Source organism: Rahnella sp. BIGb0236 (genome assembly GCF_004364755.1).
Taxonomy (GTDB): domain Bacteria; phylum Pseudomonadota; class Gammaproteobacteria; order Enterobacterales; family Enterobacteriaceae; genus Rahnella; species Rahnella victoriana.
Genome location: NZ_SOAO01000001.1, coordinates 171,370 through 286,712, shown reverse-complemented (window position 1 = coordinate 286,712; position 115,343 = coordinate 171,370). Strand labels below are relative to the sequence as shown.

General features: G+C 54.0%; 88 protein-coding genes and 4 pseudogenes (2 of these 92 only partly in view). 52 read left to right on the top strand and 40 right to left on the bottom strand.

Annotated features, from left to right (window positions below; translation table 11 throughout):
- The 4 genes and pseudogenes from EDF78_RS01235 to EDF78_RS01225 all read left to right on the top strand — a co-directional run.
- Positions 1 to 1,643: pseudogene (locus EDF78_RS01235) on the top strand (fimbria/pilus outer membrane usher protein) (it extends 781 nt beyond the left edge of the window).
- Positions 1,532 to 1,783: a FimD/PapC C-terminal domain-containing protein gene (locus tag EDF78_RS25680; RefSeq protein WP_347876869.1), complete on the top strand. Its 252-nt coding sequence runs from the start codon at positions 1,532 to 1,534 to the stop codon at positions 1,781 to 1,783. The pseudogene EDF78_RS01235 and the gene EDF78_RS25680 overlap by 112 nt, the downstream one beginning before the upstream one ends.
- Before the next feature lie 688 nt (positions 1,784 to 2,471).
- Entirely contained in the window at positions 2,472 to 2,882 is a 411-nt protein-coding gene (locus tag EDF78_RS01230; RefSeq protein ID WP_133822318.1) for a fimbrial protein, read from the top strand.
- Positions 2,883 to 2,904: 22 nt separating this feature from the next.
- Positions 2,905 to 3,645, top strand: a complete 741-nt coding sequence (locus EDF78_RS01225) for a molecular chaperone (RefSeq protein WP_133822317.1) — start codon at positions 2,905 to 2,907, stop codon at positions 3,643 to 3,645.
- Positions 3,646 to 3,724: 79 nt separating this feature from the next.
- Here the strand turns inward: EDF78_RS01225 and EDF78_RS01220 are convergent, their stop codons facing one another.
- Complete coding sequence (locus tag EDF78_RS01220) at positions 3,725 to 5,272, bottom strand: PAS domain-containing methyl-accepting chemotaxis protein (RefSeq protein ID WP_131694502.1); 1,548 nt, start codon at positions 5,270 to 5,272, stop codon at positions 3,725 to 3,727.
- 361 nt (positions 5,273 to 5,633) lie between these two features.
- Between EDF78_RS01220 and EDF78_RS01215 the strand changes: the two genes are divergently transcribed.
- Positions 5,634 to 6,758: a site-specific integrase gene (locus tag EDF78_RS01215; RefSeq protein ID WP_133822316.1), complete on the top strand. Its 1,125-nt coding sequence runs from the start codon at positions 5,634 to 5,636 to the stop codon at positions 6,756 to 6,758.
- A gap of 147 nt (positions 6,759 to 6,905) precedes the next feature.
- Positions 6,906 to 9,047 carry a 5-histidylcysteine sulfoxide synthase gene (gene ovoA, locus EDF78_RS01210; protein ID WP_133822315.1) on the top strand — a complete coding sequence of 714 codons (2,142 nt, stop codon included), beginning with the start codon at positions 6,906 to 6,908 and terminating at the stop codon, positions 9,045 to 9,047.
- A 310-nt stretch (positions 9,048 to 9,357) separates the two neighbouring features.
- Here ovoA and EDF78_RS01205 read toward each other — a convergent pair whose 3' ends face one another.
- Positions 9,358 to 9,525, bottom strand: coding sequence for a YhfL family protein (locus EDF78_RS01205; protein WP_133822314.1), 168 nt, complete (start codon positions 9,523 to 9,525; stop codon positions 9,358 to 9,360).
- Positions 9,526 to 9,851: 326 nt separating this feature from the next.
- On the opposite strand from EDF78_RS01205, the gene EDF78_RS01200 reads away from it, so the two are divergent.
- The 3 genes from EDF78_RS01200 to EDF78_RS01190 all read left to right on the top strand — a co-directional run bounded on the left by EDF78_RS01200 (position 9,852) and on the right by EDF78_RS01190 (position 13,196).
- Positions 9,852 to 11,447: a tannase/feruloyl esterase family alpha/beta hydrolase gene (locus EDF78_RS01200; RefSeq protein WP_133822313.1), complete on the top strand. Its 1,596-nt coding sequence runs from the start codon at positions 9,852 to 9,854 to the stop codon at positions 11,445 to 11,447.
- Positions 11,448 to 11,619: 172 nt separating this feature from the next.
- On the top strand, positions 11,620 to 12,228 hold the full coding sequence (locus tag EDF78_RS01195; RefSeq protein ID WP_095925769.1) for a TetR family transcriptional regulator: 609 nt from the start codon (positions 11,620 to 11,622) through the stop codon (positions 12,226 to 12,228).
- A gap of 104 nt (positions 12,229 to 12,332) precedes the next feature.
- The gene (locus EDF78_RS01190) at positions 12,333 to 13,196 is read left to right on the top strand and encodes a helix-turn-helix domain-containing protein (RefSeq protein WP_095925768.1); all 864 of its coding nucleotides are present in this window, start codon (positions 12,333 to 12,335) and stop codon (positions 13,194 to 13,196) included.
- Between the two features lie 61 nt (positions 13,197 to 13,257).
- Here the strand turns inward: EDF78_RS01190 and EDF78_RS01185 are convergent, their stop codons facing one another.
- Positions 13,258 to 14,037, bottom strand: a complete 780-nt coding sequence (locus EDF78_RS01185; protein WP_095925767.1) for a (S)-acetoin forming diacetyl reductase — start codon at positions 14,035 to 14,037, stop codon at positions 13,258 to 13,260.
- 230 nt (positions 14,038 to 14,267) lie between these two features.
- On the opposite strand from EDF78_RS01185, the gene EDF78_RS01180 reads away from it, so the two are divergent.
- From EDF78_RS01180 to EDF78_RS01165, 4 genes are all read left to right on the top strand, one after another.
- Complete coding sequence (locus EDF78_RS01180; protein WP_133822312.1) at positions 14,268 to 14,678, top strand: hypothetical protein; 411 nt, start codon at positions 14,268 to 14,270, stop codon at positions 14,676 to 14,678.
- A gap of 146 nt (positions 14,679 to 14,824) precedes the next feature.
- Positions 14,825 to 15,013 carry a hypothetical protein gene (locus EDF78_RS01175; protein ID WP_095925765.1) on the top strand — a complete coding sequence of 63 codons (189 nt, stop codon included), beginning with the start codon at positions 14,825 to 14,827 and terminating at the stop codon, positions 15,011 to 15,013.
- A 602-nt stretch (positions 15,014 to 15,615) separates the two neighbouring features.
- Positions 15,616 to 16,725 carry a porin OmpC gene (ompC, locus tag EDF78_RS01170; RefSeq protein WP_133822311.1) on the top strand — a complete coding sequence of 370 codons (1,110 nt, stop codon included), beginning with the start codon at positions 15,616 to 15,618 and terminating at the stop codon, positions 16,723 to 16,725.
- 210 nt (positions 16,726 to 16,935) lie between these two features.
- Positions 16,936 to 17,421: an Rrf2 family transcriptional regulator gene (locus EDF78_RS01165; RefSeq protein ID WP_095925763.1), complete on the top strand. Its 486-nt coding sequence runs from the start codon at positions 16,936 to 16,938 to the stop codon at positions 17,419 to 17,421.
- A gap of 112 nt (positions 17,422 to 17,533) precedes the next feature.
- Here EDF78_RS01165 and oqxB read toward each other — a convergent pair whose 3' ends face one another.
- Together oqxB and EDF78_RS01155 are read right to left on the bottom strand one after the other, a co-directional pair.
- Positions 17,534 to 20,686 (bottom strand): multidrug efflux RND transporter permease subunit OqxB, encoded by a 3,153-nt coding sequence (gene oqxB / locus EDF78_RS01160; RefSeq protein ID WP_095925762.1) that lies wholly within the window; start codon positions 20,684 to 20,686, stop codon positions 17,534 to 17,536.
- Positions 20,687 to 20,702: 16 nt separating this feature from the next.
- The gene (locus tag EDF78_RS01155; protein ID WP_208294458.1) at positions 20,703 to 21,839 is read right to left on the bottom strand and encodes an efflux RND transporter periplasmic adaptor subunit; all 1,137 of its coding nucleotides are present in this window, start codon (positions 21,837 to 21,839) and stop codon (positions 20,703 to 20,705) included.
- Between the two features lie 444 nt (positions 21,840 to 22,283).
- Here EDF78_RS01155 and EDF78_RS01150 point away from each other — a divergent pair, with 444 nt between their 5' ends.
- The 5 genes and pseudogenes from EDF78_RS01150 to EDF78_RS01130 all read left to right on the top strand — a co-directional run bounded on the left by EDF78_RS01150 (position 22,284) and on the right by EDF78_RS01130 (position 25,830).
- Positions 22,284 to 22,640, top strand: a complete 357-nt coding sequence (locus EDF78_RS01150) for a helix-turn-helix domain-containing protein (RefSeq protein ID WP_095925761.1) — start codon at positions 22,284 to 22,286, stop codon at positions 22,638 to 22,640.
- Between the two features lie 578 nt (positions 22,641 to 23,218).
- Positions 23,219 to 23,809 (top strand): hypothetical protein, encoded by a 591-nt coding sequence (locus EDF78_RS01145; RefSeq protein ID WP_131693104.1) that lies wholly within the window; start codon positions 23,219 to 23,221, stop codon positions 23,807 to 23,809.
- 139 nt (positions 23,810 to 23,948) lie between these two features.
- Positions 23,949 to 24,171: pseudogene (locus EDF78_RS01140) on the top strand (Tn3 family transposase); the annotation flags it as partial.
- A gap of 185 nt (positions 24,172 to 24,356) precedes the next feature.
- Positions 24,357 to 25,118, top strand: a complete 762-nt coding sequence (gene kduD, locus EDF78_RS01135) for a 2-dehydro-3-deoxy-D-gluconate 5-dehydrogenase KduD (RefSeq protein ID WP_095925759.1) — start codon at positions 24,357 to 24,359, stop codon at positions 25,116 to 25,118.
- Between the two features lie 73 nt (positions 25,119 to 25,191).
- On the top strand, positions 25,192 to 25,830 hold the full coding sequence (locus EDF78_RS01130) for an RpiB/LacA/LacB family sugar-phosphate isomerase (RefSeq protein ID WP_133822310.1): 639 nt from the start codon (positions 25,192 to 25,194) through the stop codon (positions 25,828 to 25,830).
- 77 nt (positions 25,831 to 25,907) lie between these two features.
- Here EDF78_RS01130 and EDF78_RS01125 read toward each other — a convergent pair whose 3' ends face one another.
- The gene (locus tag EDF78_RS01125) at positions 25,908 to 26,228 is read right to left on the bottom strand and encodes a cupin domain-containing protein (RefSeq protein WP_014341967.1); all 321 of its coding nucleotides are present in this window, start codon (positions 26,226 to 26,228) and stop codon (positions 25,908 to 25,910) included.
- A 3-nt stretch (positions 26,229 to 26,231) separates the two neighbouring features.
- Positions 26,232 to 27,413 (bottom strand): oligogalacturonate lyase family protein, encoded by a 1,182-nt coding sequence (locus tag EDF78_RS01120; protein WP_095925757.1) that lies wholly within the window; start codon positions 27,411 to 27,413, stop codon positions 26,232 to 26,234.
- Positions 27,414 to 27,705: 292 nt separating this feature from the next.
- Between EDF78_RS01120 and proP the strand changes: the two genes are divergently transcribed.
- The 3 genes from proP (at position 27,706) to EDF78_RS01105 (ending at position 31,599) form a co-directional block, all read left to right on the top strand.
- Positions 27,706 to 29,208, top strand: coding sequence for a glycine betaine/L-proline transporter ProP (gene proP / locus EDF78_RS01115; protein WP_095925756.1), 1,503 nt, complete (start codon positions 27,706 to 27,708; stop codon positions 29,206 to 29,208).
- Positions 29,209 to 29,341: 133 nt separating this feature from the next.
- Entirely contained in the window at positions 29,342 to 30,823 is a 1,482-nt protein-coding gene (gene amyA, locus EDF78_RS01110; RefSeq protein WP_095925755.1) for an alpha-amylase, read from the top strand.
- A 170-nt stretch (positions 30,824 to 30,993) separates the two neighbouring features.
- Entirely contained in the window at positions 30,994 to 31,599 is a 606-nt protein-coding gene (locus EDF78_RS01105) for a LuxR C-terminal-related transcriptional regulator (RefSeq protein WP_133822309.1), read from the top strand.
- On the opposite strand, the gene EDF78_RS01100 is transcribed toward EDF78_RS01105, so the two are convergent.
- From EDF78_RS01100 to EDF78_RS01090, 3 genes are read right to left on the bottom strand one after another with little or no spacing between them, the layout of a single operon-like run.
- On the bottom strand, positions 31,596 to 32,936 hold the full coding sequence (locus EDF78_RS01100) for a hypothetical protein (RefSeq protein WP_133822308.1): 1,341 nt from the start codon (positions 32,934 to 32,936) through the stop codon (positions 31,596 to 31,598). The genes EDF78_RS01105 and EDF78_RS01100 overlap by 4 nt on opposite strands.
- Positions 32,937 to 32,979: 43 nt before the next feature.
- Complete coding sequence (locus EDF78_RS01095; protein WP_095925752.1) at positions 32,980 to 33,537, bottom strand: molecular chaperone DnaJ; 558 nt, start codon at positions 33,535 to 33,537, stop codon at positions 32,980 to 32,982.
- Positions 33,538 to 33,541: 4 nt separating this feature from the next.
- Positions 33,542 to 35,227: a molecular chaperone HscC gene (locus tag EDF78_RS01090; RefSeq protein WP_133822307.1), complete on the bottom strand. Its 1,686-nt coding sequence runs from the start codon at positions 35,225 to 35,227 to the stop codon at positions 33,542 to 33,544.
- Positions 35,228 to 35,367: 140 nt separating this feature from the next.
- On the opposite strand from EDF78_RS01090, the pseudogene EDF78_RS01085 reads away from it, so the two are divergent.
- Positions 35,368 to 35,499: pseudogene (locus EDF78_RS01085) on the top strand (type 1 glutamine amidotransferase domain-containing protein); the annotation flags it as partial.
- 64 nt (positions 35,500 to 35,563) lie between these two features.
- Here EDF78_RS01085 and fbaB read toward each other — a convergent pair.
- The 8 genes from fbaB to EDF78_RS01045 all read right to left on the bottom strand — a co-directional run bounded on the left by fbaB (position 35,564) and on the right by EDF78_RS01045 (position 47,622).
- Positions 35,564 to 36,613 (bottom strand): class I fructose-bisphosphate aldolase, encoded by a 1,050-nt coding sequence (gene fbaB / locus EDF78_RS01080; protein WP_133822306.1) that lies wholly within the window; start codon positions 36,611 to 36,613, stop codon positions 35,564 to 35,566.
- 191 nt (positions 36,614 to 36,804) lie between these two features.
- Positions 36,805 to 39,189 carry a virulence factor SrfC family protein gene (locus tag EDF78_RS01075; protein ID WP_133822305.1) on the bottom strand — a complete coding sequence of 795 codons (2,385 nt, stop codon included), beginning with the start codon at positions 39,187 to 39,189 and terminating at the stop codon, positions 36,805 to 36,807.
- A complete protein-coding gene (locus tag EDF78_RS01070) occupies positions 39,186 to 42,158 on the bottom strand; it encodes a virulence factor SrfB (protein ID WP_133822304.1) in 2,973 nt (990 codons plus the stop codon). Before EDF78_RS01070 ends, EDF78_RS01075 begins: the two co-directional genes overlap by 4 nt.
- Positions 42,159 to 42,162: 4 nt before the next feature.
- Positions 42,163 to 43,524: an SrfA family protein gene (locus tag EDF78_RS01065; RefSeq protein WP_131693097.1), complete on the bottom strand. Its 1,362-nt coding sequence runs from the start codon at positions 43,522 to 43,524 to the stop codon at positions 42,163 to 42,165.
- A 208-nt stretch (positions 43,525 to 43,732) separates the two neighbouring features.
- Entirely contained in the window at positions 43,733 to 44,140 is a 408-nt protein-coding gene (locus EDF78_RS01060; protein ID WP_131693096.1) for a hypothetical protein, read from the bottom strand.
- Between the two features lie 244 nt (positions 44,141 to 44,384).
- On the bottom strand, positions 44,385 to 45,275 hold the full coding sequence (locus EDF78_RS01055; RefSeq protein WP_133822303.1) for a dihydrodipicolinate synthase family protein: 891 nt from the start codon (positions 45,273 to 45,275) through the stop codon (positions 44,385 to 44,387).
- 48 nt (positions 45,276 to 45,323) lie between these two features.
- Positions 45,324 to 46,769 carry a DHA2 family efflux MFS transporter permease subunit gene (locus EDF78_RS01050; RefSeq protein ID WP_133822302.1) on the bottom strand — a complete coding sequence of 482 codons (1,446 nt, stop codon included), beginning with the start codon at positions 46,767 to 46,769 and terminating at the stop codon, positions 45,324 to 45,326.
- Between the two features lie 124 nt (positions 46,770 to 46,893).
- Positions 46,894 to 47,622 (bottom strand): 2-phosphosulfolactate phosphatase, encoded by a 729-nt coding sequence (locus tag EDF78_RS01045; RefSeq protein ID WP_133822301.1) that lies wholly within the window; start codon positions 47,620 to 47,622, stop codon positions 46,894 to 46,896.
- Positions 47,623 to 47,763: 141 nt separating this feature from the next.
- Between EDF78_RS01045 and EDF78_RS01040 the strand changes: the two genes are divergently transcribed.
- The 4 genes from EDF78_RS01040 (at position 47,764) to EDF78_RS01025 (ending at position 50,500) form a co-directional block, all read left to right on the top strand.
- Positions 47,764 to 48,687, top strand: a complete 924-nt coding sequence (locus tag EDF78_RS01040) for a DMT family transporter (protein ID WP_119824321.1) — start codon at positions 47,764 to 47,766, stop codon at positions 48,685 to 48,687.
- Positions 48,688 to 48,938: 251 nt separating this feature from the next.
- Complete coding sequence (locus EDF78_RS01035; protein ID WP_133822300.1) at positions 48,939 to 49,418, top strand: Hcp family type VI secretion system effector; 480 nt, start codon at positions 48,939 to 48,941, stop codon at positions 49,416 to 49,418.
- A gap of 36 nt (positions 49,419 to 49,454) precedes the next feature.
- Positions 49,455 to 50,159 carry a hypothetical protein gene (locus tag EDF78_RS01030; RefSeq protein ID WP_243839403.1) on the top strand — a complete coding sequence of 235 codons (705 nt, stop codon included), beginning with the start codon at positions 49,455 to 49,457 and terminating at the stop codon, positions 50,157 to 50,159.
- Positions 50,159 to 50,500 carry a DUF2645 family protein gene (locus tag EDF78_RS01025; RefSeq protein ID WP_133822299.1) on the top strand — a complete coding sequence of 114 codons (342 nt, stop codon included), beginning with the start codon at positions 50,159 to 50,161 and terminating at the stop codon, positions 50,498 to 50,500. Before EDF78_RS01030 ends, EDF78_RS01025 begins: the two co-directional genes overlap by 1 nt.
- 54 nt (positions 50,501 to 50,554) lie before the next feature.
- On the opposite strand, the gene EDF78_RS01020 is transcribed toward EDF78_RS01025, so the two are convergent.
- Together EDF78_RS01020 and EDF78_RS01015 are read right to left on the bottom strand one after the other, a co-directional pair.
- Positions 50,555 to 51,787, bottom strand: a complete 1,233-nt coding sequence (locus tag EDF78_RS01020) for an LVIVD repeat-containing protein (protein ID WP_133822298.1) — start codon at positions 51,785 to 51,787, stop codon at positions 50,555 to 50,557.
- Positions 51,788 to 51,796: 9 nt separating this feature from the next.
- Positions 51,797 to 52,864: a sugar ABC transporter substrate-binding protein gene (locus EDF78_RS01015; protein ID WP_119824325.1), complete on the bottom strand. Its 1,068-nt coding sequence runs from the start codon at positions 52,862 to 52,864 to the stop codon at positions 51,797 to 51,799.
- A 221-nt stretch (positions 52,865 to 53,085) separates the two neighbouring features.
- Here EDF78_RS01015 and EDF78_RS01010 point away from each other — a divergent pair, with 221 nt between their 5' ends.
- Entirely contained in the window at positions 53,086 to 54,168 is a 1,083-nt protein-coding gene (locus EDF78_RS01010; RefSeq protein WP_133822297.1) for an oxidoreductase, read from the top strand.
- Between the two features lie 54 nt (positions 54,169 to 54,222).
- On the opposite strand, the gene phoC is transcribed toward EDF78_RS01010, so the two are convergent.
- Positions 54,223 to 54,960, bottom strand: coding sequence for an acid phosphatase PhoC (gene phoC, locus EDF78_RS01005; protein WP_095925740.1), 738 nt, complete (start codon positions 54,958 to 54,960; stop codon positions 54,223 to 54,225).
- 295 nt (positions 54,961 to 55,255) lie between these two features.
- Between phoC and EDF78_RS01000 the strand changes: the two genes are divergently transcribed.
- The 7 genes from EDF78_RS01000 (at position 55,256) to treF (ending at position 65,210) form a co-directional block, all read left to right on the top strand.
- Positions 55,256 to 56,236 (top strand): VirK/YbjX family protein, encoded by a 981-nt coding sequence (locus EDF78_RS01000; protein WP_095925739.1) that lies wholly within the window; start codon positions 55,256 to 55,258, stop codon positions 56,234 to 56,236.
- Between the two features lie 388 nt (positions 56,237 to 56,624).
- Positions 56,625 to 58,190, top strand: a complete 1,566-nt coding sequence (locus tag EDF78_RS00995; RefSeq protein WP_095925738.1) for an MFS transporter — start codon at positions 56,625 to 56,627, stop codon at positions 58,188 to 58,190.
- An 87-nt stretch (positions 58,191 to 58,277) separates the two neighbouring features.
- A complete protein-coding gene (locus tag EDF78_RS00990; RefSeq protein WP_133822296.1) occupies positions 58,278 to 60,344 on the top strand; it encodes a right-handed parallel beta-helix repeat-containing protein in 2,067 nt (688 codons plus the stop codon).
- A gap of 77 nt (positions 60,345 to 60,421) precedes the next feature.
- Entirely contained in the window at positions 60,422 to 61,102 is a 681-nt protein-coding gene (locus tag EDF78_RS00985; protein ID WP_133822295.1) for an oligogalacturonate-specific porin KdgM family protein, read from the top strand.
- Positions 61,103 to 61,307: 205 nt separating this feature from the next.
- Positions 61,308 to 62,090 (top strand): trehalose-phosphatase, encoded by a 783-nt coding sequence (otsB, locus tag EDF78_RS00980; protein ID WP_133822551.1) that lies wholly within the window; start codon positions 61,308 to 61,310, stop codon positions 62,088 to 62,090.
- On the top strand, positions 62,087 to 63,511 hold the full coding sequence (otsA, locus tag EDF78_RS00975; RefSeq protein WP_133822294.1) for an alpha,alpha-trehalose-phosphate synthase: 1,425 nt from the start codon (positions 62,087 to 62,089) through the stop codon (positions 63,509 to 63,511). The genes otsB and otsA overlap by 4 nt, the downstream gene beginning before the upstream one ends.
- Positions 63,512 to 63,539: 28 nt before the next feature.
- Positions 63,540 to 65,210: an alpha,alpha-trehalase TreF gene (gene treF / locus EDF78_RS00970; RefSeq protein WP_243839402.1), complete on the top strand. Its 1,671-nt coding sequence runs from the start codon at positions 63,540 to 63,542 to the stop codon at positions 65,208 to 65,210.
- 151 nt (positions 65,211 to 65,361) lie between these two features.
- Here the strand turns inward: treF and EDF78_RS00965 are convergent, their stop codons facing one another.
- On the bottom strand, positions 65,362 to 65,826 hold the full coding sequence (locus EDF78_RS00965) for a GNAT family N-acetyltransferase (protein ID WP_133822293.1): 465 nt from the start codon (positions 65,824 to 65,826) through the stop codon (positions 65,362 to 65,364).
- Positions 65,827 to 65,985: 159 nt separating this feature from the next.
- On the opposite strand from EDF78_RS00965, the gene EDF78_RS00960 reads away from it, so the two are divergent.
- A complete protein-coding gene (locus EDF78_RS00960) occupies positions 65,986 to 66,351 on the top strand; it encodes a YebG family protein (RefSeq protein ID WP_095925732.1) in 366 nt (121 codons plus the stop codon).
- A gap of 53 nt (positions 66,352 to 66,404) precedes the next feature.
- Here EDF78_RS00960 and EDF78_RS00955 read toward each other — a convergent pair whose 3' ends face one another.
- The 5 genes from EDF78_RS00955 to EDF78_RS00935 form a co-directional block, all read right to left on the bottom strand.
- A complete protein-coding gene (locus EDF78_RS00955) occupies positions 66,405 to 67,037 on the bottom strand; it encodes a winged helix-turn-helix transcriptional regulator (protein ID WP_095925731.1) in 633 nt (210 codons plus the stop codon).
- 115 nt (positions 67,038 to 67,152) lie between these two features.
- The gene (locus tag EDF78_RS00950; protein WP_243839401.1) at positions 67,153 to 68,151 is read right to left on the bottom strand and encodes a fimbrial protein; all 999 of its coding nucleotides are present in this window, start codon (positions 68,149 to 68,151) and stop codon (positions 67,153 to 67,155) included.
- Between the two features lie 25 nt (positions 68,152 to 68,176).
- On the bottom strand, positions 68,177 to 70,771 hold the full coding sequence (locus EDF78_RS00945) for a fimbria/pilus outer membrane usher protein (RefSeq protein ID WP_133822292.1): 2,595 nt from the start codon (positions 70,769 to 70,771) through the stop codon (positions 68,177 to 68,179).
- A gap of 57 nt (positions 70,772 to 70,828) precedes the next feature.
- Positions 70,829 to 71,506 carry a molecular chaperone gene (locus tag EDF78_RS00940; RefSeq protein ID WP_095925728.1) on the bottom strand — a complete coding sequence of 226 codons (678 nt, stop codon included), beginning with the start codon at positions 71,504 to 71,506 and terminating at the stop codon, positions 70,829 to 70,831.
- Positions 71,507 to 71,589: 83 nt separating this feature from the next.
- The gene (locus EDF78_RS00935) at positions 71,590 to 72,117 is read right to left on the bottom strand and encodes a fimbrial protein (RefSeq protein WP_095925727.1); all 528 of its coding nucleotides are present in this window, start codon (positions 72,115 to 72,117) and stop codon (positions 71,590 to 71,592) included.
- A gap of 380 nt (positions 72,118 to 72,497) precedes the next feature.
- On the opposite strand from EDF78_RS00935, the gene EDF78_RS00930 reads away from it, so the two are divergent.
- From EDF78_RS00930 to EDF78_RS00915, 4 genes are all read left to right on the top strand, one after another.
- Positions 72,498 to 73,157 carry a winged helix-turn-helix transcriptional regulator gene (locus tag EDF78_RS00930; RefSeq protein WP_133822291.1) on the top strand — a complete coding sequence of 220 codons (660 nt, stop codon included), beginning with the start codon at positions 72,498 to 72,500 and terminating at the stop codon, positions 73,155 to 73,157.
- Positions 73,158 to 73,205: 48 nt separating this feature from the next.
- Positions 73,206 to 74,597 (top strand): M24 family metallopeptidase, encoded by a 1,392-nt coding sequence (locus EDF78_RS00925; protein ID WP_133822290.1) that lies wholly within the window; start codon positions 73,206 to 73,208, stop codon positions 74,595 to 74,597.
- A 128-nt stretch (positions 74,598 to 74,725) separates the two neighbouring features.
- The gene (locus tag EDF78_RS00920; protein WP_133822289.1) at positions 74,726 to 75,151 is read left to right on the top strand and encodes a DUF2231 domain-containing protein; all 426 of its coding nucleotides are present in this window, start codon (positions 74,726 to 74,728) and stop codon (positions 75,149 to 75,151) included.
- Positions 75,152 to 75,162: 11 nt separating this feature from the next.
- Positions 75,163 to 76,467, top strand: coding sequence for a sorbosone dehydrogenase family protein (locus EDF78_RS00915; protein WP_133822288.1), 1,305 nt, complete (start codon positions 75,163 to 75,165; stop codon positions 76,465 to 76,467).
- A 58-nt stretch (positions 76,468 to 76,525) separates the two neighbouring features.
- On the opposite strand, the gene EDF78_RS00910 is transcribed toward EDF78_RS00915, so the two are convergent.
- Positions 76,526 to 76,861, bottom strand: coding sequence for a hypothetical protein (locus tag EDF78_RS00910; RefSeq protein WP_133822287.1), 336 nt, complete (start codon positions 76,859 to 76,861; stop codon positions 76,526 to 76,528).
- 280 nt (positions 76,862 to 77,141) lie between these two features.
- Here EDF78_RS00910 and fhuE point away from each other — a divergent pair, with 280 nt between their 5' ends.
- Complete coding sequence (gene fhuE / locus EDF78_RS00905) at positions 77,142 to 79,340, top strand: ferric-rhodotorulic acid/ferric-coprogen receptor FhuE (protein WP_133822286.1); 2,199 nt, start codon at positions 77,142 to 77,144, stop codon at positions 79,338 to 79,340.
- A gap of 59 nt (positions 79,341 to 79,399) precedes the next feature.
- On the opposite strand, the gene EDF78_RS00900 is transcribed toward fhuE, so the two are convergent.
- Entirely contained in the window at positions 79,400 to 80,668 is a 1,269-nt protein-coding gene (locus tag EDF78_RS00900; protein ID WP_133822285.1) for a glycoside hydrolase family 10 protein, read from the bottom strand.
- Here EDF78_RS00900 and EDF78_RS25510 point away from each other — a divergent pair.
- The 5 genes from EDF78_RS25510 to arsC all read left to right on the top strand — a co-directional run bounded on the left by EDF78_RS25510 (position 80,667) and on the right by arsC (position 83,981).
- The gene (locus EDF78_RS25510; RefSeq protein WP_162928610.1) at positions 80,667 to 80,816 is read left to right on the top strand and encodes a hypothetical protein; all 150 of its coding nucleotides are present in this window, start codon (positions 80,667 to 80,669) and stop codon (positions 80,814 to 80,816) included. The two genes, EDF78_RS00900 and EDF78_RS25510, sit on opposite strands and share 2 nt — an antisense overlap.
- A 71-nt stretch (positions 80,817 to 80,887) precedes the next feature.
- Positions 80,888 to 81,691 (top strand): deaminase domain-containing protein, encoded by an 804-nt coding sequence (locus tag EDF78_RS00895; RefSeq protein ID WP_119824362.1) that lies wholly within the window; start codon positions 80,888 to 80,890, stop codon positions 81,689 to 81,691.
- Between the two features lie 202 nt (positions 81,692 to 81,893).
- On the top strand, positions 81,894 to 82,214 hold the full coding sequence (locus EDF78_RS00890; RefSeq protein WP_133822284.1) for a transcriptional regulator: 321 nt from the start codon (positions 81,894 to 81,896) through the stop codon (positions 82,212 to 82,214).
- Positions 82,215 to 82,250: 36 nt separating this feature from the next.
- Entirely contained in the window at positions 82,251 to 83,540 is a 1,290-nt protein-coding gene (locus tag EDF78_RS00885; protein WP_133822283.1) for an arsenic transporter, read from the top strand.
- 12 nt (positions 83,541 to 83,552) lie between these two features.
- Positions 83,553 to 83,981 (top strand): glutaredoxin-dependent arsenate reductase, encoded by a 429-nt coding sequence (arsC, locus tag EDF78_RS00880; RefSeq protein WP_095925716.1) that lies wholly within the window; start codon positions 83,553 to 83,555, stop codon positions 83,979 to 83,981.
- A gap of 75 nt (positions 83,982 to 84,056) precedes the next feature.
- Here arsC and EDF78_RS00875 read toward each other — a convergent pair whose 3' ends face one another.
- Positions 84,057 to 85,145 carry an ABC transporter substrate-binding protein gene (locus EDF78_RS00875; protein WP_133822549.1) on the bottom strand — a complete coding sequence of 363 codons (1,089 nt, stop codon included), beginning with the start codon at positions 85,143 to 85,145 and terminating at the stop codon, positions 84,057 to 84,059.
- A 64-nt stretch (positions 85,146 to 85,209) separates the two neighbouring features.
- The gene (locus EDF78_RS00870; protein ID WP_131693075.1) at positions 85,210 to 87,345 is read right to left on the bottom strand and encodes a TonB-dependent siderophore receptor; all 2,136 of its coding nucleotides are present in this window, start codon (positions 87,343 to 87,345) and stop codon (positions 85,210 to 85,212) included.
- 371 nt (positions 87,346 to 87,716) lie between these two features.
- Between EDF78_RS00870 and EDF78_RS00865 the strand changes: the two are divergent.
- Positions 87,717 to 88,599, top strand: a pseudogene (locus tag EDF78_RS00865) (MurR/RpiR family transcriptional regulator).
- A 76-nt stretch (positions 88,600 to 88,675) separates the two neighbouring features.
- Here EDF78_RS00865 and EDF78_RS00860 read toward each other — a convergent pair.
- The 4 genes from EDF78_RS00860 to EDF78_RS00845 all read right to left on the bottom strand — a co-directional run bounded on the left by EDF78_RS00860 (position 88,676) and on the right by EDF78_RS00845 (position 94,452).
- Positions 88,676 to 90,229, bottom strand: coding sequence for a peptide MFS transporter (locus EDF78_RS00860; RefSeq protein WP_095925713.1), 1,554 nt, complete (start codon positions 90,227 to 90,229; stop codon positions 88,676 to 88,678).
- Between the two features lie 258 nt (positions 90,230 to 90,487).
- Positions 90,488 to 90,712, bottom strand: coding sequence for a hypothetical protein (locus EDF78_RS00855; protein WP_133822282.1), 225 nt, complete (start codon positions 90,710 to 90,712; stop codon positions 90,488 to 90,490).
- Positions 90,713 to 91,030: 318 nt separating this feature from the next.
- On the bottom strand, positions 91,031 to 91,936 hold the full coding sequence (locus EDF78_RS00850) for an SDR family oxidoreductase (RefSeq protein WP_133822281.1): 906 nt from the start codon (positions 91,934 to 91,936) through the stop codon (positions 91,031 to 91,033).
- 104 nt (positions 91,937 to 92,040) lie between these two features.
- The gene (locus EDF78_RS00845; RefSeq protein WP_133822280.1) at positions 92,041 to 94,452 is read right to left on the bottom strand and encodes a membrane-bound PQQ-dependent dehydrogenase, glucose/quinate/shikimate family; all 2,412 of its coding nucleotides are present in this window, start codon (positions 94,450 to 94,452) and stop codon (positions 92,041 to 92,043) included.
- Between the two features lie 356 nt (positions 94,453 to 94,808).
- Here EDF78_RS00845 and EDF78_RS00840 point away from each other — a divergent pair, with 356 nt between their 5' ends.
- From EDF78_RS00840 to dcuR, 3 genes are all read left to right on the top strand, one after another.
- Positions 94,809 to 95,126 (top strand): RcnB family protein, encoded by a 318-nt coding sequence (locus EDF78_RS00840; RefSeq protein ID WP_095925710.1) that lies wholly within the window; start codon positions 94,809 to 94,811, stop codon positions 95,124 to 95,126.
- A gap of 235 nt (positions 95,127 to 95,361) precedes the next feature.
- On the top strand, positions 95,362 to 96,981 hold the full coding sequence (locus EDF78_RS00835; RefSeq protein ID WP_133822279.1) for a sensor histidine kinase: 1,620 nt from the start codon (positions 95,362 to 95,364) through the stop codon (positions 96,979 to 96,981).
- Positions 96,978 to 97,697 carry a two-component system response regulator DcuR gene (gene dcuR, locus EDF78_RS00830; protein WP_095925708.1) on the top strand — a complete coding sequence of 240 codons (720 nt, stop codon included), beginning with the start codon at positions 96,978 to 96,980 and terminating at the stop codon, positions 97,695 to 97,697. Before EDF78_RS00835 ends, dcuR begins: the two co-directional genes overlap by 4 nt.
- Here the strand turns inward: dcuR and EDF78_RS00825 are convergent.
- Positions 97,691 to 98,653 carry an FAD:protein FMN transferase gene (locus tag EDF78_RS00825; RefSeq protein ID WP_133822278.1) on the bottom strand — a complete coding sequence of 321 codons (963 nt, stop codon included), beginning with the start codon at positions 98,651 to 98,653 and terminating at the stop codon, positions 97,691 to 97,693. The genes dcuR and EDF78_RS00825 overlap by 7 nt on opposite strands.
- 23 nt (positions 98,654 to 98,676) lie before the next feature.
- Positions 98,677 to 101,454 (bottom strand): flavocytochrome c, encoded by a 2,778-nt coding sequence (locus EDF78_RS00820; protein ID WP_133822277.1) that lies wholly within the window; start codon positions 101,452 to 101,454, stop codon positions 98,677 to 98,679.
- A gap of 738 nt (positions 101,455 to 102,192) precedes the next feature.
- Here EDF78_RS00820 and EDF78_RS00815 point away from each other — a divergent pair.
- The 3 genes from EDF78_RS00815 (at position 102,193) to EDF78_RS00805 (ending at position 107,005) form a co-directional block, all read left to right on the top strand.
- Positions 102,193 to 103,704: an anion permease gene (locus tag EDF78_RS00815; protein WP_133822276.1), complete on the top strand. Its 1,512-nt coding sequence runs from the start codon at positions 102,193 to 102,195 to the stop codon at positions 103,702 to 103,704.
- Between the two features lie 190 nt (positions 103,705 to 103,894).
- Entirely contained in the window at positions 103,895 to 105,541 is a 1,647-nt protein-coding gene (gene fumA, locus EDF78_RS00810; protein WP_133822275.1) for a class I fumarate hydratase FumA, read from the top strand.
- A gap of 153 nt (positions 105,542 to 105,694) precedes the next feature.
- Positions 105,695 to 107,005, top strand: coding sequence for a Fic family protein (locus EDF78_RS00805; RefSeq protein ID WP_133822274.1), 1,311 nt, complete (start codon positions 105,695 to 105,697; stop codon positions 107,003 to 107,005).
- A gap of 57 nt (positions 107,006 to 107,062) precedes the next feature.
- Here the strand turns inward: EDF78_RS00805 and EDF78_RS00800 are convergent, their stop codons facing one another.
- The 3 genes from EDF78_RS00800 to EDF78_RS00790 all read right to left on the bottom strand — a co-directional run.
- On the bottom strand, positions 107,063 to 108,238 hold the full coding sequence (locus EDF78_RS00800) for an HlyD family type I secretion periplasmic adaptor subunit (RefSeq protein WP_119824869.1): 1,176 nt from the start codon (positions 108,236 to 108,238) through the stop codon (positions 107,063 to 107,065).
- On the bottom strand, positions 108,238 to 110,412 hold the full coding sequence (locus EDF78_RS00795) for a type I secretion system permease/ATPase (RefSeq protein WP_229921189.1): 2,175 nt from the start codon (positions 110,410 to 110,412) through the stop codon (positions 108,238 to 108,240). The genes EDF78_RS00800 and EDF78_RS00795 overlap by 1 nt, the downstream gene beginning before the upstream one ends.
- A gap of 107 nt (positions 110,413 to 110,519) precedes the next feature.
- Positions 110,520 to 115,343, bottom strand: partial view of an Ig-like domain-containing protein gene (locus tag EDF78_RS00790; protein WP_133822273.1) — the end only. 16,740 nt of this gene lie beyond the right edge of the window; the window shows 4,824 of its 21,564 coding nt (coding positions 16,741-21,564); its start codon lies off the right edge, out of view; it ends in the stop codon at positions 110,520 to 110,522.

Below are 115,343 nucleotides of genomic sequence, written 5' to 3'. Positions count from 1 at the left end.
TGATGGGAGAATCCATGACCGAAGGACAGGTGTTTGACAGTGTAGGTTTTCGCGGGGCGATGCTGGCTTCAGATGACCGGATGTTTATGGATTCGCAACGCGGTTACGCGCCGGTGATCAGTGGCGTGGCAAATACCAATGCGCTGGTCCGGGTGTCCCAGCGCGGTATGCGCATTTATGAAACCACGGTTCCGCCAGGTCCTTTTATGATTGATGATCTCTATCCGACCGGCACCGGCGGCGACCTGCTGGTGACGCTGAAAGAAGCCGATGGCAGCGAACGCAGTTTTACCGTGACCTATGCATCGATTGCAGAATTACTGCGACCGGGCACCACACGCTATACCCTGATGACCGGAACATACCGCAATGCCACGGTGGATGAAAAACCGCTGATTGCGCTGGGATCGTTACGACACGGGTTTACCAATTTGATCACCGGTTATGGTGGCCTGCTGGGTGGGGAAGAGTACCAGTCTATTGCCGGAGGTATCGCCCTGAACATGGCGGTGGGGGCAGTGTCTGGGGATATAACCCATGCGCGTACACAGTTGCGAAATGACATCGAAAAAGAAGGACAGAGTGTCAGTGTGGCCTTCTCAAAAATCCTGCCGGTGATCAACACCCACATCACGCTGGCGAATTACCGCTATTCAAGTGCCAGTTATTACAGCATTGATGATGCGATGCTGATGCGGTATGAGCAAAACCAGTCAGGTAATACCGGTTATTCCGGCAGTATCAATCGTAAGAATCGTGCGCAAATCAGTGCAACACAGGATTTACCGGATGTCTGGGGAACGATGAACCTCAGTGCCAGTACTCAGGATTACTGGAATAAAAGCGGACGTGATACTGAATATCAGATTGGCTACACCAATACGTTTACGTGGTTCAATCTGAACATCAATGCCAGCCGCACAAGGGATCTGGTCAATAATGTCTCGGATACCAAAATTGCCGTGGGGATTTCCTTACCTCTTGGCAACCGCGAAACATCAGCTTACCTCAATTCAACCTACCTGCAGGAACGCGATCATCAGGGCGTGCAGAACGCGATCGCGGGTTCGGCGGGAGAAAGCCGGCAATATACCTATAACATTTTCGGTAATACCGACCATTATTCCACGGCGGAAACCCGCAATACCGTCGGGGCAAGTGGCAACTGGAATTCCCCTTATACCCGTCTGGGCGGCAGTGTTTCCGCTGGACAAGGCTATCAGCAATATGGTGTGGCGCTGTCGGTTATGGCAATGGCGTGGTATTCACACCTCTTATGGGTGACACGATGGCGGTGGTGGAAGCGGAACATGCCAGCGGAGCCACCGTGACCAACAATTCCAGCCTGTCTCTGGATAAATCCGGCAAAGCCGCAGTGCCGTATTTAACGCCATACCGCCAGAACAGCATTGAACTGGATCCCAAGGGACTCTCCAATGACATTGCGCTTGACGTCACCAGCCAGAACAGTGTGCCCACTGCCGGTGCGGTGGTGTTATTGCAATACAAGACCGATTTCGGCTATTCCGCATTGCTGCATGTCAGCCATATTCGTGGCGAGGAGATTCCGTTTGGTACGCCAGTCACCGATGAAAATAACGAAACGGCCGGGTACATCGCGCAGGGCAGTCAAAGTTTTGTGAGGGTAAAAAGTCGCGAAGGAATACTCAGAGTGAAATGGGGAAATGCGCCGTCGCAGCGTTGCGCGTTAAGGTACCGGCTGCCGGATGATACGCAGACCAGGGACGATAATCTGCGGCGTGCCGACGTGGTATGCCAATAATCAGGGAAAATGACATGGGCAAAATCTTCAGAGCGATCTTCTTTGTCGCATTCATGTTTGCCGGAATGAATGCCCGGGTTCAGGCGGAAGGCAGTTGGGTTGATTGCAACCGGACAAACGGTGTTTACCAGTATTTTGCTTCTACCGTCATTCAGGTGGGTAAAGATGCGAAGGTGGGTGATTTGCTGGGGGGGTGGATGACCTCTTCGAATCCGACGGCATGGACGTGTGCTCAGAGAAATACCGCTCAGACCATTTCACCGCAGATGGCTGTGCTGGGCTATCCCCCTTATCCCATCTGGAATGCTATATCGACGGAAGGCCAGACTTACAGTGTTTACAATACGACCGTAAAATCCGGCCTTGGTTATGTCTCCCGCTGGCGCTATACGGTAAAGGGACAGACCAGCGTGTGGTACCCGCTGACCGTGGCGCCGGGGATCTTTCAAATACCCGCGGAACTTTTCCCTGTCACCTATGACAGCGGAAAGTCCTTTAATGTCGGTGTTGATGTACAGATCCGTTTTGTTAAGACGGCAACGTCGCTGAGTGCTGGCCCGACACCGCTTTTCGACCCGATGTACATGCGCCATTATCAAACTTATGGAGGAGCCTCCGAACAGGGCAGTGGCACCTATATGATCGCGCAGTTTGCGAACGGAGCCGCCATTATTGCGACGGGGGGAACCTGCACGACGCCCAACGTGGATGTTACATTGCCCCCGCAGCCCGGTCAGAATTCAGCGGCCCGGGTTACACAACCTCCCGCACGGATTTTAAACTCAATTTCACCCAGTGCCCGGCCGGGCTGGCCAGTATCAGCTATTCGTTTACGCCAACGACAGCGATTAAAAACAGTTCGCAGGGTGTGTTTGCATTGGACAGCACGTCAACGGCTGCCGGAGTCGGATTACAAATGCTGAATGATCAGGATGTTCCGGTGACATTCAATACCGACTATTTGTTGGCGGATTATAATTCCAGCGCGGCTAACGCGAACTATGCGATCCCCCTCAGGGTCGGTTTGTATCAGACTGAAAATACGGTCTCTTCAGGGAATGTAAGTGGTGCCGTGACTTTTACGCTGAAGTATAAATAATTAAAAAGAGCTGTTGTTCGCCATGAAAACCATAACATCACTGCCACTGTGTATATTGCTCTGGGCATCATTCCTTCATCCGGGAATAAGTGAAACGTATATAAACCGGACTCGATTAATATTCACCCCTCACTCCCTCGATGAATCGTTCACCCTGGTAAATGAAGGGGCTAAGCCTGCACTTATGCAGTTCTGGATTGATAAAGATGATGCGGAAAAGAAACCTGAACATATTCAGGTTCCCTTTATTGTGTTGCCGCCGGTCTCAAGACTTGAACCTAAAAGTTCACTGGGGATACGCGTACTGTATACGGGTGAGAATCTCTCCAGACAGGCAAATGCCGAGTCACTGTTCTGGCTCAATGTCCTTGAAATTCCGCCCGAAATGTCAAAGGAAGAAGCGAGTCATACGTTGCAGATGGCAATACGCACCCGGATCAAAGTTTTCTACCGTCCTCCTGCAATTGGGAAACTCACCAGCAGAGAGGCCATCACGAGATTATATTTTTCTCACGCCACCGAAAATAACAAATCGCTGCTTCGCATAGAAAACCGGTCGCCTTTGTATATCACCCTGACTGAAGTGAAATATAACGATGGGCGACGGGAAGACAATTTACCTGATGATGGCATGATTGCCCCTTTCAGTCATATCAATATTCCCTTTGCTCATTTTGATAAAAAAGAAAAATCAGCGGTACGCTTCAGATACATAGATGATTATGGTGCGGTGAGTAAATATCATGCTGCATCCGTAAAATAAGAATGTATTTTCAGTCCGTCCGCCATCGCATGGGGGCACGGACTGAAGGGATCACAGCCCGGTATTCCATATTGCACTTTTATCTGAACACGCCCACGGCTTCTACCAGCCTGTCCGCCTGTCGTTTCAGCCCGGAAGAGGCGTTGGCACCTTCCTGAACCTGAATTGAATTCTGATGCGTGATGCGATCCAGTTCTTCTATTGCTTTGGCAATATCGAGTAAACCCAGATTTTGTTCTCCGGTGGCACTGCGAATTTGTCCGATCAGGGCGCTGACATTTTGTACCTGAGAGACAATGTCGGCCATGGTTTTCCCCGCCTGATCAACCTGCTTCGAACCCGAGACCACCGTTTCCACACTGCTGTCGATCAGACGTTTGATTTCGCTGGCGGCGCTGGCGCTGCGTTGCGCCAGACTGCGGACTTCACCCGCCACCACGGCGAAACCTTTGCCTTGTTCACCTGCCCGCGCTGCTTCGACGGCGGCATTGAGTGCCAGAATATTTGTCTGGAAAGCGATGCCATCGATCACATTGGTGATGGTGGCAATTTGCCGGGAACTGTCGGTAATTTCCTGCATGGTGCCGACAACGTCCTGCATCGCATTGCTGCCTTTTTCCGCTGCGGCGCTGGCTGTCAGGGAAAGTTTGTCCGCTTCGGCCGCTGTCTGAGTGTTACTTTCAACGGTCGCGCTCATCTCATTCATTGCCGCTGCTGTTTGTCCGACGTTTGCGGCAGTTTGCTCCGTACGCTGACTCAGTGCTTCATTACCATTCGCCAGTGACTCGCTGGCCGTGCGGACTTTATGCGCCTGGTCGTTGACGTCATCTACCATCCAGCGGCAGATCAATCCGAGCTGGCCGACCGATCGTAACGTCATCCCAATTTCATCGACGCGCGCCATCGGTGTGATCGTATGACTCGCGCCACTGGCCACCCGCAAGGTCTGACTGCAAAGTTGTTCGACCGGACGGGTGATTTGCCATTCCAGCCAGCAACCCAGCAGCAGAATGAAAAATGCATTGAGTGCTAATGCCATCGTCATTTGCATGGCGGGCAGGGAAGCCAGCGCAAAAAGTGCGAGTGAGTTAAGGAGGAGGAGTGCCAGCAAACTGCTGCGGATCCGCCAGCGCACCGTGAGCGTTTTGAGAATGGAAAAACTGCGGGTGATGCCGGTACGGATCAACAGTCCGCGATGCAACCGGCGGTTGTTCAGTTCGCCACGATTCATCTTGTCATACAGCGTTTGTGTCTCACTGATTTCGGCGGCGGTGGGTTTGGTGCGGACAGACAAATAGCCTTTGGTTTTCCCGCCACGAATGATCGGCACAACGTTAGCGCGCACCCAATAATGATCGCCGTTGCTGCGGCGGTTTTTCACCAGCGCAGTCCAGGGAAAACCTTGCTGTAATGTGCTCCACATATCTTTGAATGCGGAAGGCGGCATATCGGGATGACGAACAATATTGTGAGGCTGCCCGATAATATCTTCACGGGCAAAACCGCTGACTTCAATAAATGCATCGTTGGCGTAGGTAATACGGCTGTCGGCATCAGTCGTTGACATTAATGTGGCATCGTCAGGGTACTGATATTCCCGTTGGGATACTGGTTGATTATTGCGCATAGTGACATTTCCGTGGCCAGACTGCGGTTTGAATGAGATTAAGGATCCTTAACTATTAACATGTCGGCATAAGCAAAATTTTCTTTAGCGGGAATACTCACGTTCCCGGAATTAATCGTTTCTCGAGGCAAGGCAGCCCGTTTTTTGCCCATTTACCGCCTGCCGTGGCGATGTTTTAAGCAAAGCGAAGGCTTTATCGCCATTTCATTCACACACCATCACGCAGCGGAGTTGCCAATTTTTCTTTATACGACGTCGTTGTGACTCCAGACTTAATAGGTCTGGAGTCATAAACCTTTTGCCTAAGATCTTCAGGCTTGTTATAACTCTGCCCTATGATTTTTAAGGTGAAATTAGGCAGATGAATAACGCCGGATCCGCAACAACCGCTGAAACAGGATTTGCTGCCGAAAATGTCGGGCGGCATGTGCTCGCCTATCTTCAGAAGATCAAAATGACGCCGCTGGCAAAACTGGATGATTTTGATGAAGAGGGGAACGCGACCGTCGGACAGGTGATCAATATCTGGATCCGGCTTTCGCTGATCCTGACGAGACGCCGTCCGGAGATTGCGGTGTCCTCGTTAATGAAACATGTGTTGCCGGTAATCGGTGAAGTGCCATTAAACAAAATGACCCGTTTGCGGCTCAACAGACTGTTCAACGTCTTGCTGGCCGAAGGGAAAATTTCAGAAGCCAAACGCGTGTTCGCGTTGTGTAAGCAATTTTTCGGCTGGGCGGAAACCCAGGGCTATCTGACTCATTCGCCGCTCAGTTCAATGAAACGCCGTGATGTCGGGGGGAGAAATACGCCGCCTCGCGAGCGGGCGTTAACCGATGCGGAAATTTGGATTTTCTGGCATGGCCTTGATTTATGGGATATTTCAGAACAATGCCGCTGGGCATTACGGCTATGTCTGCTGACGGCAAGGCGTCCGGATGAAGTGGTGCGCGCCCGCAAAGAGGAGTTTCATTTACGTATTGGCCTCTGGCGGCAGGGAACGCGCAATAAATCAGCCCGCGACCACAGTCTTCCGCTGACGCCGCTGATGATCACTTGCATTAATGCGTTGATTTCAGCCAGCCCCGGAGAGAGTCCGTGGCTGGTACCTTCGCCACTCGATGCGCAAAAACCACTGTCGCGTGGCGCGGTGACGCAGGTCATCCGGCGGATGTTACGGGCGGAACGCGGTCTCGGCATTGACGCTTTTACGACGCGCGATTTACGCCGGACAGCACGATCAAAATTATCCTCCCTGAATGTGCCTAACGATGTCGCCCGTAAAATCATGAATCATTCACTGGAAGGGATTGACCGTGTTTATGACACTCATGATTATCTGCCGCAGATGAAACAGGCACTCGACGCATTTTCTGACAATATTCAGGGCATCATTGATGCGCCGGATTATCTCGATTTACGTCATCAGTTTGAAGGCGAATCCCTGCAGGTTCATGAAAGTTCGCTGCTGTATATGGAAAGATAACCGCGTCAGGGCGATGTTGACCAGAAGACAAAGATCCACGATTGATAACAAAAAAGCCGGTCAGAAGCAGACCGGGAATAAGCCAAAGATGTGAACTGCTACACTTGTGTATTGATTTGGCAACGCCAGAAGACAGAGGACTTAATAATGCTATCACAACGAAACAATGCCATCGGGCTGCCAGAACCGACGCAGACCCTTTTGCTGAGCAGCGGCACCGCAGAGAAAAAACGTCAGGAAATCCGCGATTATTTTATTCAGACCTGGGAATTGTATGAGAGCCTGTTTGACTGCCTCGCGGACGAACGCGCTTATTTTACTAAGGCGATTTCACTGCGCCATCCGCTGATTTTTTATTTCGGCCATACCGCGACGTTTTATATTAATAAACTGATGGCAGCGGGGCTGATCCCGAAACGTATTGATTCACAGATTGAAGCCATGCTGGCGATTGGCGTCGATGAAATGAGCTGGGATGATCTTGATGATCAGAACTATAACTGGCCGTCTGTCGCCAATTTGCGTCAGTATCGCGACAAAGTTCGGGAAGAAGTGCTGGGGATTATTGATTCCATGCCGCTGAGTTTACCCATTGGCTGGGACAGTCCGGCGTGGGTGGTCCTGATGGGTATAGAGCATGAACGCATCCATCTGGAAACGTCCAGTGTCTTGATCCGACAGTTACCGGTGGAATGGGTTAAGCCTCAGCCCCATTGGCCAGCCTGTGATCTGGCCCGGCATGACCGGAATACGGTGCCGGAAAATACGACACTGGCGGTAAAAGGTGACGTTGTCACGCTGGGTAAGCAAGATGATACCTATGGATGGGACAACGAATATGGCACATCTGAGCATAAAATTCAGGCCTTCAGCGCCAGTAAAATGCTGGTCAGTAACGCTGAATTTTATACTTTTGTGCAGGCGGGCGGTTATCAGGATGCACAATGGTGGGACGACGAAGGGGCAGGCTGGCGGGATTTTGCGCAGGCCGGGATGCCGACTTTCTGGGTCGGATCTCCGCAGGAACCTGAACAACTTAAATTGCGGCTGATGACGGAAGAAGTGCCGATGCCGTGGGACTGGCCGGCGGAAGTGAATCAGCTGGAAGCGGCTGCATTTTGTCGCTGGAAAGCGGCGGAAACCGGGGAATCGGTGCAATTGCCAACAGAAGCGGAGTGGATGATTTTGCGTAATCAGGTGCCTGGTGACCAGCCAGACTGGGAAACCGCGCCGGGCAATATCAATCTGGCGTGGTGGGCATCATCCTGTCCGGTGGATCATTTTGCTCAGGGTGATTTTTACGATGTGGTGGGCAATGTCTGGCAATGGGCGTCTACCCCGATCAGCGGTTTTGACGGCTTCCGCGTGCATCCTTTGTATGACGATTTTTCGACGCCAACGTTTGATGGTAAACACTCGATGATCAAGGGCGGAAGCTGGATTTCAACCGGGAATGAAGCACTGAAATCATCGCGTTATGCTTTTCGTCGTCATTTCTTCCAGCACGCCGGTTTCCGCTATGTGATCTCCAGCCATCAGGAAGTGGTGGCCGTGAACCCGTATGAAACCGACGGGCTGGTCGCGCAATATCTCGATTTTCAGTATGGCCCGCGGCATTTTGATGTGCCGAATTATGCGCAACAACTGGTTGATATTGCATTGAAAAACAGTCAACTGCGGGGAAGGGCACTGGATATTGGCTGCGCCACCGGCAGGGCGAGTTTTGAACTCGCACGTCATTTCGATTCCGTGACCGGTATGGATTATTCCGCGCGGTTTATTGATGTTGCGCTGGCATTAGCGCGTGGTGAAGCCTGCCGTTATGTGATCCCGGAAGAGGGCGAACTGGTAGATTATTGTCAGGCAGCATTGTCGGACGTCAACATCAGCACCGCGCAAACGGAACGGGTGACTTTTGTGCAGGGCGATGCCTGTAATCTCAAACCCCAGGCAGAATTGTTTGATCTGGTTCTGGCGGCAAATCTGCTGGACCGGTTACGTGAACCCGCGCGTTTTCTGAAAGATATTGCCCCGATGATCCGCAGTGGCGGGTTGTTGATGCTTTCTTCGCCTTATACCTGGCTTGAAGAATACACGCCAAAAGCGCAGTGGCTGGGTGGTTTTCGGGAAAATGGCGAAGCTGTGACGACATATCAGACGCTCCGTCGTCTGCTGGCCAGCGAGTTTGAAGAAGTGCAGAAACCACAGGATGTGCCTTTCGTGATCCGTGAAACCGCACGAAAATTCCAGCATACAGTAGCGGAACTGACGCTCTGGCGTAAACGTTAATCCCGTTTTGTCTGTCATTAACACAGGGTCGCTTCGGCGACCTTTTTTATTGCGGTAACGCAGTCAGGCTGGAATTCGAGAGCTGCGCATTCCACCTGTTTGAAAAGAACTTATCTCAGTAGCTGATGCAATCACTGTTGTTGATGTTTAAACGCATAAGAATGTTGTAACTAAAAAAAGTTTTTTTGAGCGATGACGTAACATCAGTGACTGTTTTAAATCGCGAGGAGCATGAAGAGAAGGGGGGAACGATGAGGTGGGATGTGTAAATGCCGGACATTCAAGCCCGGCATTCATAATACAGACTACATTACTTATCAGTCGGGCCGCAGCCGCCGATCATTTTAGAAATTGAAATAGCCGGGTGCAGGAAATAATCGTAGTCACAATTTTTTTCTTTATTATTAACACTGCCGGTACAGCCTGAGAGGGTGGTCACTACTGCTGCCAGAAGGGCAATTTTCAGAATGTTTTTCATGTAAATTCCTTTTTAAAAATAGTCAGTTATATTTCATGGCCATGATTGGACAATCTGGCAGGCGAAATATACGCCTATCATTGGTGGCTGGCAAACAAAATACAAGTTCCGCGAATGTATTTACCTGATTAAATTTCGGGAAAATCTATTAATAAATATATAATATGAGTCGTAATTAAATTATATTAATAATGTTTCAAAGCTCTGTATTCATATATCTAATAAATCATGCGCTTGCTTGTCGTCATCCGGCGTCACAGTTCTTCTTTCACCGGTCATTTAATGGCACACTGCCGTCATTACGTTGTTGGAATGAATGTTGTCTGATGAAAGCTTCCTGGTATTTCTGCTCACTGATCCTGTTTGCACTTCCTGTTTTGGCGGCTACGCCGAAAGGACTGACGGAAGCGCAATGTATCGCGCTTAAAAATGCCCGTGTTAATGCCGCCGCTATCGGGCTGCCAACACGTGGTGCCCAGATCGTTACCGTTGCGATGGCGGGGCAACCTGGTAATCAACATTGCAAGCTGGAAGGGCAAATCAAACCTGTTGACCTGAAGGCACCGGATATCAATTTCCAGCTTTATCTGCCCCTCAGCTGGAATGGCAAAGCCCTGCAACTGGGCGGCAGCGGTTTTGATGGCGCCGTCAAGGATGCAGATACCGCACGGCTGGCTCCCGCTGCGACCCCCGGCGCACTCAAACAGGGTTATGCCACCTTTGGCAGCGATGCCGGTCATCAGGGCGGTGTATCCGATGCCGCGTTTACCCTTAATGACGAAGCCTGGAAAAATTTTGCCGGTGAGCAGATCAAAAAAACGCACGACGTGGCTGTCGCGCTTATCCGCCAGGCCTACGGCAGTAAACCTTCCCGCATGTATTTTCAGGGCAACTCTCAGGGCGGTCATGAAGCGCTGGCCGCCATCCAGCGTTATCCGCAAGATTATGACGGCGCTATCGCGATTCATCCGGTTTATAACGTGGTTGAATTACACATGGCCGGCATCCGCATCGGCCAGGCAGTCTATAACACACCGGGCGCATGGATATCTCCGGCTAAAGCGGCCTTAATCGCCAATGCGGTATCCGGTGCCTGCGACAAGCTGGATGGTCTCAGTGATGGTGTTGTTGCCAATACCCGTGCCTGCGAGGCAACTTTTAAACCTGAGCGGCTGCGTTGTGAAGGCAAAAAGGATGTGGATAATTGTCTGACTGCGCCTCAGCTTGCTCTAGTGCAGATGCTCAGCCAGCCGGTGCCGCTCGGCGTGACGCTGCCCACCGGCGATCACTTTGCACCGTGGCCAATATTACAGGGTGCCGACGCGTCAGCGGTGGTCAGCGTGTTTGGCTCCGGCGCCGATAAACCCAGGCCTGCAGCACGCAACATTATTATTTCCTTTCCTTATATGATGGGTGATCAGGCCGTGCGCTACGAAGTGATGCGTTCGCCGGATTATGATTCCCTCAATTTTGATCCTGCTGCACATGCGGCTCGTCTGAATGAGCTGGCGTCACAGGTGGATGATAATAATGCCGATATCCGTGCGTTTGTTCAGCACGGCGGAAAGCTGTTGCTGATGCATGGCACTGCAGATATGGCGGTTCCTCCCGGTAATACCGTGGCGTATTACGAGAAGCTGAAAGCGCAGTTTGGCGAAAAAGCATTGCATCAGTTTGCCCGTTTTTATCTGGCTCCGGGCTTTACTCACAGCAGCGGCACTTTTCGCGCAAGCTGGGATTCACTCGGGGCGCTGGATAAATGGGTCGATCACGGTATCGATCCCGGACAACAGGTGATGACCGACACCAATAAAGCCACTGCCGGTCGGGAAATGCCGCTGTGTGAATATCCGCAGTTTCCTGAGTACAAGGGACAGGGCGATACAAAATCTGCCTCCAGCTTTGTGTGCACAAACAAATAAAAACTCTCCCGCTGTCAGCCAATTGTCAGATTCAGCGGGTACACTTTCATTCAAGATTGCAAGCAGTTTTACCTATATATAATCACAGGTGAATGAACGTTCTCAAAAAACTTGAACATCCGTTCAAGTCTTGGCATTATCCTCGTCTGTCTATTTTGCTTCGGTTCTAACTGTGGCTTATCTGTGTAAAGAAGCTCGCCGTATCACCATCCTCGAAGCGGCCGCGCGTGTCGCGCGACGTGAAGGGCTGGCGGCGACAACTGTCCGCCGGGTCGCGCTGGAAGCCGGGGCGGCAACAGGTCAGGTTCATCATCACTTTTCCAGCGCCGCTGAATTGCGTGCACAGGCCTATACGCAGGTCATGAAAGTCCTGAAAGACCAGCTTCTGGAGCAATGCCAGAGCCTGACCGCCCGCGAACGTTTACATCTTTTTCTAATCGACCCGAAAGATGATCACTCTCTGATGGCGATCCCGCTCTGGCACGAAGCCATGCTGCTGACCGAACAGGAACCGCTGATGAAAGCGGCATTTGCCTTGTCAGTGGCTGACTGGCATCAACTGGTTTCCGATGCCATCACCTTAGGCAGGCAGAAAGGGGAGTTTGTTGAGGGGGAGTCCCCTGAGCACATTTCCTGGCGGCTGATCGGCCTGAGCAGCAGCATGGATGCCATGTCGCGTCTGGAATCCCTCGGGCTAACCGCAGGATGTGCGGAATATAATCTCAACCGCGCGATTGAGAATGAGCTTTACCCATACCTCGCGGAACCGGCTGAAGTTTAAAAAATAATGATCACATCAGCCGTGTCATTGTCGTCAATGTATTTTCAACATCTGTCGCGTACTGAATCAGTGACGTGACGTTATAGCAGCACAGGGAGTTCATTTTGCAAAGCGAACAGAAACCTGATTTTCATGATGACTTGATCAAAGAGTTACTTTACTGGATCGAAGTCAATTTAAGTGATCGTCTGACCATGGAAAAAGCCTCGAAAAAGACCGGCTATTCTCCCTGGTATCTTCAGCGTTTGTTTAAAAGTAAAACAGGTTATGCACTGGGGAAATACATCCGTGACCGTCGTCTGACCATGGCGGCTATCGCGTTGCGTCTGACCAATATGCCGATCCTGGATATCTCGTTGTATTACTCGTACGATTCGCAGCAAACCTTCACGCGTTCATTTAAAAAGAACTTTGCCGAAACGCCGGGAATGTATCGTCGTAACGCCTCCTGGACCATGAACGGCATCACGGCGCCGCTGACTGTTGATGAATTTCCGCAGCCGGAATATGACATCGTGGAAATGCCGGAAATGGCGTTTGATGGCAAAACCACGACCCATTCCTATCCGATTGAAGCGTTATTCAACAGCAAAAACCATGTTCATCGCGCCGAGCTGCTGCGTTATCTGGAAACCCCGGAATCGCTGCTGGCACCGGTGTGGGGATTATCTGATTGCCGCCCTGATACTAACGACGAAGTCGCCAATGCTTTGCAGATGGAATACACCGTGGCCCATCAGGTCTACGCCAGCGACAGCCACACTATCGTCGTGCCCTCCGGCCGCTATCTGAAGATCAATTATCCGTACGATCTCAGTCGCCTGAACGATTTCATTCTGTATCTTTATTCCGTCTTCCTGCCAACACTGGGTCTGGAATTTATCATGCAACCCGATCTGGAAAAGTATTCCCGTGAATCGGCGCTGAACGGTGTCACCTGTGAATATTATATTCCGCTGGCCAGATGATTCAGGCGCTGAAAACAAAAAGGCCTCTCGCAATGAGAGGCCTGGCTGCGGACAGGGGAAATCAGTTAAACACCATACCGCCATCGATCAGCAATGCCTGACCGGTCATATAATCTGAATCCGGACCGGCAAGATAAGAAACGCATGCCGCGACATCTTCCGGCTCAGAAAGACGTTTCAGGGTAATGTTTTTAGCAAATTCCTGCGTACCATACCCGACTGGTTTGCCCGCTGCGGCAGACACCTGACGGTCAATCTCCTCCCACATTGGTGTTTTCACAATTCCCGGACAATACGCATTCACCGTGATACCCAGCGAAGCCAGATCACGCGCCGCGGTCTGGGTCAGGCCGCGCACTGCAAACTTACTGGAGCTGTAAATGGCCAGCTCAGGATTCCCGACATGTCCGGCCTGTGAGGACGCATTGATAATTTTGCCGCCGTGCCCTAATGATTTGAAAGCTTTGACCGCCGCCTGAATCCCCCAGATGACGCCTTTCACATTGATATTATAAACTTTATCGACGATCTCGGGCGTGATGTCTTCAATCAGGGTTGTCGGAGCAATCCCGGCGTTGTTGACGATCACATCAAAACCGCCGAGCTGTTGAGTTGCTGCGTCGACAGCAGCAAAAACTTGTTCCCGGTCAGATACATCTGCCAGCTGGGCAATGGCTTTGCCGCCAGCATGGTTAATTTCTTCGGCGACTTTTTTTGCTGTCGCTTCGTTGTAATCCACAACGGCGACGGCAAAACCATCCTTCGCCAGACGCAGGGCAATTGCGCGGCCGATCCCCTGACCGCCACCTGTTACTAAAGCCACTTTTCCATTTTTAGACATACGACTATCCTCTATGTATTCGGTATCTTCTTCAGGTGCTGCGCGCAAGGCACGGTTTAACCGGCCCGGTGCCATTGCGTGAGCTATTCACTGGTTTACGCCTCCGGTCTCCGATGTGCAATTGTTAGCCACGGTCATTAACTTTTTCGATTCAGCGACCGGGCACGTCGCTGATCCCTCACGCAAGTCAGGTAGAATGGCGGAAATTGCACAACAGTGAGGATGCCGGAATGAACGGCCATAACATTGATCTTTTCCGTGAGAAGCTAAGTACGCTGGCGCGCTCATTACAACTTGCACCGCAGGTCGCTGAAAACCAGGTGCTTGACCGGATGGCACTGAGCTTTCGCAAATTGCTTAATTTTTTTGCAGAAGATGCCACGCTGACCGCGCAGGCATTGCTGTTGCCTCCGCACGCGCAGGCGACACAGGCCTTACTGATCACCCTGATCGCAGAAAATCTGCAATTCAGTCAGCAGGACAAATTGTTTCGCGATGATATTCCGGCGTCAGTCATGGCGCAGTGTTTTACCGGTATGCTGGTACAACTGGCTTACACACCGGGCGAACCGGCTGCCCGCCATCAAAACAGTCTGGCCTGTGCGAAATTGTTCTGCGAAGGGGTATGGCTGCGCGAGTGATAGTTTAAAACTTCATATATAAAGCAAAAATCGTTGGTTCTGTTCACCGGCAAGAAAGGGTTTACTGAGGTCATTCCAGCGGCAGACTGTGTTTGCCTGCTTTTGAAAAGCTTTCGCAAGAAAGTGGTGATTAACCGGAGGCCTGTATGTCAACGACTGCAAATACTGCTGAGCACCGCTCATTATGGCAGCGCATAACACATCGTAAGGTTCAGGATCGGCCAGAAGAAAGGGCGCAGGATACGTCGCGTCTGCTGGAAAGTTTTCTTGCGACCGGTTGTCTGTACGGTATCGATGTGGGGAACAGTGACCCGGCGTGGTTTCGCCGCTCCTGATCGCTACGTCCGGTTACTGCGTTTCAGCTACTGGAATGAGCTGTGCAACGGATCCCTTTTCTCCTGATAGTCCCTGTAGTGCCCTGAATGACTGGTGTTGTCGTTGCGGCAGGCGCAACCGCAGCATCAGGTATGAAGGTTGTTGTGGAAAGTCTCTCTGACCTCGTCGTGTAATTTTTTTGTTCTCTCTCATTTGTTGAGCCCATAACTTTCGCCGGTTATGGGTTTTTTTATGCAAAAAAATGCCCCGCAGTCAGGCGGGGCAATATACAAAGCCGTTAACAGGGGTCACGGCAACAGAAATATAAATAAAACACAGAAGGGTAAATGAATTGTGGTGATGAGCCACAACACGGCGAATAAATTAACACAACCTGGAATCGTTAAATAAATACAATTTTTATATGTCATATAAATATCCATTCATGCAGAATATCAATATAGGTCATTGAAATAATTAGCAATGAATAATAAAACAAAAGCTGTGAATTACACGGCGAACTTTATGAACTATATGGTTATTATTGAAGTGAGCTTTGACTCATAAATAAAGTACATATAATAAATTCAAGTATTCAATTAAATGATAAAGGAATGACGTCATGAAATTAAAAGCACTGGCTCTTATTATTCCAGCATTACTGGTTGCGGGCGCAGCGAATTCCGCTGAGATTTATAATAAAGATGGCAACAAATTAGATCTGTACGGCAAAGTTGATGCGCGTCACCAATTCTCCGATAACGTAGGCGATGATGGTGATCAAACTTACGTGCGTGTCGGCTTTAAAGGCGAAACTCAGATTTCTGATCAACTGACCGGTTATGGCCAGTGGGAATATAACGTACAGGCGAATAATTCAGAGAATCGCGGCACAGCAGGCAACGCGACCCGCCTGGGCTTCGCGGGTCTGAAATTCGCTGATTTTGGTTCATTCGATTATGGCCGTAACTACGGCGTTGTGTACGACGTTGAAGCCTGGACCGATATGCTGCCAGTATTCGGTGGCGATACCTATACCACGTCGGATAACTTCATGGTTGGCCGTGCAAATGGCGTTGCAACCTACCGTAATTCTGACTTCTTCGGCGAAGTAAAAGGCTGGAACTTTGCCCTGCAATATCAGGGTGCAAACGACGGTACCAACGATTCTGAAGGAACAAACAACCATCGCGATGTAGGTCATCAGAATGGTGACGGTTATGGTTTATCTACTACCTATGATTTCGGAATGGGTATTAGCGCTGGTGCAGCTTATGCGTCATCTGACCGTACAAATGATCAGTCAGCCGATAATCGTGGTGACAAAGCAGATGTCTGGACCATTGGTGCAAAATACGATGCAAACAATGTTTATCTGGCCACCATGTATGCTGAAACCCGTAATATGACCATGTACGGTGACTCAGAAATTGCAAATAAAACTCAGAACTTTGAAGTCACTGCGCAATATCAGTTTGACTTTGGCCTGCGTCCTGAAATCTCTTACCTGCAGTCAAAGGGTAAAGATCTGAATAACAACAATGGCGGCGATGATAACGACAAAGATCTGGTTAAATACGTCTCTGTTGGCGCGAACTATTACTTCAACAAAAATATGTCTACCTACGTTGATTATAAAATCAACCTGCTGGACAACGATGATGAGTTCTACACAAATCACGGTATCTCTACCGATGATGTTGTTGGCGTAGGCTTACAATACCAGTTCTAATCTCTGAAACTTCTTACTGAAGAATCTGAGTACTAAAACCCATCTCCGGATGGGTTTTTTTGTGCCCAACCCGTGATTTTATGTGCCTTTGAGAAGTGTCTGCCTTCAATAATGCAACAGTGTTTGTTATATTATTGACCAGATCACGTATAGGGCATTTCCTCTGTGATACGGTGCTTAACCTAAGACTTGGTTTCTCAGGACAATGACATGTTAGATTATCGCTTTCCGACAGCTATGCAGATGGTGTTTTGTATCGCTCAGTCCCAAAAGGCTGGCCAGCGTTGCACCAGTGCGATTTTAGCAACGGGTCTGGAAGCCAACTCCAGCTTTATTCGCAAACTGATGGTGCCGCTCACGCAGCACGGCATTATCGTCTCCACCCTTGGACGCACCGGCTCGATTACCCTTGGCCGCCCGGCGGAAGACATCTCCCTTCGCGACATCTATTGTGCCGTCATTGAAGATAAACGTCTGTGGGCCGCGCGCCCTGATGTGCCTGCTCGTTGTGTCGTCAGCGCCAATGCCTGCACTTACTTCAAGAATATCGTCAGCGAAGCAGAAGAGGCATCATTTCAGGTGTTAGCGCGTCACACGGTGGCTGACGCACTGGCTGAATTTGAACGCGGCGGCAAGTACAAGTGCACGAAAGATTTAGCGGCGGAATACGACAACAGTTCGCTTTGCTCTAAATAGCCCACTGAAAAAACCAGGACGTCTGGTTACTTACTTTTCAGAAAAAAGCACATAAGAAAGCCGGGATAATCTCCCGGCTTTTTGCGTTTTACTTATCTTAACTTTTTACGGTTTACGCGGTTTGCGTTTCCAATACCTCTTTCTTACGTGTTACCAGCTTACGCAGTGCAACATAGAAAACAGGCGTCAGGAACAGACCGAACAAGGTGACGCCGAGCATCCCGGAGAACACCGTAATCCCGGTCACACCGCGCACTTCAGCACCGGCACCATGGCCCAGGATCAGCGGGATGGTCCCGGCGATAAACGCAATGGAGGTCATCACGATAGGGCGCAGACGCAGGCGACATGCCTCAAGCGCAGATTCGATAATGCCTTTACCCTGCAATTCCAGCTCGCGGGCAAATTCAACAATCAGAATCGCGTTCTTACACGCCAGTCCCATCAGGACGACCAGCCCGACCTGCACAAACACGTTATTGTCACCTCCGGTCAGCCACACGCCAAACAGCGCCGAGAGCATGGTCATAGGCACAATCAGGATCACCGCCAGCGGCAGCGTCCAGCTTTCGTACAAGGCGGCCAGCACCAGGAACGCCAGCAAGACGGACATCGGGAAGACAATCAGCGCCGCATTCCCCTGCGTGGATTGCTGATAACTCAGGTCGGTCCATTCGATATTCATCCCGTTCGGCAGCAGGTTCTTCGACATCGCGGTCAGCTCCGTCATCGCCTGTGCTGAAGAAAGAATACGCGGATCCGCATCACCGATTAAGTCTGCCGCCGGATAACCGTTATAGCGGATCACCGGATCAGGGCCGTAGGTGGTCGTGATATTCAGCATGCTGCCAATCGGCACCATTTCGCCTTTATCGTTGCGGGTGCGCAGATTCGCGATGTCTTCCACGCTGTCTCGGAACTGACCATCAGCCTGCGCCATCACTTTCCATGTACGGCCGAAACGGTTGAAATCATTGATATAGGACGAGCCGAGATACACCTGCAATGTGCTGAACAGTTCATCCAGCGATACACCCTGAGCTTTGGCTTTGTCACGATCGATATGCGCGTCGAGCTGCGGCACATTCGCCTGATACGAGGAAATCGGATACCCCATTCCCGGCGTCTGCATGATGGCACCGGACATGGTATTTATCGCGGTTTGCAACGCGCCATATCCCAGCCCTGCACGATCCTGCACATACAGCGAATAACCAGAACCCTGACCTAAGCCGAGGATCGGTGGCGGCATGATAGAGAAGGCGAACCCTTCCTGAATCTGCGAGATCTTGGCATTAATTTCGGCGTTAATCTCCGCTGCCGTACGGGTACGTTCGCTCAGCGGTTTCAGCGCGAAGAACACCGTGCCGGTATTGGGCGTATTGGTGAACTGCAACGCATTCAGACCGGGGAACGCCACCGCGTCAATCACGCCATCGGTGCTCAGCCCCATTGCGCTGATTTTGCGGATCACCGCATCCGTGCGCGACAGTGACGCGCCTTCCGGCATTTTCACCCCGGCAATCAGATACAGTTTATCCTGCGTCGGAATAAAGCCCCCCGGCACCGCTTTGAACATAAAGGCGGCGGCACACAGCAGCAAAATGTAGACACCAAAGACAGCGCCACGGCGTCCCAGTGTTTTCGACACAGCATTCTGATAACGGTGCGAACTGGCGTTAAAGAACCGGTTGAACGGACGGAAAATCCAGCCAAACAGACGGTCGATTAAACGTGACGGCATATCTTTCGGTGCGCCGTGCGATTTCAGCAACAGTGCCGCCAGGGCAGGGGAAAGCGTCAGGGAATTGATGGCCGAGATCACCGTTGAAATGGCGATGGTGACCGCAAATTGTTTATAGAACTGACCGGTCACGCCGGACAGAAACGCCATCGGCACAAACACCGCACACAATACCAGCGCGATAGCCACGATTGGCCCGGACACTTCGCGCATCGCCTGATGCGCAGCGTCCCTCGGCGCGAGTCCTTCCTCAATATTTCGCTCGACGTTTTCCACCACCACAATGGCATCATCGACCACGATACCTATCGCCAGCACCAGTCCGAACAAACTGAGCGTGTTAAGTGAAAAACCGAGCAAATAGAGAATACTGAAGGTGCCGATCACCGAAATCGGCACGGCCAGCAACGGAATGATCGACGCACGCCAGGTTTGCAGGAACAGAATAACCACCAGCACCACCAGCACCACGGCTTCCAGCAGGGTATGCACCACCGCACTGATGGAATCGCGGACAAACACCGTCGGATCATACGGCGCACGCCAGGTCATCCCCTCCGGGAAACGGGTCGACAGTTCCGCCATTTTGGCGCGTACAGCGTCGGACAAATCAATCGCATTGGCGCCCGGCGACTGGAAGATACCAATCCCTACCGCGTCTTTATTATTGAGCTGAGAGCGCAGGGCATAACTGCCTGATCCCATTTCGATACGGGCAACGTCACGCAGACGGACAATTTCGCCATTATCACCGCTTTTCAGGATGATTTTGCCGAATTCATCTTCATCTTTCAGGCGTCCCTGGGCATTGATGGACAGCAGGTAATCGCTGTCCTTCGGCATCGGTTCCGCACCCAGCTGACCGGCAGAGACTTGCACGTTCTGTTCCTGCATCGCCTTGACGATATCTGACGCGGTCAGCCCGCGCGCGGCGACCTTGTTCGGATCGAGCCAGACGCGCATGGCATATTCACCGGCACCAAATATCTGGATCTGCCCGACACCCGGCAAACGCGCCAGTTCGTCTTTCACTTTCAGCGTCGCGTAATTGCTCAGATACAGCGAATCATATTTGCCGGAAGGAGACACCAGATGCACCACCAGCGTTAAGGTTGGCGATTGCTTTTGCGTGGTGACACCCTGACGGCGCACATCTTCCGGCAGCCGCGCTTCGGCCTGCGCCACGCGGTTTTGCACCTGAACCTGTGCCTGATCGGGATCGGTGCCCGGACGGAAAGTGACGGTGGTCACCAGCACACCGTCAGAACCGGCAACAGATTTCATGTACACCATGTTTTCAACGCCGTTGATGGCTTCTTCCAGCGGCGTCGCCACGGTTTCAGCAATCACTTTCGGGTTAGCACCCGGATATTCAGCGCGGACCTGCACGCTCGGCGGCACGACATTCGGGTATTCACTGACCGGCAGCAGGGGAATGGCGATCGCCCCGGTGACCAGAATTAAAATCGACAAGACAGCCGCAAAAATCGGCCTGTCGATGAAAAAGCGGGAAAAGTCCATGAGTCAGAATTCTCTTTTATTGAACGGCAGAAGGCGCGGAAGTCACCGTATTGGCGGCCATGCTGACTGTTTTGGCATTGACAGACATACCCGGCATAAACACTTTCTGCACACCGTCGATAATGACGCGGTCACCCGCCTGCAAGCCTTTTTGCACGATGCGCAATCCGCCGGACATGCGGCCGACTTCCACATCGCGACGCTGAGCCTTGCCGTCTTTATCCACCACATAGACGAATTTGCGGTCCTGATCGGTCAGCACGGCTTTATCGTCCACCAGCATGGCGTTGAATTGCGCGCTGCCCGGCATCTGTACCCGGGCGAATAAACCCGGCGTAAAGGTGCGGTCATGGTTATCCAGCAGGGCGCGCATTCGGATGGTGCCGGTGCCGGAATTCAGCTGGTTATCGGTGAAATCCACCACGCCCTGATGCGGATAACCATTTTCGCCCACCAGACCGACATGCACCGGCAGACGGCTTTGTGGCGTATCGCTGAGCCTGGCGCCGCGGGCCATGGCCTGATAACGCAGGAAAGTCCCTTCATCCACATCGAAGTACACATACACGGTATCGAGCGACACCAGCGTCGTCAGCACACTCGCGCTGTCGCCGGCGGTCACCAGATTGCCGGTAGTGATCATCGCGCGGCTGGCGCGGCCATCAATCGGCGAGGTCACACGGGTAAAATCGAGATTTAGTTGCGCCATATCGAGCTGGGCCTCGGCGGCCAGCACATCCGACTGCGCCTGAGAGGCTGCAGAGCGGCGCTGTTCGGCGATTTCTTTCGATACGGCAAAGGTGCCAATCAGTTTTTCAGTACGGGCAGATTCGCTTCTTGCCAGACTGGCCTGATTGCGCGCACGCACCAGTTCAGCCTGAGCCTGCTCCTGCGCGGCCCGGTAGGTGCGGTCATCAATGGTGAACAGAACCTGACCTTTCCTGACTTCCTCGCCTTCCTGATAATTCACTTTATCGATATAGCCGGACACGCGGGGGCGCAACTGAACACTTTGCACCGCCTCAACACGCCCGTTAAAAGCATCCCACTGGCTGATAGGTTTGATTAATACATCTGCCGCACTGACCTGCGGAGCAGGCGGTGCCGAGTTTTGCGCCACGCTGTTATCACACCCGGCAAGCAGGGCGACCATCAGCGCAACCCCTGAAAGGCGCAACGTCAAATGCGTACCGCCGGAGCGGCCGCGTACAACAACCTGTGATTTTTGCAGGTTCATCATTATTTTTATTTCCAGTGAGTAAGTGCTGTCAGGCAATACACCGGCCTGTCCGCCGGGTAACGTCCTTTGCCTGATCCGACTTTTTTGGGACTTGTGCCGTTCATCAGCACAATAATGTATCAAATACTGATACAATTGATTCGAGGGGATTGTAGGGATGCGCCTACTAAAGTGCAAGAATTACTGTTACACTTTCTGTGCTGTTTTACAGAACGTTTACGTCGGGGAACGAGACTATCCTGTAACAGGGAATTAAATGCAATAGTAAAACTTGCATTTAACCGAAAACTGCGTCAACGTATTAAAAGACGAGTCGCCCTCGGGGGGCGCAAACAATAAAAAAGCAGGAGAGTCTCCATGAGAACCGAGGATTTCATTCACGACCTGATCGACTGGATCGATCACAATCTGGAAGAACGTCTGGACATTAAAACCGTCGCCAAGCGGGCAGGCTACTCACGCTGGTATCTGCAACGCATGTTCAAAGAGCACACCGGCCTGCCGATGGGTGAATACATCCGCGAGAAAAAACTGAAAAAGTCTGCCGATATGCTGGCCAGCAGCGGCGAACCGATCGTCAGCGTGGCGATTTCGCTGGGCTTCGACTCTCAGCAGTCTTTCACCCGCAGCTTTAAACGACAGTTTGGTCAGACGCCTGGCGACTGGCGCCGTGGTTTGTCGCTTGCCACCGAATGTCAGGGCTGCCTGCACTAAAGGTTGCCTCCACTTATTCATTCTTCCCCTGAATAAGTGTGTACCGCTGGCCCGGCTTGCCTGCCGGGCAGTGAATTCTCTGTTACCGCCTTCATCTTCTTCATTTCTCTCATTATCCCAGTCGGATTTAGTCCTGTTGCTTCTCAGCTAGCCCTTCCAGCACAAAAAATCAATCCCTAAGTTGAATTAGGTATAATCTGACAAAACATGACGCTGTCACGCATTTAGCTCAAAAAATGTACCTGGCGTATGTTTCATACGGTTGGGCTTCAGTGCCACATTTTTCCAGGATTAGCAGAATTAGAAGCCGCTCAAATTATTGCCAAACATATGAGGCAAGGCTGGTATTTCATCAACCCAGATTTTGTATTCAATGGTGACTGAGTCGCATTTACAGCGGTCATAGAGCGAAAAAGTAAACCGGAAGATGTAGATATTAAAGAATCAGAAAAACCTGCATAAATTAAGGCTGTATCACTGGACTAGTAATACAGCTACTGGCTTAGTGCGACAGAAGTTGTGCCATTTTATTGTTATTAAATTAATAAATTGTTAGCCATATGATAAAGGAATAGGAAATGAATAATTATCTTTTTAACACCGCGTTGACCAAGCCCTTGTTGTGCGACCTGGATAAGCTGCGTCTGAAGCACGATCGATTTGAAGCTATAGATATTAAGCAAAAAGGGCCTTTGGAGTACGATATTGCAAAATATTGGTATAGAGCAATGCCAACCGATGAATACCAAATGCTTGAAGTTAAAAACAGACTTTACTTTATGGATAACCCTGCAAAAAGTGAATCATATGGTGGGATTGCTACAAACTACAATTACGTTTCCAATTCAAAAGGTTATTTTGGCGCCCACCATCCAGCTGTTTACATTGTTGAGTTCGAAACGCCTTCTCCGGGGTATTTATATAAAATGTTTACTGCGGAGAATATTGTAGCACCTAAACCAGAGGGCGATGGCGGAAGTTATGGATTAGGACCTAAAGGAACGAATCATTTAGGACATGAAGTCATAAAAGGTAAGGCCGGGTTACTTTTCAATAATATGTTAGCTCGCGGAAATATTAAATGGCGCGTAGTCGCGGTTAAAACTGACTATATGGAAAATAAGTACAAAGAGCACATGGAGCACAAGAAGTTGTTAGCCAAGAGATAACAAAGGGATATGTTTCCAGGCGCCTGGGGTTGTAAGAGTTGTGTCGCATTTATAGAGTGAAGTCAGCAAAAGTTGTGATGCCCATTCAAGGCAATCATGCATCGGATATTTCTCCACCTCAGCGCCCCCGCGAAGAAAAAAGGTCGCCCCCCGCCAGGCTGATGCCAGTGAAGCGATATTCTGGCGGGTGGATAAATCGACAAATTACAGAACACTTGATGAGCCGGCCCGTGGATGTGCAGATCTGTCGAAGGCAGAAAATCAGTGGCATGAGATGATGAGAACAGCGGGTTCGCTGAACCTGAGCACCATCAATGCTTCCGAAATTCTTCTCACGACTGAAAAGCTCACGACCGTCAGGACGTGATCCACCCAACAAAAACCGACACCAAAGTTCACATAAATTGAAATGATGTTTCAATTTGTTGAGTTGCGCGAATTTTATCGTTAAACTTCCCTTCATCAGTTCGCCGCCGGGCCATGCCCGACAACCATCAGTCCTACGGAAAAGCGTATTTGCCTCCGTTTTATGAATAAAGGAAACATCATGATTCTGGATAATTTTTCTCTTCAGGGGAAAGTTGCGGTAGTGACCGGATGTGATACCGGTTTAGGTCAGGGTATGGCGCTCGGCCTCGCCGAAGCCGGTTGTGACATTGTCGGGATTAACATTGTCGAACCAACAGAAACTATCGAGCGCGTGGGTGCCACTGGCCGTCGCTTCCTGAGCCTGACAGCCGATCTCAGCGACACCAAAGTGATCCCGGCATTGCTTGAGCGCGCGGTCGCAGAAATGGGTCATCTGGATATTCTGGTCAACAACGCCGGGATTATCCGTCGTGAAGATGCCATCGAGTTCAGTGAAAAGAACTGGGATGACGTGATGAACCTGAACATCAAGTCCGTATTCTTTATGTCACAGGCGGTGGCGAAACAATTTATTGCGCAAGGCACCGGCGGCAAAATCATTAATATCGCCTCGATGTTGTCCTATCAGGGCGGTATCCGCGTGCCTTCCTACACCGCGTCGAAAAGTGCCGTGATGGGTGTCACCCGTCTGCTGGCAAACGAATGGGCGAAACACAATATCAACGTGAACGCCATCGCGCCGGGATATATGGCCACCAACAACACCCAGCAACTGCGTGCCGATGAAGCGCGTAGCGAAGAGATCCTCGGCCGTATTCCTGCCGGTCGCTGGGGATTGCCATCCGACCTGATGGGGCCGGTCGTGTTCCTGTCTTCCCCGGCTTCCGACTATATTAATGGCTACACCATTGCCGTTGACGGCGGCTGGCTGGCGCGTTAATTCCGCCACCGGTTGATAACTTACCTATTTACAGACAGCAGCGGGTGACACCGCTGCCCAAAGAGGAAATCTCATGAAAATTGCATTGATGATGGAAAACAGCCAGGCCGCGAAAAACGCGATCATCCTGAAAGAACTCAACGCGGTCGCGTCGGAAAAAGAATATCCGGTGTACAACGTGGGCATGTCTGACGAGCAGGATCACCACCTGACTTACATTCATCTCGGCATCATGGCCAGCATTTTGCTCAATTCCAAAGCGGTTGATTTTGTGGTCGCGGGCTGCGGCACCGGGCAGGGCGCGCTGATGTCCCTGAACATTCATCCGGGTGTGAACTGCGGTTACTGTATCGACCCTGCGGATGCTTTTCTGTTCGCGCAAATTAACAACGGCAACGCATTATCCCTGCCGTTTGCCAAAGGTTTCGGCTGGGGCGCAGAACTGAACGTGCGTTTCATCTTCGAAAAAGCCTTTACCGGCATGAAAGGTGAAGGTTATCCGGCTGACCGTAAAGAACCTCAGGTGCGCAATGCCGGCATTCTGAATCAGGTCAAAGCGGCGGTGGTGAAAGAAAACTATCTGGATACCCTGCGTGCCATCGATCCTGAGCTGGTGAAAACCGCCGTGACCGGTGAACGTTTCCAGAAATGCTTCTTCGAGAACTGCCAGAACAAAGAGATCGAAAACTTCGTGCGTGAAATCCTCGCATAAGATTTCGTTTTCAGCGTGACAAAAAAACCGGTGCCCCTGTGGCACCGGTTTTTTTATGCAAATCAAAAGATGACGGGTTAAAGGAAATCCTGCCGTTGCGGAGTGAAGGTATCCAGCAACACCCCTTTTTCCAGACATACGCAGCCGTGCATGATGTACGGTTTTTTATACAGCGTATCGCCGGCGCTCACTTCATGCGTTTCCTCACCGATGGTGAATTTAAACCGGCCGGACAACACGTAGGTCAGTTGTTCATGCACATGGTTATGCATCGGACCTACCGCACCTTCTTCAAAATACACTTCGACGGCCATCATGGTGCCGTCATGCGCCAGAACGCGACGGCTTACACCGTCGCCCAGATCCTGCAGGGGAATATCTTTTTTAAACGTAAACATCACTTAATCCTTTCTTAATGAGCTGAGTAGGGCATCCGGGATTTCCGCCAGATACAACGCGGGTTTTCCTTCGTAATCGGTGGTGAACAACACATGACGGTCATCCGGCGAGAAGGAAGGGTGCGGATGCGTGACCTGACGGTCGCCATCCAGCACACGCCATGAACTGTTGTGCGCGGCCAGCGGCGCATGCTGACGGGTTTCGGCGTCGAAAATATACAACCACGGATCGTTTTCAATGGTATGGCTGGCGGTATCTTTGACATCCACCGGCGTTCCCGAACCGTCGCCGACCAGCAGCGTGCCGTTTTCGTTACTCATCAGATGCGAGCAGGCGGGCATGGTCATCAGGCAAATATCTTCGCCGGTCTGCGGATCGAAACGGCGGATATGCCGGTCATGCTGGCCTTTCAGATAGGAAACATACACCAGCGCCGAACCGTCAGGCACCCAGAATTCATGCGTGCAGCTTTCACCCGGCGCATGTTCTTTGACCTTGCGCACATGACTGCCGTCTTCATTCACCAGCCACATCCGCGCATCGACCAGATCGTGCGGGCCTTCGTGACAGAATGCCACCGTGCTGTCATCAAACGGACGATAAATCGGGTGCCCCAGCCATTCGTTTTTCTCGTGGATCACGCGGGATTTGCCACTGAGTAAATCGACACGCAGCAGACGGCAATGCGGGTTGCTGTGATAAAACTCCTGGAAGATTTTCCAGTCGGACAGCGGTGTCCAGTCTTCGCGGCTGATTTCGATCCCCACCAGGCTGGTGCATTCGCTGTTCGCCACCCAGGTGCCATAGCCGACCCATTCTTCCGGCACGGTATAGACGGTTTTCTCGCTGAAATCGGCCAGTTTTACGCACTGCAAACTGCGCTCATTTTTGACGTAATAAAGCGACTGATCATCCGGCGACAGGAAGCCGCCAAAGGTGTTATCACCTTTGCCTTCGGTGAGCTGAACCGCTTTCTGCGTTTTGAGATCCAGCAGGTAATAGTTGCGGTTGCCGTCAAATTCACCGGCAAACAACAGCCGGTTGCCATCACGGGTAAAACATTTCTGATAGAAATAGTTACGATGACACAACACATCCGGCGGCGTCAGACGCGTAACGCGGGCACCGGTCTGCGGATCCTGAACGGTGTGGAAACTAAATTGAATCTGAGAACCTTTTGCCATGATTCACCCCATAAGTAGCATGAAATCAGCCGTTGTTCCGGCTTCCTTTTCATTAATTAAAATGCAGTTTCATTAAATTGAAAACACATTACCACTTAGCGAAGCAAAACGGCGGCAGGGGAAAACAAAAATGTAAGGCTGATCACAAAATGGCAGCCTTTTGCTCCAGCGCAAAAGCATCCTATAATGATATGGCTTGCTTAGAAATTATTGATACCTGAAATAGTTAAAGGGTACGAACAAAAATATCTCACGGTGAAATGTGGAGTATTTTAGAAAAGGGATGTAAAGGATGAGATTAAGAAAAAAACGTGTTAAACCGATGCAAATCAACGACATCACCATCATCGATGATACCAAGCTGAAAAAAGCCATTACCGCTGCCGCACTCGGTAACGCCATGGAGTGGTTCGATTTCGGTGTGTATGGTTTCGTGGCCTTCGCGTTAGGTCAGGTATTCTTCCCCGGCGCAGATCCCGGTATCCAGATGATCGCCGCACTGGCAACCTTCTCGGTTCCCTTCCTGGTCAGGCCTCTGGGCGGTCTGTTCTTCGGGGCGCTCGGCGACAAATTTGGCCGTCAGAAAGTGCTCTCCGTCACCATTATTATCATGTCCGTCAGTACCTTCTGTATCGGGCTGATACCGGGTTACGACTCGATCGGCATCTGGGCGCCGATCCTGCTGTTGCTGGCAAAACTGGCGCAGGGTTTCTCGGTCGGTGGCGAATACACCGGTGCGGCGATTTTCGTCGCAGAATACTCGCCGGACAGAAAACGCGGCTTCCTAGGCAGCTGGCTGGACTTCGGTTCTATCGCCGGATTTATCCTGGGTGCGGGCGTCGTGGTGCTGATTTCCAGCATTGTGGGTGAAGCGAACTTCCTCGAATGGGGCTGGCGTATTCCGTTCTTCATCGCCGCACCGCTGGGGCTGATCGGTATTTACCTGCGTCATGCGCTGGAAGAAACCCCGACGTTCCAGCAGCACGTGGACAAAATCGACAGCGATTCGCGTAAGGACATTGCCGAACCGCCGCGCGTATCTTTCCGCGAGATCCTGACCAAACAGTGGCGTCCGCTGATCATCTGCGTGGGCATGGTCATTGCCACCAACGTCACCTATTACATGCTGCTGACGTACATGCCAAGCTACCTGTCGCACAGCCTGCATTATTCGGAAGACCACGGTGTGCTGATCATCATTGCGATTATGGTCGGTATGCTGTTCGTCCAGCCGTTTATGGGGATGCTCAGTGACCGCTTTGGCCGTAAGCCCTTCGTGATCATCGGCAGTATCGGCCTGTTTATTCTGGCGATCCCGTGCTTCATCCTGATTAACAGTGATGTGATCGGGCTGATTTTCTTAGGGTTGCTGATCCTTGCGGTATTGCTGAACTGCTTCATCGGCGTGATGGCCTCGACCTTACCGGCGATGTTCCCGACGCATATCCGCTACAGTGCGCTGGCGATTGCCTTTAACGTGTCGGTGCTGATTGCCGGTCTGACGCCAACCATCGCCGCCTGGCTGGTGGAAGCGACCAATAACCTGTACATGCCTGCCTATTACCTGATGGTGGTGGCGATGATTGGTCTGGTGACCGGTATCTTCATGAAAGAAACTGCCAACCGTCCGCTGAAAGGCGCGACGCCAGCGGCCTCTGACCGCGCCGAAGCCCGTGAGATCCTGCAGGAACATCACGACAATATCGAACATAAAATCGAAGATATTGACGCGCAGATCATCGAACTGGAAGCCAAACGCAAAAACCTGATCGCGCAGCATCCTGATATCAACTGATTCAGATCTGACGCACACACAAAGCCGGTCACCTTGCTGACCGGCTTTTTTTTGCCTGAAGACCGGCTGCCGCCACATTTTTCCCGTTCCTGCTCCATACTTCATTTCCCGGTCACTCGAATGGAAAGCCTGTATGCAGAATCCTACGTTGTTTCAGTTCTTTCACTGGTATTACCCGGATGGCGGGAAACTCTGGCCAGAAGTAGCGGAAAAGGCGGCATGGCTGGCCGAAACAGGCATCACCGCCGTCTGGCTTCCGCCCGCTTATAAAGGCGATTCCGGCGGCTATTCGGTCGGTTATGACACCTATGATCTGTTTGATCTCGGCGAGTTTGACCAAAAGGGCAGCCGCGCCACCAAATATGGCGATAAAGAAGGGTTACTGGCGGCCATCAGTGCACTGAAAACGCATCAGCTTGGCGTGATCCTCGACGTGGTGCTCAATCACAAAATGGGCGCAGATGAGAAAGAGCGGGTACAGGTCAACCGCGTCAATATCGACAACCGCGAAGACATCAGCGATGACATCATCGAAGCCGATGCCTGGACACGTTTTATCTTTGCCGCCCGCAACGGCCAGCATTCTGAATTCATCTGGGATTACCATTGTTTCAGCGGTGTCGATCACATCGAAAATCCGGATGAACAGGGCATCTTCAAAATCATTAACGACTATACCGGCGGTGGCTGGAACGATCAGGTGGATGACGAATTCGGTAATTACGATTACCTGATGGGCGCCAACGTTGATTTCCGCAACAAGGCGGTGGATGAAGAGCTGAAATACTGGGCGCGCTGGCTGATGGAGCAAACGCAGTGCAGCGGTTTTCGTCTCGACGCCGTCAAACATATTCCTGCATGGTTCTACAAAGACTGGATCGACCATATTCAGGAGGTCGCGGAACAGCCGATGTTTATCGTCGCGGAATACTGGTCGCACGATGTGCCGACCCTGCAAAATTACATTGATCAGGTCGAGGGCAAAACCCTGCTGTTTGATGCTCCGCTGCAACTGAATTTCCATCATGCGTCAAAACAGGGGGCGGATTACAACCTGAGCACTGTTTTCGACAATACGCTGGTCGCCGCCGATCCGGCACATGCGGTGACGCTGGTCGCCAACCACGACACTCAGCCGTTGCAGTCACTGGAAGCACCCATTGAGCCGTGGTTTAAACCGCTGGCTTATGCCCTGATCTTACTGCGCGAGCAGGGCGTACCGATTGTGTTTTATCCGGACCTGTTGGGTGCGACCTATGAAGACGAAGGTGACGACGGCAACAGTTACACCATCGATATGCCGGTGATCCCGGGGCTGGAAACCTTAATCCGGGCACGGCAGACCTACGCCTGGGGCGCACAAACTGATTATCTGGATCACCCGAACTGCATCGCGTTTGCCCGCAGCGGCACCGCAGAACATCCGGGCTGCGTGGTGGTGATGTCCAACAGCGAAGCGGGGGAGAAAACGCTGGAACTCGGTGAGCATTTCGCCCACAAAAAATGGCGTGACCTGCTGGAAAATCGCCAGGATATCGTTGAAAGCGACGGAGAGGGCAAGGCGTTATTTTATTGCGATGGCGGCAGTGTCAGCGTCTGGGTGCTGACAGAGTAAAGAAATTCTCAGGGGCGGAAATGATGCCGCGCCGCCCCTGATCCCGCCGGTGTAAAATTACACCTTAAAATTTCTTGAGGTTAAAAAGGAATATTAACAAAATTGACATCTCCCCATAAAACGCAGGGGCACTGCGCGGCGTTTTATATGTTAAATAACAGACGGATGTCATGATCAATATTATTTTTGAAGACCCTAATATGGCGTATCGTCTCGGCATGACGCATTTTCTTACCCAGATATTTGAGACGGAAAAGAATATGCAGGTGCAGATACAGGATCTGGACGAAAGCAATATCCCGTATGCTGACATTATCGTGAAACATTTCAGCGCGGGCGAAATCCATGTGTGTCCGCCGCTGTTGCAGGCCCGCCACGCGCACAGCCTGATCATCGGGGTTTATGATTGCCGGACCGTGCCGTTTACGGCAGACCTGCCGTTGTGCATTAGCAACATTATTTTTATCAACCGGCAATGTTCGCTGAACCGCATGAAAAAACTGATATTTAACGGCTGGGTGAACCGCACCAGCGGCATGCCCGGTCAGCTTCCGCGCAACTGTTCTCAATGCAATCATCAGATGCTGTCACCGATGCAAATTAATGTCGCCAAACATTTTCATCGCGGAAATGACGTGGACCAGATTGCCCGCGAAATGCGCATCGGGGTGAAATGCGTCAGCGCACATAAAAGAAAAATCATGTCTAAATTCAGCCTTAACTCGGATTCTGAATTATTAACCTGTCTGCGGTTTATAAAAAATAAAGTTTTTTAAGATAATCCGAAGGCGAGCAGCAGGGCGTAAATAAACAGTAAGAAAACAAAGGCGACGATCCCGACCACGCCCCGGGTTCTTCTCATCAGTTGCCACGGGAAAATCAGCAGAATGATCATGGCGTTTAGCGGCACGCCGTACCATTTCCAGTGTTTTGGCGCCATCATCCACAATACGCAAAAACTGCTGGCGCTGAGTACGCCATAATTGGTCACTGCCATCGCCAGATTTCCGACATCGGGCTTAAATACCGAGAAAAAGCCCAGCAAGATTTTCACCATAATGACGGTCGAAAGCACGGAGAATGCACTCACCGTGGCGCACCACAGGCGCGGCTTGTGTCGCAGTTTCTGATCGAGAAAACTGTACCCGTGAATATATAACCCGACGAGCAGGATCAGACTTGCGCGTACCGGCCAGGGATTTGCGTGCTCGCGGGTCGCCAGCATGATCAGCAATAACCAGAATCCGGTCAGGAAAACGGTGCCCCAGCTCAGGGCCAGCCGGGTTTCAGACAAGGTTTTCAGTAACACCGGATTCACGCGCGGCAGCAATACCGGATAATGCGTTCTGATGTCCCGGAGTTTATCGCGCAGCGAAGTCAGAAAATCCGGCACCAGTCTCGCCCACCAGGGCAACGTCGCGCCTTCCACCGTCAGCAACCGCAGCCGTAAACGGTTTAACGCGGAGTCCTGATATTCCCGTGCCAGCACCGACCAGTAATAATTCGCGCCCGTCATATCAATCTGCCGGTGCAGCGCGGCCAGACGCTGAGCGGAAATACCGCCCGGCTGATAGTGATCAACGTCCCAGCCCATGATGCCGGAAACCTTGATCAACAGGGCGGAATACAGTCCTTCACGCTCGCTGAGTTGTTTTGCCAGCGACTGACTGAATTGCTCGCGCAGATCCAGCGTGGGCAGGGCATCAGACGCCAGACAGGCAACCAGTTGCTGTAAACCTTCCGTTTCATCGTCCATCATCGCATCAATAATCTGCGGAATTTGCGCCAGCGCCACCCGGTTCGCCCGGGCTTTGGCTTTAAACGCCAGTCTGGCGGGATCTTCACGCACGACCACCGGCGCGGGATAAACCGCTTCCGGCGCGGCGGCGGGCGCTTCAGTGTCGCCCGCCGGCCCCTGCGGCAACGGCATGGTCCTTCCGGACGGAGGGCTGCCGTTTCTGGCCGCATCGAACGCTTCGCGCAGGCGCTGATAGCCTTGCGGGTCCTGATCCGGTCGCGTGTTTTTCAGCTGACGCGCATAGGCCTGTTTGATGAGGCTGAGATCCTGCGTCGGCGCAATGCCCAACACAGCCCATATTCCCTGATGACTCATTTCCCCTCCCGGAAGTGAAACCGCGCCCTGATTAACACCGGCTTCATGGCTTCAGTACCTGTCCGTGACGCCCCGCGCCGGTATGCTCAATCTGCTGATACATCGCGTCAAGCTGATAGCCTGAAATCCCGTCAGGCTGATAATTATTGATCCCCCATTCCATCAGGGCCGCCACACTTTCCAGCAACGCCGGGGTCAGGCCTTCGCGCTCTGCCAGTTCCCAGGCCAGTTGCTGACTGAACATCTCGCGCAACTGCAGGTTTTGCAGCAACTCGCCCGACAGACAGTCCGCCAGTTGTTTCAGCCCGGCGAGTTCATTCTCCAGCAGCAGACTGGCCGTGGCAGAAACCTGATGGTGAACCTGCGTCCGGCGGATTAATCCCTCACCGGTGACAATCATCAGCGGGATGGGATTAGTGACAACGTCACTGACACCCCAAAATTGCTCGCCACGTTTGGCGGATTCAAACGCCTCACGCAGACGCTGATAGGCATCGGGATCCTGATCGGGCCGGGTGGTTTTCAGCTGACGGGCATAGGCACGCTTAATCACCGTCAGATCCTGCGTGGGTTCAATGCCAAGAACCGTCCAGATGCCCATCGTGTTATTCCCATTCCCGGCGCAGATGCACCAGCAGCGCCTCAAACTCCTTGCGCGCTGCGGCAATCAGCCGCGCATCCTGGGTATCCAGAACATGCTCAAAGCGATACAACTGATCGGCGATAAACTGCCGCTGATCGCCGAGGCTTTGCTCGTAATAGGCGTTGGCTTCCGCCACTAACTGGCGGTTAACCAGTTGATCGCGCGGATGCTGTTTGATGGCTTCCAGTTTCAGCAGGCTTTCCGTGATTTGCGCAGGCGTCAGGCTGCCCGGCGCTTTCTCGATCACCAGTTTTTCCACCAGACCGGTGCTGGTGATTTTGCACTCCACTTCCAGAATACCGTCAAGGGTGTAAGTGAAACGCACGTCGGCGGTCATTTCACCCGCCGGACGCGGCGGCACATCCACCGTCAGCGACCCCAGCAGAATGTTGTCAGCCACCCGCCGCGCTTCGCCCTGATACACCGACAGATTCAGATGCGTTTGTTGATCGGAAATCGTCACAATGGATTCCACCCGGCTGACCGGCACAAAGCTGTTTCGCTCGATCAGCGGAAGGAAGTGACCGTCTTCGTAGCCGTCGCCTTTCGGACGCGAAATCCCGATACCGAGCGTAAAGGGCATCACATCCGTCAGAACGATATCGTCCAGCGCCTGATCCTGTAGCGCCAGACCGGCCTGAATACCGGCACCGAGCGCGATGGCTTCGTCCGGTTGCAGTTCGCTGCGCGGGAAGCGTCCGAACAGACGGGCGACCGCCTGACGCACCAGCGGCATACGCGTCGCACCGCCGACCAGCACCACGTGATCCACTTCATCGGCGGAGAATTTGGCATCGCGCAGCGCCTGAATCACCGGCTTTTTCATCCGTTCCAGCGTGCTTTCGCAACACTGCGCCAGCACGCCGCTGGTCAGCGTCCAGTTCAGCGACTGGCCTTTCCACTGGTATCTGATCGTGGTGCTCTCTTCGGTCGTCAGCTGGCATTTGGCTTTCTCCGCCAGCGTCACCAGTTGCCCGAACAGCGCGGTATCGTCTTTATTCAGTTGCGGATATTGCGCCAGCATCCAGCTGACCAGACTGCGGGTAAAATCGTCACCGCCGAGGAACACGTCACCGCTGCTGGCGCGCACTTCGATCACGCCTTCGAACATATCAATGATCGACACATCAAAGGTGCCGCCGCCGAGATCGAACACCAGGAATTTCTGTTCCTGCTGATTGACCAGCCCGTACGCCAGCGAGGCAGCGGTCGGCTCATTGAGCAGACGCTCGACGTGCAGCCCGGCCAGTTCACCGGCGGCTTTTACGGCTTTACGCTGAATATCATTAAAATAGGCGGGGACGGTGATGATCGCGCGATCCACCTGCACGCCGCAGTATTGCTCGACATCCGCTTTCAGGCTGCGCAGCAGCAGGGCGGAGAGTTCTTCTGCGCGAAAGGTTTGCTGACCGAGACGGAACGGATGCTCCGTCCCCATAAAACGTTTGAAGCTGGAAAGGGTAAGATCCGGATGCGTAAATAAACGCGCATGCGCGGGTGCGCCGACCAGAATATGGCCGTCGCCATCCAGTCCGACCACAGAAGGCGTCAGGTTTTTGCCGTAGACGTTAGGCACCAGAACCGACTGACCGTCCTGCCAGATGGCGACTGCGCAGTTTGACGTACCTAAATCTATCCCAATTAACATCCGTATCACTCCGCAAGTGGGGTCTGAATACAACCGAAAGAACTTTCATCGGCCGAATTTACAGAAAGTTGAGGAGATTTTAGCGTTTCTGCGAATTAAATCCTCACAAAAAACTTACATTTAGCCGTTAGCTGACACAGATGGGCGGAGTGTATTCGAAAGGGGCCGACTGGGGATCTTACGTGGTACGCGACGGTCTGCTGATCACCGGTCAGAATCCGGGGTCTTCCGCTGAAGCCGCCGTCCTGCTAACTGAACAACTGAACAAATAACCGGGTGTCATAAAAATGGCCGGAAGCGCAATCTTCCGGCCATCGTCATGATGAAAATTCAGGGTCAGGCGATCGTGACCTTCTTGTCAGCATACACATTCTGAACGGCGTTAATTAACGCCACGCCTTCTTTCATCGATTTCTTAAAGGCTTTACGCCCCAGAATCAACCCCATCCCGCCAGCGCGTTTATTGATCACCGCCGTGCGCACGGATTCCTGAATATCATTTTCACCCGCCGCACCGCCGGAGTTTATCAGCCCGGCACGGCCCATATAGCAGTTCGCCAGCTGATAGCGCACCAGATCTATCGGATGATCGGTGGTAAGTTTCGAATAGACGCGATCATCGGTATAGCCAAATTTAACCGCCGTATAGCCGCCGTTATTTTCCGCCATCTTCTGTTTAACAATGTCGGCCCCGATGGTGGCGGCCAGATGGTTGGCCTGTCCGGTCAAGTCAGCGCTGGAGTGGTAATCCTTACCGTCTTTCACAAACTCCGGATTGCGCAGATACGCCCACAACACGGTCACCATGCCCAGTTCATGCGCACGCTCAAAGGCGGCAGAGATTTCTTCAATCTGGCGGCGGGAATGTTCGGAACCAAAATAGATGGTTGCCCCCACGGCCTGCGCGCCAAGATTAAACGCCTGTTCCACGCTGGCGTACAGCGTCTGGTCATATTGCGTCGGGTAGCTCAGGGTTTCGTTGTGGTTAAGTTTGACCAGGAAGGGAATTTTATGTGCGTAGCGGCGGGAGACCGAGGCCAGCACGCCATAGGTTGACGCCACGCAGTTACAGCCCGCTTCGATGGCCAGTTCGACAATGTTTTTCGGATCGAAATACAGCGGGTTGGCGGCGAACGACGCCCCCGCCGAGTGCTCAACCCCCTGATCGACCGGCAGGATCGACAGATAACCGGTGCCGGCTAAACGTCCGGTGTTATACAAATTTTGCATCGCGGCCAGCACGCGCGGCGACCGGTTGTTGTCGATCATCACGCGATCAACAAAATCGGCACCGGGAAGATAAAGCTGATCGGAGGTGATGGTGGAACATTGATGCTGAAGGAGTGAATCGGCTTCTTTGCCTAGTAACGTTGCGATATCAGTCATAATGGACTCCGTTTCTGTTCTGTGCAGAGGCACAAAACGGTGAATGATATTTCCTTACCCCACTAGGTATAGACGGATTACGCCAGATTTGTGTAACGCATGTTGCGGTGATGAGTCTGATTTTACCGGTCATGCACAGAAAATCGGGATAAAAAAACGGAGCCTTATTTTGCGGCTCCGTGTGTTTACCCTTAGTGTCCGGCGTTCAGCGCCTTCAGCAAATGCATCAGCGTTTCACGTTCTTTGGCCGGGATTTCCCCGCCTGCCGCGTATCCGGCATTTCGCATAATGCTTTCCTGCAACCCCACCAGCCAGTCGTAAATATAAAACGCCGTGGTATTGGTCGGGGTGGCGGAAAGTTTGGTCAGGCGGCGGGAGGATTTCCAGCTGGCGACGCTTTTCTGCGGCTTGGCAAAAATCTTGTTGCCTTTGTTGATGCGGCTTTCAGGCCGTTCCGCTTCCGCTTGTTTCTCGAAGCCCAGCCAGGCAACGAAATCGCCGAGCACGGTCAGCGCGCGGGAAACCTGACGGTCCGCGTGATGCTCATGTTCACGCGTGCCCGCCGGTAACGCGCCGCCGAGAGAGCGAACCAGCGCCTCACCCATATTCAGACGGAAACTGGCGGTGATCAGCTCTTCCATCAGCAGTTCAACGGTCGGTTTTGCCACGCCAAGCAGGGCAATCAGCGGTTCGTTTTCCGGCAGGCTGCGCAGATGGTTGATCCAGTAACGCTGCACCTGACGGGCAAACGCCGTGCCGTCGTCCGGTTTTTCCTGCCAGGCCTGAACATCCTGTTGCTGCTCGGCAAACAGATCGATATCAATACCGATGCCGAAACTCTCTGCGCCTGCCTCATCCGTTTCGCCGGTGTCTGCCGGTTGAGCGGTATGTTCGTGATAAATACGGTGCAATTCCTCGCGGCCGGGCAGCAGTTTTTCCAGCAACTCGCCGTGCACACCGGTACGGGTTTGCAGGGCTTTAATCACCGTCTGCACCGTCCGCTGTTTCTGTGCCGGATCCGCCACGTCGCCTTCCTGATACCAGCGTCCGAGCAGGTTATCCGTCAGTTCCCGGTGCAATTCGTCGCGTAATTCACACAGACGGTTAAGACGGACTTCAGGACGGATTTCCGCCACCAGATAATCCGCCATACGTTGCAGGCCGCGTTCGTCCATCGCCAGCAACGCGCCCCAGGCATCGCCCGGATTACCGACATGGCGCTGAACGGCTTCGTCATAATGCACGGATTCAGTCATGCGGCGGTCAAACGGCGTCAGCACCCAGACCAGCCCCGGTTTGCGGCGGCCACGCACCTGCGTGTTTTCGCCGTGCATTTCCCGCACCCAGTGTTCCAGCGTGCGTCCCACGGCCACCACATCATCACGGTTATCTGCGGCGGTGCACACCATCAGCATGTTCATTTCATGGCGATCGGTGTAGCGCTCCGGCAAATACGCCACTTTGGCGCGGAACAGTCGCTCAAGTTCATCACCCTGATTGTCATCGAAACGGGCACCGTGTCCCGGTAAATCCAGCAGGTCGATCTGCTCAAACAAGGCTTCACGCGGCGGAGACAGCAGGGGAATTTGCACTTCAGACGCCAGCAGCGTCAGCTCTGCCAGTGACAACGTCACCGGTGCCGCGCTTTCCTCGCCAAACTGGGGACACACCGGGATCTGAATATCCCAGGTCGGCGACGGGCTGAACATGCCGTCGGCCGGTTGCATCGCGTCGTCCACTAAAATACTCAGCGGAGCCAGCAGGCTTTGTGCGCCGCCCAGATGCTGCAACGTATGCGCGTAATGACGATAGGCAGCGGTCAGCACCGGATCATTGCCCCACAGCAGCGAGAACAAACGCGCACGGTCATCAATGTTCAGATAAGGCGCGAGCTTCACCGCCACCGGCCAGTAATGCGCATTCAGATGGCGGAAACGGCGGGGATCCAGGCGAATCATAGAATCCCATAATCCCATCATCTTTTCGCTGGTAAAGCCTTCCACCGGTTCCGGCTGGCGGTGCATCATCAGCTGATTCAGATGTTCCGTGATTTGCTGTGCATCCGGTACGTGATACTGACTGTCCGGCCGGAATGCGCGGGTGACGATACGCGCCAGATCCGCTTCATTGAGCAGTAATACCCGCACCGGAAACGCACGGTCACGCACGTCGGCCTGACGGGTGAAGCGGGTGGCAAACCGCGCCTCACGGTTACCGGGATTAATCTGGGTCAGATAATCGAGGGTCACGCCGCCCAGACGGGTTTCAAGGCGGCCGTAGTTTCCGGCGGCCAGCGAGCAGATCAGATAGGATTTTCCGGCCTGCGAATGACCGTAAAAGCCCAGCGCAGGCGGCAGTTCACAGGCCAGCGCCAGACGCTGCGCCTGATCGCGGCAACGCTTTAACTGCAGATTCAGCCGGTCAGCTTCCAGATCCAGACGCGGCGCCTGTGCACGGGTGGATTCCACCCAGTCCAGCGCATCGGTGAGGGTGGCAGACGTCGCCGCAAACTGACGTTGCAGCGCGTTAGTGGTCAGTGATGGCACCGGAATAGTTGCTGTTGTGCGGGTAGTCATGAGACGAATACGCTCCCACTGTCGATCCAGTAATGGCTCTCGCCCAGTGTGTTTAACCGCAGACGCAGGTGATGAGACGGCACTTTAGTGCCGTTATCCAGCACCGCGCTGGCGATATCGAAAAATTCCGGCGTCGGGTGATCTTCCCCTTTTTTCACCGCCAGTTTGACCCGCAGCACGCTGTCGCCCGCCACTTTACGCGCCAGCTCAGGCTCGGCAATCGACAGGGTATACAAAGGTGACGCAGGCCAGCGGTCATTTTCCAGCTGACGGAAAGCGAGACAAATAGCGCCACGGATGCGGAAGCTGGCCGCGCTGTCGAGTTTGTAATCGTGGGCATCGAGGTCAATGTCGCTGTAACACACATTGTCGTCGTTCAGCGCCTTGTTACCATCGAGCATGCCCAGATAGCGCACCGTGGAATAAGGCTGGAAATCGCCCGCTTTAAAATAGAACCCCGGCAGACGCAGATCCAGCGCCAGCAGGCACAGCATCGCGCCGACGGCCGCCGTTGATTTCGGGTTGTCAATGCGACCGAGTTTGTTAAACGGATACCAGCCGCTGGTGTGATAACCATCCAGCGATAGCATACGGTTGATCGGCAGCGGTTGCAGATGGCGGAACAGCGCCTGAATGCCGGGGAAGCGCGAAGGGCGGCCGGTCAGCAACAGCACATCGCAATCATGCAGCGACACCACTTCGCACAGCGAACGCAGGTTCTGCGTGATGCTCATGCGATTGGATAAAAACTCGCTGTGCAGCTTGCTGAGTTTGAGCACCAGCGGTGCCTGCAAAATATCAAACACCGCCGAACCGGCAGGCAGCACGCGCTGAATTTCGCCGTGCAGGTAATCCAGCACTTTCTGCGTCGGCGCCTGTTCCAGCAGTTCACCAAACGGCGCATCGATTTCTGCGTGAGTATCCAGCGGATCAAACCGCTCGTAGACTTCCAGCACCGCGCGCGCCAGCGGAATAAAAATCTGCAACGTGCTTTGCTGGCGCAGCGTGGCGTGACCGTCCATGCGGCCTTCGCTGCCAAACAGGCGCGTCATCAGGCTGTCCGGGTTCGCCAGACCGGCTTTTTTCAGCGCCGCATGTAACGCCGGTAAAATATAGAGCTGAATGACATCCAGCAGAATGTCGTCGCCCGCGACTTTAAAACCTTCGCGGAACAGCAGGCGCGGGGTGATTTTGACGTTATTGCCCATGCCGTCATCCAGCCAGTACTGGGTAATCGCCAGATCGGTGGTGCCGCCACCGATATCAATCGAGGCGATGCGCAGGGTTTTGCCCACCGGCTCGTCATCGGCCAGTTCACGATCCGGACGCGCCATGCTGGCAAAGAATTCGCCGGTATGACCGCCGAAATTCACCTGGGTTTCGTTATACAGATAGACCATTTGTCCGCAGGTGGCTTCGTCCCATTCCATCTGCACATCCGGCACCGGCATGCGGCTTTTCGCCTTGTCAGCCTGCGATTTAAAACCGTCATCTGACGGATGCCAGCCCATAGATTTCCACACCAGACCGATGGCCTCCTGCATACGGCGGCGGAAAATCTCGCGTTCCGGTTTCGGCATCGCCGACGGCAGGGTCAGAATGATATTGCGTAACTGACGCGGCGCTGAAGAACGCAGCATTTTGGTCCGCTGCGCCGGGCTGTTGATTTGCATCAGCGCCTGCGCCAGCAGTTCAGATAGCATCAGCGTCATCACCGAACTGCGGCTGTAATGGGCAGAAAATACCGGCAGACGGTCTTCCGGCGCTAAATCAGACAACGGCTGGCCATCATCATTGATCAGGAAGGTCAGCGGCATGGCGGCCGCCACCGGCTCCTGCACTGCGCCGTGTCCGCCCTGACTGAAACGCCAGCCCGGCGTGTAACTGTCTTCATCCCACAGATAACGGCGCGGGCTGGAAATCCCGGTCGATCCTTCCGTGCCTTCCCGCAACAGGGCCAGACGGCTGGCTTCACGACCGGCGCGCAGAATAGACGGCCAGATAAAGGCGTCATCACGACCGCTTTCGACCGAGAAATTCGGTTTGCCGAAACGCGCCTCGGCGAATTCCACCCGGCTTTCGAACAGTTCGTTATAGAGAAAATGTGGCCGCGAAAGGTCGCGCAGTTGCAGTTCGCTGGTCTGTTTCAGGCCATCGGTTTCCCCCACATGGTCTTCCACCAGAATGCCGCAGGTATGCGAGTTGCCGACATCGAGGATCAGATCCACATTGATCGCTGGTTCCTGCAAGGTGGCACCGTTGATCTTCAGTTCCGGGATACCCAGCTGGCTGCCGAGCATTTCCAGCAGATTCAGGTAATGCGCCTGATATTCAAACTCGCGCAGCGCAACTTTGATATTGCGCGCCTCGCGAGCCTCCCGCAGGGCCGACTGCTCGGTAAAGACTTCACGCAGCCAGCCGTCAACCCAGGTCTGATCGAGGAAATCGAGAAGCTCTTCGTTATGCCACGCCAGCGCAAAACTGATGCCGTTTTTCACGTCATCCGTGACCGGCGTCAGCTGAGTGTGTTCCTCATCGCCTTCCGCCACACGGGTATCAAAAGCAATCACCACGCGGTGCGTACTGCCATCGGCTTCCGGTTTATCCAGTGCACGGATTTGCACCCGCGCCCAGTTGTCCGGCCCGGCCATAAACGTCCGTGGCGGATTGAAACGCAGGAACGGCAACGGCAGCCAGATCTGATCCAGCAACTTCAGCGACTGTTCCAGCGGGAAACTGAACTCAGGACGTACCACTTCAGGCGCGCCGCCGTCCAGCCCCGGTAAAAAATGACGGCCATTTTGCGGATTATAATCCAGACGCAATAACGGGCCGTTGGCGCTTTTACGCACAAATTTGGCAGGCAGTCCGTCATCCCAGACCGGCTTCAGCGCGAAGTCGAGAAACTGAATGCCGCTGTCCTGGATCAGGGTAATCTTTTGTTTAAAATCAGTAATCGTTGCCAGCATGCTGTTATTTACCTTCGCGCTTAATGGTCATTGGGTAAACCGTGTCGCCGGTATAACGGCCCTGACACACGGCAGCGCCGGTCGCGCCCTGAGTACAGCTGATTTCCGGCATCTGATAGCGGGAACCGTCGCTGCATTTCGCCCTGTAACGGCTGTTAATCACCAGATTGCCTGATTGCATCAGACCGGCATTGGCCGCCGCACGGCAGGTCACGCCCGCGCCGTAAGTGATTTTCACCGTACCCTGACCTTGTTTGAACTGATAACGCAGCACCGGCGGTTTGCCGGTCACCGGATCTTTGATATCGACGACCACATTCCAGTTACCGTTGAGGAATTTGGTGGAACCAATTTTTACCGCGTCCGGCGGCATCACCAGCGCATTCTTGCTGACCGGCGCAGGGGCCGGTTCGGCGACAACCGGTGTATTTTCCACTTCCGCTACCGGTTGCGGCGCAGGGACAACCGCCGCAGGCGCGACCGGCAATGTCACCGGTTCCGGTGTTTTCACTTCCGGCGCGTTGATTTCTGCCGCCACCGGCGGCGGGGCGATCACCGCAGGCTGTGCTGCCGGCGGGTTGACCGCTTCAGGTTTCGGCACGGCGGCTTTCACCGTGTCAGTTGCTGGCGCAGGCGTGCGCGAATACAGCCAGCCTGCGGCCGAACCGGCCACCACCAGCGCCGCCACCGGCAGCGCCCAGATTAATGGCGATAATGTGCGGCGCGGGGCGGCAACCGGTTCCGGTTTCATCTCCTCCTGCTCAGCCGCACGGGCCTCGATGGTTTTGATCACCCGTACCGGTTCCGGCGCTTCAACCACCGGTTCCGGCGCGTTGATTTTTTCAGCCATCAGCGACAAGGTCGGCAGCGGCTCATCGGCTTTCAGGGTGTCACGCAGGGCGGCAAAAGGATCGGCATTGCTGGTGCTGTCGAGACTGACAAAGCCCCAGAACGTCAGCACCGGCTGACCACCGACCAGATAGACATGGTTTTGGTCCGGGAAACGAAACGCCTTTTCCAGCAGGGACCCGAAGAACTGACTGGCGGATTTTTCAGAGGATTTTGCTGCCTTGCTGATTTGCGCGACCACTTCCAGACAATTTTCCAGCTGACGCAAAGCCGAAGCGCGGGCAGCATCTGTCGCCGCCGCCCAGGACACCACTTTGCCTTCACGGGGGGAATACCAGTCGAGGCGGTCACCGGCCTCGTTAAGTTGCGGGATCGCCAGACAATCGGCAATCACAGGGTGTTTACGCAGACGTAAGGTTTCGCGTAATTGCAGGGCTGAGGCGTAAACCGGTTGCCCGTTTTCGCCCAGCGCAAGGATGTCATTGAGACTGCCACTGCGTAAAAATGATTTTGCCACGCCTGAATAGCCTTTATTGGTTTTGCCCGGCATCAGCGCACAGGCAGAAAAGGTTCATGATGCTGCCACTCTAGGCGATTTAAGCGAAATCAAACGGCGGAATAAGCGACAAAAAGGGTGGCTGTTTAGGGCGTGAGCGCGATGTAAAAGAAGGGAAACCCGTACGGGGGCAAAACGCGCCGTCAGCCCCCACGTGGTGGTCAGAAAATTACAGGTGGAAGTTATCGTACAGATGGCGTTCTATTGCGATCAGTTTGTTACGGTCATAATGACCAAAAAACAGCGGCCCGCCAATGGCGTTGATCGCCACGCCGCTGGCGGTGATCGCCGCCGATTTAAAATCACCGGCTTTTATCGCCCCCACAGTATCACGTGCAAATACCCGCGCTTCTGAAAGTGAAGCCGATGTTTCGTAAAGGCGTCCGTTTGTCACCGCAGTAATATTGCGTGAGATGCTTTGATACGCCTGCTCCGAAATACCCACATTGGCCTCGCGCAGCATTCTGTTAACGCAATACACCGCCTGCGCGTAAATCGAGAATTTGGTGGTTCTGATTATTTGTTGCTCAAGCTGCCCTCTGCGAAAGAGTCCCTGACCATTATCACCGTATGGCATTATCATTCCTTTTGACTTTCAGTTAAAAACAAACCTCTCCGCGCGGCGGAAAATAGCCTTTCCGCCGCGACGCATAATAATAGAAAGCCGTTTATTCCGACCCCTGAAAATCAGAAAAAAGTGATATGGCGCAAGGATAAAACGGCAGGGTAACAGGCTGTAAGATAATGACATTCACGCTGTGAATGTCATTAGATTTAGAAAGGAACTTAGTTAATAATCCCCCCGTATTTCAGTCCGTGCTTCAGTGCTGAAATAAGGTATCCAGCACGGAAGTAAGATGCTGACGCGCATCGCCCGACAACGACTGAAGGGGTAACGGTAAACAAGGCGCAGACACTATCCCGAGAATTTCCGCCGCGGCAGCCACCACACGCAAACTGCCGTGTGAACGGAACAGCGCCCAGAGCGGCTCCAGCTGAGCAGACAGCGCCTGCGCAGTCTGCGCATCGCCTTTTTGCGCCGCGCGGGTGATCGCCAGCGGAATTTCCGGGAACAGTCCGGCAATCACCGAATACCACACATCGCCGCCTTCGGTGAGCACCGTCGCCGCCGCCAGATCGCCCGCCGCGCCCAGCGTCACATGCGCAGGCACCTGCGGACGGAGTGCTGCCAGCCGCTGGCGCGTGGTCAGCGGATCCGCTGAAAGACCGGGGATTTTGATGCTGCCGACGTGAGGCAGTTGCGCGATACGCGCATAAAGCGCATCGGAAAACTCAAAATGGGTGGTGGCCGGATTATCGTAAACGCACAGCGGCACGGAAAGATGTCGGCTGACGGTTTCATACAGCGTAAACACTTCGTCTTCCGTCAGTTTCTGATAAGACACGGGAGCCAGTAACACCGCGCTGACGCCCGCCCGCTGGGCATCTTCCGCCAGATGCAGTACATCGGACGTACGCACCGACCCGATGCTGACCATCACCGGGATCCCTCTGGCATGTTCCACCGCCAGTCGTGCCACGCGGTCGCGTTCACTGTGTTTCAGATAGGCATAGCTGCCCGTCGAACCCAGCGCGCCAATCGAATCCACACCGGCTTCTGCCAGCCTTTCCATCAGTCTGACAAAGGCTTTCTCATCAATGCCTTTATCTGTCAGCGGTGTGAGAGGAAACGCACTTAATCCTGTGAACATCGGGTTCTCCGGAAGGGTGAATGAACAGACTTATCATAGAGCAGTGATTTACTTTTTGCCGGATACCGATGATCCGGCATCCGGTTTCAGGCGCAACATATCCAGCCAGCCGACCAGCGTCAGCACGGCAATCACGATAAAGGCCACTTTAAAACTCATGCCCGGTACCGATCCCCAGTGCAGCGCATCCACCAGTTGTTCACCGAGACGGGTCCCGAGCGCTCCCACCGTGATCCCCAGCCCCACGGAAAGCTGCAAGACCGTACTGAACAGGGTATTGGCGTCGGCCATTTGTTTCGCCGGTACGTCGGAAAACGCCAGCGTGCTGATACCGGTAAACTGCATCGAACGGCTGAGACCGCCGAGAAACAGCAATATCATCACCAGCCAGTCAGGCGTGCCGGGCGTCAGGAACGCGCAGAACAGCAGCGAAAACACGCTGAGCAGGCCATTGACCACCAGCACCGGACGAAAACCGAAACGGCGGATCAGCGGCGTGGTCGCCGGTTTCATGGCCAGATTCCCGGCGAACACCGCCAGCACCAGCAAACCGGCATGGAAGGGATCCAGCCCGAAACCGACCTGCAACATCAGCGGCAGCAGGAAAGGAACGGCGCTGATGGTTACCCGGAACAGCGAACCGCCGCCCATACTGATACGAAACGTCGGGATCACCAGCGCACCTAAATGCACCATCGGGGCAGGATCGCGGTACAAATGACGAACAGCCAGCACCGATAACACCGCGCCCGCCAGCAACAACAGCACCGCAGTGGTCCATAGAATATGGTCCTGACTGATCAGTTCCAGACCCGTCACCAGCGACAGCATCGCCAGCCCGGTCAGCACAAACCCCGGCTTGTCAAAATGCTTCGGCTCTTCGGCAGGTTCCTGCGGAAATAACCGCCACGCCAGCATGATGGCGATGATCCCGAGTGGCACATTAATATAGAAAATCCAGTGCCAGGAGGCGTAGTGCGTGATGAACCCGCCGAGCGGCGGCCCGAGGATCGGCGCGACCAGCGCGGGCCAGGTCAGCGTGGCGATGGCTTTAATCAGCTGCGGTTTCGGCGTGGTTTTCAGTACCGTCAGACGCCCGACCGGCACCATCAGCGCACCGCCAATCCCCTGAATGATGCGCAGAATAATAAATTCGCTGACGCTGCTGGCCATGGCACAAAAAAGGGAAGCCAGCGTAAACACGGCAAGGGCGAAGGTGAACACATTCCGCGCCCCGAACCGTTCTGCCGCCCAGCCACTGGCCGGGATCAGCACCGCCAGCGTGAGCATATAAGCGCTCATCCCGGCATTCAGATCTACAGCGGAAACCCCGAACGACAGGGCCATTTGCGGCAGCGCGGTGGCAATCACCGTGCCGTCAATGAACTCCATGAAAAAAGCCGCTGCCACCAATAAAGCAATTACGGAGAGACCCGAACTGACGGCGGACTCTTCCTGCGGATGTTCTGACGCATCCGATTTACTCTGGCTCATGTATTCTGTCCCGGATAAAACGACGTCGCTGCAAGATGCAGCAAAAGATAGATGATAAGTATTAAACCTATCACACACCTTTATGCGGGTTATAGATCAGACGAGGATCAAAAAGAGCGGTTTTTTACGCACCGCTTACCGCCGTAAAAAACTCACCCTTTAACGGGCAGGCAAAATCACTCACATCCTCCTGCAGACACAGGGCGACATCAGCAGCAAAACCACGGCGTAACAACTCCCTTGCGGAGCCGCACTGTTCAAGTTCCGCCAGCGGCAGGTTGTCGTACACCGCACGGGCCGCACGGGCTTCAGGGGAAACAACGCGATGTGGCAAACGGGCAACCAATCCTCCCGCTGCGGCGAGATCTTCAATCGCCGGACGCAGACTGTTATCCGGCCATTTTTCACCGGCGGGGATCAGCAGAATGCGCCGATACTTTTCACAGGCGCGGGCAGTGGCAGTGAGATTACGAAAGCAGGCAGTGAAAATCGCGGCGTCATGGGTTCTGGCGGCAAAGGTCAATGCGGAACCGTTGGGAGAAGGCAGGACCAGCCGGGTTCCGGCGGAGATATTTTGCAAAGAGCAGGGCGAAAGCGTGAAACCCGGCCCCTGAAAACGCCGGTCAAACTGCGCGCATTGCGCATCCCGCGCAACGGCATACTGCTGCGCACTGGCGTCTTTCCACGGATACGGATACACCGTAGCGGCAGAGTCTGTTGCGATACTGACGCAGGTGGAAAACGACATCACATCGATAATCACGATGCAGTCGGCGTCCGCCGCCAGATGCTCCACCGCCTGCGCGCCCCATTCCAGACGAACATCGAAATCAGTTTGCGAAAAATCAGTCATTGAAGCGCCCTGGTGAGAATAACAAAGCAAGAAAAAGAGGATTTGTCAGGAAGTAAATTAACTACACTGAACAACACAATTTTAGCGGTCTGCATACATCAATAAAACAAGAGATCAGATAATGTTCAATAGGGGATGTGAATGAAAAGTGGTGATTATTGCCGTCTGTTGCTGTTAGCCGCGATCTGGGGTGGCAGCTTTCTGTTTATGCGGGTGGCGTCTCCGGCGTTCGGGGCCATTAATACCGCGTTTCTCCGGGTGTTGTTCGGATTTATCGGGCTGGTGGTGATCCTCGCGGTGATGAGAACACCGCGCGATTATCAGCAAAAATTCGGCCGTTCGCTGCTGCTTGGAGTGATCAACTCCGGTTTGCCGTTCCTGATGTATTGTCTGGCCGCGCGCTGGCTTCCGGCGGGGTATTCCGCCATCCTCAACGCCACCACGCCGCTGATGGGGGTTGTGCTCGGCGGCCTGTTCTTCCATGAAACCGTGACGCTTAAAAAAGCACTCGGCGTCCTGACGGGCCTGTTCGGCATTACCTTGCTGACCACCACCGGCAGCGCAGAATCAGTCCCGCAATTGCTGGCGGGGGTGATAGCCTGTTTGGTGGCGACCGGTTGTTATGCTGTCGCCGGTTTCCTCACCCGTCGCTGGATCACCGAACGCGGCGGGCTGGATCCTAAACTGGTGGCTACCGGCAGTCAGCTGGGTGCCACATTGTTCCTGCTGCCGTTTTTCCTTTATACCTCGGCTACCGAAGCGCCGGTGACCTGGGCGCAACCGCTGGTCTGGCTCTGTGTGCTGGCAGTCGGTTTCGTTTGCACCGCGTGGGCGTACATTTTGTATTTCCGGCTGATTGCCGATATCGGCCCGCTGCGCAGCATGACCGTGACATTCCTGATCCCGCCGTTCGGCATCCTCTGGGGGTATCTGCTGCTGAATGAAACGCTGTCTGAAGGGTTCTTTGCCGGTGGCATTCTGATCTGTCTGGCGGTTTGGCTGGTACTCAGTCCGGGAAAATCGCTGGCCGGAAAACCGAAAACACCCGCACCTGAAACCAAATAATCTCAGGTGCGGGCAGGGGATTAGCCGAGGTATTCATAAGTCGCCGCAAGGTATCGTAGCCTGCGCCGTTTATTTACGTCATTTAAAAAAACAGCAGACAAATAAATGCATTGAATTACATCCACCAAATGAATATATGTTCCTAAAGTGTATAAATGAACGGTCTGGTTTTTGAATAAATGTGATGCAGACAAATAACAGGACATCGCCCATATGTAAAATGACCCACAACCATAAAAAAGGAGACACACATGGCGCACATGATTTACGTGACAATTAAAGGAAAGCAACAAGGTCTTATTTCTGCCGGTTGCTCAACGCTGAATTCTATCGGCAACCGATATCAAGCTGCTCATAAAGATCAAATCATGGTTCTGTCCTTCGAACACGCATTGACCAGAGCGAAGAATGTCAATCACGGTCCGATCTCATTTATTAAACTTATCGATAAGTCGTCCCCCTTATTTGGCATCGCCATTTCTGCCAATGAAGAGCTAGAAATGAAGTTTGATTTCTTCCGGACATCGGCTTCAGGGGTTAATGAAATTTACTATTCGGTAACGGTAAGGAAAGCATATCTTCATGGCATCAGCCTCATTTATCCCCACGCCATTGATCATGCAGGTGACCAACCAGAAGAAATGATCTCAGTTAATTACCAGAGCATTACCTGGGAGCATATTAAAGCAGGCACTTCAGGTTATAGCATTTGGGATGAGCGCGTTTTCTAAAAACTCTCTCCGATATGATTAAACAAGGTTGGCATTATGGAAAACAACGAACTCATCTGCAAACCGGAGGGCAAGAATTTTCGCCGCTGGGATTTTCTTGATTATACTATTGCAAGGTGGCACGAGGATGACCCGGTTAATTATTGGGGTGACGCTTATCTTTACCTCTATAAAGACTCATTCATCCGGTTTCACAAAGAAACAATTACAAAATATGCGCACATAGCAAAGATACCTGCGCTGCTTCTTGCTGATGTTGCATGGCAGGAAGCCGGGGGGAAACCCGATAATTTAAAACCACAAGTCTTATTATACAGACAACTTACCGATTCATTCCGAAGCAATAATGATTACTCTAACAGAGTCTCCATTGGAATTGTGGCGATACAAATACGTGCCGTGGCCGAAACTCTGGGGATAGAACCGAGATCACTTTCAACAAGACAACAATTGCAAATTGGAAGATGTTTACAAGATGACGATTTTAACTTAAAAGTTGTTGCTCTTCACTTACGTGAACTCGTTGAATATGACTATCCAGACAGCAACACGGACATACTGACTGACGAACAATTGATATTAGCAGGCTCACGATATAACAGAGGTATTGAAAGGCAAAAACGAGATTTCATTGACGCTATTTCTTTGCCTGCAAGCGATCAGCGCCGCAATTACATTTCTTACGGACTTGCCATTATAAAACGGAAGGACAGAATTAAAAAACTGATGGGAATTCACTGATGGATAATTTAAAGCCCGTAACCCTTTCTGCGCTACTCGGCCCTTTTGTTTTTTTATATTATTGTTTTTGTGCGTTACTGATTTTCATCTTTTCTGTTATTGATACAACACAAAGTCTCGCTGAGACTTCAGACTGGTGTGCAAATGTGCAGGGGTTTGACGGTCTTGATGGAGATGTCACGCGAGGATTCTCTGCTTTTGTCACCGCACTCTTTATTGCTCCGTTATTATTTTTCTTTCCCACTGCAATAAAGAAAAAAAACTACAGCAGATGCGTCATTTTCATGGTGATTGCTGTCTACTGGGGGTGGACATTTTTTGGCAGATTTTGGTTTTGTTAGCACACCGAAAACTCCCGCACCTGAAACCAAATAATCTCAGGCGCGGGCAGGGGATTAGCCGAGGTATTCGATAATGGATAATCCGCCGTTATAGTCGGTGCTGTAGATAATGCCTTGTGCATCGACAAAGACATCACAGGACTGGATCACCTGCGGCCTGCCGGGACGTTTATCCATCATGGTGGCGGGCGCGGCGGGCACCAGCGCACCGGTTTCTTTCGGCTGATACGGATTGCTGATGTCGTATGCCCGCACACCGGCATTCTGATAGGTGGCGAAAATCAGCGTTGAGCTGATAAAACTCCCCGGCCGGTTTTCATGCAGATTATGCGGTCCGAAGTGCGCCCCTTTGCTGACGTAGTCCCGTTCTTCCGGTTGCGGGAAGGTCGAAATACTGACCGGATTCGACGGCTCGCGCACGTCGAACAGCCAGATAAGTTTCTCGCCATCTTCCTGATTATCCAGCACCACCAGCAGATCACGGTCGGGCAACGGCAGCGCGGTGTGCGTGCCGCCGCCAAATGGCGGGCTCCAGTTGCGGTGCGAAATCAGCTGCGGAGCAGTGCGGTCTTTGATATCCAGCAATGTCAGGCCGCCGTCGCGCCAGCTGGCATACGCCGTATCGCCGCTGATGATCGCGTGGTGCAGCGCGTAACGTTTGCCCTCCGGCCAGTCCGGCGTTTCACCGCCAGCGGTGTGCATACCCGGCAACCACCAGCGTCCGGCGACCTGCGGATTGCGCGGATCAGCCAGATCGATGGTCAGAAAGATGTAATCGCTGTAGCCGTCAATCAGCGCGGACACATACGCCCAGCGCCCGCCGACATACCAGATACGATGCACGCCGATGCCTTCCAGCCCGAGAAAACCGATTTCTTTTGGCTGATCGGGCACCGAAATATCGAAGATGCGCACACCCGCGCTCCAGCCACGCTGCTGCGTACCCTGCACCGTCTCGCTGACGGAGCGGGTGTAATAGACTTTTTCATCGGCAAACCTCACATCCGCGAACAAATCACGGGCGTTGATCACCAGCAGTAAATCGTCATGCGCCTGTAAATGCACATTCCAGGTGCCCGGCGGTGCCGCCACAAAACCGGCAGGGCGCGGATTTTTCGGGTCGCGTACATCCACGATGGAGAAACCCTGCGACACCATATGGCCGATATAGGCGTAGCCACGGTGAACCATCACCTGCACGCCGTCCGGTTTTCCACCCTGATCGCTGTGACCGATCAGCCGCATATTACGGCTGTATTCCGGGGTCGGGAGAGATTGCGTTGTCATAATCCGGCCTTATTTTTTATGTTGCGCTTCAAGGGTGGCGAACCACGGCGCAATGAAATCATCGGATTTGCCCCAGCCCGGGATCACTTTCGCCAGCGACGCGACGTTCACCGCATCCGGATGACTGATCAGCAGCGCCTGCGGAATGGCCGCCGCTTTAAACTCATAGGTCGCCGGGGTTTTCTCACCGGCAATTTTGTTGGCCACCAGACGCAGGTTGATTGCGCCGATCAGTTTAGGATCTACCGCCACGCTCAGTTTCCACGGGCTGTTTGCGGCGCGCATCAGGCCGATATCCTGATTGGAAATATCGATGCTGTAGAGTTTGATTTCGGTGCGGCCATTTTCCTGCAAGGCTTTGTACGCGCCCTGACTGAACGCATCCCAGGTTCCCCAGATGGCGTCGATTTTGCCCTTAGGGTATTTCGCCAGCAGTGCGCCGATTTTATTGGCGGTATCGCCCTGAACATCCGAAGACACCGCGCCGACCGATTCCAGTTCATGAATGCCCGGACTGGCGGCTAACACTTTTTTGTAGGCATCCTGACGACGTTCCATTGGCGGGAAACCGGCCACCCACAGTTTGACGATATTGGCTTTGCCGTTGAAATCCTTTACCAGTTGCCCGACAGAAAGATCAGTCAGCGAGGCGTCGTCCTGTTGGGTGACGGTCACACCGGGAATGTCACCGTTCACCGCCGTATCGAACACCGATACCGCGATGCCACTGGCCGTAATGCGTTTCAGCAGGTCGGTGGAATAAGGATCACGCCCCTGTGACAAAATAATGCCATCATATTTCTGGCTGATGGCCTGATTGACGAAATCCTGAAATTTGGCGTCGTCGCCGTTACTGAGGAAAGTGCTGACCTGAAAACCCAGTTTGCGGCCTTCCTGAATGGCGCCGGAGACAAACTGCGTGGTGTTGTCATCGGAGCCGAGATTGCGGATCACGGCGATGCGGACCGGCCCTTTATGGTCGGCTATCGCTTTCGGCACCGGCGCGGTGTCTGCCGCGAAAGCAGGAAAAACGGAGAGCAGGCTTAATGCCAGCAATGAAGCAGAAAACAGTTTCATGTTTATTACCCTGTGTGGTTAATCATCATTTAACGGGAGGACAATTCACGCGAGCCCTTTGTGCAGGCTTTTATAGTGGGTTAATGAATTGATTGTCCGAGTTTTCATGACCGGGTAACACTTGGCAACGAACGAAAAGGCATAAGTTAATGCCAAAGAGTATTAGCCATCCGGATGTCCGGACGTAGGATGTTAACAGCTTCTAAATTAAGGATTTCCCCATGAGTGATACTGATATCCGCGTGGTAACCGGCCCCGCCAACTATTTTTCTTTCCCCGGTGCGATCGACCGCCTTACAGAATTTTATACGCCGGAACAGCTGGATAAAGCCCTGTGGATTTACGGCGAGCGCGCCCTGGTGGCCGCACAGGATTTTCTGCCGGAAGCCTTTACCGCATCGCAGGCAAAGCGCGTGTTGTTCAAAGCCCATTGCAGCGAAACCGAAGTGCAGCGCATTGCGGATATCGGGGGCAATGACCGTCAGGTAGTGATCGGCATCGGCGGCGGAGCAGTGCTGGATACCGCCAAAGTCGTGGCGCGACGTCTGGGATTGCCGGTTGTCGCTATCCCGACTATCGCCGCGACCTGTGCGGCCTGGACGCCGCTTTCCGTCTGGTATAACGACGAAGGGCAGGCGCTGCGTTACGAAATCTTTAACGACGCCAATCATCTGGTACTGGTCGAGCCGCAGATTATCCTGCGCGCGCCGAAAGCGTATCTGCTGGCCGGGATCGGTGACACGCTGGCGAAATGGTACGAAGCAGTCGTACTCAGTCCGCAGCCGGAAAAACTGCCATTAACCGTGCAGCTCGGTCTGAATACCGCGCTGACAATCCGCGACGTGTTACTCAATGAAAGCGAAGCCGCCTTGCAGGCGCAGGACGGTAACCAGCTGACACAGTCTTTCCTGAATGTACTGGATGCGATCATTGCAGGGGGCGGATTAGTCGGTGGGTTGGGTGACCGTTTCACACGCATCGCCGCCGCGCATTCCGTGCATAACGGTCTGACCGCGCTGCCGCAAACCGATGCTTTCCTGCACGGCACTAAAGTGGCTTACGGCATTCTGGTGCAAAGCGCGTTGCTCAATCAGCCGGAAGTGGTGACGCAGTTAACCGCACTGTACAAGGTGCTGGATCTGCCGGTGAGTCTGGCGGCGTTACAGGTGGATATTCATGATGAGCAACAGCTTTCCCGCCTGATTGAACGTACCCTGCAACCGGGCGAATCCATCCATCTGCTGCCGGGAAATCCTGACGCCGAACAACTGCGGCTGGCGTTTGAATTTGTGGAGAATAAATAACAGAAGCAAAAAAGGCCCCTGTTAACACAGGAGCCTTTTGTTATTCAGACCCTGTTAAGGATGCTGTTTCGCAAACTCTTCTTTGGCTTTTTGCAGTTGCTGCTGGAAAGCCGTATTGGTGTGCAGGGTGGCGACAACGGCGGAGCCGACAATGCGCGCGGCATCGACGTCACTTTGCCAGTGGTAGCCGCAAATGACCCGGCTCTGGCCTAAATCGAAACCGCGTTGCAGGATCTGATCCTGACGTTGCGGGTTAATTTCGGTCAGTACCAGCGCGGTGGCCCAGCCGATAGAGGTATGGCCGGACGGGTACGAGCCGTTTTTCGACAATTTGTCCTGCTCGGTGGTGTTACAGGTCGGGACGCCGTAGAAGGCGAACGGACGGATACGCATGTACTTTTCTTTGGCAGAGCGGGTCGCCAGATCACCGGCATCTTCGATCATATTGGTCAGTAATTTATGCAGTTCCGGCGTGTCTTTGGCGGTGATCGGCGAGCCGAATGCGCCGGAGAAGGCGTTGGCTACGCCGCCGGCGCTCAGGTTGGCATCTTCTGCCGCCAGCTTGCCGCGTTCCGTTGAGCGCAACAGACGGCCCTGTTCATACATGGCCTGATCGTTCAGAAACGCGATACTGCCTACCGCTGGCGGTGGCGGAAGCAGTGCCAGGCTGTTAATCGCCTGATCGTTTTTTAAGTAATAAAGGTCTGGTTTGGTGGTCGCATCATTGCCGGTCAGGGCGAATGCATTGACAGAGAAAAGGCTGGCGAGGCAAAAAGTAGAAATAATTTTCATCAAGGTTTCCTTACAACTGCTGAATGATCATTACGAATTCATTTTAGTAACATTTCCCAACACATCTGAGTAAACCAAATTATCGCCTGCGGTGTTTGGACGATGTCTGAAAACGAGAAACTCATCACTTTTATGAATAGTTATCTGGCTCTGCCACGGTTTTTTGTCGTGCGGATAAACGGCAGCTAAACAGCCTGCACTTAATCTGACAGCCTCGCTTCTCATTAAAACCACGTTGTAAAGATGTTTAAAAATCCGGTGATAACGTGATGATTTCTGGCACCGGGAAGACATCATGGAACACTCACCACTCAACGACACCGAATCCCTCAGCGGCAATTTCCCCGTTGAACAGACAAGCAAAAAAAGCAGCGGATTCACCCTTTTCAGGGATCTGCTGAGCGGGGCGTGCGTGCCGGATAACCTGTGGCGCGACCGCATGTACCGCGTGAAGTACGCCGTGCGCGCCTTGCTGCATCCGCTGGATACTTTAAAAGTGCTGGATAAAATGGCCGCCGAGCCGTTGTGGCACGAAGCTTTCACCGTGCAGACCAAGCTGCCGGGAAAAATTCACAAACCCTATCTGTATCTCGGATTGCCCTCTGCCGGACGTGCGGCGGCGCTGGTCGATCACTATGACTTTGTGAAAAGTCTCGACAGTGTGGCGTTACGCAACACCTTTCTGAGCGCAACGGGTAACACCATCACCCGCTTTACCGGCAAAGACGGCGAAGCTTTCCATGTGGTACTGGGATCGATCGGTAAATCGGAGCGGGAAGGTGAAGCCAATATGTTCCTCTATATGGAGGAGACCTTGCTCGCCGCGCTGACCTTCAGCGTGGTGCAGCGTCCGCAAGGGCTGACCCTGATCGTCGGCGGGTTCCAGGGCGCACACCGGTCGACGCCGCATGAGGTGATTAAGCAGGCGACCAAATCCTGTTACGGGTTGTTCCCGAAACGGCTGCTGCTGGAAAGCCTGCAACGTCTTGCGGCACACACCGGCGTGCAACACATTCTGGCCGTCAGCGACACCGGGCACGTATTCCGCAGCCTGCGTTACCGTCATCGTAAGAAAAACGTCTTCGTCGCCAGCTATAACGAATTCTGGGATTCCATCAGCGCCACCCGCTGTTCCCCGGCGTTGTATCAGGTACCGGCGGAACTGCCGCGCAAACCAATGGATGAGATCGCCAGTAAAAAACGCTCTGAATACCGCAAGCGTTATGCCTTGCTCGATGAACTGCATGAGAGCACCGCATCGTTACTGGAAGCCTGATCGCAGACTCCCCGTATTTTCCCGCTGTAGCAGGCAACAGGGCCAGGGACTGGCCTTTCCCTTCGTTTATTCCTTCTTTATGCATGACCTTCACTGAAAATTCCGAAGAGGATGTAAAATTCTCGTGCAGGTTAAGTGTCGGTTTAGTAAAGCAATAGACAGGTAATCATTCGATTTAAAACTAATGCAATCCGAACGTTTTCGCCAAATGTGGATAAATGATGGCGAGGAATGTTACACGTATCGCAAAATCGCTGCTCAAAACCCCCGCGCTGTTTTAAATGTGATGCTATTCACATCAATTCATTCATCCCGCCTATATAAAACGCTATCTCTATAAAAACGAAACATCGGTTCATTTTATAAAAATCTCTCTGGGCGGAAACTCATGAACGCAGAAAAACCTATTTTATTTAAACATCAGCTGGCTTACGGCGGTGGGAACCTGTTGGGCAGCGGGGCACTGGCGATCGCCGGGATCTGGCTGCTGTATTTCTACACCACCTTTTGCGGCCTGACACTGTTACAGGCGTCGGCGATCTTCTCAGTGGCCAGTATCATTGATGCCATCAGTAACCCGCTGATGGGCTATCTCTCGGATAATTTCGGCAAAACACGCCTCGGTAAACGCTTCGGCCGTCGCCGCTTCTTCATCCTGCTCGGCGTACCGCTGATGATGTTCTACCCGCTGTTATGGGTAGAGGGCTTCGGTTTCTGGTATTACCTGTCCACCTACGTGCTGTTCGAGCTGATCTACACCTCCGTCATGGTGCCGTACGAGACGCTGGCGACAGAAATGACCACCGACTTCTCCGCGCGTTCCAAGCTGACCGGCTATAAGGCCATTTTCGGTAAAGTAGCGAACTTCCTGGCGGCGTTCATTCCCGGCCAGTTCATCCTGATTTACGGCAAAGACTCGGCGCAGCCGTTCTTCTTCACCGCGCTGACCTACGGCGTGATCCTGTTTATCGCCATCGGCATGTTGTACCTCTCGTCGTGGGAGCGTCCGGTAGAAGAAACCACGCCAGCCGATGAGAAGAAAATGAGTCTCGGCAAAACCATGCTGACGCTGGTGCGCGACATGAAATCGACCTTCCATCTGAAGGTATTCCGCAAGCACCTGGGCATGTATCTGTGCGGCTTCGGGGCGGAATGGCTGTTTGCGTCGGTCTTCACCTATTTCATCATTTTCGTGCTGCAATATGACCCGAGCATGGTTGCCGGGCTGAGCAGTCTGAACTCCATCCTGCAACTGTTCTCAACCGCCATCTTTATCGGCATCTGTGTGAAGCACGGTTTCAGCAAGCCTTACATCCTGGCGCTCGGCATCGTGATTTTCTCTGTGCTTTGCTACAGCCTGCTGCATTTCCTGCATCTGCCGCAGCAATACGCCACCGTCGCCATGCTGACCATCACCGTCGTGTTCGGTATCGGTACCGGCGGGGTGTATTACATTCCGTGGACGGTGTACACCTTCCTGGCGGATATCGATGAAGCCTTCACCGGCCGCCGCCGCGAGGGGATTTACGCCGGGGCCATGACCTTCTCCGGTAAGCTGATGCGTTCGGTGATCGTCTTCGTGATGGGCGCTATCCTGAGTTTCTACGGCTTCCAGTCCAAATCGCACACTCAGCCCGAAAGTGCCGTTACCGCCATTGCGCTGGTGTTCTGCATCGGGGTTATCGCGCTGGCGCTGATGGCGATTGTCTTCAGTAACCAGATGAAACTGAACCGTAAAACGCACTTAGTGGTCCTCGGCGAAGTGGCGCGCATTAAAGCAGGCGGCCAGATCAGCCAGGTGCAACCCGAGGTCCGCGCGGTCATGGAAGAACTGATTGGTTACCCGTATGAACAATGCTGGGGTAACAGCGTGGTGTGCCGCAAAATCTTCGATACCCCTGCCGTGGAAGTTGACGAACCTAAACCCATGGTCAGTACCACGCAGCAACCGTAATACCTGATCTTCTCCGTTATTTTTCATATCACCGACTGGCCGGGAAACCGGCCAGCGACCAGCTACGTTTTTAGGATGAGAACGAACATGTGGGAACCAAAACTGTTTTTTGTCGCGTTGTCCCTCGGGATCAGCGCACAAAGCGTTGCCGCTGCATTGCCTGATACCGGCAAACTGGTGTGGCACAGCATCACGTTCGGTCAGTCGACCGACGTCAACTTCGCCACCAACGTCCTGCCGGAGAAAACCGGCATGAACGAAACGCTGCTGGCGGGGGGTAAACCCGTTGCGGCGGCAGGCACTCTGCTGACCACGCCGTTTACGCTGGAAAGCCGTGGCGGCAAAGTGGGCAACAGCCACGACGGCCTGACCTATTTTTATACCCGCTTACCGGCTGAGGTGAATTTCCAGCTTGAAGCGGATATCACGCTCAATCAGTTCGGGCCGGAAAACGGCGCGAAACCGGCAGGGCAGGAAGGCGCCGGCTTGCTGGTGCGCGATATTCTGGGCAACCCGCGTGAACCGGTGACCAAACCGGGGATTGAGGAATTACCCGCCGCCTCGAACATGGTGATGAACAGCGTGATGGCCATCGGGGACACACCGCCGGTCGTGGCGCTGATTGCCCGTCAGGGCGTGCAGCAACCCTGGGGGAATACCGGGATCAGCATCGTGCGTGAAAGCTATCATCCGCTGACCACGCCGACCCGTTTCCTGCTGAAAATGACCCGCACCGACAGCGGTTTTGACGTCGCCTATGCGCCGCAGGGCAGCGATCAGTGGGTCAGCCAGTCGGCAGCGGGCGCTGATCGCGTGACGCAGCTCGACAAGACCGGCTATTACGTCGGCTTCTTCGCCTCACGCAATGCCCGCATCACCGTGCATCACGCAAAGCTGACGCTCAGCGAAGCGCATACATTGCCGTCCGCGCCTTACGTGACGCCGTCACTTAAACCCCGCATTGAGATCATGTCATCCCCGGTGATCACCCGCCGTGACAGCGTTTTCCAACTGCGCACCAATGGCGACGGTAAGGTAACTATCGAACAGGGCGGCAAGGCGTTATTGCGTGAGAAAGCCGTGAAGGGCGGTGACGTGATCGCCGTGCCGTTCCATGCCGAACAGCCTGCCACCACAATGAACATCACGTTTACGCCGGAAAACGGCACACCGCTGACGCAGACATTCCCGGTCAGCATGGCGCTGGTGAGCAATCCTGATGTGCTGTATGTGTCACCCGGCGGCGCGGCAGATAATGACGGTTCGCAGGCACATCCGCTGGATTTCGCCAGTGCAGTCAATCTGCTGGCACCGGGCGGCACCCTGTGGCTGGCAGACGGCGACTATCCGGCGTCCGTGATCCCGGCGACCGCCAGCGGCACCGCGCCACAGCGCAAAACGCTGCGTCCGCAGGGCAACAATGTGGTGTTTAACGGCCTGAAACTGCAGGCCAGTTACTGGGATGTGCAGGGCATTACCGTCACGCAAAAGAGTTTCCATATCGCCGGAAGCGATAACCATCTTGATCAGGTGAAGGCACATCATGCCGACGATACCGGCATCTGGGTGGCGTCGCCGGACGGCATCGGGCGCGCGTTATGGGCCAGCCGAAACCTGATCAGTAACTCAGAATCCTGGGGCAATCAGGATCCGGGACGCAAAAACGCGGACGGTTTCGCGGTGAAAATGCGCGTGGGTGAGGGTAACCGGCTGGTGAACTGTTATTCCCACGACAATATCGACGACGGTTTTGACCTGTTCAACAAGATTGAGGACGGCCCGAACGGCAGCGTCACCATTGAAAACAGCCGTTCAGTACACAACGGCAGCAACGGTTTCAAACTGGGCGGTGAAGGATTGCCGGTCGCGCATAAAGTGCTTAACAGCGTGGCAGAGGAAAATGGCATGGACGGCTTTACCGATAACTTTAATCCGGGTGCGCTGATCGTGGAAGGCAACCGGGCGGTGGACAATAAACGGTTCAATTTCCTGTTCCGGCCTTCGCCTTACACCACGGCAGATAAACAGGGCATATTTAAGAACAATATTTCCGTGCGCACCGTGCCCGGCAAATATGATGACGCCGTTACCGGCAATGTAGATAAGAGTAATCATTTTTATACCGGCAGTAACAGTACCCATAGCGCGAAATAATTTATTCAGCGCAACCTGAAACAGGACGTTTCTCTATTAAATAAAAATATTAATCAATATCTCTGGGATTATACATAATGAAAAAGAGCAGACTGATGATCTGCGGCTTACTGCTGGCCAGCGCCGGCAGCCAGGCCGTGACGATTGACCTTCGCCATGAATGGCTGGATGACAGTAAACAACATAAAGACAGGGCGATGGTGTCGCACCGTTTTGCCAACGGCTTTGGTTTCTCGCTGGAAGCTAAATGGAAATCCGGCGGTGACAACCCGAATAAACCCTTTAATAATCTGGTAGATAATGGCACTGAAAGCACCGTCAGCTATCAGTTTAAAATAACGCCAAAGGTGTTTGTGCAGCCGGGCTTTACGCTGGAATCCAGTTCTGACAGCAGTATTTACAAGCCGTTTTTAACCGCCGGATATACTTTTGACAGCGGGATATATTTCAATGCACGTTACCGCTATGAATATACCCGTTATACCAAAGAAAATACCGAAGACCGTAAAACCAATCGCGGTGAAATCTGGCTGGGTTATCGTCTTGCCGACTGGCGTTTCGAATATAACTATATTTATAAACACAGCGATCAGATCCTGTATGACAATGATAAATGGGATTACGAACAGGATCTGAAAGTGGCTTATAATATTAATAAACAATGGACGCCTTATGTTCAGGTCGGTAATGTTTCCGTGCGCAAAACCACGGATGAAAGACAGACCCGTTTCCGTCTGGGGATCCAGTATAATTTCTGATCCGCACGCCGTGTGGTAATGAGTAACATCATGACGTTTCACGCCGTTCAGGTCACGCTGACCGGCGTGTTTTGGTTTTTGGAATAATCTGATATTCCTGCTAAGTCCTTTATTTAAGCTAGTATTTATTCGATGGTGTAAAGAGGGTCTGCAGTATTTTATTGTGAAGTCCCCCACAAACAGGAGAATTACTTTGGCTACAACGATGAAGGAAACGCTTTCAACCACTCCCCCCATTACCGCCATTACTGGCGACAACTACGCCTTCTTCTTCGATGTCGACGGCACTCTGGCAGAAATCCGTGATGAACCGGATGCGGTCACTATTCCCGCAGAGGTTCGCGATCACCTGAAAACCCTGTTTGCCGCCTCATCCGGCGCACTGGCGCTGATTTCAGGCCGTCCGGTGGAGCAACTCGACCAGCTGGCGGCACCGCTGGTGCTGCCTGCGGCGGGCGTGCACGGTGCGGAAATGCGCGACGGTGCAGGTAAACTGCATCGCGTCACCTTACCGGCCGATGTCGAAGCACAGGTGCAGCACACACTGGAACAGGGCATGGCCGAACTGCCGGGCACCTTGCTGGAAACCAAAGGCATGGCCTTTGCGCTTCATTACCGTCAGGCGATGTTGCATCAGCAAAAAGTGCTGGCGCTGGCGGAATCCGTGGTGGCGAACTATCCGGAACTGGTGCTTCAGCCCGGTAAATGCGTTATTGAGATTAAACCCCGCGGCAAGGACAAAGGCGCAGCGATTTACAGCTTTATGCAACAGCCGCCTTTTGCCGGTCGTCTGCCGGTGTTTATCGGCGATGACCTGACCGACGAAAAAGGCTTTGAAGTGGTCAACGCCATGAACGGTATTTCCGTGAAGGTCGGTGAAGGAGAAACCCTGGCCCGTTACCGCGTTAACCGCGTCAGCGATGTTTACCAGTGGATCGAAGCGTTACAACGTCACATTATCACTTTGAACAAGGAGTCAACATTATGAGTCGCCTGGTTGTTGTGTCTAACCGGATTGCCATTCCTGACGGGTCGAAATCGGCGGGCGGGCTGGCTGTAGGGATTTTGGATGCGTTGAAAAATACGTCAGGTGTCTGGTTTGGCTGGAACGGGGAAATCAGCGAATTTTCCGGCGAAGAAGAGGATGATCTCAGCCTGATGGAAGATGACGGCATCACCTATGCGTCCGTGCCGCTCAATCAGAACGATTACGATCTCTATTACTGTCAGTTCTCCAACGCCGTACTTTGGCCAGCGCTTCATTACCGTATCGATCTGGTGGATTTCCAGCGTGAAGCCTGGGAAGGCTATTGCCGGGTCAATGATATGCTGGCGAAAAGATTGCAACCGCTGATCAAACCCGACGATACCCTGTGGATCCACGATTACCATTTACTGCCGTTTGCTGCCGCGCTGCGCAAACTGGGCGTGAAGAACCGCATCGGTTTCTTCCTGCATATCCCGTTCCCGACGCCGGAAATTTTCAACGCCGTTCCCACGCACGATGAACTGCTTAAAATGATGTGCGAATACGATTTGCTGGGCTTCCAGACCGAGGGCGACCGCCTGGCGTTTCTGGATAACCTGAAAGCACTGACCGACATTGAAGACTGCGGCGAAAATCAGCATCAGGCTTTCGGCAGCACCTTTGCCACCGGCGTTTATCCGATCAGTATTGCGCCGGACAGTATCAAAGAAATGGCTGAAGGGCCGCTGCCGCCGAAAATGGCGGCCATGGAACGCGAACTGCGTGAAGCACAGAACATCATTTCCTGTGAACGTCTGGATTACACCAAAGGGCTGCCGGAGCGTTTTCTGGCCTTTGAGGCGTTGCTGGAGAAATTCCCGCAGCACCGTGGCAAGGTGCGCTATTCTCAAATTGCACCCACGTCACGCGGCGATGTGCAGGCCTATCAGGAACTGCGTCATCAGCTGGAAACCGAAGTCGGGCGGATTAACGGCAAATACGGCAGCTTTAACCAGACGCCGCTGTTTTACCTGAATCAGCATTTCCAGCGCAGCCTGTTGATGAAACTGTTCCGGCTGACCGATGTCGGACTGGTAACGCCCCTGCGTGATGGCATGAATCTGGTGGCAAAAGAATATGTCGCCGCGCAGGATCCGAAAGATCCGGGCGTGCTGGTGCTGTCGCAATTTGCCGGTGCAGCCAATGAACTGACCTCTGCGCTGATTGTTAACCCTTACGACCGTGATGATGTGGCGGCGGCGCTGGATAAAGCCCTGACCATGCCACTGGAAGAACGACTTGAACGGTATAACGACATGATGTCGGTGCTGCGCAAAAATGATATTGCGCACTGGGGAGAAACGTATTTGCGGGATCTTTACGCCATTTCGCCGCACGGTGAAACGCCGCAGTCAGGCGGGAAACACAGCACCGGCGCGTAACATTTTCTAAGCATGAGGCTTGCAGCATATGCAAAATGCAAACTACCAGACGAACGAAAACGCCGGGTTGGAAAACGATAAGTTTAACGGCGAAGAGTTTCGTTTGTGCGAACACGAGCCGATTGAACTGATCCTGGACCGCATGATGGATGCGGAACCGGAACCGGAGATGATCGAAGGGCTGCCGCCTTCCGATGCTCTCACGCCTGCTGACCGTTATATGGAACTGTTTACCAGTGTCCAGTCTTCCGGGTTGTTTGAGGACAGTAAAACCTTTCCCGACTGCCCGCCGAAGATGGATCCGCTGGATATCCTGTTGCGTTACCGCCGGATAAAAAACCATCCCGGCTTTAACCTGAAACGCTTTGTCGATGCCCATTTCTGGTTGCCGGAACACCGTGGCGACGAATATATTTCTGACCCCGGCGATTCGCTGAAAGAACACATCGACAAACTCTGGCCGGTGCTGACGCGCCAGCCGGAAGATCATGTGCCCTGGTCCTCCCTGATGACCCTGCCGCAGGCGTATGTCGTGCCGGGCGGGCGTTTCAGCGAGACCTATTACTGGGATTCCTATTTCTCAATGCTCGGGCTGGCTGAAAGTGGCCGCAACGATCTGCTGCGCACCATGGCGGATAATTTCGCCTGGATTATCGAGATGTACGGCCACATCCCTAACGGTAACCGCACCTATTACCTCAGCCGCTCGCAGCCACCGGTGTTTGCGCTGATGGTGGAGCTGTTCGAGGAAGACGGCGTACGCGGGGCGAGGCGCTATCTCGATCACCTGAAAATGGAATATGAATTCTGGATGGACGGCGCAGAATCGCTTTCCCCCAATCAGGCTTACCGTCACGCGGTTTGTCTGCCGGATGGCACGCTGCTCAACCGTTACTGGGATGACAGGGATACGCCCCGCGATGAATCCTGGCGGGAAGATGTCGAAACCGCGAAACTGTCCAGCCGTCCGGCCAACGAGGTTTACCGTGATTTGCGTGCCGGTGCGGAATCCGGCTGGGATTATTCCTCACGCTGGCTGCGCGACGGCCATCGCCTCGCCAGTATCCGCACCACGCAATTTATCCCGGTCGATCTGAATGCTTTCCTCTACAAACTGGAAAGCGCCATCGCCAATATTTCCGGGCTGAAAGGCGACAGGGGCGTTGAGGCGCAGTTTCGCCGCAAAGCGGAAACCCGCCGTGAAGCCATCAACCGGTATCTGTGGGACGACAGCGAAGGGTGTTTCCGCGATTACGACTGGCATCGTCAGAAAATGGCACTGTTTTCTGCGGCCAGCGTCGTGCCGCTTTACGTCGGACTCGCCAGCCATTATCAGGCGGAACGGCTGGCAGAAGCCATTCGCAGCCGGTTACTCACACCGGGCGGTATCATGGCGACCGAGTATGAAACCGGCGAGCAGTGGGATAAACCTAACGGCTGGGCACCGCTGCAATGGATGGCGATCCAGGGCTTTAAACAATACGGCAACGATGCGCTGGGCGATCTCATCGCACGCAGCTGGCTGAAAACCGTGAATCAGTTCTATCAGCAGCACCACAAACTGATCGAGAAATACCATATTTCCGGCGGCGCACCGCGGGAAGGGGGCGGCGGGGAATATCCGCTTCAGGACGGCTTCGGCTGGACCAACGGCGTCGTCCGGCGGCTGATCGGGCTGTATGGCGAGAATTACGATTAATTAAGGGACTCTTTTTAATGCCCTTATGTTTTCCGTCATGAACCGGACGGGCGCTGGCGGTGTACCCTTGATCATTCCTGCGGCACATCGCTGCCGGAATAATAAGGTAAGGCTCCGGAAGGAGCCTTACCTTATTATTCCGGCGTATGCTTTACACTTCTTTCTTCAAATAAATACCTGGCCGGGTGATGGCCCACGTATAGTTGGGTTCATTCACCGGCGTGTAGCCAAACTTCTCGTAAAGCCACGGCGCGGTCGAAGTGAACAGCGCCATGCGCCGCAGTTTTGCCGTCACCGGATGCGACTGTACGCACTCTATCAGCCACGCCCCCAGATTTTTCCCCTGATAATCTTCCAGCACATACACATCGCACAGGTACGCGAAGGTGGCATAATCGGTGATAAAGCGGGCGTAACCGATCTGTTTTCCGCCGTCGAACAAGCCGAAGTTCAGACTGTTTTCGGCACCTGCACGCACCGTTTGCTCGTCAATGCCCGGCGCCCAGGTGGAGCGGGTCAGATAGGCGTGAACCGCCGGAATATCCAGTTTCTCAATGTCCGTGGTGATCAGATAGTGGTCTTTGGTCCAGTTGCATACATCTTTCAGGTTTGTCACGGGATCCTCACAATGATGTTATAAAACAGGCTGTTTTCTACCTTAGCGGTTATCTGGGAGAAATTCACGCCTGCGCCGGACTATAAAAAACAGTCAGGATGATGTATCCTGCACTGATTATTGGTATGCTGTATATAATTACAGTATAAGGAGCGAATCATGGCTGTTGAAACAAAATTTGTTGTCGTCAGAAAAGGTGAAGAGAAAATGACATTTGCCAATAAGAAAGAAGCGGACGCTTACGACAAAATGCTCGACATGGCAGATGCTTTCACGGAATGGCTGTTACAAAGCAATCTTGAAATGGATGAAGCGCTGGCCGAAAACATTGCGCTTCACCTTGCCGAGCAGAAAGACGCGGTTCAGCACATCCTGCGCACCAGCAAACTGCCGGAAACCGACACAGTACAACCTCCTGTTGCAGAAACCCCGGCGGCTGAGGAAGCAGAAAACGTGGCTTCTGAAGACGTTGTGGCTGAAGAAGCGGCACCGGCCAAAAAAGTGCGCGCCGTCAAAGCCGCGTAACGGTCAGCACAGCGCGCTTCACCGCGCGCTTTCTTCCTCACCGTATTGCCCGTTCAGTACTTCAGCGGCAGGCGGATCACTTCTTTCAGAATGCCGTTATCCAGCGTCACATATCCCCCCTGTTTCAGTTGCGACAGCACTTTCATGATCGTGCTGCGGGAAAGTTGCGTCTTGAGCTGAATATATTGGGCAGCAGGAATGTTTTCGCGAATTTCCGGCGGTTCACTGATCAGTTCCAGAAGCTGGTGCCGGAGAATTTCATAAGAGGTCGGGGCCATCAGCAGACTGCTTTTGACATACAGTTTCTGACTCATCCTCATCAGATGCCGCGTCATCAGTTCCCACAAATCCAGCCGCTCAATCACTTCACGCATTTCTTTTACGGTGGCAACCGCAATTTCTGATTCGTCCTGTGCCTGAATAAACATACGGGATCCCGGCGGCACCGCGCCACCCAGACCGATAATGCCCGGAACGGAGAGGGTGCCGATCAGTACCGGCTCAGGGTTATGGAATATCTTGAACCAGCCTTTGCGGATGAAATAACAATAGACCTCCCCGTTTTCATGAAGATAAAAACGTGAGCCGGGAGGAACAGGTTTGAATTGCACACAGGGGCTGAGTTTCTCGAAAAGCTCGGCGGTGGCCTGATCGAGGGCATTGCCCGGGGCATTCTCAGCAGACATATTGATGTACCTGTGCAGAAGATAATGGCAGGGAATTGCTTTAAATTTAGCATAATTCCCTGCCACTATACGCAAAGAAACCCGGCTTCCCGGCAGGTAAAAATGTGAGTTTTCTTTACTGATAGGCGAGCGTGAACGTCGCGGTAGCATTGGCGATACCCGGCGTGACGGTGGCCGCTGACTGATAATAGCGGGCCGTGAACGGCACATTCAGCGTCGCGCCTGCGCTGGCGATCGCACCGACCGGGAAATAGCTGTCAAATACCACCGGCAAATTGTTGTACAACATCTGGATCCCCACGCCCCCCGCATTACCGGCCGCCGGGGTTAAACCGATAACCCCGGCGGGCTTAGACGCATACACCGGCGATGACATCGACATGCTGACGTTAACCGGGGTATCGCAGGTGACCGGCACGGTGAACAGGGTTTGTGCTGAGGTAGAACCGACGCCCCGAAAGTCGGAAGCGGGGATCCGCCCGAGCCGCACGGGCACGGTGATGCCGGTCGTGCAGGCGACGCTTTTATAAATGATGTTCCCTGAGTAAGACACCGAACTGTCCGCATTACTCCCCAGACCGTAGCCGGTGTTGTACATACCAATCCCAAAGATAGTCTGTGCGCGCAGGAGCGAGCCGGAACCCACCGTGGCCGAGGTTTTAACTAATTCCAGCGTCATGTTGATGGAAAAGGTTTTCGCAGGCGTATTGGAGATATACCCCAGCGGGGTATTTCGCGTGTCACATCCGGCACCTCCGCCAGCCACCCGTTGCCCGGCACCGTTCACCAGCGCGATGCCGATCCCGCTGACGCCGGTGTTATACACACCCGGCATCCCGGCAACTTCAGTCCCTGAACCATAGTAACAGGTGATGATCACCGCCCCTTGCGGCACGCCGCTGATGGCGGCGCAGTTACCTGCAAAACTGAATGCCCTTTCGGTGCCGGGGATCACGGAGCCGACCGGCAATGTGGCATCCACGGCCACGGCGCTTAACGTCGCCTTCCCCGGAATATCGGGGGAACTGGTGCAACCCGAGTTAGCCGCCTGCGCCGCAGGTGAGAGAAAACACAGCCCCGACACCAGACCCGCCAGCAATAGGATCCTTTTCATCCATTTCGTTATCTTCATCATTCCCTCACTGACAAGGCACGTTCAGCATCTGAACGCCCGCGCTGCCGGTCGTTGGTTTTGTCAGGCTAAATCTGACCTGACAATGTTCACCCGCATTTTTGCCCCACTGCACATTCAGCAGGCCGCTGTCTGCCAGTCCGGTCAGGTACACCTGACCGCCGTCGCCGACGATAAAGCCCTGCACGCTGGCCTGTGCCGGATCGTCCACCGTCGCACCGAAAGGTACCGGCGCGCCGCCTGCGCGCAGTAACGTCATCAGCACACGCTGGCCGACGTGTGTGTCGAAACTGGCCCTGACCACCGCGCCACGGGTCGGCACCACGTTCTGACTGGTGAGCGTCAGTTCGACGTCTTCCGGCAGCGTTTCGGTGTTCAGCTGTACCTGATTTTGCCGGTAAGGCGTGGTGTAAGGCAGGATGGCGTAACCGCGCCAGTCGGTTTTCACCCCGGTCTGATTACTGATACCCACGCCTTTCGCGCCCGGCGCTTCGACCAGTGCGACGGTTTCGCCCATCGGCTGACCGAAGGTAACCCCCTGCTGATGAGCCACAATGCCGCCCTGCAAACCGTAATTCAGCCGTTTGCTGTTCTGGTCATAGCCGTAACCGGCACTGACTTCGCCGTAGGTGCCGCGATAATCGGCGTTCATATTGCCGCTGTTGCCGGTCCCGCCGGTGCCGTAGCCTTCCTGTACGGACCAGCTGAGATTGTTATCCGCCAGTGCCGTCCCGCTCAGGCCCGCACTGTGTGAGGTGTTGCCCTGCTGGCTGGTATTGACGTTATAAGTGGCGTAGGTATTGCCCGTGACACCGCCGAGCGGCACGCTGAGGTTGAATCCGAAGACCTGATCTTTGTTGTAGATCCGCCCGTTGCTGGCGTGATATCCGCTGTTGCCGCTGTCGCCTGACGTGGAATTGATGTTGTAGCTGTAGCTCAGCCCGTAGCTGATACCGTGCCAGCCATTGTTATAGCCGATGCCGACAGAGCGCAGTGTGCGGCTGCTGTTCCAGTAATCCTGACTGACCCAGCTCAGGGACACGGATCCCCCGTCTTCCCACAGGTTCTGACTCAGGGTCATCTCGCTGCGGTTGCGGCGGCGTTCTGTCTGTACCGTCAGCGGTGTCTCACGCCAGGTGTCGAGCGTTTCCTGCAGGCTGTAATAGCCGTCAGTCGAATAGCGGTAACCGGCGATCGCAAAGTTGGTGCCGGTCTGCACGATGTTTTTGCTGTAGCGCACCCGCCATGACTGTCCGGTTTCCTGTGAGGTGTTTTGCAGGGCCGAACGCGCGACGGTGGCGTCTGCGGAAAGGGCGCCCAGATCCCCCAGATTTTTCCCCAGCCCGAGCGCGAGGGACTGATAGTGACCGGCATATTGCCCGCCGCCGTACGCCGTGAACCCCTGCGGTAAACCATAAATCACCGTGCCCTGCATAAAGGACGAACGTTCGACGCTGTTGTCATAAGCGCGGTACTGGCCGCCGGTCAGGCTGTATTTCAGCCGTCCTTCACGTTGCAGAACGGGGAGCGAGGCAAAAGGCACGGCAAAAATCTGCTCGCTGCCATCGGCTTCTTTGATGGTGACGATCAAATCGCCGGAGCCGCCCGTCGGGAACATGTCGGTGATTTCAAACGCGCCCGGTGCCACATAGCGCTGATCGATGACATAGCCGTTCTGGCGGATAATCACCTGAGCGTTGGTGCGCGCGATACCGCGAACCACCGGCGCATAGCCTTTCAGGCTGTCCGGCACCATGTCATCGTCGGAAGCCAGTTGCGCGCCGCGAAACGGCACGCTGTCAAACACATCGGCGGGCGAGGTGCTGTCGCCCAGCACCATCAGGCTTTTGAGCGCAATAATGCTGCGCGATGCGTAGGTATATACCGTGTCCCACTTATCCTGACCGCTGCTGTCGCGGTTCCAGGTGGTGTAATTACGCAAACGCCACGGACCAGCGTTGATGCCGGGACGCAGGTTGGCGTATTGCGACTGCCCGTCAGTGGCGTGATTTCCCCGCCCGCTGCTGGCAGCACCGCTCAGGTTGTAGTTGAGTAAAAACGCCGGAATACCGTTGTCCCACTGACTTTCCGCCACATATCCCCGGGCTTTTTGCGCGATGGCAATCTGCGGCACGCTGAGAAGAAGTTGCTGTGCGCTGAAACGAAATTCGGCACTGGCCTGCGGGATGGCACGCAGATCGGCGCATTGCGCGCTGTGTTCGCCCAGCGCCGGATACAGATCGGTTTTGACGCCCATCTCACTGAGTTGCGCGACACTCAGGCAGGGCTGCAGGCTTTCCTGACCCTGAGCATCTTTACGCATGGAAAACGTCACGTCGCGGGTGTCCTGCTGCTGGTTATTAAGATAAATATCCACGCGGTACACCCCCGGCAACTGGCCGGTGTCTTGTTCGAACACCGTCAGATCCGTGGTTCCCTGACCGGGATTGTCTCTTTCCAGCAACGCCGGATTGAAATAATCACTGGCATAAGCAGGTAATGATGAGCTGCCGAGCAGCGTCAGTTGCCCGGCGATGAAACAGGCCAGACGGCTGAAACGCCGGCATGGCTGGCACAGACTCCGTTTATTTTGGCTCTTCATGATTTCCACATCCCTGTTTTCAACATTTGCCCAGTGGGGTATCCCACGCCGTTTGACTTACAACGCTTTGCTGTGTGCCACGCCGATAGCGCCGTAATCACTGATAATTTTCCAGCTCACGGTGTTACCGCCCGCGCCTGCTGGCAGGGCAAAACTGGCGGTGGTTCCCGGCGCGACATACGTCACCTCTTTCAGCGCCTGTCCGCCAAGGCGGATTTCCATAAAATTCATGTAGAAAGGTGTCGGGTTGCTCACCTGCAACAGATTGCCGCTGCGCTGCCAGCGCAACTGGTCGGTCAGATCTTCCGGCACGCCGTTCAGCCCTTGCGGACGGTAAATCAGCTTGATGCGTGTTTTGACCGCAATCTGCAGGGTGTTCTGGCTGTGATCTTTTTCCGCTGAAGGAATGGCTTTGATGTTCAGCCAGAACAGCGATTCTTTATCTGCGGGCAGATTTCCACCGGCCCGCACCACGCGCAGCACATTGGTCTGGCCGTTACCTAAACGGAACAGCGGCGGCGTGATCACAAAGGGGGCTTTCTCAGCGCCGCCGCTGACCGTTTCCGTCCAGCTCTGGACCAGATAAGGCTGCGTGTCCGGATTGCTGACGCTCAGTGAAGACTCCTTTTTATTGCCGTCATAAATCAGGCGTGTACCGCCCACGACCACACCGGCCTGTGCGGAGACAGCAGACAGCAGTAATGCCGCCAGCAAGGTGGCAGGGATGATGTTCATTGGTTAACTCCGAAAACAGAAAGAAGGCTGGCAAAGACATTGCCAGCCGGATTAACAGGCTTTACCCGTCGGGAAAGCAGAAATTAGTTGTAGGTGACCGAGAAGTTGGCTGCCGCGTTGGCCGGACCGGCATTAACGGTGGAAGACGTGGCGATGTAGCGTGCGACGAACTCCAGGTTGTTATCTTGCGCGGTGGTCAGTGCATAAGCCTGAGAATCTGTGAACAGCGGCAGCACGTTATCAGACGCATCAGAAATCTGAATGCCTACGCCGGTGGCGACGCCAGATTGTGGCGTCAGTGCCAGTACACCGGTATTACCCTGAACGTTGGTGCCATCAAATTTGACGGACGCGGTGCTGACTGTCGCCGGACAGTTTTTCAGTTGCAGCACGAATTTCGTCGCCGCAGCGGTAGAGCCTGCACCGGTAAATTCGGTTTTCGCCACACTGCCCATATTGACGTTCAGCGGATTGGAAGGCGTGTTCACGATGTCACAACCCGCATCAATGATTTCACCCGTAAAATTAACCTGTCCACCTGCTGCTAAAACGGAAGAAGCAGAAAACACAGCGGTCATAGCAACAGCAGCAGCAATAAGATTCTTTTTCATAACAATTCCTTGAGTAAAACTATTCCGACGCCGGGCGTAATGAATATTCGTTATTGATGAATAACGATTTCACGCGACCGGAATGTCCATGAGTAAATGACGTTCTGATGGGCAACAGGAGGCCGTCAATCGCAGCGTAAAATATGAATCAGGATATTAATAATCTCTCTTTTCATAAAATCACGGCCGGGATCAATTTTCGTGGCGTTTATTGCTTACGACAATTCTGATATAAACAGGCTTACTGATTCAAGGGAATTATGAGTGTAATTTTACACCGACAAACGACTTTATAACCTTTCTGTAATTCGCATAATCCACGCAGAAATTACCGGTCATCCAGCGCCGGCCGGTAACATTATTTCGTGGAGAGCAACAGAATGCATGACGGGAAAAAGCCTTTCTTTACAGACAACTGTAACGTAAGAGATAAAAAACCGATCGGTGATATCGATATACTGATGAAAAACCTGAATCCGTTTTCTAACAAATTAGAAACAAAAGACGGCCAGTTACTTAACTACACGTCAGGCGGTGAACGACATTGCTTCTTATTACACAAAGGCACCGTTTTGCTTTACCGTAAAATTGACGGCATGGTGTTAAACTCGGAATCCGCCCCTTATGTATTTGGGTTGAGCACGCAACTCACTGAACCGGATTATTTATTTATCCGCATCCATGAATCCTCCGAGGTCAGTTATCTTCCCCTTGAAGAAGCCAATAAAATCATTGAGCGGGAAAATTTATGGAAAAGTCTGGCGCATCTCTTAATTTTTACCGCAACGCGGGTTTATGACCATTGCGCAAAAATTTCGGCATTATCTTCCTACGAGATAATCTGTTATCAGCTTTATGAACTGATGTATGAGACGGAAGAAATAAGAGAGAATATCAGCACAGTGTCTTATGTCATGAACCGGACGTTTTTATCACGCAGCAGTATTATGAAAATTCTGGCGCAACTGAAAACCGGCGGTTATATCACGATGGAAAAGGGCATTCTAAAAGCGATTAATCATATTCCTTCAAGGTACTGAGCGAACGGGGCATAATCGGCTTTTCTCTGTCATGCAAAAGGAAAGGCCATGAAACCAGAACTTCCGTATTCGCTGCAAACCCTCCCGGCTCCGGCCGTCTGGCATCAGGTTGCATCGCCGGTGTTGTCAGATGACACCCTGCGTTTACGTTTACAGCAGGTGCTTGCCGCCATGAAACGCCTGAGTCTGGACCATCTGGTGATTTATGCCGATAAGGAACACGGTGGCAATTTTGAATACCTCGCCGGATTTATCCCGCGTTTTGAAGAAGCCTTACTGGTGGTGCGTGCCACGGCCGAACTGACCTACATCATGGGCAACGAAAACCTGAAACTGGTGCCGCATGCCCGCAACCCCGGCAAATGTCTGCATGCGCCGGTATTTTCCCTGCCAAACCAGCCGATGCAATCTCATCAGCCTTTGCACGAATTGCTGAAAAGCGCCGGTATAGCGCCTGCGCAACAGACGGGCATCGCGGGCTGGAAACTCTTCCGCTGCGATCCGGCCACGGATAAATTCACCTTCGATGTGCCCGCGTTTGTGCTGGACGCCGTCCGCACCGCCGCCGGACATGACGCGGTCGTTAACGCCACCGGCCTGTTTATTTCCCCTGAAAGCGGCACACGGCGGATTAACAACGCCAATGAAGTGGCGTTTTACGAGTACGGCGCGAATCTGGCCTCCACCCGCGTCTTGACGGCGCTGGATGCCGTTGAACCGGGGAAAACTGAAAAACAGATCGGCCAGTTGCTGGCAGGAGACGGGCAGCAAAACACAGTGGTGATGATTGCCGCCACCGGTGACCGTTTTGCCCATGCGACACTTTATCCTTCCGATAAAATCATCCGCGAGGGCGATAAATTTTCCCTGACCGTCGGCTACAAAGGCGGACTGACCAGCCGTTCGGCCTATGTCGTGGCGAATGAAGCGGCGTTACCGCCAGCCGTCTCCGACTGGCTGGCGCGGGTCGCGATGCCGTATTACCACACCGTGGTGACCTGGCTGGAAACGCTGCGGATCGGCATGACCGGCGGTGAGCTTTACCGGCGGGTCGAAGAAACGCTGCCACAACGTGATTTCCACTGGCATCTCAATCCCGGTCATCTGGTGGCCGATGAAGAATGGCTGTGCTCACCGGTTTATGACGGTTCGTCCATCCCGCTGGAAAGCGGCATGCTTTTCCAGATCGACATTATTCCGTCGGTCGCCGGTTATGGCGGCAGCAGTATTGAAGATACGGTGGCACTGGCGGACAGCACGCTGCGCCGGGAGCTGGCAACCCGCTTCCCGGATGTCTGGCAGCGCATGCTGACACGTAAGAAATACCTGACAAATTTGCTGAACCTTCGCCTTTCCGACGATGTGATTTTGCTGTCAAACACCGTGGGTTATCTGCGGCCTTTCCTGCTGGATAAGGCACGGGCGCTGGTGAAGCAATAACCCTGAGGTGCAAAAAAACCGCAATTACTCCGTCACAATTCATCATGTTTACTAATCTATTACAGGTACGCCTGTGGGTTGCCGTGCTTTTCCTGCGCGGTAACCGTGGATAAGTAAAGGAGACGGACATGCAAACGCACCCGATTTCAGAGCGCCGGGGAGCTGCAGTGGCGCTGTACGAACTGTTAAATCCCATTCCTGTTGGTTTTTTTGTCGCGGCCTGGATCTTCGACATTCTGTATATGAAAACCTTTATCAACATGTGGACGGATGCCGCCAGCTGGCTGATTGTGCTGGGGCTGATCATTGCCATCATTCCCCGCCTGATCAATCTGTTTCAGGTCTGGGTCGGCAGCCGCTACCGCCACAACCCGCCGGTCAGACTGCACTTCTGGCTGAATCTTGTCGCCATCGTGCTGGCCATCTTTAATGCCTTCATCCACAGCCGCGATGCTTACGCCGTGGTGCCTGCGGGCGTCATTCTGTCGACGCTGACGGTGGTGCTTCTGCTGCTGGCCAACGTTCAGCTCGCGTTACGCGACCGCACAGCATAAGGAGACATGCGATGAAAAATCACCAACGGGCATTGCTCGCCCTGACGCTCGCCGCGCTGCTGAGCAGTTGCGATGACAGTTCACAAATCGATCCGAAGAAACAAACCGGCGCAAACCCTGAGCTGCCGAAAGCACAAAACTTCCTGATGCCGCCGATGAAAGTGCCGGAAGGTGTGCCATGGAAAACCGGCGAAATGCCGAAAGTGGCGGAAGGGCTGAAGATCGAGAAAATCGCCGATGGCCTGAAACACCCGCGTCAGGTCTATGTGCTGCCCAATAACGACGTGCTGGTGGCGGAATCCAACGGTCCGGCGAAAAAACCGATCTTCCGGCCGAAAGAGTTAATCATGGGGCTGGTGCAGAAATCGTCCGGTAAAGGCGGTGAGGGTGGCAACAGCATCACGCTGCTGCGCAATGTCGGCGGAAAATGGGAGAAACACCCGTTTATCGCCAGCGTGAACTCGCCATTCGGCATGCAGCTGACCGGCAATACGCTGTGGGTCGCCAGTGCGGACAGCCTGATTAAATACCCGTACCAGACCGGCGAAACGCAGATCACCGCGCCGGGCGAAGTGGTGACCCCGCTGCCGGGCGGGCCGATCAATCATCACTGGACCAAATCCCTGCTGGCCAGCCCGGACGGTAGCAAGCTGTATGTCGGCGTCGGCTCCAACAGTAACATCACCGAAAACGGCATCGGGGCGGAAGACCATCGCGCCGCAGTGCTGGAAATCGATGCCGCGACCGGTGCCAGCCGGATTTATGCCAGCGGGTTGCGCAATCCGACCGGTCTGCAATGGGAGCCGCAGAGCGGGAAATTGTGGGCGGTGGTGAATGAGCGCGATGAAATCGGCTCGGATCTGGTGCCGGATTACATGACCTCGGTGCAGGAACATGGTTTCTACGGCTGGCCTTACAGCTATTACGGTCAGCATGTGGATGAACGCGTTAAACCGCCGCGTCCTGATCTGGTGCAAAAAGCCATCAAACCGGATTACGCCATCAGTTCGCACGTCGCGCCGCTCGGATTGCTGTTCTATACCGGCGATAACATGCCGCAATACCGCGGCGGTGCCTTCGTCAGTGAACACGGCAGCTGGAACCGCAAACCGCTGAACGGGTATCAGGTGATGTGGGTGAAATTCGAAAACGGCAAACCGGTGGGACTGCCGCAGCCTGTCGTTACCGGCTTCCTGACGGATGATCAGAAACAGGTGCGTGGCCTGCCGGTCGGGCTGGCGAAGGATAAACAGGGGGGCGTGCTGATTGCCGATGACGCCGGAAACACCCTTTGGCGCGTCAGTAAGGCGCAATAAAATCCTGCTCAGGAATGCGGGCAGGGAAGCCCGCATTCCTTAATCAGTCACCGCATCGTTACCCGGCCTGATAGCCTTTGGTCAGCGTGTCCTGACATTGCTGCTGCGTCGTCACTTTTTCGCGTTCAGCCTTGCTGAGCGACGTCCAGGTTTCAATCACCTTATCGGCTTCCTCCTCATCAAATTCCGTTCTGTTTATCGCTGACGGCGACTGCGATTGTGTCGACACATCCTTGATCTGATTACGGAAATAATCCACCGAACCGTCAGGTTTATTCAGCGCGGAACTGCACAGAATATTGATATAGGTGGCGGGAGTGTGTTGCGCCGTGGTGTCTTCGGCCGCAGCTGTGCCCGCGATAAGCACGGTGAGGGCCAGCATGATTCGTCTCATAGCGTCTCCTTATGTTGAACACTTTAAGGGTAGAAGACATCAGACTGATGAGCGCGGGCAGGGGGACAGAATGGTCTGAAACTTGCTCCCGGAAACCGGGAAATTCATTCTATTCTTCAGAAAACCTTAAATTAATAATTTGTTACGTAATAAATCTGAACCTTCTCGCGACAGGGTTAATGTTAATAATTACTATTCACGTTCTCATTGCGATCTGTTCTTGTAAAAATAAAAAATAGAAACAGTGTCGCGTCCTCAAAAAATTCTATGGGAATGCGTTATGTCCTTTACTGGCAGGGGAAACGTCGCGGAGTCTTGCGCGCCGGATGTAAGAAAGATTTTTACCGTTTCATCACTGGCGCTGGCCATTCTTGTGGTGATGAATCCCGCTTACGCGGCTGAAACCAGCACGACGGCAAACACCGCCACGTCCGGCGAATCGCAGGATATGGTGATCGAAGGCACGGCGACGGCGGCCAGCAGTGACGCGCAGGATTACGCGGTCAAAACCACCACCGCAGGCACCAAAATGAACCTGACGCCGCGCGACATTCCGCAGTCAGTCAGCGTGATCACCCGACAGCGTATGCAGGATCAGGATCTGCAATCGGTCGGCGATGTGCTCGACAACACCACGGGCATCTCCACGGAAGTGATCGACAGCGAACGCGTGTCCTATTTCTCCCGTGGTTTTTACATCAACAATTACACCTACGACGATATTCCTTCCTCGGTCAGCGACACCTGGAACTTTGGCGATGCCGCAGAAGACACGGCGATTTATGACCGTATCGAAGTGGTGCGTGGCGCAACCGGTCTGATGACCGGCGCAGGCAATCCGGCGGCGTCGGTGAACATGGTGCGTAAGCACGCCGACAGCAAGGAATTCACCGGCAACATCAGCGCCAGCTATGGCAGCTGGAACAAGCAACGTTATGTGCTGGATGCCTCCGGCCCGCTGAATCAGGAAGGGTCGGTGCGCGGACGGGTGGTGGCGGGCTATCAGGATCAGGACAGCTGGCTGGATCGTTATCACAAGCGTAAAAAATTCTTCTACGGCGTTGTCGATGCCGATGTGACTGACAACACCACGGTGTCCCTCGGTTACGATTATCAGGAAAACAATACCGGCAACCCGACATGGGGCGGCCTGCCGACCTGGTACACCGACGGTTCGCGAACCCATTACGACCGCAGCACCAACACCTCCGCCGACTGGACGAATTACGCCATTCAGTCACGCAAGGTTTTCGCCAACGTAAAACACGACTTTGATAACGGCTGGACATGGCGCGTCAACGGCACGCATGGCGAGCAGACCTTTAACGATAAACTGCTGTATCTGATGGATTTCCCGGATCACACTACCGGCGAAGGGCTGAGCGGTTTTGGCAGTAAAGACCGTGGCACGCGCAAAGTGGACTCCGTGGATACCTATGCCACCGGGCCGTTTGAACTGTTTGGCCGTCAGCATCAGATGGTCGCCGGTCTCAGCTACAGCCGCCAGCATAACCAGACGTACAGCGCGGATGGCTCCATTGACAGCGATGCCATTGGCAGCTTTGGCAACAGCTGGGACGGCAGCGTCAGCGAACCGGAGTGGGACGACTGGTACCTGAACGCCGACGATGTTGTTCGCCAGAAAGCCGGCTATTTCGCCACCCGTTTCTCGCTGGCAGATCCGCTTTCGCTGATCCTTGGGGCACGTTACACCGAATGGACCAGCAACGGCAGCAGCGGCAATATGCAGAAGAACAACGTGACGCCGTACGGCGGGCTGGTGTATGACATCAACGACACCTGGTCGGCTTACGCCAGCTACACCTCCATCTTCCAGCCGCAGACTGACCGCGATATCAACGGCCATTATCTGTCACCGACCACCGGCAAAAACTACGAAACCGGCCTGAAATCGGCGTGGATGGATGGCCGTCTTAACGCCTCGCTGGCGGTGTTCCGCATCGAGCAGGATAATGTCGCGCAGGCCGATGGCAGCAATTTTGTCAACGGTTCCAGCGAACAGGCCTACGTCGCGGCAAATGGCACGGTGAGCAAAGGGGCCGAGTTTGAGGTGAGCGGCGCGGTGACCGACAATCTGCAAATGACCTTCGGCGCAACGCGTTATGTGGCGAAAGACGACACCGGCAGCCGCCTGAACAGCAACATGCCACAGACCCAGCTGAAACTCTTCAGCCGTTACCAGTTGCCGATGTTGCCGGATCTGACGGTCGGCGGTGGCGTGAACTGGCAAAACCGCACCTTCCAGGACGCGACCGGCCCGGATGGCGAGACTCATCGCGTATCACAGGGCAGCACGGCGATTGTCGATCTGTTCACCCGCTATCAGGTGACCAAACAGTTGTCGGTTCAGGCCAACATCAACAACCTGTTTGACCGCACCTACTATTCATGGCTCAGCGATTACGCCGTTTACGGCGAACCGCGCAGTGTTTCGGTCAGCGCGAATTACGCGTTCTGATGTGAAAGGTGTTCCTTAACAGAGAACAGGGGAGGTTTTCCCCTGTTCTTTTCATACCCTCAGCTTCCCCAGCGGCTTTTCAGATAACGCACGGCATCCTGCGTCTGGGGCTGATTGAGGTAGTTTTCGCGGAACAAAATCGTGCCATTAATTTGCGGCACGGATTCATTCATATCGAGCTGCTTTTTCAGCTCCGGCACACCGCCGCTGACTATCCAGTCAGGTTCACTTTTTGACGGTTCACCCACTTTATACAGCGCCACGCCGATATAAAGCCGCGTGTGAGTGGGCTTCACCACATCGGCCCACCAGTGAGCCAGCACGTCATACCGCGCCGCCTTGCGGGCGAACGGCCAGTAAAGCTGTGGCGCAATATAATCCAGCAACCCTTTTTGCACCCACAGACGGGTATCCGCGTAGGCTTCGTCATACGCCGCCGCGCCGGACGTTTGTGAACCGGCCGGATCGTGCGACATGTTGCGCCAGACGCCTGCCGGACTGACACCAAACTCCACCTCAGGTTTCAGCTGTTTGATGGTGCGCGATACCTGCTCGATCAGCAACTGGGTGTTATGCCGCCGCCAGTCTGCTTTCGACGCAAACCCTTGTCCGTATTGTTTAAACGTCAGGCTGTCGTTAAGCGCGGAACCGGCCGTCTCGGAATAGAAGTAATCATCGAACTGCACGCCATCCACCGGATAACGCGACACCACTTCCGCCACGATGCTGGTGATCCAGTCGCGTGCTTCGGGAATGCCCGGATCAAGCACGTAACGATCGCCCGCCGTGCGGATCCAGTCACGGTGCAGGACAAACACACTGGCCGGGTTCAGCGACAAGGTCTGGTTCAGCTCAGCCACGGTGGAAGGTTTGGTGTTAACCGAGACGCGGTAGGGGTTAAACCACGCATGCACTTTGATGCCGCGCTTGTGCGCTTCATCGAGCATGAACTGCAACGGATCGTAACCCGGATCCTGGCCGATTTTGCCGGTCAGCATATCTGACCAGGGCAGAATTTTCGAAGGCCAGAAGGCAGTGCCGTCCGGCTTCACCTGAAAGAATACGGTGTTGATACCGAGACTTTTCAGTTTATCCAGCGTGTCAGTCATGGCCTGTTTCTGCTGACTGATCCGGCTTGCCGCATTGCTGGTATTGACCGAAGACACCGGTGGCCAGTCGAGGCGGGAAACGGTCGCCAGCCAGACGCCGCGTACGGGTTCATGGGGTTGAACCGGTTTCGCCGGAAGCGGATTTTTGGCCACCGGCGGCAACGGTGTCACCAGTGATTTTGGCGGTGTGGAAGAACAGCTTGCCAGCAGCAACGCCATGCCAGCCAATGCGCCAGTCTTTTTAAGTGTCCATACAGGGGAAAAGCGTCGGGAAGAGGCGATGATAAACTCCGGTGATCTCTGGTGGGCGCGCGAAAAGAAACATTTTCTGATTATCCGGCGCAAAGTCAATCACTTCGGCGTTTAAGGCAGCCAGCATCATTATTAAAAAGCAAATGCGCACTATATTAGCGTTCATCATCCGGTGACATTTACAGCATGAACGCTGATACAGTAGAATTTTGGACCGGCCCGAAAAACAGCAGAGTTATTATGTTTACCTACGCGCAGCACCAAGAATTAATTAACTGCTTTAATCATCTCTTAGAATACAGAACGCATCCCATTTACCTGAAACATCAGCTGGAAGCGCAAAGAAAGGGCGATGAACATTTCGCTGACAATAAATATTTATCTGGAAATCTGGCTACCTGTTCGTTAATGCAAGGTGATCATATCGTCTCTAACGGGCTTATCGCTGCCAGTATTAACTTTGCCAGTGAAATGAGAAATGCGCAGCGAAATGCTTACTTTGACGGAAATATCATCCCAAGTAATATTGCTTCGCTGATAGGAACCGGCGAACCGTCGGCCAAATTGTGGCATGAAGAAACAGACAAGATCTGGGTTTCTGAACCTTATCCAAACTCTCACTTTTACGCGGTTGACATCCGTTATCCCGGTCAGCCAGATCGTGTTCATGATGGTGAGCGAATTTTGGTTAATGTTTTTCAAGAGTTACTTGATAACCGACACCTTAATTTTAACACTGTTATTATGATTACTGAGAGAATTCCCTGCGAAAGTTGTACCGGAATTATCAGTGATTTTTTATCTAAGAATAAAAACGTTAAAATGTTACTGGCATACTGGTTTTCCACCGGAAGCAATGCAACGGCTCGTGGATTTGATGAGTTCGCCAGCCAGCTAAAAATGAATAGCGAGGTTGTGGAGAATATCAGGATCCAGCAAATCATCGAACTGGGAGAAAATCAGTTAAACGTGATTAACAGGAAAATTTAAGACACAAATAAAAACCACTCAAGTCAGAGGAAGCAGAGGGTACTAGGGTGGTTATTAGTACGATCGTTAATTTAACATAATCATGATTATGCGTACCTAGATTGTAACGGCTAAGTTCCTGATGGCTTTCTTGTAAGCTTTGCTTTAAAAGCCTTCACATATGAAATATCATATGTATTGTTATTTTTTATCGGGGTCACGCATGTTACAACCTGTTCAGCTTTTTAAACTGCTCGCCGACGAAACCCGTTCGACTATTGTGCTGCTCCTCAGGGAGTCTGGTGAAATGTGCGTCTGTGACATCTGTGGTGCAACAGCAGAGTCTCAGCCCAAAATTTCACGCCACATGGCGCTCTTACGTGAAGCCGGGTTGGTCATCGACCGCCGCGAAGGAAAATGGGTGCATTACCGACTGTCACCACATATGCCCGCCTGGGCTGCGGATATTATTGATACAGCCTGGAACTGTGAGCGCGACAATATACGCAATAAGCTCAGTAGCACGGCATCAGTCTCCTGCTGAATATATATGATTAAATAAATGTGAATGGAGCTTCTGATGTTACTGGCTGGTGCTATCTTTTTATTCACGCTCATCCTGGTTATCTGGCAACCCAGAGGGCTGGGGATTGGCTGGAGTGCCTCATTAGGCGCAATTCTGGCTTTGCTGACGGGTGTCGTTCATCTCGGGGATATTCCGGTGGTCTGGCAGATTGTGTGGAATGCAACCGCCACCTTTATTGCCGTGATCATCATCAGTCTTCTGCTCGATGAATCCGGCTTCTTTGAATGGGCCGCATTGCATGTTGCCCGTTGGGGAAATGGCCGGGGTCGGCTGCTATTTACCTGGATTGTTCTGCTTGGCGCGATGGTCGCGGCACTTTTTGCCAACGATGGTGCCGCACTGATCCTGACGCCTATCGTTATTGCAATGCTGCTTGCGCTGGGATTCAGCCGGGGGGCAACATTAGCGTTTGTCATGGCCGCAGGGTTTATCGCCGATACAGCCAGCCTGCCGCTGATTGTCTCGAATCTGGTGAACATCGTCTCGGCAGATTTCTTTAAGCTTGGTTTTTCTGAATATGCAGCGGTGATGTTCCCCGTTAATATTGCGGCCATTGTGGCTACGCTGGTGATGCTGCATTTGTTTTTCCGCAAAGACATTCCCGCCGTTTATGACGTTTCCCTGCTGAAAGAACCGAAAGACGCCATTCGTGATGTGAATACCTTTAAAACCGGCTGGCTGGTTCTGGTGTTGCTTTTGGTGGGGTTCTTCGGACTGGAGCCGCTGGGCGTACCGGTCAGTCTGGTTGCGGCCGCGGGTGCCCTGCTGCTGTTTGCTGTGGCGAAGAAAGGTCATGCCATAAACACAGGCAAGGTGTTACGTGGTGCGCCCTGGCAAATCGTTATCTTCTCGCTGGGTATGTATCTGGTGGTCTACGGATTACGAAATGCCGGACTGACCGACTCTCTGTCTTCCTTGCTGAATCAACTGGCTGAGCAAGGATTGTGGGCAGCAACGCTGGGTACCGGCTTCCTGACAGCATTCCTCTCTTCTGTCATGAATAATATGCCGACTGTGCTGGTCGGGGCGCTGTCGATTGATGGCAGTACTGCAACCGGTATTATTAAAAAAGCAATGATTTATGCCAACGTCATCGGCAGTGATCTGGGACCTAAAATTACTCCTATCGGCAGTCTGGCAACCTTGCTGTGGCTGCACGTTCTGTCGCAAAAAAATATCAAAATAACCTGGGGATATTACTTCCGGGTTGGCATTGTCATGACAATCCCCGTGCTGTTTGTCACGCTGGCAGCACTGGCGCTTCGTCTGTCTTTCACTTTGTAATGAGATACTGATATGAGCAACATTACCATTTACCACAACCCGGCCTGCGGTACGTCACGTAATACCCTTGAAATGATCCGCAACAGCGGGACTGAGCCCACGATTATTCTGTATCTGGAAACACCGCCATCCCGCGAGGAACTTATAAAACTGATTGCAGATATGGGGATCACTGTTCGGGCTTTGTTACGCAAAAATGTCGAACCTTATGAGCAATTAGGGTTGGCAAACGATTCTTTCAGTGATGACCAATTGCTTGATTTGATGTTGCAACATCCTGTTCTCATTAACCGGCCAATTGTCGTTACCCCTCTGGGCACCCGATTATGCAGACCTTCAGAGGTAGTTCTGGATATTTTGACTAATGTGCAACGCGGTGCGTTCACCAAAGAAGATGGTGAACGCGTTGTTGATGAACACGGTAAGCCGCTGAAACAATAACTACCTATCCTTGACAGAATTTTTAGTCGCTAAATTTAAATGCCCCACGGAGATGCACACCTTTGCCAGACCTGTTTATGGCGTACTCCCTCCGGTAGCCATAAACGTACCGCTATAAGGTATCGGCAGATAATCCTGGAAAATCTGTTTCAGGGTGTCTTCCGGTTCGATATCCGCAAACAAATCGAGGTAAAGAGTTTTGGCCATAAACTCTGTCGCCGCAACATGCCACGGGCTGAGATAGAAATTCTGCCATAAAATGCCGGTGCGGCCATTATGTAACGCTTTCAGTTCACGCAGTCCGTTCTGTCTGGCGGTTAACTCACGCAGGCTTTGCAGCGCCATGTCGGGCGTGATGGCCGGGCCGAGTTTCAAATCATTCTGATCCTCAGCCGCGCCCGCGCCGGTGGCGATATATACCTCGGGCTGCGCCATGATCACCATTTCTTCATTCAGCCTTCCGAAAACACCCTGCACCGTTTTGCTGGCGATGTTATCTCCTCCGGCAAAGCTCAGCAGTTCGCCCAGACTTCCCTTCACCGCCGTCACGCAGCATTCATTACGGCGACCCAGATGTAACTGAAGCAGCACCGTCGGCTTTGGCCCCCGGTACGCGGCCAGACGATCATGAATGACCTGCATATGTGCATCATAAAACTGATTGAAAGCCTGTGCCCGCGCGGTCTGGTTAAGCACTTCACCGAGGATAGCCACACTGCGCGTGGTGTTTTTCAGCAGATGAACACGCAGATCAATTTTCACCACCGGAATATGCGCGGCGTCGAGCATCGCTTTCAGCCGTAAGTCGGCATCGTCGTAGCGCGCAAGGCTTGGCAGAATGACCAGATCCGGTTTGAGCGCCAGCACCTTCTCCGGATTCATATCATTCGTTCCGCCCAGCCCCAGCGACGGGATCGCCAGCATATCAGGGAATTTCTGCGCAAATATCTGCCAGATCTGACTGTCGTATTTCTTCAGATCGAGCGGCCAGCCGACAATCCGCCGGACAGGATCGCCCGGTTCCAGCATCGCCAGCGTGTAGAGCATGCGGCTTTCGCCCAGCACGATGCGCTGCGGATTATCAGGAATATCAACCTGATTGCCGTCGATATCGGTAACCGTTCGCGCCTGCGCGTTCAGGCTCAACAGCGCCAGAAACAGCATCAGCAGCACGCCCCTTATCGCGTTCAGCCTGTATCCCTGACGCAGGCCGGAAATACGTTTCAGATTAGAATTCAACACTTGCCTGTACCATCAGATTACGGGTTTCACCTTCACGGACACGCAGATTGCCGCCGCTTGAGGTGTAATAATGTTTGTTAAACAGGTTATTCAGGTTCAGTTTCAGCTGCGTTTTTTCACCGAACAGGCGGTTATTCCACGCCACAAAACTGTCGGCCACGACATAATCCGGCAGGGTAAAACTGTTCTCCGGATCCCCTGCCCGCGTGCCGATATACCGTGCTCCCCCGCCGATACGAAAATCTCCCGGCAGGCCGTTAACGGTCAGGTTATGACTCAGATAAAGCGCACCGGAATGGCGCGGCGCGTTTTGCAGGCGGTTACCGTTATTGGCGGAATTCACACCGTCATCGACAATTTCTGCTTTGTCATAGCTGTAATTCGCGCTGACATCCCAGTCGGGCAGGATCTCGCCGTTGAGTTCGAATTCAGCGCCGCTGGAGCGCGCTTTATCAATGGCACGGGTTTCACCGTTAATGCTGAGCGACATATCCCGCTCATCAATGCGATACAGCGCCACGCTGGCAAACATACGCGGCGTAATCTGCCATTTGCTGCCCACTTCCCAGGTGGTGCCCTGCTCAGGATTGCCGACGTTACCGTCATCATCGACATCGGTGGACGGCGTAAAGGATTTACTGACGCTGCTGTATAGCGAGACATCAGGCGTAACTTTATAAATCAGACCGGCCTGAGGCAGGAACTTATTGCCTTCGGAATCCATGGTCTGAACGACCGGATCAAACCCTTTTGAAGCACGTTGCTCATAATGCTGATAACGCCCCCCGACGACGGCGATCCAGTCGGAGGTCAGTGAGATGCTGTCTTTGGCATACACCGAACGGCTGTGAATACGGTTGAGGTTATTGCCGTTGGCGGTATTTTCCGTGCTGCTGTCCACCACCGGCGAGAGAATGTCATATTGCGGATTATTGTAGTTAAAGCTGCTGTCCGACTTCCCCTGATACTGATGGGCGCGATAGGTCTGGTTCATCTCATAATCGGTGCCGAGCACGATATCGTGATTCATGCCCAGAATATCCTGCGACCCCAGCAGATCCCAGGATACATATTTGGTTTTATGATTAAAGCCCCGGTTGGCATCCGCGCGACGCGTCACAGCGCCGGTGGTGGTGTTCACTGCCGTCACCCTGACCTCATCATTGTTGTAACGACGCTGATTCCAGCCAAGCGTGAGACGGGTGCTCCAGTCGTCGCTGAACTGCCAGTCATAATGCGCGTTGAGCGTTTTATTATGACCCCATGCACGGTTGGACTTGTCATCCAGCCGGTCTTTATAGCCGATATCGATCGGTTTGCCGTTAATAAAGGCTGTGCCGCGATCATAAGGAATGTCGTAGCGGTAATCCGAATAGCTGATCAGGAAGCTGGCTTTTTCGCCATACCATTGCAGGGACGGCGAAATTAACGTGTGTTTGTCACTGCCGAAATTGCGCCAGTAATCCTGATCCTGTTTTTCGGCGATCATACGGAATGCAAATCCATTCCCCAGCGGACCGGTCACGTCCACGGTCCCTGCTCCGCCACCTTCACTGGCGTAGCGCCCGCTGACTTTGGTGTGCCAGTCGTATTGCGGTTTTTTGCTGACCAGATTGATCACGCCGCCGGGGTTCTGGATGCCGTACAGCAGCGAGGCGGACCCTTTCAGCACTTCCACCCGTTCTGTCGTGGCATCGAAATTCAGCCCCTGACTGCTGCGCACGCCGTCGCGATAAATGGAGCCGTCAGAGTTGGAACCGAAGCCGCGACGGACAAAGCCATCTTCCGTGCCTGCCAGCGTGTTGCCTTCGCTGACACCGCTGACAAAGCGCATCGCGTCTGAAAGACTGGTGGCCTGATAATCGTCCAACTGTTGTTGGGTCACCACGCTGACCGACTGCGCTTCGTTAAGCCGCGGTGTCGGGGTTTTACTGGCGACTGAACTGGTGCCTGCGCTGTATCCCTGATCGTTTTGTTCCTGTTCCTGCCCGGTAATGGTCAGGGTATCGCCATCCCCGGCGGAATACCCTGTCTTCGGCGACAGCATCGCCACACCACAGAGAGCCGCAAGTATCGCCGGATGGTGTTTTCTTTTAAAAGCCAACTGCCTGTTATTATTCATTTCATTCGACCTGGTGTGAAATATGACATCTTTTGCAGTGAAGAACATCTGGCGACTGTCTCGCGCCTTAATGCAATTGATTATCATTCCAACACGCAAGCATGTAGTAGTAAATCATATCTTCATGATTTTCACTACACGCCAGCCGGACGGACTTTGCCAAAATCACACAGCCCACCAAATAATTACCTATTCATTTTTAATGAGATATACCGAAAACCCTTCCCTTACCTTTCAAGCTTCGCCTGAATAACCCTGCAAAATGAATTTTTTCTTCCCGAAAAACACTACATTGCTAATATAGCCCACAACTTAAATCCGTTAATTTCTCCCGGTTAAACGCTTAACACGCAAAGGAGCAAGATCATTCAATGGCTGCCATTCCACTTAAAAAGCGTATTGATGTTTTTGGGGAACGCTATCGTGCGCGGATATCCACCCTGCCGCCCGGCCTGCAAACCGATTCAGAACAACCGTGAATCAGCACTGGACGCGACCGCGATGGAAATCGCCGCCGCCACGGAGGTCTCCGACGCCACCGTCATCCGCGCCGTTCAGGCATTAGGTTTTGCCGGTTTACGTGACATGAAAAAAACGCTGGAAGCCTGGTTTGGTACGGCGGTTAATTCGGAAGAGAAGATGATCACCACCGTCAGCGAACTGGCCTGTGATATTGATTCCGGGATCAATTTCGTGCTCGACGGGCATAAACGCGCCTGCGATGCGTTATCGGAGCCACATAACCGGCAGGCCATTTCTCAGGCTGTGGCATTGCTGATAGGGGCGCGGCAGGTGGCGCTGTTTGGCCTGAATGCGTCGGGTATTCTTGCCGATTACAGCGCCCGCCTTTTTAGCCGGATTGGCATCCCTTCCCTGTCACTTAACCGTTCCGGGATTGCGCTGGCCGAACAACTGATCTGCCTGCAACGGGGGGATGTGCTGATTATGATGGCGCAAAAAAGCGCCCATCGGGAGGGAAAAGCCACCCTGCAGGAGGCGAAACGTCTGGGTATTCCGGTCATTTTGCTGACCAATGCGCCTGACTCCTATTTTGCCAAAGAAGCCGCGCTGGTCATCAATGTGCCACGCGGAGGAGAAAACGGCAGGATGCCGCTGCATGGCACGGTTCTGGTTTGTCTGGAAATGCTGATCCTCTCCGTGGCGTCCGCCACCGCATCGCGCACCATGAAAACCATGAAACGTATTCAGGATTTGAATCAGTCTCTGAAACATGCCGGTAAATTGGGGAAATAGCGTGGAGAAATAAAGAAGGCCGGTCATCAGACCGGCCTTCGTGTGACTCATCTTTCTAAAAGCGCATCGTGCAAACTCAGGCTTCGGTGGCCTTTTCCTGCTCAGTCTTTACCTGCGCATTCGCCAGCATTCTGCGTACCGGAATGATCAGCACAAACAGCACCGCCGCACAGATCAGCAACGCGATGGAACAGCGCGCGAACAGATTCGGCAGCATATCCAGCTGATCGGCTTTGACGTGTCCGCCAATCAAACCGGCGGCCAGATTACCCAGCGCGCTGGCACAGAACCACAGCCCCATCATCTGGCCGCGCATTCTTTCCGGCGCCAGCAGCGTCATGGTCGCCAGACCAATCGGGCTGAGGCACAGTTCGCCCAGAGTCAGCATCAGGATACTGCCCACCAGCCACAGAGGTGAAACCCCTGCGCCGCCATTGTTCAGCACATTCTGCGCCGCCAGCATCATGATCCCAAAACCCGCCGCCGCGCATAAAATGCCGATGACAAACTTGGTGATACTGCCCGGACGCACATTGTTCTGCGCCAGTCGCGGCCATGCCCAGCTGAAGACCGGAGCCAGCAGGATAATAAACAGCGCATTGATCGACTGGAACCACACGGCAGGGATTTCAAAATCGCCGATCATGCGGTTGGTATAGTCGTTGGCGAACAGGTTGAACGAGGTCGGTTTCTGCTCAAACGCCGACCAGAAGAAGGCCGCAGACACCAGCAGAATAAAGCACACCAGCAGGCGGGCGCGTTCTTTGCGGTTCAGCCCGGCGAACACAAACAGATAGATGAAATAAAGCGCCACGGACGCCGCGATCACATACACCAGCACGCTGGCCACTGCGACCGGATTGATCACAATGATGCCCTGCGCGATCAGCGTCACGATCACCGCCACGCCTGCCGCCAGCGCCAGCAACCAGCCGCCGACACCGTTTTTCTTCGCCACCGGACTGTTCCAGGTGGAATCCAGCCCCACTTCGCTGTCATAGCGTTTCATGGCCGGAACGGCATACAGACGGAAGATAATCAGCGCCACCAGCATCCCGATACCGCCGATACCAAAGCCCCAGTGCCAGCCGTGGGTTTTGATCAGCCAGCCGGAAATCAGCGGCGCGATGAAAGATCCCATATTGATGCCCATATAGAACAGCGAGAAACCGCCGTCACGACGTGCATCGCCTTTCTTATACAGCGTACCGACCATCACGGAGATACAGGTTTTGAACAGGCCGGAACCGAGGACAATAAACATCAGACCGATGAAAAACAGGCTGTCTCCCATGAATGCCGACAGCGCAATCGACAGGTGGCCGAGGGCGATGAGGATCGACCCGTACCAGACCGCCTTCTGCTGCCCCAGCCAGTTATCCGCCAGCCAGCCACCCGGCAGCGCCGCCAGATACATACAGCCGGCAAAGATACCGACGATGGCCGAGGCGTTTTCGCGCGCCAGTCCCATACCGCCGTCGTACACCGTCGCTGCCATAAACAGGATCAGTAAAGGACGGATGCCGTAAAACGAGAACCGCTCCCACATCTCAGTGAAGAACAGTGAACCCAGCGGATAGGGATGGCCGAAGAAAGTCCGGCTTTCGTTTTTATTAACAGAGGAATGCATAAAATCTCCAGAGAAAGTCTGTCGGAATCGTTGTGAATACGCTTGCCCGGCGGCTGTCGTGCAGCCGCTCTTTAACATTCAGCGGTTATTATTTGATTGCTGAATACTGGTATTGTCTGGTATTAACCGCAGAAGTTTTAGAGGAAAAGTCGAGGAATGTCTACTTTTACAGATTTTATCGCGGAGATTTTGAAATGATTGTTACAAGTTTCCGTCGCCAGCGCAGCGTGTTTCGGGCGTTTTTAATACGTTGATACCTCATATATCAAAATCGTGTAACCTGCCCGGTTCGGCGGAAGGAAAAGCATCAAAGGTGCCGCTGATATAAACGCCTTCTCTGAAAATAACCACCTCATCCACTCTGACCGGGTGCTGACACTGGGCACAGACAATGGAATGGACGATATCGGCCAGCGGGGTATTGGCTGCCGCAACAAAACGATCAGACCCGCATTGTTCGCAAACAATTTTAATATCCGGCATGTGACGCGCTCTGCATAAGATGAAATGAATCCTTAAAATATAGCACAATTGGATAAATCTCATTGCTAATTTTGAGGTCATTCACTAGCAGGGCATTTTCAGTTAAAAAAAAGCCCGCATGCAGAGCGGGCAAGCACACACAGACACAAGGTAAAATGCAGTGGTTATCTGTAGCGGGGTACAGATAAATCAATCATAGCTGCCTTTATCCCGTCCGCGAGATGGCTTGCCCTGCCTGTTGAAAAATAGGAATAATCCGCAATTTTTATGTCTCAGACGACGACATGACGCGGACATTTTTCACCGGATCTCTGAAGCTTACACCGTCCCTGTCCCGCCATCTGAACACCAGATCTGACCGGAAGAATAACTGCTTTCCGAAGAGGCCAGCGTCACATACAGCGGTGCGATTTCGGCAGGCTGCCCCGGGCGTTTCAGCGGAGCCTGTTCCCCAAAGGATTCAATTTTTTCCTGCGGCTGACCGCCGGAAATCTGCAACGGCGTCCAGTACGGTCCCGGCGCAACGCCGTTGACCCGGATCCCGTCGCCCGCCAGCTGTTTTGCCAGCCCTTTGGTGAACGCCATGATCGACGCTTTGGTTGACGAATAATCCAGCAGATTATCGCTCGGCGAAAACGCCTGCACGGAAGTGGTATTAATGATCGAACCACCGCGCGGAATGAATTCCAGCGCCGCTTTGGTGATCCAGAACATCGCATACACATTGGTTTTATAGGTGGCATCAAAGGCTTCGGTGGTCAGGTCTTTAATCGAATCACAGAACTGCTGACGACCGGCGTTATTGATCAGCAGATCCAGCCCGCCGAGTTTTTCTTCGGCCTCTTTCACCAGTTGCTGACAGAATTTCTCATCGCGGATATCACCGGGGATCGCCACGACTTTCAGCCCTTCCGCCCACAGCAAATCGACCACTTGTTTCGCGTCCGGCTCTTCGTCCGGCAGATAGTTAATAGCAACCTGTGCGCCTTCTCGGGCGAAGGCAATCGCCACCGCGCGGCCAATCCCGGAGTCACCGCCGGTGATCAGCGCCTTGCGACCTTTCAGACGTTCACTGCCTTTATAGGTCAGCTCGCCGTGATCCGGCAGCGGATTCATTTTGCTGGCCAGCCCCGGAAACGGCTGTTTCTGATGCTCAAACGGCGGCGTCGGATAGGCATCCACATGCGGTTCATTCAGTGATTTGGGGATTGTTTTGCTGTTCATAAACATTCCTTATTTTTTGATGAATGGATTTTAAAAATAGAACATCACGGGCGGCCTGTGGGCATCATCAGACACTTCTGATGATCCTGCGTTACCGGGAACACTTATTTGGCCGGTAACGCATAGGCCACGACCGCATCGCCGGACGTGGTGCCCAGCCCGCCGTGACCGCCTGCGGCGATCACCACAAACTGCCTGCCGTCATCGCCGGTATAGGTCATCGGCGTGGCCTGCCCGCCCGCCGGAAGCCGCGCGCGCCACAGTTCATTACCGTTGTTTTCATCAAATGCGCGCAAATAATTATCCGCCGTGGCGCCGGTAAAAATCAGCCCGCTTTGCGTGATCACATCCGCGCCCATCATGAAAATCCCGGTCGGCAGTGGCACATTGGTGTGCGTACCGAAAATGTTCATGTCGCGTGTGGTCCCGGCCGGTCTTTCCCAGGCAATTTTTCGGGTATTGAGATCAATCGCCACGATTTTCCCCCACGGCGGCGCGCTGCACGGCGCATCCAGTAAACTGAGCCAAGGTTTGACGATCGCCGCCCACGGTGTGCCGTATTGTGGCCCGACCGAGAAATCTTTCGGTTTCGGGTACGGTTGCTTGCTCGTCCAGCCCGCCCATTTCTGCATCAGCCCTTCCCGGATGGCATCGGCGGATTTCTTCACTTCCATGGTGAACGGGATATAGCTGGTGTTGGCGATCAGCACATGGCGGATCGGATCCACCGACGCGCCATACCAGTCAATGACGCCATCAAAGGCCGGATAGGCAATGGATTTGCCCTCTGCGGGCGGCGTGAACTGTCCCTGATAACGGGCGCTTTTGAACTGAATACGACAATAAAGCTGGTCGATAGGGGTTGCGCCCCAGGCATCAGATTCTTTCAGATCGGCAGGAGAAAGATTGGGCATACCGACCGAATCCGGCTGCGTCGGCGAAAGGCGTTCACCCGGCAAGGACGGCGAGGTCGGCACCGGTTTTTCATTCACCTGCGCCAGCGGTTTGCCGGTACGGCGATCGAGCAGGAACAGTTGCCCCATTTTGGTGGTTTGAACCAGCGCAGGCACCGTGCTGCCATCCGGCGATGGCAGATCGACCAGCGTCGGGCCGACCGGCACATCGAAGTCCCACACGTCATGATGCACGGTCTGGAAATGCCAGCGTTCCTCGCCGGTATGGATATCCAGCGCCACAAGCGAACTGGAATATTTATCATCAAACGGGCGGCGTTTGGCGCCGTAGTAATCCGGCGTCGCATTGCCGAGCGGAATGTAAATCAGCCCGAGGGCCGGGTCGCCGGTGTAAGTTCCCCAGCCGTTTGGCGTACCGCGCGTGTAGACTTCCCCTGCTTTCAGCGGCGCATTCGGCGGATTTCTGCCCATATCCCACGCCCACGCCAGCTGACCGGAATTTACGTCGTAAGCACGCACCACGCCCGACGGCTCACCGGTGGACTGATTGTCGTAAATCCAGCCACCGAGCACGATGCGGCCATCCATCACCATCGGCTGCGAGGTAATAAAGTGGAAGCCCGGCGGCACGTCGCCCATATGGTCGGTCAGGCTGACAAAGCCGTTCTGCCCAAAGGAAGAACAGGGTTTACCGGTCTGCGCGTTGAGTGCCACCATCCGCGCTTCGCTGGTGGTGGCGATGATTTTTTCCGGACACACTTTGTCGTCGGCGCTCTGGCTGTATGCCACGCCGCGACAGGCCAGATATTCATTGGCTGAGGTGTCAGATTTAGGATCGAACTTCCAGCGTTGTTTGCCGCTGGTGGCGTCAAGGGCAATCACCTCGCGGTGCGGCGTACAGATAAACAGGGAATTCCCGACCTTGATGGGCGTCACTTCGAAATTGAATTCACGCCCGCCCTTGTCCTCGCCTTTTCTCATCACATCGCCGGAATGGTATTCCCATGCCGGTTTGAGCTGACTGACATTCGCCGGGGTGATCTGAGTCAGCGGCGAATAGCGTTGCCCCGCTTCTGTCCGGCCATAAAAGCGCCAGTCATTGCTTGCCGGCGTGGCGGCTGGCGGCGTATCGCCCGACTGCGCGGGGATCGCCTGATGGTGAACAAAACGTGACGCGGTCACTTGCCAGCCGGTATAAAAAATCCCGGCAATCGCCACGATGTACACCAGCCCGGCCAGCGTACCGGCACGGGGATTATCCCCGTCTGCCATTACCTGGCGGGTGACCCAGGGCAGGCTGCACCAGACGCCCAGCAGCGCCATCACAAACAGACGCGGCATCAGCTGCCAGCCGTCCAGGCCGACTTCCCACAGCGACCAGCCGCAGCACACCAGAAACGTCAGCAGATAGAGCCAGATGCCCCGGGCTTTGCGCCGCGCAATGAAAATCCCGCTGAGTAAATACCCGGCACCAAACAGGATATACCAGGGTGATCCGCCCAGTGCCGCCAGCCAGATCCCCAGCACCAGATAAGCCAGCCCGATCAACCCGATAACCAGCCCGGTCATGAACGACCAGGTAAAGATCCGTTTACTGTTCATGATGGTTTCTTTTGTGAGAGAGGGTGATTAAAGGATATGTAACGTCAGGCGACATTCCGGCCTGAGCGCAGATTTCATCCCGGCAAACAGGATTAATCGTTAATTTTCAGGCACATTTCGTCAGTGTTTATTTGTCTCAAAAGTTTACAAAGCAGACGAATAATGTGGAAAGCAACAAAACCTTCGCCTCATTCATTTGCATTTCGACACAAAAAAATCCCCCAGCCTGAGCGCCATTTCTCGCTATTATCCTGTCCTACAGAAAAAGCACAGGCTTCGGCTTTACTGCTCATACAACGGACTGGCGGCATATCACCGAGGCAGGCATTAAGTTGATGGTTTTAACGGGATAATCTATGCGTCATTCTAAAATTGTAATGTTGTCAGCTCTGGTCGTTTCTTCCCTGTTACCGCTGGCGAACACGGCTTTTGCCGCGTCGAATTCACATGAAATCAAATCGTTCTACGATGATTCCAAACTCTATGCCATTGGCGATCAGGTGCCTGCGCTGTACCGCACCAAGCCGTATGAAATCGTCGGCTGGCAGGAACGTCACCTGCCTGCGCCGGACGCGGGCAGCCACTGGACCTACATCGGCGGCAGCTACGCGCTGATCACCGATACCGACGGCAAGATCCTCAAAGCCGAGAACGGCGATATTTACTTCCAGTAACGGGTTATCGTGATGGAAAAGAAAGGCCTGAAGCGATTCAGGCCTTTTTTACGGGTGTTTCCCCGCCATTCTCACTTTCGAAAGTAATAAAGAGCGGAAGTATCAGGCAAACAGACATATCATGATGCGTGAACAGGGATGGTTCACGCAGTGTTCTGCTTCATCACACCCGACGAACAACGCGAACTGTCAGACATCACCCATGAGCTATTGGCTCTCTTTCTCCGGGGCTCCCATGAGCGACTCGCAGCAACCTCTTTCCGTGCGTAAGCACCCCATGAAGCTCAGTACCTCTGTCATTCTGATGATCAGCGCGGTGATCGCGTCTGTCCTGCTGGTGGTTCATCTGCTGTATTTCGTGCAGGTGAGCGATACCACGCGCGACGGTGTAAAAGATAAGGCGCTGGCGGTGGCGCGCACGCTGGCGGATTTACCTGAGATAAAAAATGCCCTGGCGCTGCCGCCGGACAGCGGCATTATCCAGCCCATCGCCAGCGCGGTGCAAAAGCGCAACGACCTGCTGTTTGTGGTGGTCACCAATATGGACGGCATCCGCTACTCGCACCCCAATGCCGATGTGATCAGTCATCATTTTATCGGCGACGACATCAATCCCGCGCTGCTCGGCAATGAAAATGTCTCCATAAACAAAGGCACGCTCGATGAGGCGCTGCGCGTGTTTACCCCCGTGTATGACGATCATCACAGGCAAATCGGCGTGGTCGCCATCGGGATTTCGCTGGTCAGAGTCACCGAGCAAATCAACAAAAGCCGCTGGAGCATTCTGTGGACCGTGTTATTCGGCATGATGGTCGGCGCGCTGGGCACCTATTGTCTGGTGAAAATGCTCAAACGGATTTTGTTCGGGCTGGAGCCGTACGAAATCTCTACCCTGTTTGAACAGCGTCAGGCGATGTTGCAGTCGATCAAGGAAGGCGTGATCGCGGTGGACGATCTTGCTCATGTCACATTGATCAATCAGACTGCACGGCAGATCTTTCAGGAAACCGCGCAGGACGTCACGCCGCACGAGGAATCACTGCCGCTGATCGCCAACCTGCGCGATGTGCTTAATACCGGCGTGCCGCGTCGTGATGAAGAAATTAACTTTAAGGGACGCCTGCTGCTGAGCAACACCGTGCCGGTACGCAATAACGGCGTGATCATTGGCGCGATCTGTACTTTCAGGGATAAAACCGAGGTCAGCCAGTTAATGCAGCGTCTGAGTGGCATGGTAAACTACGCGGATTCGTTACGTGAACGTTCGCATGAATTCATGAACAAACTGCATGTGATCCTCGGATTGCTGCACATGAAAAGCTACGCGCAGCTTGAGGATTACATTCTCAAAACCGCCAATAACTATCAGGCGGAAATCGGTTCCCTGCTGCTGAAAATCAAGTCTCCGGTGATTGCCGGTTTCCTGCTGAGTAAGATCAACCGCGCATCGGATACCCGGCATTTGCTGACGCTCAGCGATGACAGTCTGCTGCCGGATAATAACAATGAAGATCAGGTGGCGGCGCTGATCACCGTGCTGGGCAACCTGATAGAAAACGCGCTGGATGCGCTGGGCGATCAGCCTGATGGTGAGGTCAGCGTGTTGCTGCATTACCAGAACGGCTCGCTGGCCTGTATCGTCAGCGACGACGGTCCGGGCATTCAGCCGGAAAATATTGACGCAATATTCGAAAAGGGTGTGTCGTCGAAAGGCGATCAACGCGGCATGGGGTTATTCCTGGCGAAACAGCAAGTGGAAAGCCTCGGCGGAATGATTAATGTAGAATCCGAGCCTGACGTTTATACCCAATTTTTTGTACAACTTCCCTGGGATGCGGAGAGGACACGTTCTTGATCAATGTGCTGATAGTGGATGATGATGCCATGGTGGCAGAGCTTAACCGTTGTTATGTGGGCCAGATTGATGGCTTCACCTGCTGCGGCACCGCGTCGACATTGCAACAGGCGAAAGATCTGGTTTTGAATTCAGAACTGTCTATCGATCTGATTTTGCTCGATGTGTACATGCAGCAGGATAACGGGCTGGATTTGCTGCCTGAACTGCGTAACGCCCGTCGCCCCATCGACGTGATTGTGATTTCTTCTGCAGCGGATGCCGAGACCATCAAAAAATCGCTCAATTACGGCGTGGTGGATTATCTGATCAAACCGTTCCAGTTCTCCCGTTTTGAGGAAGCACTGACCGGCTGGCAGCAGAAGAAAACGCTGATGGATAATCAGCAGTATTACGAACAGTCCGACGTTGACCGGCTGATCCACGGCAGCAATCCGGCGGCAGCGGACACCAAAAAGCTGCCAAAAGGCTTAACGCCGCAGACATTACGCACGCTGTGTCAGTGGATTGATGCCCATCCGACCATTGAGTTCTCCACGGATGAACTGGCCAGCTCGGTGAATATTTCGCGGGTGTCCTGCCGTAAATACCTGATCTGGCTGGCGCAGATGAACATTTTGTTCACCAGTATTCATTACGGCGTCACCGGCAGACCGGTCTACCGTTACCGTCTGCAGGCCGATCACGCGTCGTTACTCAAACAATACTGTCAGTAAGTGGTGATCTGATAAGTGTCATCCAGCGGCGTGAAGGTAAACTGCCGCTGTGATGACACGATGATCTGCCCGTCGCGGGTGACGAAAATCGCTTCGATATGCGGAATTTGCGGCAGATACGCCAGACTCTTCTCCACGCCCATTCCGTACAACAACGTCGTCCAGATATCCCCGTCTATCGAGTCCTGCGAAATAATGGTTACGCTGAGCAGTTCATTATCCAGCGGATAACCGGTTTTCGGATCGAGAATGTGGTGATAACAGTGGCCGTCCAGCTCGAAATACCGCTCGTAAACCCCTGACGTCACCACCGATTTGCCGGTCACACCGATCACGCCAATCAGCGTATCGGCATCGGCAAACGGCTTTTTCAGGCCGATGCCCCACGCGCCTTCCGCACCGGCACCGAGCGTCTGCACGTTGCCCCCGAGATTGATTAAGGCGTTCTCCACCTGCGCTTCCCGCAGGGCATCGCGCACTACATCGGCGATATAACCTTTGGCAATCGCACCCAGATCAATTTCCATACCGGCTTTTTGCAGAAACACCGAGCGCGCGGATTCATCGAGGATCACATCCTGCGGATGGGTCAGCGCCAGCAACGCCTGTAAATCTTCTGCGGCGGGGATGCTGTGACCGCTGAAGCCGATTTTCCAGCGTTTGACCAGCGGGCCGATGGTGAAATTGAAACTGCTGTCTGGCAGGCAACTGATGGCTTTGGCGCGGCGGATTAACTCAAACACCGGCGCGCTGACGGTGACAGGGTCACGTCCGGCGGCATGGTTAATCGCCATGATGTCGGAGTGCGGGCGGTTCACCGTGAAGGTGATTTCCTGCAATTTGATCAGCCTGAAAATGCGCGACGCCAGACTCTCGTTATGTTCAAACAGCTTGAGAAGAATGGGCGAACCCATCAACACAGCGGAATAAGCATAGATACGATCGTCTGGCGTCATGGAAAATCCTTGCTGATGAACGGTTACCGCATCGCAAATTTCGCGGCGTTTTGTCCGGCAAGGATACCGAAGATAATGATATCTGCAACGGCATTACCGCCGATACGGTTACCGCCGTGAATGCCGCCGACCACTTCACCGGCCGCATACGCCCCGCCGAGCACCTGTTGCTGCGCATCCAGCACGCAGGTATCGGTATTGATGGTCACGCCGCCCATGGTGTGATGCACGCCCGGCGCGATGCGGATGGCGTAGAACGGCCCCTGATTGATCGGGTGGCGCAGCGCGGTGCGGCGACCAAACTCCACGTCATCCTGCTTATCAACGGCCACATTATAGCTTTCCAGCGTTGCCAGGAAGGCGTCAGAATCCATCTCCAGTTTCGCCGCCAGTTCGCGCGGTGAACTGCCGCTGATGACAAAGCCTTTCGCGATGTATTCGTCAGCCGCTTTGTTGTTCAGGCGCACCTGCTCGTCGAACACCACGTAGGCGAATTTCTCCGGCAGCGCGATGATGTTCGCGGACACTTTGTCGCGGGTTTCCATCTCATTGAAGAAGCGTTTGCCCGCCTGGCTGACCAGAATCGCACCGCCGCCACGAATGGCCTCGGAAATCAGGTAAGAGGTGGTTTGCTCAACGGTCGGGTGGATCTGGATCTCGCCCATGTCCACCGTGCCTGCGCCGATATTTTGCAGGATGGCGATACCGCTGCCGGTCGCACCTTTGTGGTTGGTGGTCACGAAACCGTCCAGCTCAGGGCGGTATTTCACTACCATGTCGCGGTTGGCGCTGAAACCGCCGGTCGCCACGATCACGCTTTTGGCGTTCACGGTCAGCACTTCATTGTCGTCATTGAGCAACTGCACGCCCTGCACCGCGCCACCGGCATAACGGATTTCAGTGACGGAAGTGTCGAGCATCACGTCGATATTGCGCTTGTTGAGGTTTTTCACCAGACCGCTGATCAGGAAGCCGCCTACTGCGCTGCGGTCCGCCGGACGGTGCGTACGGTCAATGCTCATGCCGCCGGTGATGGTGATATCGCTCAGCTCAATCTGGTGATCGGCCAGCCATTCCACCGCCAGCGGTGCGCGCTCGATAAACTCTTTCAGCAGCACGGTGTTGTTTTTGAACTGGCCGCCCTTCAGGGTTTCCTGATAGAACAGCGCTTTACTGTCTTCAATGCCTTTCAGCTGCTGATAACGGGTTTCAGCGGCGTTCATGCCGACTGACGCTTTAATGGTGTTACCGCCAATGGTCGACATTTTCTCCACGATCAGCACTTTCGCGCCTTCGTCACACGCCTGAATCGCCGCGGCCAGACCGGCACCGCCGCTGCCGACGACCACAACGTCATAGCTTTGCGGCGCATTCAGGTTGCCGCCCTCTTCCAGCAACTGCGCTTTACAGGATTTGGCAATGGCTTTCGATACGGCTTTTTTTACCGCTTCACTTTGCTCGGTCGCGCCGGTGACTGCATCGACGTGCGGGCTGTTGGCGTCGAGAATACGGCTGCGGATGATGTCAAAATGGGTGGTGAATTCCACATCCAGATCCGCGCCCGCTTCCAGCACGATATCGGCAATGCGATCGGTGTCCAGACTGACATTCAGCGCCAGCTCGTGGTTCGCGTCCTGCACTTTTTCCCGGAACACACCGGCTTTGAATTTCTTCGACGTCATGCTCATGTCGCGGATCATCGCGTCAACCAGCGAGAAGCGCCACAGCGGCTCAGGAATGGTCAGCGCCTCGCGTTGGGTGCTGTCGATGAACAGCTCAAGTTTCTGACCGGCGGCGATACGGTCAGTCCAGTCCGGATAAGCAATGCAGGCTTTACCGATGGCGATCATGTCGTAACCGTGTTCCAGCGCCTTCTCAGCGTCGGAGATATTGACGATCCCGCCCACACCCATCACCGGGATTTTGGCCAGCGTGTCGGAACGCATCGCGACATATTTGTCGATCAGCGGTGTCGGATCGGTGGTATCGACAATGGAAGGACGCAGCGAATAACCGAGGGAGAAATGCAGATAATCGAGGCCGCGCGCCGCCAGTTGTTCCAGCAGGTACAGGGTGTCAGCAAAGCGGATACCCGGCTCTTCCAGTTCTTCCGGTGAGAAACGGTAACCAATAATAAACGCGTCGTCGGCGTATTTCTTCGCCATCTCATGGGTGATATCCAGAACGGCCAGCGGGAAGCGGGCGCGGTTCTCGCGGCTGCCGCCCCATTTGTCGTCACGCTGGTTAGAGTTTGGCGAGAAGAACTGCTGAATAAGATAGGTATTGGCACCGTGGATTTCGACACCGTCAAAGCCGGCTTCAATCGCACGACGCACGCCTTCACCGAATTTGGTGATCATGGCGTCCACTTCTTCTGCGGTCAGCGCCACCGGCGTGGCAGCACCCTCACGCGGCGCCGCCAGCGCACTGGGTGCCACCGGCTGCTGGCCGCCGATCAGTTTCGGTTCGCTCATGCGGCCGCCGTGATAAATCTGCAACACCGCTTTCGAGCCCTGAGATTTCACGGCGGCGGCGATTTTCGCCAGTCCGTCGATTTTGCTGTCATTGTCGATGCCGATCGCACCGGGGAAGGCCAGACCTTTATCATCGATAAAGCAACACTCCACGATCACCGTGCCGATGCTGCCGGCACGGGCGCGATAATAATCGACCAGTTCACTGGTCACCGTGCCGTCATAAAAACCGGTGCAGGTGGTCATCGGCGCCATCAGGATACGGTTTTTCAGCACGGTGCCATTTGGCAAAGTGAACGGACTCAGTAACACATTTTTGTTGCTCATAATCGTGACTCCAAACTTAATTATTAATTTCTGAATTCGTTATCGGCGCGCTATTTCGGTTAAGCGTTGTGGAGTGTCGAATTATTATTCGTTATTTTTATTTCGATGCCGATGTCATACTTTTAATATAGTTTTATTTTTACTTTCAAAACCTCTTACATTAGTTAATTAACTATTTATCTATTAACTTAACACCTGTTATATTAAAAATATGTTAACGGTTAAATTAAATAATTACACGGATGCAAACTCCGCGCTTATTTGTATTTAACTGATGGGATTATTATTACATCCTGCGCACCCTTTTTTCCCTGCAGATCACGGAGTTCGCCGTCTGGCAAGTTGCATAGGGTCGTCAGTGACCGGCCTGTTCCGCTGTGAATCACTCTCATTTCGCCTACTCCATTTTTGCCGTCATGTTTCTGCTGGGAGCCTCCGCGCATCCGTCGGCGTTTATTTTCCCCGCACCTGACTTCGGCGTCATTTTATTTCATTTAAAAAGAGTTTCATCGCTGTATTTTGTTGATCAAGATCAACAGTAAAAACCAGGGAAATCGCATTATATAAATGTTTCCTCCCTCTTACGGGGAATACGAAGTACTCAGGGCAAATAACAATAACGAGGCAATTAACATGCCACTATTGAATAACTAAAAAAAAGATTAAGTAACTAAAAAAACCAGACAACATCTTACCTATGCATCATCACAATATTCCTAACTACCTAAGATAAATATTATGAGCGAAACAACAAAAACTGCGGTGAAAGAGCCAGCGAAAAATGCCGGATCCGGCAAAAAAAATTGCTGGATCTTTATGGTACTTCCCGTGCTGGTGTCCGTGCTGTTGCTGCTGGTTCCGGTCCCTGCCGGTCTGGAACCTCATGCATGGCATTTCTTTGCCATCTTTGTCGGTGTCATTATCGGTCTGATCTTCGAGCCATTGCCGGGTGCGGTGATCGGCTTAACCGGCGTGGTGGTCATCGCCCTGTTCAGTCAATGGCTGCTGTTCAGCCCGGCTGAGCTGGCGGATCCGAAATTCAAAACCGCGGCGCAGTCCTTTAAATGGGCGGTCAGCGGTTTTGGTAACTCAACGGTCTGGTTAATCTTCGGCGCATTCATGTTTGCCGCGGGCTACGATAAAACCCAGTTCGGTCGCCGTCTGGCGCTGATCCTGGTGAAATATCTGGGCCGCCGCAGCCTGACGCTCGGTTATGCCATCACCTTTGCGGACCTGTTACTGGCCCCGTTCACCCCGTCCAACACCGCGCGCAGCGGCGGCACGATCTACCCGATCATCGCCAACCTGCCGCCGTTGTATGGCTCAAAACCGAATGACCCGAGTGCGCGTAAAATCGGTTCTTACCTGATGTGGGTGGCGATCACCGCAGCCTGTATCACCAGTTCCATGTTCCTGTCTGCACTGGCCCCTAACCTGCTGGCGCTGGGTATTGTGAACAGCGTCACCGGTATTAACATTTCCTGGGGCACCTGGTTCATCGCCTTCCTGCCGGTCGGTCTGCTGCTTCTGCTGACCATGCCACTGCTGGCCTACTGGTTCTATCCGCCGGAAGTGAAAATCAATGACGAAGTGCCGCGCTGGGCGACCGCTGAGCTGGCAAAACTGGGCAGAATGTCCCGTCATGAAATCCTGCTGCTGGTCTTCGTATGCTGTGCGCTGGCAATGTGGATTTTCGCGGCAAGCTTTATTGAACCGGCAATGGCCGCACTGCTGGTCGTGGTGCTGATGCTGTGGACCGGCGTGCTGAACTGGAATGACATCACCAGCAACAAACCGGCGTGGAACACCTTCGCCTGGTTCGCCACGCTGGTGGCACTGGCTGACGGCTTATCCCGCACCGGCTTCATCGCCTGGCTGGGTAAAGAAGGCGCGGCGCTGATGGGCGGTATCTCTCCGGGTGCGGCGACCATCGCCCTGCTGCTGGCGTTTTACCTGCTGCACTACCTGTTCGCCAGCACCACGGCGCACACCACCGCGCTGTTGCCCGCGATGCTGACGATTGGTGCTGCCATTCCGGGCATCAACATGCAGGTGTTCTGTCTGCTGATGGTGACGTCTCTGGGCGTCATGGGGATCATCACCCCGTACGGTACCGGCCCAAGCCCCATTTATTACGGCAGTGGTTATCTGCCGACCAAAGATTACTGGCGTCTCGGTACCATCTTCGGCGCTATCTTCCTGATTGCCTTACTGGTGATCGGGTATCCGTGGATGGTCATGATGTTCTGAGTGTGGCGATAAAATCACCCACAAAGCATTAACAGAGCATTTACTGAAAGAAAACATATAAACCCCGTTGCCAGCCTGTGTATTTGGCTGGCAACATACAGATCGAATATAAACGTCGCCCCGAACACCTCTGCTCTACCGAGTCAACAGTCCCACCCGTGGCGGCAAAAACGGAAAAAGTGAGAAAACAATGTCGAACAAACCGTTCTATTATCAAAATCCCTTCCCCGTTTCCAAAGATGACACCGAATACTATCTGCTGACCAAAGACCATGTTTCTGTCAGCCATTTCGACGGCGAAGAGGTGTTAAAGGTTGAACCTCAGGCGCTGACCCTGCTGGCACAACAGGCTTTCCACGATGCTTCCTTCATGCTGCGCCCGGCGCATCAGCAACAGGTGGCGTCAATTCTTCATGATCCGGAATCCAGCGAAAACGACAAATACGTCGCGCTGCAATTCCTGCGTAACTCTGAAATCGCCGCCAAAGGGATCCTGCCAACCTGTCAGGACACCGGCACCGCGATCATCATGGGTAAAAAAGGCCAGCGCGTCTGGACCGGCGGCGGCGACGAAGCCAGCCTGTCTCAGGGCGTCTACAACACCTTCATTGAAGATAACCTGCGCTATTCCCAGAACGCCGCGCTGGATATGTACAAAGAAGTGAACACCGGCACCAACCTGCCTGCGCAAATCGACCTCTACAGCGTCGATGGCGACGAGTACAAATTCCTGTGCATCGCTAAAGGCGGCGGCTCCGCCAACAAAACCTATCTGTATCAGGAAACCAAAGCCCTGATCACCCCGGCTAAGCTGAAAGATTATCTGGTGGATAAAATGCGTACGCTGGGTACCGCAGCCTGCCCGCCGTACCATATCGCGTTTGTGATTGGCGGTACGTCGGCGGAAGCCACGCTGAAAACCGTGAAACTGGCCTCCACCCATTACTACGACGGCCTGCCAACCGAAGGTAACGAACACGGTCAGGCATTCCGTGATGTGAATCTGGAACAGGAACTGCTGGTGGAAGCCAACAACCTCGGTCTGGGCGCACAGTTCGGCGGCAAATACTTTGCTCACGACATCCGCGTGGTGCGTCTGCCGCGTCACGGCGCGTCCTGTCCGGTCGGGATGGGCGTTTCCTGCTCCGCAGACCGTAACATCAAAGCCAAAATCAACCGCGACGGCATCTGGATCGAAAAACTGGAAGACAATCCGGGCAAATACATCCCTGAAGCATTGCGTCAGCAGGGCGAAGCCGGTGTGGTGAAGGTTGACCTGAACCGTCCGATGAAAGAAATCCTGGCTCAGCTTTCTGAATATCCGGTGTCTACCCGCCTGTCGCTGAGCGGTACGATCATCGTCGGTCGTGACATTGCGCACGCCAAACTGAAAGAGCGTCTGGATAACGGCGAAGGCTTGCCGCAGTACATCAAAGATCACCCGATTTACTACGCAGGCCCGGCGAAAACCCCTGAAGGTTACGCGTCCGGTTCCCTCGGCCCGACCACCGCTGGCCGCATGGATTCCTACGTGGATCTGCTGCAATCCCACGGCGGCAGCATGATCATGCTGGCAAAAGGCAACCGCAGCCAGCAGGTGACCGACGCGTGTCACAAACACGGCGGTTTCTATCTCGGCAGCATCGGCGGCCCGGCAGCGGTGCTGGCGCAGCAAAGCATCAAGAGTCTGGAATGTGTGGAATACCCTGAACTGGGGATGGAAGCCATCTGGAAAATTGAAGTGGAAGACTTCCCGGCCTTCATCCTGGTGGATGACAAAGGCAACGATTTCTTCCAGCAAATCCATGCCAGTACCTGCGCGAAATGCGTGAAGTAAGAAAGCCTGAGTAACACAGAGGCCCGCCAGCAATGGCGGGCTTTTTTTGGAATCAATATCACCCTTCCCACACAGCACCTTTCTGTCTGTTTGACGTCCAGTCAGATGCGCGTAGACTATCTCAATATCGTTAATTTTTGAGATAGTTTCCCTATGGCTATAAAATTTCCTCCCGTGCTGGTTCCGCTGGAGAGCCTTCATGGCGAACACTATGTTCAATATCAATCCTGCGCCAGACTGATCGATGAACAGGGTCGCTATTTGCCATGGCATAAGTATCAGTATCGCGTTGCCAAAGGACTGGATCCGGTCACGGCCTGGAGTTTTACCCGGCGGACGCGTCATTCCGCCATGCAGTTTATCGGCTATGCCAACACTAAAAATCAGCAGGCGGGCTTCAACCAGACGGCGCTGATGACGGAAGTCTGCGAACAGGCAGACAAGTTGGCGACCACACTGGCGCTGGGCCAGCAGCAGAAACGACTTTCCGATATCGGCGCAGCACTGGTGCATTTGCAGTACGAAGAACCCATCACCAGTTCGCAACTCGAAGGGGCCAATACCACCACATTGGTGGCGTGGAAAATGCTTGAATCAGGTCGCAAACCCTGCACGGAAAGTGAGCACATGATTGCCGGGAATGCCCGCCTGATGAAGGAGATCGCCGCGCATCTTGAGGAGCCGCTGAGTATCAGCCTTATCCGTCAATTTCATGCGACGGGAATGGGAGGTATTGATGATGCCAGATATGTTCCCGGCGATTTCCGCACCACCGACGATGTGGTCATCGCAGACTATGACGGCAATGTCGTCCATCAGCCGCCACCCGCCGCGGAGATTACCCCACGTTTGCAGGCTATTTGCGACTGGGCCAACGGGAAAAATGGCGGTTATATCCATCCGCTGATCCGTGCCTGCATTTTGCATTTTATGGTGGCGCATGAGCATCCTTTCAGGGATGGCAACGGACGCACCAGCCGCGCATTATTTTACTGGTCGCTGAGAAAGTCCGGATACGACGCTTTTCAGTATATTTCCATCAGCAGCCTGCTTTATGCCGCCCCGGTAAAATACGCGCAGAGTTACCAGTACACCGAATCCGACGGCATGGATCTGACCTTTTTTATCGAATTTCAGATGCAGATCGTGAAACGCGCATTAAATCATTATCTGGAACATATCGAGACGATGTTAAAACGCAGGGCCGTGGCAGAGAAAATATTGTTCGAATCGGGTGCATTCCACCGGCTGACACGCCGTCAGTTTGCCTTGTTCAATATTATGCAAGCCTGGCCTGATACTGAATTCTCGGCCGCACAGATCAGCGACATTCTGGGCGTGTCAGATAACACTGCAAGAACGGATCTGCGGGCACTGGTGCGGGAAACGCTTGCCGGGGAATATCAAACCAACGGCCAGAAGACCGCGTACAGTCTGGCGAATAGCCTCAGGTCGTTTGGCTGAAATACCCCATAACCGTACCGCAGACTTTCATCTGCGGTACGGCGGATGACGGGCTGATTAACGCTCTCTCAGCGCCTCGTTCATTTTGTTCAGCGGTTTGAGCAGGTAATCGAGAATACTTTTATTGCCGGTTTTAATATCCACCGTGGCAATCATGCCGGGGAAGATATAGAACTTCTCGTGGTGCTTATTTTCCAGATAATTGGCGTGCGTTTTGATATTCACGCGGTAATAGTATACATCACGCCGCACTTCATCCTGAAGAGTATCAGGGGAAATGGTGGTCACTTCGCCGTCAAAACTGCCGTAAATCGAATAGTCGTAGGCGGTGATTTTCACCTTCGCTTTCTGACCCGGATGAATAAAGGCCACATCGCGTGGCGAGATTTGTGCTTCCACCAGCATCTGATCATCAATCGGCACCAGCGTCATCAGCTTGCCGTTCGGCGGGATCACCCCGCCCACCGTGTTCACGTCGATGCTTTTCACAATCCCTTTCACCGGCGAGAAGAATTCCAGACGGTTCAGCGAGTCTTTACGCCCTAAAATGACCGAACGCTGGGCTTCGATTTCGGCGTTGGCTTTCGCCAGCTCTTCACCGGCACGCACGTTGTACTGGGTTTCCAGATCGGTGGCTTTGCTTTCCATTTCGTTGATCTGACGTTGCAGACGCAGCACTTCCACATCACTGGCCGCGCCCTGTTTCACCAGCGGCGTGGTCATCGCCAGCTCACGGCGGATCAGCGTAACGCCCTGCTTCAGTCCGGATAACTGTTTTTCCAGACTGGTGCGGCTGGAGTTATACAGCTCGGTTTCCGACTTCACCAGTTCCGGCTCATCATCCAGTTCTGCCGGAAAGGTCAGCGGCGTGTTGTTGATTTGCGCCGTTAAACGCGCCGCCGTCGCCAGCGCCGCATGTAAGCGCGCCACGCTTTCCTGCACCCCGGATTCGGTTTTGGTGCGATCCAGCTGCGCCAGACGTTGTCCGCGCTCCACCACTTCGCCTTCCTGCACATCAATCGAATGCACAATGCCGCCTTCCAGCGACTGCACAATCTGCTCGTGCGACGAGGGGATCACTTTGCCGGTGCCGGTGGTGACTTCATCAAGCGTGTAGAAGTTCGCCCACAGGAAGAAGCACAGCAGCATCAGTGACAATGCCCACACCAGAATGGTAGAGCGCGGCAGGGCTTTTTCCGCCCGCTGACGCTGAAAGGTTTTGCGTCCGTTCATCATGAAGCCTCCTGTTTCACCGGCGGTGTGTTGGCTGCGGCGGTCTGTCCTTTTTGCCTGAAATGCTTATTCAGGATCTCGTCTTTGTTGCCATCGAGGGAAATACGGCCGTTATCCATCACGATGATGCGATCCACCAGTTGTAAAAGCGCCAGACGGTGCGTGGCGATCACCAGCGTTTTGTCTTTTGCCCATGTGGTGAGTTGGGTAATCAGATTCCATTCGGAAATCTCATCCAGCCACGCTGTCGGTTCATCGAGCAGCAGCACCTGCGGCTGGAGGATGATATTGCGCGCCAGCAACAGCGCCTGACGCTGGCCGCCGGAAAGCCCGACACCGCCTTCGTGGATCAGGAAGTTCAGGCCGTCCTCTTTTTGCTGCACAAAGGTCAGCGCCCCGCTGATCACCAGCGCCTGATGGATTTCCTCGTCAGTGGCCTGCGGACGCCCCATGGTGATGTTGTCGCGCACCGAGCCAAAGAACAGGTTCGCGTGCTGATTGTGCAGCGCCACGTCGCGGCGCAGATCCGCCGGATCAATCTGTTTGATGTTGACGTTGTCGAGCACCACCTGACCTTGCTGCACCTGCTGCATGCCCGCCAGCACCTGCAACAGGGTGGATTTACCGGCACCGTTTTTACCCAGAATGGCAATCTTCTCGCCCGGTTTGATGTTCAGACGCGCAATGGCCAGATTGACCATTTTGGCTTCTTCGTCGTAGTAAAATACCGCGTCATTGAGCGCGTATTCGCCGGTGATCTGCGGCTTATGCACCATCTTCCGGCCATCTTCCTGATCAATCGGGCGCTGCATCAGTTCATCCAGCCCTTTGCGGGCGACTTTCGCCTGCTGCCAGCGGGAGAGCACACCGGAAATCTGCGCCAGCGGCGCAATGGTACGGGAGGCCAGAATGGTCGTCCCCACCAGCGCCCCGGTGGTCATGTCGCCGCTCATCACCAGATAGCAGCCGACCAGCAACACCACCGCATAGACAATGGACTGCACTTCCTGCGTCCAGGTCATCAGCATGCTGGTCAGAAAACGCTGACGCATACTGATATCCGCCGACACTTCGTTGCAGTGATTCCACTGGTTCTGGAAACGCTGTTCGGCGCGCATCAGTTTGATGTCTTCGAGGGATTCCACCGCTTCGACCAGCGAGGCGTTACGCACCGCCGATTCACGCATACCTTCGTTTGCCAGCTTCGCCAGCGGTTTCTGGATCAGTAAACCGGGGATCAGCAGCAAAGGCAGCGCCAGCAACACCACAAACACCAGCGGCCCGCCGATCATCCACAGAATGACCGTAAACAGCAGGAAGAACGGCAGATCGGCCATCACGCTGATGGTGGTCGAGGTGATCAGTTCCCGCACGGATTCCAGCTCGCGGATTTGCGAAATAAAGGATCCGGTGGATTTGGAGCGGGCGCTGTTTTTAATGCGCAGCGCACGGCCAAATACGCGGTCAGAAATGCGCAGATCGGCGCGTTTCCCCACCACATCGGAAATATGCACACGGACCATGCGCATCACGAATTCAAAAATAATCGCCAGCATCACGCCGCCGAATAACACCCACAGCGTCGGGATGGATTGCGACGGCACTACGCGGTCATACACCTGCATGGAAAACAGCATGCCCGCCAGCGCCAGCACGTTGGCAATCATGGAGGCCAGCATGATGTCGCTGTAACGACGCCAGTCTTTCAGCGCCAGATCCCAGAACCAGTTTTTCTTGTACGGTTTGATGTAGTTATCAACACGCGCATCAGGAATGGTGTGCAGCGGGCGCAGCAAGGTGGTGCTTTGCGCCCGCTCAGCAAGTTGTTCAGCCGTTAAGGTGGTTTCCAGACCCTGATCTTCCGTGAACTGCACGGCGCACTGGCCGCTGGCGTCCATATGCGTCACCACGCCCAGTCGCCCGTTATCGAGCGTAATGACAAACGGCACGGAAACCGGATCCAAATCTCGCGGGTGGAAATCACGCGTCACGCGCCCCAGTCCGAGTTTTTTGGCCATTTCATCGAGCACCACGTCGGCCGGAGAACCCATCTCCCACGCGATGGTGGCTTTGACGTGTTCTTCTGAATAGTCCAGACGATAGTGCTTGGCGATATCGAGCATGGCTTTCAGCCAGGCGGTGTAGCCTTTATCTAACATGGTCTCTTTTTTCATCTTCATTCTTCCCTAATTCATTCTTCCTTCACGCTCATTCCGGAACATGAACAGGCCATCCGGAGAAGCGGAACAGAGCATTTCCCCTGTTCCGCCCCCGCTACTGATTAACCGACAATCAGCTGATGGTTCGCCAGCAACGTCGCCAGATCGGTATGCACGTTGGTCAGCGTGGCGATGGTGGTCATCGACTGTGCTGAACCACTGCCATCCATATCAACCTTGATGACGGTGTTGTTGCCTTCTGTGGTCACCGACAGGTAATCGGTGATATTGCCCGCCGAGGCGTCCAGGGTCGCCACGCCGTTGACGTAGCTTGCCGAGCCGGTGCCGGTATACCCGCCCGACTGCAACAGATCGCTCAGATCCAGACGATCCGAGTTCGCCGTGCCCTCCCATGTCCCGACCGTGAAGCCGTTAATGGTGTCGGACCCGTTACCGCCGGTGGCGTCAGAACTGTCCAGCAACTTGTACAACAGCGTGTCGTGCCCGCCGCTGGCTAAGTTGAAGGTATCGTTGCCGCCGCGCCCTTCAAACAGGTTATCGCCCGCGCTGCCGGTGATGACATCGTCGTAGTCCGACCCGGCAATGCCTTCGATATCCTTGAAGGTTGACGTGTTGAACCCGGTGTTCTGCGCGTTACTGCTGCTCAGATCCACCGTGATGCCGCTGGTCGCATTGCGGTAATCGACAATGTCCTGACCGCCGGTGGCGCTCCATGTCGCATGGTCGGACGAGGTGCTCCAGCCGCCGGAACCGTTGTAGACATAAGTGCCGCTTTCCGCGACAAACGTGTCGTTGTAACCGGTACCGGTGATCGTGCCGCTGTTACCGCCGGTTGCCGCATCTGCGGTTAACGAGTAGCTGCTGGTACCGTCGCCAGCGGTGAGATCCGTCCAGGTCGCATTGGACGACACACCGTTGATGTTGCGCACCAGCACCGCCGAATAGGTTTCATTCGGATCCAGCCCGTAGAAATTCACCAGCGCCGAGGCATCGTTGATCCCGATACCCGACTGGGCATTGATGATCTGCGAGGCCACCAGTTCACCGGCCGCGTTGTAAAGCTGCACGGTGTTGCCGTAGAACACGTTCATCCCTTCGCCGTCGAGAATGCGCAGGTGGATCGCCGTGCCGTCAGCAATGGTGCTGTTATTGGCGACATACACCACTTTGCCGTTGGCCTGTGACACCAGCAGATCCTGCGTCCCGTTCCAGTCGTAATCGAGGGTCGCAATCCCCGTCACGTTGACCAGTGACGAAGCCAGCGCGCTGCTGGTCCAGCCCTTGCCGGTGCCGTCGTTAAGATACAGCGTGGCCTTCTGGCTGCCGGAATAGGTGCTGAACTTGATGATGTCCATATCACCGTCACCGTCCCAGTCCACGGCAGCTGACAGATAACCGCCCGCCGCTGAGCTGGTGGTGGATGCCTCAACTTGTGTGGTCGTGGTGAGCAAATTCCCGTTGCCGTCGTTGTAATAAATCACCCCGCCATAGTTGGTGGAGGTGGTGGTATTACGTCCGGTGGAGATATACAGATCCATATACCCGTCACCGTTGAAGTCCGCCCAGGTCATGGACGCGGCCGTCGTTGAGTCTGCTGAGTTCACCACAAAGACGTTGGCAATATTCTGGGTCTCCGACAGCGTGCCCGTACCGTTATTACTCACTACCGTCAGGGCATACGCGCCGTTACGGTTAGTGTGCTGAACGATGTCTACCGTGCCGTCGTTGTTAATATCGATGCCCGAGATTTCGCGGTACGTGACCCCTGCAAGCCCGGCGGCACCCGCAGAACCATCGGCTGACAACACACCGTTGTTATTCACCAGATAGCTGCGCGAGTCGCCGCCTGCATCGCCGTACGCCAGATCTACCCAGCCGTCACCGGTTTTATCGTAAGCAATCACGCCGCCGTACCAGATGGTGGTCCCGATGGCCTGCTGGCCGTAGGTATAGGTACCGTCTGCGTTCGCTGTCCATTTGCCCTGAATACTGCCGCCGTAGTTGGTTTCCGTGGCATAGATATCTGACGTGCCGTTACGGTCGGTATCCGCCAGCGTGTAACTCACCACGATATTGCCGCGTGAGTTGGTCAGCGTGGTACCGGCATAACTGTTCAGATCAGAACTGCTGTAATCGGAAATACCGGTGACAATATTCCACAAACCGCCGCTGTTCAGGCTGAAGGCCATGGCATTGGTCGATGTGGCCCCCGCCGTGGTCGCCCAGCTGGTGTCCACCGCGGTTTCGGCATACACGATAATCGCGCTGGTGCTGATGCCGGCATCGTTACCGTTGCCTGCACTGCTTCTCACCTGGGCGGTGACGTCGTAGCTTGCCAGCCCGAGCGCGCCCGGCACCTGCAAATACCAGGTGTTGTTGAGCGGATCGACCACCACGGCGCCGCCGGTTTCCGACGTGTAGGTCACGCCGTTTACCACCACCTGCACATACATGCCTTCGCCCAGCGCTTCGGACAACGTACCGCTGATGACCGGCGTCGTGTCCTGCGTGGATTCTCCCGTCACGGTCGCCATCGTGGTCGGGATCGAGGTGTCCACCTTCAGCGTGAAATCAGTGGATGACGTGGTATTCCCCGCCAGATCCTGCGATGTCGCGACGTAAACGTAAGTGCCGTCTGCCAGCGCGGAATCCGAGAAGGTCCAGGCCAGCCCGACCACCGTCGCGACGCCGACAAACACGCCGTTACGGTAGATTTTCAGCACTTCACCGTCAGCCATCGCCTTGCTCAGCGTGCCGCTCAGCGTCGGTGCGGTTTCATCGGTACTGGTACCGGAACCGAACGACCCGGTGCGGTCACCTTCGTCATCGGAATACTGCACGATGGTCGCTACTGCCTCAGGGTTCAGCGTGTCGATGACCACGGTCTGGCTGCCGATCGTGCCGACATTGCCCGCCTGATCGATAACCCGAACCTGCACGTTGTAATTGCCGTCCGCCAGCACGGTGCCGGTCGCGTCATAGCTCCAGCCCACACCGTTTACCACCACGTCAGTCCAGGTTTTACCGCCGTCGAGGCTGATTTGCGCCCTTTCGTCGGTGGCGAGTGCCGCGCTCAGTGAACCGGTCATCGTCAGCGTGTTGTCGCTGGTGATGAAGTCACTGGCGGAATCGCCGGTGTCATTACTGACAGCGTCAATGGTGATGATTTGCGTCGGCGCGGTGGTGTCAATGGTGACCACCTGCTGCGCGGTCTGCCCGACGTTACCCGCCTGATCCACCACGCGGACCTGATACAGCGTCTGGCCGTCGGTCAGCGTGCGGCCGTCAACGTAGGTCCAGGTGCTGCCCTGAAGCGTCACCGTGGTCCAGGTCGCGCCGTTATCCACGCTGATCTGCACCACTTCGCCCGGACTCAGTTCCGCGCCAATCGAACCGGTGACGGTCAGCGAAGTATCGCTGGTGACAAAGTCGCTGGCAGAAGAACCGGTATCGGTGGCGATGCTGTCAATGGTCACGGTTTTGCTGGCGTCCGGTGCAACGGTGTCGACGGTGACCACTTTCGAGGTCACGTTACCGACGTTACCGGCGGTATCCACCACGCGGACGTTGTAGGTGTAATCGCCGTCCGTCAGCGTGCGGCCATCGGTGAATGTCCAGCCGGTGCCGATCGTCGTCGCGTTCGCCCACGTCAGGCCACCGTCGGTACTCACCTGCACCACTTCATCAGCCGCCAGCGTGGCGCCGAGCGAACCGGTGACCGTCAGCGAGGTGTCGCTGGTCACAAAGTCGGTGCTGCTCAGACCGGTATCGCTGCTGATGGCGTCAACGCTGACCGTTTTGCTGCTGTCCGGTGCGGTCGTATCAATCGTGACCACCTGACTGGCGGTCGCGCCGACATTACCTGCCAGATCCACCACCCGCATCTGGTAGTGGTAATCCCCGTCGGTCAGCGTGCGGCCGTCGATGTAGGTCCAGGTCAGACCGCTGATGCTGACGTCATTCCAGGTCGTGCCACCGTCGAGGCTGATTTGTACATACTCATCCGCCCCCGGTGCCGCGCCCAATGTGCCGCGCAGGTTGAGGGTGGTGTCGCTGGTGATAAAGTCGCTGCTGCTCAGTCCGGTATCCTGCGAAACCGCGTCGATACTGATGGTCTGGCTGGCGTCCGGTGCCACGGTGTCAATCACCACCGTCTGCGACGCCGTTGACCCGACGTTGCCCGCCGCGTCAATCACCCGCACGTTATAGGTGTAACTGCCATCCGCCAGCGCGCTTCCCTGCGCGTAATTCCAGGTGGTTCCGGTCACGGTAAGCGTGTTCCAGGTCACCCCGCCATCCAGGCTGATTTGCGCGGACTCATTGTTACCCAGAGCCGCAGAAAGCGCGCCGTTCAGGGTGAGGGTGTTATCGCTGGTCACGAAATCGCTGGTGCTGCGACCGGTGTCATCGCTGACCGAATCAATGGTGATGGTCATTGATGGCGCGGTGGTGTCGACCGCAATGTCGTGGCTGGCCGAACCGCTGTTGCCGATGCTGTTGGTGACCGAGGCAGTGATGCTGTAATTCTCACCATCCGCCAGCGCAGAAACCGCGTTGGCGCTGAGGTTCAGCGTCCAGTTCTGATCGCTTCCGACCTGCGTGGTGTAGGTCACGCCGTTAAGGGTGACGGTCACCATCGAACCGGCCGTCGCCGTTGAGGTACCGGTGATCGCCAGCGGCCCGCCGTGTTCCGCCGCACTGACCACATCGTCCTGCGCAAACGTGTTGATGGTGATTTCAGGCACCGCACCGCTGAGGCTGACAGAAGAATCTGCCGCCGCCGGATTGCCCGCCACATCACTCACCGAGGCGCTGACGGTGTAACTGCCGTCCGCTGCACCGTTGAAATCTGCCGCAGGCACATTCAGGCTCCACGTGCCGTCAGCGGTGACGGTGGCGTGGTACTCGCGATTGTTAAAGGTGAC

Bases quoted from the DNA above. Each gene is read 5' to 3' on its own strand.
- EDF78_RS00805 (WP_133822274.1), top strand. From the start codon at position 105,695: ATGGCTATAAAATTTCCTCCCGTGCTGGTTCCGCTGGAGAGCCTTCAT.
- EDF78_RS01145 (WP_131693104.1), top strand. From the start codon at position 23,219: ATGAATAATTATCTTTTTAACACCGCGTTGACCAAGCCCTTGTTGTGC.
- EDF78_RS00890 (WP_133822284.1), top strand. From the start codon at position 81,894: ATGTTACAACCTGTTCAGCTTTTTAAACTGCTCGCCGACGAAACCCGT.
- fbaB (WP_133822306.1), bottom strand. From the start codon at position 36,613: ATGACTGATATCGCAACGTTACTAGGCAAAGAAGCCGATTCACTCCTT.
- EDF78_RS01045 (WP_133822301.1), bottom strand. From the start codon at position 47,622: ATGACTGATTTTTCGCAAACTGATTTCGATGTTCGTCTGGAATGGGGC.
- EDF78_RS00995 (WP_095925738.1), top strand. From the start codon at position 56,625: ATGAACGCAGAAAAACCTATTTTATTTAAACATCAGCTGGCTTACGGC.
- EDF78_RS01010 (WP_133822297.1), top strand. From the start codon at position 53,086: ATGAGTGATACTGATATCCGCGTGGTAACCGGCCCCGCCAACTATTTT.
- EDF78_RS00820 (WP_133822277.1), bottom strand. From the start codon at position 101,454: ATGAGCAACAAAAATGTGTTACTGAGTCCGTTCACTTTGCCAAATGGC.
- EDF78_RS01180 (WP_133822312.1), top strand. From the start codon at position 14,268: ATGAACGGCCATAACATTGATCTTTTCCGTGAGAAGCTAAGTACGCTG.
- EDF78_RS00895 (WP_119824362.1), top strand. From the start codon at position 80,888: ATGAACGCTGATACAGTAGAATTTTGGACCGGCCCGAAAAACAGCAGA.
- EDF78_RS01105 (WP_133822309.1), top strand. From the start codon at position 30,994: ATGATCAATATTATTTTTGAAGACCCTAATATGGCGTATCGTCTCGGC.
- EDF78_RS01060 (WP_131693096.1), bottom strand. From the start codon at position 44,140: ATGCCATACGGTGATAATGGTCAGGGACTCTTTCGCAGAGGGCAGCTT.
- EDF78_RS00885 (WP_133822283.1), top strand. From the start codon at position 82,251: ATGTTACTGGCTGGTGCTATCTTTTTATTCACGCTCATCCTGGTTATC.
- kduD (WP_095925759.1), top strand. From the start codon at position 24,357: ATGATTCTGGATAATTTTTCTCTTCAGGGGAAAGTTGCGGTAGTGACC.
- EDF78_RS25510 (WP_162928610.1), top strand. From the start codon at position 80,667: ATGCCAGCCAATGCGCCAGTCTTTTTAAGTGTCCATACAGGGGAAAAG.
- EDF78_RS00930 (WP_133822291.1), top strand. From the start codon at position 72,498: ATGCATGACGGGAAAAAGCCTTTCTTTACAGACAACTGTAACGTAAGA.
- EDF78_RS00845 (WP_133822280.1), bottom strand. From the start codon at position 94,452: ATGAACAGTAAACGGATCTTTACCTGGTCGTTCATGACCGGGCTGGTT.
- EDF78_RS01205 (WP_133822314.1), bottom strand. From the start codon at position 9,525: ATGAAAAACATTCTGAAAATTGCCCTTCTGGCAGCAGTAGTGACCACC.
- EDF78_RS00840 (WP_095925710.1), top strand. From the start codon at position 94,809: ATGCGTCATTCTAAAATTGTAATGTTGTCAGCTCTGGTCGTTTCTTCC.
- EDF78_RS00875 (WP_133822549.1), bottom strand. From the start codon at position 85,145: ATGCTGTTTCTGGCGCTGTTGAGCCTGAACGCGCAGGCGCGAACGGTT.
- amyA (WP_095925755.1), top strand. From the start codon at position 29,342: ATGCAGAATCCTACGTTGTTTCAGTTCTTTCACTGGTATTACCCGGAT.
- EDF78_RS01050 (WP_133822302.1), bottom strand. From the start codon at position 46,769: ATGAGCCAGAGTAAATCGGATGCGTCAGAACATCCGCAGGAAGAGTCC.
- EDF78_RS00860 (WP_095925713.1), bottom strand. From the start codon at position 90,229: ATGCATTCCTCTGTTAATAAAAACGAAAGCCGGACTTTCTTCGGCCAT.
- EDF78_RS01125 (WP_014341967.1), bottom strand. From the start codon at position 26,228: ATGTTTACGTTTAAAAAAGATATTCCCCTGCAGGATCTGGGCGACGGT.
- EDF78_RS01100 (WP_133822308.1), bottom strand. From the start codon at position 32,936: ATGAGTCATCAGGGAATATGGGCTGTGTTGGGCATTGCGCCGACGCAG.
- EDF78_RS00910 (WP_133822287.1), bottom strand. From the start codon at position 76,861: ATGAGACGAATCATGCTGGCCCTCACCGTGCTTATCGCGGGCACAGCT.
- EDF78_RS01220 (WP_131694502.1), bottom strand. From the start codon at position 5,272: ATGCGCAATAATCAACCAGTATCCCAACGGGAATATCAGTACCCTGAC.
- otsA (WP_133822294.1), top strand. From the start codon at position 62,087: ATGAGTCGCCTGGTTGTTGTGTCTAACCGGATTGCCATTCCTGACGGG.
- oqxB (WP_095925762.1), bottom strand. From the start codon at position 20,686: ATGGACTTTTCCCGCTTTTTCATCGACAGGCCGATTTTTGCGGCTGTC.
- EDF78_RS01090 (WP_133822307.1), bottom strand. From the start codon at position 35,227: ATGTTAATTGGGATAGATTTAGGTACGTCAAACTGCGCAGTCGCCATC.
- EDF78_RS01055 (WP_133822303.1), bottom strand. From the start codon at position 45,275: ATGTTCACAGGATTAAGTGCGTTTCCTCTCACACCGCTGACAGATAAA.
- EDF78_RS00990 (WP_133822296.1), top strand. From the start codon at position 58,278: ATGTGGGAACCAAAACTGTTTTTTGTCGCGTTGTCCCTCGGGATCAGC.
- EDF78_RS01035 (WP_133822300.1), top strand. From the start codon at position 48,939: ATGGCGCACATGATTTACGTGACAATTAAAGGAAAGCAACAAGGTCTT.
- EDF78_RS01165 (WP_095925763.1), top strand. From the start codon at position 16,936: ATGTTAGATTATCGCTTTCCGACAGCTATGCAGATGGTGTTTTGTATC.
- EDF78_RS00835 (WP_133822279.1), top strand. From the start codon at position 95,362: ATGAGCGACTCGCAGCAACCTCTTTCCGTGCGTAAGCACCCCATGAAG.
- EDF78_RS01030 (WP_243839403.1), top strand. From the start codon at position 49,455: ATGGAAAACAACGAACTCATCTGCAAACCGGAGGGCAAGAATTTTCGC.
- EDF78_RS01015 (WP_119824325.1), bottom strand. From the start codon at position 52,864: ATGAAACTGTTTTCTGCTTCATTGCTGGCATTAAGCCTGCTCTCCGTT.
- EDF78_RS01175 (WP_095925765.1), top strand. From the start codon at position 14,825: ATGTCAACGACTGCAAATACTGCTGAGCACCGCTCATTATGGCAGCGC.
- arsC (WP_095925716.1), top strand. From the start codon at position 83,553: ATGAGCAACATTACCATTTACCACAACCCGGCCTGCGGTACGTCACGT.
- EDF78_RS00825 (WP_133822278.1), bottom strand. From the start codon at position 98,653: ATGACGCCAGACGATCGTATCTATGCTTATTCCGCTGTGTTGATGGGT.
- EDF78_RS01225 (WP_133822317.1), top strand. From the start codon at position 2,905: ATGAAAACCATAACATCACTGCCACTGTGTATATTGCTCTGGGCATCA.
- EDF78_RS00800 (WP_119824869.1), bottom strand. From the start codon at position 108,238: ATGAACGGACGCAAAACCTTTCAGCGTCAGCGGGCGGAAAAAGCCCTG.
- EDF78_RS00935 (WP_095925727.1), bottom strand. From the start codon at position 72,117: ATGAAAAAGAATCTTATTGCTGCTGCTGTTGCTATGACCGCTGTGTTT.
- ovoA (WP_133822315.1), top strand. From the start codon at position 6,906: ATGCTATCACAACGAAACAATGCCATCGGGCTGCCAGAACCGACGCAG.
- EDF78_RS00850 (WP_133822281.1), bottom strand. From the start codon at position 91,936: ATGAACAGCAAAACAATCCCCAAATCACTGAATGAACCGCATGTGGAT.
- fumA (WP_133822275.1), top strand. From the start codon at position 103,895: ATGTCGAACAAACCGTTCTATTATCAAAATCCCTTCCCCGTTTCCAAA.
- EDF78_RS01185 (WP_095925767.1), bottom strand. From the start codon at position 14,037: ATGTCTAAAAATGGAAAAGTGGCTTTAGTAACAGGTGGCGGTCAGGGG.
- fhuE (WP_133822286.1), top strand. From the start codon at position 77,142: ATGTCCTTTACTGGCAGGGGAAACGTCGCGGAGTCTTGCGCGCCGGAT.
- EDF78_RS01120 (WP_095925757.1), bottom strand. From the start codon at position 27,413: ATGGCAAAAGGTTCTCAGATTCAATTTAGTTTCCACACCGTTCAGGAT.
- EDF78_RS00940 (WP_095925728.1), bottom strand. From the start codon at position 71,506: ATGAACATCATCCCTGCCACCTTGCTGGCGGCATTACTGCTGTCTGCT.
- EDF78_RS01150 (WP_095925761.1), top strand. From the start codon at position 22,284: ATGAGAACCGAGGATTTCATTCACGACCTGATCGACTGGATCGATCAC.
- EDF78_RS01070 (WP_133822304.1), bottom strand. From the start codon at position 42,158: ATGCTGGCAACGATTACTGATTTTAAACAAAAGATTACCCTGATCCAG.
- EDF78_RS01155 (WP_208294458.1), bottom strand. From the start codon at position 21,839: ATGGTCGCCCTGCTTGCCGGGTGTGATAACAGCGTGGCGCAAAACTCG.
- otsB (WP_133822551.1), top strand. From the start codon at position 61,308: ATGAAGGAAACGCTTTCAACCACTCCCCCCATTACCGCCATTACTGGC.
- EDF78_RS01000 (WP_095925739.1), top strand. From the start codon at position 55,256: ATGGAACACTCACCACTCAACGACACCGAATCCCTCAGCGGCAATTTC.
- EDF78_RS00870 (WP_131693075.1), bottom strand. From the start codon at position 87,345: ATGAATAATAACAGGCAGTTGGCTTTTAAAAGAAAACACCATCCGGCG.
- EDF78_RS00925 (WP_133822290.1), top strand. From the start codon at position 73,206: ATGAAACCAGAACTTCCGTATTCGCTGCAAACCCTCCCGGCTCCGGCC.
- EDF78_RS00985 (WP_133822295.1), top strand. From the start codon at position 60,422: ATGAAAAAGAGCAGACTGATGATCTGCGGCTTACTGCTGGCCAGCGCC.
- EDF78_RS00960 (WP_095925732.1), top strand. From the start codon at position 65,986: ATGGCTGTTGAAACAAAATTTGTTGTCGTCAGAAAAGGTGAAGAGAAA.
- EDF78_RS01200 (WP_133822313.1), top strand. From the start codon at position 9,852: ATGAAAGCTTCCTGGTATTTCTGCTCACTGATCCTGTTTGCACTTCCT.
- phoC (WP_095925740.1), bottom strand. From the start codon at position 54,960: ATGAAAATTATTTCTACTTTTTGCCTCGCCAGCCTTTTCTCTGTCAAT.
- EDF78_RS01075 (WP_133822305.1), bottom strand. From the start codon at position 39,189: ATGACTACCCGCACAACAGCAACTATTCCGGTGCCATCACTGACCACT.
- EDF78_RS01215 (WP_133822316.1), top strand. From the start codon at position 5,634: ATGAATAACGCCGGATCCGCAACAACCGCTGAAACAGGATTTGCTGCC.
- EDF78_RS00815 (WP_133822276.1), top strand. From the start codon at position 102,193: ATGAGCGAAACAACAAAAACTGCGGTGAAAGAGCCAGCGAAAAATGCC.
- EDF78_RS00920 (WP_133822289.1), top strand. From the start codon at position 74,726: ATGCAAACGCACCCGATTTCAGAGCGCCGGGGAGCTGCAGTGGCGCTG.
- EDF78_RS01130 (WP_133822310.1), top strand. From the start codon at position 25,192: ATGAAAATTGCATTGATGATGGAAAACAGCCAGGCCGCGAAAAACGCG.
- EDF78_RS00795 (WP_229921189.1), bottom strand. From the start codon at position 110,412: ATGAAAAAAGAGACCATGTTAGATAAAGGCTACACCGCCTGGCTGAAA.
- ompC (WP_133822311.1), top strand. From the start codon at position 15,616: ATGAAATTAAAAGCACTGGCTCTTATTATTCCAGCATTACTGGTTGCG.
- EDF78_RS00955 (WP_095925731.1), bottom strand. From the start codon at position 67,037: ATGTCTGCTGAGAATGCCCCGGGCAATGCCCTCGATCAGGCCACCGCC.
- proP (WP_095925756.1), top strand. From the start codon at position 27,706: ATGAGATTAAGAAAAAAACGTGTTAAACCGATGCAAATCAACGACATC.
- EDF78_RS00855 (WP_133822282.1), bottom strand. From the start codon at position 90,712: ATGCCGGATATTAAAATTGTTTGCGAACAATGCGGGTCTGATCGTTTT.
- EDF78_RS01025 (WP_133822299.1), top strand. From the start codon at position 50,159: ATGGATAATTTAAAGCCCGTAACCCTTTCTGCGCTACTCGGCCCTTTT.
- EDF78_RS01020 (WP_133822298.1), bottom strand. From the start codon at position 51,787: ATGACAACGCAATCTCTCCCGACCCCGGAATACAGCCGTAATATGCGG.
- EDF78_RS00900 (WP_133822285.1), bottom strand. From the start codon at position 80,668: ATGGCGTTGCTGCTGGCAAGCTGTTCTTCCACACCGCCAAAATCACTG.
- EDF78_RS00915 (WP_133822288.1), top strand. From the start codon at position 75,163: ATGAAAAATCACCAACGGGCATTGCTCGCCCTGACGCTCGCCGCGCTG.
- EDF78_RS01040 (WP_119824321.1), top strand. From the start codon at position 47,764: ATGAAAAGTGGTGATTATTGCCGTCTGTTGCTGTTAGCCGCGATCTGG.
- treF (WP_243839402.1), top strand. From the start codon at position 63,540: ATGCAAAATGCAAACTACCAGACGAACGAAAACGCCGGGTTGGAAAAC.
- EDF78_RS00950 (WP_243839401.1), bottom strand. From the start codon at position 68,151: ATGAAAAGGATCCTATTGCTGGCGGGTCTGGTGTCGGGGCTGTGTTTT.
- EDF78_RS00945 (WP_133822292.1), bottom strand. From the start codon at position 70,771: ATGAAGAGCCAAAATAAACGGAGTCTGTGCCAGCCATGCCGGCGTTTC.
- EDF78_RS01095 (WP_095925752.1), bottom strand. From the start codon at position 33,537: ATGGGCATCTGGACGGTTCTTGGCATTGAACCCACGCAGGATCTGACG.